Origin of the sequence: Marinobacter sp. DUT-1, assembly GCF_050379415.1 — a bacterium.
Taxonomy (GTDB): Bacteria; Pseudomonadota; Gammaproteobacteria; order Pseudomonadales; family Oleiphilaceae; genus Marinobacter.
Genome location: NZ_JBNRLS010000001.1, coordinates 796890 through 910469, shown reverse-complemented (window position 1 = coordinate 910469; position 113580 = coordinate 796890). Strand labels below are relative to the sequence as shown.

At 60.1% G+C, this 113580-nt stretch carries 108 protein-coding genes and 1 other RNA gene (2 of these 109 running past the window's edge); 47 read left to right on the top strand and 62 right to left on the bottom strand.

Annotated elements, in window-relative coordinates; translation table 11 throughout:
• The 8 genes from ACQUTG_RS04200 to slmA all read left to right on the top strand — a co-directional run.
• Positions 1–712, top strand: the 3' portion of a protein-coding gene (locus tag ACQUTG_RS04200) for a peptidylprolyl isomerase (protein ID WP_428918176.1). It extends 635 nt beyond the left edge of the window; 712 of the gene's 1347 nt are visible here — the last part of the coding sequence; the start codon falls outside the window, past its left edge; the stop codon is at positions 710–712.
• Positions 709–1719 carry a 4-hydroxythreonine-4-phosphate dehydrogenase PdxA gene (pdxA, locus tag ACQUTG_RS04195; RefSeq protein WP_428918175.1) on the top strand — a complete coding sequence of 337 codons (1011 nt, stop codon included), beginning with the start codon at positions 709–711 and terminating at the stop codon, positions 1717–1719. Before ACQUTG_RS04200 ends, pdxA begins: the two co-directional genes overlap by 4 nt.
• Complete coding sequence (gene rsmA, locus ACQUTG_RS04190) at positions 1716–2540, top strand: 16S rRNA (adenine(1518)-N(6)/adenine(1519)-N(6))-dimethyltransferase RsmA (RefSeq protein WP_428918174.1); 825 nt, start codon at positions 1716–1718, stop codon at positions 2538–2540. Before pdxA ends, rsmA begins: the two co-directional genes overlap by 4 nt.
• Positions 2533–3333: a symmetrical bis(5'-nucleosyl)-tetraphosphatase gene (locus tag ACQUTG_RS04185; RefSeq protein ID WP_428918173.1), complete on the top strand. Its 801-nt coding sequence runs from the start codon at positions 2533–2535 to the stop codon at positions 3331–3333. The genes rsmA and ACQUTG_RS04185 overlap by 8 nt, the downstream gene beginning before the upstream one ends.
• Before the next feature lie 73 nt (positions 3334–3406).
• Positions 3407–3733 (top strand): DUF423 domain-containing protein, encoded by a 327-nt coding sequence (locus ACQUTG_RS04180; RefSeq protein WP_428918461.1) that lies wholly within the window; start codon positions 3407–3409, stop codon positions 3731–3733.
• A gap of 24 nt (positions 3734–3757) precedes the next feature.
• Complete coding sequence (gene thiS / locus ACQUTG_RS04175; RefSeq protein WP_343812288.1) at positions 3758–3958, top strand: sulfur carrier protein ThiS; 201 nt, start codon at positions 3758–3760, stop codon at positions 3956–3958.
• Positions 3959–4030: 72 nt separating this feature from the next.
• Positions 4031–4840, top strand: a complete 810-nt coding sequence (locus ACQUTG_RS04170) for a thiazole synthase (protein WP_428918172.1) — start codon at positions 4031–4033, stop codon at positions 4838–4840.
• Between the two features lie 110 nt (positions 4841–4950).
• Entirely contained in the window at positions 4951–5538 is a 588-nt protein-coding gene (gene slmA / locus ACQUTG_RS04165; RefSeq protein WP_428918171.1) for a nucleoid occlusion factor SlmA, read from the top strand.
• Positions 5539–5746: 208 nt separating this feature from the next.
• Here slmA and ACQUTG_RS04160 read toward each other — a convergent pair whose 3' ends face one another.
• The 4 genes from ACQUTG_RS04160 to ACQUTG_RS04145 form a co-directional block, all read right to left on the bottom strand.
• Positions 5747–6571 carry an inositol monophosphatase family protein gene (locus ACQUTG_RS04160; RefSeq protein ID WP_428918170.1) on the bottom strand — a complete coding sequence of 275 codons (825 nt, stop codon included), beginning with the start codon at positions 6569–6571 and terminating at the stop codon, positions 5747–5749.
• Positions 6572–6622: 51 nt separating this feature from the next.
• On the bottom strand, positions 6623–7918 hold the full coding sequence (locus ACQUTG_RS04155) for a pyridoxal phosphate-dependent aminotransferase (protein ID WP_428918169.1): 1296 nt from the start codon (positions 7916–7918) through the stop codon (positions 6623–6625).
• Between the two features lie 112 nt (positions 7919–8030).
• Positions 8031–9359 carry a substrate-binding domain-containing protein gene (locus ACQUTG_RS04150; RefSeq protein WP_428918168.1) on the bottom strand — a complete coding sequence of 443 codons (1329 nt, stop codon included), beginning with the start codon at positions 9357–9359 and terminating at the stop codon, positions 8031–8033.
• A gap of 107 nt (positions 9360–9466) precedes the next feature.
• Entirely contained in the window at positions 9467–9778 is a 312-nt protein-coding gene (locus tag ACQUTG_RS04145) for a DUF3301 domain-containing protein (protein ID WP_428918167.1), read from the bottom strand.
• 208 nt (positions 9779–9986) lie between these two features.
• Between ACQUTG_RS04145 and ACQUTG_RS04140 the strand changes: the two genes are divergently transcribed.
• Positions 9987–11690: a putative bifunctional diguanylate cyclase/phosphodiesterase gene (locus tag ACQUTG_RS04140; protein WP_428918166.1), complete on the top strand. Its 1704-nt coding sequence runs from the start codon at positions 9987–9989 to the stop codon at positions 11688–11690.
• A gap of 81 nt (positions 11691–11771) precedes the next feature.
• A complete protein-coding gene (locus ACQUTG_RS04135) occupies positions 11772–12731 on the top strand; it encodes a helix-turn-helix domain-containing protein (RefSeq protein WP_428918165.1) in 960 nt (319 codons plus the stop codon).
• 69 nt (positions 12732–12800) lie between these two features.
• Here ACQUTG_RS04135 and ACQUTG_RS04130 read toward each other — a convergent pair whose 3' ends face one another.
• Both ACQUTG_RS04130 and ACQUTG_RS04125 read right to left on the bottom strand, forming a co-directional pair.
• Entirely contained in the window at positions 12801–15887 is a 3087-nt protein-coding gene (locus ACQUTG_RS04130; RefSeq protein ID WP_428918164.1) for an efflux RND transporter permease subunit, read from the bottom strand.
• Positions 15887–16990 (bottom strand): efflux RND transporter periplasmic adaptor subunit, encoded by a 1104-nt coding sequence (locus tag ACQUTG_RS04125; protein WP_428918163.1) that lies wholly within the window; start codon positions 16988–16990, stop codon positions 15887–15889. The genes ACQUTG_RS04130 and ACQUTG_RS04125 overlap by 1 nt, the downstream gene beginning before the upstream one ends.
• A 275-nt stretch (positions 16991–17265) precedes the next feature.
• Here ACQUTG_RS04125 and ACQUTG_RS04120 point away from each other — a divergent pair, with 275 nt between their 5' ends.
• Positions 17266–17769, top strand: a complete 504-nt coding sequence (locus tag ACQUTG_RS04120) for a DnaJ domain-containing protein (protein ID WP_428918162.1) — start codon at positions 17266–17268, stop codon at positions 17767–17769.
• Position 17770: 1 nt separating this feature from the next.
• Here the strand turns inward: ACQUTG_RS04120 and ACQUTG_RS04115 are convergent, their stop codons facing one another.
• Positions 17771–18568, bottom strand: a complete 798-nt coding sequence (locus ACQUTG_RS04115) for a secretin N-terminal domain-containing protein (protein ID WP_428918161.1) — start codon at positions 18566–18568, stop codon at positions 17771–17773.
• A gap of 354 nt (positions 18569–18922) precedes the next feature.
• Between ACQUTG_RS04115 and ACQUTG_RS04110 the strand changes: the two genes are divergently transcribed.
• On the top strand, positions 18923–19975 hold the full coding sequence (locus tag ACQUTG_RS04110) for a 3-deoxy-7-phosphoheptulonate synthase (protein ID WP_428918160.1): 1053 nt from the start codon (positions 18923–18925) through the stop codon (positions 19973–19975).
• Here the strand turns inward: ACQUTG_RS04110 and ACQUTG_RS04105 are convergent.
• A complete protein-coding gene (locus ACQUTG_RS04105) occupies positions 19920–20591 on the bottom strand; it encodes a LysE family transporter (protein ID WP_428918159.1) in 672 nt (223 codons plus the stop codon). The two genes, ACQUTG_RS04110 and ACQUTG_RS04105, sit on opposite strands and share 56 nt — an antisense overlap.
• A gap of 181 nt (positions 20592–20772) precedes the next feature.
• Here ACQUTG_RS04105 and ACQUTG_RS04100 point away from each other — a divergent pair, with 181 nt between their 5' ends.
• Positions 20773–22215, top strand: coding sequence for a dihydrolipoyl dehydrogenase (locus ACQUTG_RS04100; protein ID WP_428918158.1), 1443 nt, complete (start codon positions 20773–20775; stop codon positions 22213–22215).
• 22 nt (positions 22216–22237) lie between these two features.
• On the opposite strand, the gene ACQUTG_RS04095 is transcribed toward ACQUTG_RS04100, so the two are convergent.
• Positions 22238–22513 (bottom strand): DUF2061 domain-containing protein, encoded by a 276-nt coding sequence (locus tag ACQUTG_RS04095; RefSeq protein WP_428918157.1) that lies wholly within the window; start codon positions 22511–22513, stop codon positions 22238–22240.
• Positions 22514–22734: 221 nt separating this feature from the next.
• Between ACQUTG_RS04095 and ACQUTG_RS04090 the strand changes: the two genes are divergently transcribed.
• From ACQUTG_RS04090 to ACQUTG_RS04075, 4 genes are all read left to right on the top strand, one after another.
• The gene (locus ACQUTG_RS04090) at positions 22735–23208 is read left to right on the top strand and encodes a Dps family protein (RefSeq protein WP_428918156.1); all 474 of its coding nucleotides are present in this window, start codon (positions 22735–22737) and stop codon (positions 23206–23208) included.
• 172 nt (positions 23209–23380) lie between these two features.
• A complete protein-coding gene (locus tag ACQUTG_RS04085; RefSeq protein WP_428918155.1) occupies positions 23381–25036 on the top strand; it encodes a choice-of-anchor I family protein in 1656 nt (551 codons plus the stop codon).
• 383 nt (positions 25037–25419) lie between these two features.
• Positions 25420–26064 carry a DUF2057 domain-containing protein gene (locus ACQUTG_RS04080; protein WP_428918154.1) on the top strand — a complete coding sequence of 215 codons (645 nt, stop codon included), beginning with the start codon at positions 25420–25422 and terminating at the stop codon, positions 26062–26064.
• Positions 26065–26100: 36 nt separating this feature from the next.
• A complete protein-coding gene (locus tag ACQUTG_RS04075) occupies positions 26101–27039 on the top strand; it encodes a porin (protein WP_428918153.1) in 939 nt (312 codons plus the stop codon).
• A 92-nt stretch (positions 27040–27131) separates the two neighbouring features.
• On the opposite strand, the gene ACQUTG_RS04070 is transcribed toward ACQUTG_RS04075, so the two are convergent.
• The 7 genes from ACQUTG_RS04070 to ACQUTG_RS04040 all read right to left on the bottom strand — a co-directional run bounded on the left by ACQUTG_RS04070 (position 27132) and on the right by ACQUTG_RS04040 (position 34472).
• Positions 27132–28259 (bottom strand): NAD(P)/FAD-dependent oxidoreductase, encoded by a 1128-nt coding sequence (locus ACQUTG_RS04070; protein ID WP_428918152.1) that lies wholly within the window; start codon positions 28257–28259, stop codon positions 27132–27134.
• Positions 28259–29572 carry a class I SAM-dependent methyltransferase gene (locus ACQUTG_RS04065; protein ID WP_428918151.1) on the bottom strand — a complete coding sequence of 438 codons (1314 nt, stop codon included), beginning with the start codon at positions 29570–29572 and terminating at the stop codon, positions 28259–28261. The genes ACQUTG_RS04070 and ACQUTG_RS04065 overlap by 1 nt, the downstream gene beginning before the upstream one ends.
• Before the next feature lie 141 nt (positions 29573–29713).
• Complete coding sequence (locus ACQUTG_RS04060; protein ID WP_428918150.1) at positions 29714–31009, bottom strand: TRAP transporter large permease; 1296 nt, start codon at positions 31007–31009, stop codon at positions 29714–29716.
• The gene (locus tag ACQUTG_RS04055; RefSeq protein ID WP_428918149.1) at positions 31006–31551 is read right to left on the bottom strand and encodes a TRAP transporter small permease subunit; all 546 of its coding nucleotides are present in this window, start codon (positions 31549–31551) and stop codon (positions 31006–31008) included. Before ACQUTG_RS04055 ends, ACQUTG_RS04060 begins: the two co-directional genes overlap by 4 nt.
• Before the next feature lie 104 nt (positions 31552–31655).
• Positions 31656–32732 (bottom strand): TRAP transporter substrate-binding protein, encoded by a 1077-nt coding sequence (locus ACQUTG_RS04050; RefSeq protein WP_428918148.1) that lies wholly within the window; start codon positions 32730–32732, stop codon positions 31656–31658.
• Positions 32733–32873: 141 nt separating this feature from the next.
• Positions 32874–33332: an ATPase gene (locus tag ACQUTG_RS04045; protein ID WP_428918147.1), complete on the bottom strand. Its 459-nt coding sequence runs from the start codon at positions 33330–33332 to the stop codon at positions 32874–32876.
• Between the two features lie 57 nt (positions 33333–33389).
• Positions 33390–34472 carry an acyltransferase family protein gene (locus tag ACQUTG_RS04040; protein WP_428918146.1) on the bottom strand — a complete coding sequence of 361 codons (1083 nt, stop codon included), beginning with the start codon at positions 34470–34472 and terminating at the stop codon, positions 33390–33392.
• 152 nt (positions 34473–34624) lie between these two features.
• On the opposite strand from ACQUTG_RS04040, the gene ACQUTG_RS04035 reads away from it, so the two are divergent.
• Entirely contained in the window at positions 34625–35692 is a 1068-nt protein-coding gene (locus ACQUTG_RS04035) for a beta-N-acetylglucosaminidase domain-containing protein (RefSeq protein ID WP_428918145.1), read from the top strand.
• Positions 35693–35709: 17 nt separating this feature from the next.
• Here the strand turns inward: ACQUTG_RS04035 and ACQUTG_RS04030 are convergent, their stop codons facing one another.
• Positions 35710–36420, bottom strand: a complete 711-nt coding sequence (locus ACQUTG_RS04030; protein WP_428918144.1) for an SIMPL domain-containing protein — start codon at positions 36418–36420, stop codon at positions 35710–35712.
• Between the two features lie 98 nt (positions 36421–36518).
• Between ACQUTG_RS04030 and ACQUTG_RS04025 the strand changes: the two genes are divergently transcribed.
• A complete protein-coding gene (locus tag ACQUTG_RS04025) occupies positions 36519–37043 on the top strand; it encodes a macro domain-containing protein (protein ID WP_428918143.1) in 525 nt (174 codons plus the stop codon).
• Positions 37044–37047: 4 nt separating this feature from the next.
• Here ACQUTG_RS04025 and ACQUTG_RS04020 read toward each other — a convergent pair whose 3' ends face one another.
• Positions 37048–37986 (bottom strand): ChaN family lipoprotein, encoded by a 939-nt coding sequence (locus tag ACQUTG_RS04020; RefSeq protein WP_428918142.1) that lies wholly within the window; start codon positions 37984–37986, stop codon positions 37048–37050.
• Between the two features lie 83 nt (positions 37987–38069).
• A complete protein-coding gene (locus tag ACQUTG_RS04015; protein ID WP_410327808.1) occupies positions 38070–38252 on the bottom strand; it encodes a CopG family transcriptional regulator in 183 nt (60 codons plus the stop codon).
• 120 nt (positions 38253–38372) lie between these two features.
• Here ACQUTG_RS04015 and dauA point away from each other — a divergent pair, with 120 nt between their 5' ends.
• The gene (gene dauA / locus ACQUTG_RS04010; RefSeq protein WP_428918141.1) at positions 38373–40103 is read left to right on the top strand and encodes a C4-dicarboxylic acid transporter DauA; all 1731 of its coding nucleotides are present in this window, start codon (positions 38373–38375) and stop codon (positions 40101–40103) included.
• Positions 40104–40133: 30 nt separating this feature from the next.
• Here the strand turns inward: dauA and ACQUTG_RS04005 are convergent, their stop codons facing one another.
• Complete coding sequence (locus ACQUTG_RS04005) at positions 40134–41378, bottom strand: hypothetical protein (RefSeq protein ID WP_428918140.1); 1245 nt, start codon at positions 41376–41378, stop codon at positions 40134–40136.
• Positions 41379–41445: 67 nt separating this feature from the next.
• On the opposite strand from ACQUTG_RS04005, the gene ACQUTG_RS04000 reads away from it, so the two are divergent.
• Complete coding sequence (locus ACQUTG_RS04000; protein ID WP_428918139.1) at positions 41446–43392, top strand: CASTOR/POLLUX-related putative ion channel; 1947 nt, start codon at positions 41446–41448, stop codon at positions 43390–43392.
• Between the two features lie 20 nt (positions 43393–43412).
• Here the strand turns inward: ACQUTG_RS04000 and ACQUTG_RS03995 are convergent, their stop codons facing one another.
• The 3 genes from ACQUTG_RS03995 to ACQUTG_RS03985 are packed head-to-tail and all read right to left on the bottom strand — an operon-like array spanning position 43413 to position 45650.
• Positions 43413–43802, bottom strand: a complete 390-nt coding sequence (locus tag ACQUTG_RS03995; protein WP_343812219.1) for a CBS domain-containing protein — start codon at positions 43800–43802, stop codon at positions 43413–43415.
• 13 nt (positions 43803–43815) lie between these two features.
• Entirely contained in the window at positions 43816–44166 is a 351-nt protein-coding gene (locus tag ACQUTG_RS03990) for a P-II family nitrogen regulator (protein ID WP_428918138.1), read from the bottom strand.
• Complete coding sequence (locus ACQUTG_RS03985) at positions 44163–45650, bottom strand: DUF1538 domain-containing protein (RefSeq protein ID WP_428918137.1); 1488 nt, start codon at positions 45648–45650, stop codon at positions 44163–44165. Before ACQUTG_RS03985 ends, ACQUTG_RS03990 begins: the two co-directional genes overlap by 4 nt.
• A 301-nt stretch (positions 45651–45951) precedes the next feature.
• On the opposite strand from ACQUTG_RS03985, the gene ACQUTG_RS03980 reads away from it, so the two are divergent.
• The 3 genes from ACQUTG_RS03980 to senA all read left to right on the top strand — a co-directional run bounded on the left by ACQUTG_RS03980 (position 45952) and on the right by senA (position 51005).
• Positions 45952–47544 carry an isocitrate lyase gene (locus tag ACQUTG_RS03980; RefSeq protein ID WP_428918136.1) on the top strand — a complete coding sequence of 531 codons (1593 nt, stop codon included), beginning with the start codon at positions 45952–45954 and terminating at the stop codon, positions 47542–47544.
• A gap of 200 nt (positions 47545–47744) precedes the next feature.
• Positions 47745–49541: an SLC13 family permease gene (locus ACQUTG_RS03975; RefSeq protein WP_428918135.1), complete on the top strand. Its 1797-nt coding sequence runs from the start codon at positions 47745–47747 to the stop codon at positions 49539–49541.
• 117 nt (positions 49542–49658) lie between these two features.
• The gene (gene senA / locus ACQUTG_RS03970) at positions 49659–51005 is read left to right on the top strand and encodes a selenoneine synthase SenA (protein ID WP_428918134.1); all 1347 of its coding nucleotides are present in this window, start codon (positions 49659–49661) and stop codon (positions 51003–51005) included.
• On the opposite strand, the gene ACQUTG_RS03965 is transcribed toward senA, so the two are convergent.
• The 11 genes from ACQUTG_RS03965 to ACQUTG_RS03915 form a co-directional block, all read right to left on the bottom strand.
• Positions 50975–52546 (bottom strand): cation:proton antiporter, encoded by a 1572-nt coding sequence (locus ACQUTG_RS03965; protein ID WP_428918133.1) that lies wholly within the window; start codon positions 52544–52546, stop codon positions 50975–50977. The genes senA and ACQUTG_RS03965 overlap by 31 nt on opposite strands.
• Positions 52547–52576: 30 nt before the next feature.
• A complete protein-coding gene (gene purD, locus ACQUTG_RS03960) occupies positions 52577–53863 on the bottom strand; it encodes a phosphoribosylamine--glycine ligase (RefSeq protein ID WP_428918132.1) in 1287 nt (428 codons plus the stop codon).
• A 152-nt stretch (positions 53864–54015) separates the two neighbouring features.
• Positions 54016–55596, bottom strand: coding sequence for a bifunctional phosphoribosylaminoimidazolecarboxamide formyltransferase/IMP cyclohydrolase (purH, locus tag ACQUTG_RS03955; protein ID WP_428918131.1), 1581 nt, complete (start codon positions 55594–55596; stop codon positions 54016–54018).
• Positions 55597–55716: 120 nt separating this feature from the next.
• The gene (fis, locus tag ACQUTG_RS03950; RefSeq protein ID WP_092003638.1) at positions 55717–56034 is read right to left on the bottom strand and encodes a DNA-binding transcriptional regulator Fis; all 318 of its coding nucleotides are present in this window, start codon (positions 56032–56034) and stop codon (positions 55717–55719) included.
• Positions 56031–57026 (bottom strand): tRNA dihydrouridine synthase DusB, encoded by a 996-nt coding sequence (dusB, locus tag ACQUTG_RS03945; protein ID WP_428918460.1) that lies wholly within the window; start codon positions 57024–57026, stop codon positions 56031–56033. The genes fis and dusB overlap by 4 nt, the downstream gene beginning before the upstream one ends.
• Positions 57027–57253: 227 nt before the next feature.
• Positions 57254–58510, bottom strand: coding sequence for a DUF3426 domain-containing protein (locus ACQUTG_RS03940; protein ID WP_428918130.1), 1257 nt, complete (start codon positions 58508–58510; stop codon positions 57254–57256).
• A gap of 62 nt (positions 58511–58572) precedes the next feature.
• Entirely contained in the window at positions 58573–59469 is an 897-nt protein-coding gene (gene prmA, locus ACQUTG_RS03935; RefSeq protein ID WP_428918129.1) for a 50S ribosomal protein L11 methyltransferase, read from the bottom strand.
• Between the two features lie 2 nt (positions 59470–59471).
• Entirely contained in the window at positions 59472–60818 is a 1347-nt protein-coding gene (accC, locus tag ACQUTG_RS03930) for an acetyl-CoA carboxylase biotin carboxylase subunit (RefSeq protein ID WP_428918128.1), read from the bottom strand.
• A gap of 18 nt (positions 60819–60836) precedes the next feature.
• Positions 60837–61298: an acetyl-CoA carboxylase biotin carboxyl carrier protein gene (accB, locus tag ACQUTG_RS03925; RefSeq protein ID WP_113861382.1), complete on the bottom strand. Its 462-nt coding sequence runs from the start codon at positions 61296–61298 to the stop codon at positions 60837–60839.
• Positions 61299–61325: 27 nt separating this feature from the next.
• Positions 61326–61766, bottom strand: a complete 441-nt coding sequence (aroQ, locus tag ACQUTG_RS03920) for a type II 3-dehydroquinate dehydratase (protein ID WP_092003655.1) — start codon at positions 61764–61766, stop codon at positions 61326–61328.
• 264 nt (positions 61767–62030) lie between these two features.
• Positions 62031–63647 (bottom strand): diguanylate cyclase, encoded by a 1617-nt coding sequence (locus ACQUTG_RS03915; protein WP_428918127.1) that lies wholly within the window; start codon positions 63645–63647, stop codon positions 62031–62033.
• Positions 63648–63841: 194 nt separating this feature from the next.
• On the opposite strand from ACQUTG_RS03915, the gene ACQUTG_RS03910 reads away from it, so the two are divergent.
• A complete protein-coding gene (locus ACQUTG_RS03910; protein WP_428918126.1) occupies positions 63842–65845 on the top strand; it encodes a bifunctional diguanylate cyclase/phosphodiesterase in 2004 nt (667 codons plus the stop codon).
• A gap of 7 nt (positions 65846–65852) precedes the next feature.
• The gene (locus ACQUTG_RS03905) at positions 65853–66905 is read left to right on the top strand and encodes a DUF2333 family protein (protein WP_428918125.1); all 1053 of its coding nucleotides are present in this window, start codon (positions 65853–65855) and stop codon (positions 66903–66905) included.
• 73 nt (positions 66906–66978) lie between these two features.
• Here ACQUTG_RS03905 and ppa read toward each other — a convergent pair whose 3' ends face one another.
• From ppa to rpiA, 3 genes are all read right to left on the bottom strand, one after another.
• A complete protein-coding gene (gene ppa, locus ACQUTG_RS03900) occupies positions 66979–67506 on the bottom strand; it encodes an inorganic diphosphatase (protein WP_428918124.1) in 528 nt (175 codons plus the stop codon).
• A gap of 452 nt (positions 67507–67958) precedes the next feature.
• A complete protein-coding gene (locus ACQUTG_RS03895) occupies positions 67959–69098 on the bottom strand; it encodes an acyl-CoA dehydrogenase family protein (protein WP_428918123.1) in 1140 nt (379 codons plus the stop codon).
• A 135-nt stretch (positions 69099–69233) separates the two neighbouring features.
• Positions 69234–69914, bottom strand: coding sequence for a ribose-5-phosphate isomerase RpiA (gene rpiA / locus ACQUTG_RS03890; protein WP_428918122.1), 681 nt, complete (start codon positions 69912–69914; stop codon positions 69234–69236).
• Between the two features lie 137 nt (positions 69915–70051).
• Between rpiA and ilvA the strand changes: the two genes are divergently transcribed.
• The gene (gene ilvA, locus ACQUTG_RS03885) at positions 70052–71587 is read left to right on the top strand and encodes a threonine ammonia-lyase, biosynthetic (protein ID WP_428918121.1); all 1536 of its coding nucleotides are present in this window, start codon (positions 70052–70054) and stop codon (positions 71585–71587) included.
• 354 nt (positions 71588–71941) lie between these two features.
• Positions 71942–72106 (top strand): hypothetical protein, encoded by a 165-nt coding sequence (locus tag ACQUTG_RS03880; protein WP_428918120.1) that lies wholly within the window; start codon positions 71942–71944, stop codon positions 72104–72106.
• Here the strand turns inward: ACQUTG_RS03880 and ACQUTG_RS03875 are convergent.
• The 6 genes from ACQUTG_RS03875 to ACQUTG_RS03850 form a co-directional block, all read right to left on the bottom strand.
• Positions 72076–72723: a 5-formyltetrahydrofolate cyclo-ligase gene (locus ACQUTG_RS03875; protein WP_428918119.1), complete on the bottom strand. Its 648-nt coding sequence runs from the start codon at positions 72721–72723 to the stop codon at positions 72076–72078. The genes ACQUTG_RS03880 and ACQUTG_RS03875 overlap by 31 nt on opposite strands.
• Before the next feature lie 4 nt (positions 72724–72727).
• Positions 72728–72909: non-coding RNA, 6S RNA (ssrS, locus tag ACQUTG_RS03870), on the bottom strand.
• Positions 72910–72960: 51 nt separating this feature from the next.
• Positions 72961–73257: a cell division protein ZapA gene (locus ACQUTG_RS03865; protein ID WP_092003678.1), complete on the bottom strand. Its 297-nt coding sequence runs from the start codon at positions 73255–73257 to the stop codon at positions 72961–72963.
• On the bottom strand, positions 73257–73463 hold the full coding sequence (locus ACQUTG_RS03860; RefSeq protein ID WP_428918118.1) for a TIGR02449 family protein: 207 nt from the start codon (positions 73461–73463) through the stop codon (positions 73257–73259). The genes ACQUTG_RS03865 and ACQUTG_RS03860 overlap by 1 nt, the downstream gene beginning before the upstream one ends.
• Positions 73464–73565: 102 nt before the next feature.
• Positions 73566–74840: an ABC transporter permease gene (locus tag ACQUTG_RS03855; protein ID WP_428918117.1), complete on the bottom strand. Its 1275-nt coding sequence runs from the start codon at positions 74838–74840 to the stop codon at positions 73566–73568.
• Positions 74837–75550 carry an ABC transporter ATP-binding protein gene (locus ACQUTG_RS03850; protein ID WP_428918116.1) on the bottom strand — a complete coding sequence of 238 codons (714 nt, stop codon included), beginning with the start codon at positions 75548–75550 and terminating at the stop codon, positions 74837–74839. The genes ACQUTG_RS03855 and ACQUTG_RS03850 overlap by 4 nt, the downstream gene beginning before the upstream one ends.
• A 149-nt stretch (positions 75551–75699) precedes the next feature.
• Between ACQUTG_RS03850 and ACQUTG_RS03845 the strand changes: the two genes are divergently transcribed.
• Complete coding sequence (locus ACQUTG_RS03845; protein ID WP_428918459.1) at positions 75700–76140, top strand: DUF3299 domain-containing protein; 441 nt, start codon at positions 75700–75702, stop codon at positions 76138–76140.
• A 1-nt stretch (position 76141) separates the two neighbouring features.
• Here ACQUTG_RS03845 and ACQUTG_RS03840 read toward each other — a convergent pair whose 3' ends face one another.
• Complete coding sequence (locus ACQUTG_RS03840) at positions 76142–76690, bottom strand: ZrgA family zinc uptake protein (RefSeq protein WP_428918115.1); 549 nt, start codon at positions 76688–76690, stop codon at positions 76142–76144.
• A gap of 135 nt (positions 76691–76825) precedes the next feature.
• Between ACQUTG_RS03840 and ACQUTG_RS03835 the strand changes: the two genes are divergently transcribed.
• From ACQUTG_RS03835 to ACQUTG_RS03815, 5 genes are read left to right on the top strand one after another with little or no spacing between them, the layout of a single operon-like run.
• Positions 76826–77428: a UPF0149 family protein gene (locus tag ACQUTG_RS03835; protein ID WP_428918114.1), complete on the top strand. Its 603-nt coding sequence runs from the start codon at positions 76826–76828 to the stop codon at positions 77426–77428.
• A gap of 27 nt (positions 77429–77455) precedes the next feature.
• Positions 77456–78775 (top strand): Xaa-Pro aminopeptidase, encoded by a 1320-nt coding sequence (gene pepP / locus ACQUTG_RS03830; RefSeq protein ID WP_428918113.1) that lies wholly within the window; start codon positions 77456–77458, stop codon positions 78773–78775.
• A gap of 4 nt (positions 78776–78779) precedes the next feature.
• A complete protein-coding gene (ubiH, locus tag ACQUTG_RS03825; protein WP_428918112.1) occupies positions 78780–80063 on the top strand; it encodes a 2-octaprenyl-6-methoxyphenyl hydroxylase in 1284 nt (427 codons plus the stop codon).
• Positions 80053–81276, top strand: coding sequence for a UbiH/UbiF/VisC/COQ6 family ubiquinone biosynthesis hydroxylase (locus ACQUTG_RS03820; RefSeq protein WP_428918111.1), 1224 nt, complete (start codon positions 80053–80055; stop codon positions 81274–81276). Before ubiH ends, ACQUTG_RS03820 begins: the two co-directional genes overlap by 11 nt.
• Positions 81277–81296: 20 nt before the next feature.
• Positions 81297–82226, top strand: coding sequence for a DUF808 domain-containing protein (locus ACQUTG_RS03815; RefSeq protein WP_428918110.1), 930 nt, complete (start codon positions 81297–81299; stop codon positions 82224–82226).
• An 8-nt stretch (positions 82227–82234) separates the two neighbouring features.
• On the opposite strand, the gene ACQUTG_RS03810 is transcribed toward ACQUTG_RS03815, so the two are convergent.
• The 9 genes from ACQUTG_RS03810 to ubiE all read right to left on the bottom strand — a co-directional run bounded on the left by ACQUTG_RS03810 (position 82235) and on the right by ubiE (position 88388).
• Positions 82235–82954 (bottom strand): 16S rRNA (uracil(1498)-N(3))-methyltransferase, encoded by a 720-nt coding sequence (locus ACQUTG_RS03810; protein WP_428918109.1) that lies wholly within the window; start codon positions 82952–82954, stop codon positions 82235–82237.
• Positions 82951–83739: a twin-arginine translocase subunit TatC gene (gene tatC, locus ACQUTG_RS03805; RefSeq protein WP_428918108.1), complete on the bottom strand. Its 789-nt coding sequence runs from the start codon at positions 83737–83739 to the stop codon at positions 82951–82953. Before tatC ends, ACQUTG_RS03810 begins: the two co-directional genes overlap by 4 nt.
• The gene (gene tatB / locus ACQUTG_RS03800) at positions 83736–84191 is read right to left on the bottom strand and encodes a Sec-independent protein translocase protein TatB (protein WP_428918107.1); all 456 of its coding nucleotides are present in this window, start codon (positions 84189–84191) and stop codon (positions 83736–83738) included. The genes tatC and tatB overlap by 4 nt, the downstream gene beginning before the upstream one ends.
• 11 nt (positions 84192–84202) lie before the next feature.
• Entirely contained in the window at positions 84203–84439 is a 237-nt protein-coding gene (gene tatA, locus ACQUTG_RS03795) for a Sec-independent protein translocase subunit TatA (RefSeq protein ID WP_428918106.1), read from the bottom strand.
• Positions 84440–84530: 91 nt separating this feature from the next.
• Complete coding sequence (locus ACQUTG_RS03790; protein WP_428918105.1) at positions 84531–84860, bottom strand: phosphoribosyl-ATP diphosphatase; 330 nt, start codon at positions 84858–84860, stop codon at positions 84531–84533.
• 10 nt (positions 84861–84870) lie between these two features.
• Positions 84871–85287, bottom strand: a complete 417-nt coding sequence (gene hisI, locus ACQUTG_RS03785) for a phosphoribosyl-AMP cyclohydrolase (protein ID WP_343812141.1) — start codon at positions 85285–85287, stop codon at positions 84871–84873.
• Positions 85288–85315: 28 nt separating this feature from the next.
• Positions 85316–86959: a ubiquinone biosynthesis regulatory protein kinase UbiB gene (ubiB, locus tag ACQUTG_RS03780; RefSeq protein WP_428918104.1), complete on the bottom strand. Its 1644-nt coding sequence runs from the start codon at positions 86957–86959 to the stop codon at positions 85316–85318.
• Positions 86956–87597 carry a ubiquinone biosynthesis accessory factor UbiJ gene (locus ACQUTG_RS03775; RefSeq protein ID WP_428918103.1) on the bottom strand — a complete coding sequence of 214 codons (642 nt, stop codon included), beginning with the start codon at positions 87595–87597 and terminating at the stop codon, positions 86956–86958. Before ACQUTG_RS03775 ends, ubiB begins: the two co-directional genes overlap by 4 nt.
• Positions 87597–88388, bottom strand: a complete 792-nt coding sequence (ubiE, locus tag ACQUTG_RS03770; RefSeq protein WP_428918102.1) for a bifunctional demethylmenaquinone methyltransferase/2-methoxy-6-polyprenyl-1,4-benzoquinol methylase UbiE — start codon at positions 88386–88388, stop codon at positions 87597–87599. Before ubiE ends, ACQUTG_RS03775 begins: the two co-directional genes overlap by 1 nt.
• A 115-nt stretch (positions 88389–88503) precedes the next feature.
• Here ubiE and ACQUTG_RS03765 point away from each other — a divergent pair, with 115 nt between their 5' ends.
• Entirely contained in the window at positions 88504–88782 is a 279-nt protein-coding gene (locus ACQUTG_RS03765) for a polyhydroxyalkanoic acid system family protein (RefSeq protein ID WP_428918101.1), read from the top strand.
• A gap of 4 nt (positions 88783–88786) precedes the next feature.
• Here the strand turns inward: ACQUTG_RS03765 and ACQUTG_RS03760 are convergent, their stop codons facing one another.
• Both ACQUTG_RS03760 and ACQUTG_RS03755 read right to left on the bottom strand, forming a co-directional pair.
• Positions 88787–89536 carry an FFLEELY motif protein gene (locus ACQUTG_RS03760; protein WP_428918100.1) on the bottom strand — a complete coding sequence of 250 codons (750 nt, stop codon included), beginning with the start codon at positions 89534–89536 and terminating at the stop codon, positions 88787–88789.
• Between the two features lie 68 nt (positions 89537–89604).
• A complete protein-coding gene (locus ACQUTG_RS03755) occupies positions 89605–90528 on the bottom strand; it encodes an alpha/beta hydrolase (RefSeq protein WP_428918099.1) in 924 nt (307 codons plus the stop codon).
• A 325-nt stretch (positions 90529–90853) separates the two neighbouring features.
• On the opposite strand from ACQUTG_RS03755, the gene ACQUTG_RS03750 reads away from it, so the two are divergent.
• The 4 genes from ACQUTG_RS03750 to ACQUTG_RS03735 all read left to right on the top strand — a co-directional run bounded on the left by ACQUTG_RS03750 (position 90854) and on the right by ACQUTG_RS03735 (position 97194).
• A complete protein-coding gene (locus ACQUTG_RS03750) occupies positions 90854–92254 on the top strand; it encodes a WS/DGAT domain-containing protein (protein WP_428918098.1) in 1401 nt (466 codons plus the stop codon).
• A gap of 172 nt (positions 92255–92426) precedes the next feature.
• Positions 92427–93533, top strand: coding sequence for a porin (locus tag ACQUTG_RS03745; RefSeq protein WP_428918097.1), 1107 nt, complete (start codon positions 92427–92429; stop codon positions 93531–93533).
• Between the two features lie 252 nt (positions 93534–93785).
• Entirely contained in the window at positions 93786–94955 is a 1170-nt protein-coding gene (gene nosP / locus ACQUTG_RS03740) for a nitric oxide-sensing protein NosP (protein ID WP_428918458.1), read from the top strand.
• Entirely contained in the window at positions 94933–97194 is a 2262-nt protein-coding gene (locus ACQUTG_RS03735) for a NahK/ErcS family hybrid sensor histidine kinase/response regulator (protein WP_428918096.1), read from the top strand. The genes nosP and ACQUTG_RS03735 overlap by 23 nt, the downstream gene beginning before the upstream one ends.
• Before the next feature lie 140 nt (positions 97195–97334).
• Here ACQUTG_RS03735 and ACQUTG_RS03730 read toward each other — a convergent pair whose 3' ends face one another.
• Positions 97335–98012: a response regulator gene (locus ACQUTG_RS03730; RefSeq protein ID WP_428918457.1), complete on the bottom strand. Its 678-nt coding sequence runs from the start codon at positions 98010–98012 to the stop codon at positions 97335–97337.
• Between the two features lie 257 nt (positions 98013–98269).
• On the opposite strand from ACQUTG_RS03730, the gene ACQUTG_RS03725 reads away from it, so the two are divergent.
• Genes ACQUTG_RS03725 through ACQUTG_RS03715 form a run of 3 tightly spaced genes read left to right on the top strand, consistent with a single transcriptional unit; the run spans position 98270 to position 100693 of the window.
• The gene (locus ACQUTG_RS03725; protein WP_428918095.1) at positions 98270–99259 is read left to right on the top strand and encodes an ABC transporter substrate-binding protein; all 990 of its coding nucleotides are present in this window, start codon (positions 98270–98272) and stop codon (positions 99257–99259) included.
• On the top strand, positions 99259–100032 hold the full coding sequence (locus tag ACQUTG_RS03720) for an ABC transporter permease (RefSeq protein WP_428918456.1): 774 nt from the start codon (positions 99259–99261) through the stop codon (positions 100030–100032). The genes ACQUTG_RS03725 and ACQUTG_RS03720 overlap by 1 nt, the downstream gene beginning before the upstream one ends.
• A complete protein-coding gene (locus tag ACQUTG_RS03715; RefSeq protein ID WP_428918094.1) occupies positions 100025–100693 on the top strand; it encodes an ABC transporter ATP-binding protein in 669 nt (222 codons plus the stop codon). The genes ACQUTG_RS03720 and ACQUTG_RS03715 overlap by 8 nt, the downstream gene beginning before the upstream one ends.
• 178 nt (positions 100694–100871) lie before the next feature.
• Here ACQUTG_RS03715 and ACQUTG_RS03710 read toward each other — a convergent pair whose 3' ends face one another.
• Genes ACQUTG_RS03710 through ACQUTG_RS03695 form a run of 4 tightly spaced genes read right to left on the bottom strand, consistent with a single transcriptional unit; the run spans position 100872 to position 104579 of the window.
• The gene (locus ACQUTG_RS03710) at positions 100872–101678 is read right to left on the bottom strand and encodes an ABC transporter permease (RefSeq protein WP_428918093.1); all 807 of its coding nucleotides are present in this window, start codon (positions 101676–101678) and stop codon (positions 100872–100874) included.
• Between the two features lies 1 nt (position 101679).
• On the bottom strand, positions 101680–102402 hold the full coding sequence (locus ACQUTG_RS03705) for an ABC transporter ATP-binding protein (RefSeq protein WP_428918092.1): 723 nt from the start codon (positions 102400–102402) through the stop codon (positions 101680–101682).
• Positions 102399–103373: a YVTN family beta-propeller repeat protein gene (locus ACQUTG_RS03700; RefSeq protein WP_428918091.1), complete on the bottom strand. Its 975-nt coding sequence runs from the start codon at positions 103371–103373 to the stop codon at positions 102399–102401. The genes ACQUTG_RS03705 and ACQUTG_RS03700 overlap by 4 nt, the downstream gene beginning before the upstream one ends.
• A 42-nt stretch (positions 103374–103415) precedes the next feature.
• On the bottom strand, positions 103416–104579 hold the full coding sequence (locus ACQUTG_RS03695; protein ID WP_428918455.1) for an ABC transporter substrate-binding protein: 1164 nt from the start codon (positions 104577–104579) through the stop codon (positions 103416–103418).
• 283 nt (positions 104580–104862) lie between these two features.
• Between ACQUTG_RS03695 and pedF the strand changes: the two genes are divergently transcribed.
• From pedF to ACQUTG_RS03680, 3 genes are all read left to right on the top strand, one after another.
• Positions 104863–105291 (top strand): cytochrome c-550 PedF, encoded by a 429-nt coding sequence (gene pedF, locus ACQUTG_RS03690; RefSeq protein WP_428918090.1) that lies wholly within the window; start codon positions 104863–104865, stop codon positions 105289–105291.
• A 72-nt stretch (positions 105292–105363) separates the two neighbouring features.
• Complete coding sequence (locus tag ACQUTG_RS03685) at positions 105364–106320, top strand: substrate-binding periplasmic protein (RefSeq protein ID WP_428918089.1); 957 nt, start codon at positions 105364–105366, stop codon at positions 106318–106320.
• A gap of 214 nt (positions 106321–106534) precedes the next feature.
• Positions 106535–108310 (top strand): PQQ-dependent methanol/ethanol family dehydrogenase, encoded by a 1776-nt coding sequence (locus ACQUTG_RS03680; RefSeq protein ID WP_428918088.1) that lies wholly within the window; start codon positions 106535–106537, stop codon positions 108308–108310.
• 66 nt (positions 108311–108376) lie between these two features.
• On the opposite strand, the gene ACQUTG_RS03675 is transcribed toward ACQUTG_RS03680, so the two are convergent.
• A complete protein-coding gene (locus ACQUTG_RS03675; RefSeq protein WP_428918087.1) occupies positions 108377–110365 on the bottom strand; it encodes a TRAP transporter permease in 1989 nt (662 codons plus the stop codon).
• Positions 110366–110461: 96 nt separating this feature from the next.
• The gene (locus tag ACQUTG_RS03670; protein WP_428918086.1) at positions 110462–111622 is read right to left on the bottom strand and encodes a TAXI family TRAP transporter solute-binding subunit; all 1161 of its coding nucleotides are present in this window, start codon (positions 111620–111622) and stop codon (positions 110462–110464) included.
• A 515-nt stretch (positions 111623–112137) separates the two neighbouring features.
• On the opposite strand from ACQUTG_RS03670, the gene ACQUTG_RS03665 reads away from it, so the two are divergent.
• The gene (locus ACQUTG_RS03665; protein WP_428918085.1) at positions 112138–113007 is read left to right on the top strand and encodes a bile acid:sodium symporter family protein; all 870 of its coding nucleotides are present in this window, start codon (positions 112138–112140) and stop codon (positions 113005–113007) included.
• A 128-nt stretch (positions 113008–113135) separates the two neighbouring features.
• A protein-coding gene (locus tag ACQUTG_RS03660) for a hypothetical protein (RefSeq protein ID WP_428918084.1) crosses the window boundary here: on the top strand, positions 113136–113580 show its 5' portion. The gene runs 1214 nt beyond the window's last position; the window shows 445 of its 1659 coding nt (coding positions 1–445); it begins with the start codon at positions 113136–113138; its stop codon lies off the right edge, out of view.

The window sequence follows — 113580 nt, the reverse complement described above, 5'->3', positions numbered from 1 at the left end:
TGTTGATGGCCGGGATTTCCGGGAAGTGGCCGTCGCCGAGTCAGACGCCAGTAACGCCCTGGAAGGCGGTGACATGGGGTGGCGGACCGAGAGCCAGCTGCCTTCGCTGGTCGCCCCTGTGGTGCCGGGGCTGGCGCCCGGCGAGCCGTCCCCGGTGCTGGAGAATAACAGTGGGTTCCACCTGGTCATGGTCATGGACAAACGCGGCGGCGAGCAGAAGCAGCTGGTACGCCAGCACAAAGTCCGCCATATCCTGGTGCGGCCGTCGGAGGCCCGTACCGATGCCGAAGCAGAGGCCAGGATCCGTGATCTGTACCAGCAACTTCAGGACGGCGCGGATTTCGCCGAACTGGCCAAAGAATACTCGGATGATCCGGTGTCCGGCTCCGATGGTGGCAACCTGGGCTGGGTGAGCCGGGGGCAGATGGTGCCGGCGTTCGAGCAGGCGATGCTCGAGGCCGACCTTGGTGAACTCAAGGGGCCGTTCCGTTCCCGGTTCGGCTGGCACATCCTGCAGGTACAGGAACGCCGGGAGAAGGACGTGACCGGTGAGGCCCGGGAATCCGATGCCCGCCAGGCCATCTATCGCCGCAAATTCGAGACCGAATTGCAGAACTGGCTCCGGGAAATCCGGGACGAGGCCTTTATCGAGTTCAAGGGCGAGTTCGCGGATGAAAGTCAGGCCGATGCGGAGGCAGGCACGTCGTCATGAGTGAACCGGTGATCCTGGCACTGACCGCGGGTGAACCCGCCGGTATCGGTCCCGAGCTGTGTCTTCAGCTGGCTCTGGAACCACGCGGGGCTGGTATCGTGGTCGTCGCCAGCGAGGCGCTGTTGGCCGAGCGCGCGCGGATGCTGGGTGTCAAGGTGGAACTCCATGCCTGGCAGCCGGGAACACCGCCCCGGATGGAACCGGGCCACCTGTCGGTGTGGCCGGTGGAGGGCTGCCAGAACCTGGCCGCCGGCAAGGCCGACCCCGCCAACAGTCGCTATGTCCTGAATACGTTGGAGATTGCTGCCCGCGCCTGCCTGAACGGTGAGGTGGATGGCATGGTCACCGCGCCGGTGCACAAGGGCGTGATCAACGAGGCCGGTATCGCCTTCAGCGGCCATACCGAGTTCCTGCAGGAACTGTGTGGCGTGGAGCGGGTGGTGATGATGCTCGCCACCGACGAGTTGCGGGTGGCGCTGGTCACCACCCATCTGCCGCTCCGGGATGTGGCCGATGCCATCACGCCCGAACGTCTGAGCCAGGTGACCCGCATCCTGAATGCGGACCTCAAGACCTTCTTCGGCATTGGCGAACCGCGGATCCTGGTGGCGGGGCTCAACCCCCACGCCGGGGAGGGTGGCCACCTGGGCCGGGAGGAGATCGAGGTGATTGAGCCCACCCTCGAGAAATTGCGGGGCGAGGGCATCAACCTGACCGGGCCGCTGCCGGCGGACACCCTGTTCACGCCACACTGGCTGGATGACGCCGATGCGGTGCTGGCCATGTACCATGACCAGGGCTTGCCGGTGCTCAAGTTCCAGGGCTTCGGCCGGGCGGTGAACATTACCCTGGGCCTGCCCATTGTCCGCACCTCGGTCGACCATGGCACGGCACTGGATCTGGCAGGGACCGGCAAGGCTGACGCCGGTAGCCTGCACACCGCTATCCGCGTGGGTGAACACATGGCACGGTGCCGGAAGGCGGCGAAACAAGAGAGCGAGTCGTGAGTCAGAAAGGCGGCCATCAGGCCAGAAAACGGTTTGGACAGAATTTCCTGCATGATCCGGGCGTGATCGAGCGCATCGTGCGCGCCATCAACCCCAGGCCGGAGGATGCTATCGTCGAGATCGGTCCCGGGCTGGGCGCCCTGACCGAGGAAATCCTGGCGATCAATCCCCGCCTGCAGGTGGTGGAGCTGGACCGGGACCTGATCCCGGTGTTGCGTACCAAGTTTTTCAATTATCCGGAATTCCGAATCCACGAGGCGGACGCGCTGAAATTCGACTTCCGCCAGCTGGTGGAGGACCGGCCCCTGCGGATCATCGGCAACCTGCCATACAATATTTCCACACCGCTGATCTTCCACCTGCTCGGCCAGGCCGGCGTGGTGCAGGACATGCACTTCATGTTGCAGAAGGAAGTGGTGCAGCGGCTGGCGGCGGTACCCGGAGACAACAACTACGGCCGGCTGGGCATCATGGCCCAGTATTTCTGCAAGGTGCAGCCGCTGTTTGAGGTAGGCCCTGGAGCCTTCAAGCCGGCACCGAAAGTCGATTCCGCCATTGTCCGTCTGGTGCCTCACGAAACGCTGCCGCATCCGGCCAGGGACCTGGCGACCCTGCAGGCGGTGGTCCGAACGGCATTCAGCGCCCGGCGCAAGACCCTGCGCAAGGCCCTCGGTGGCATGATCAGCGCCGGGCAACTGCAGAGCCTGGGCATCGATGACGGGCTGCGACCGGAAAACCTCGGCCTGGCGGACTACGTACACATTGCCGACTTTCTCGTTGACCAAAAATCCGGAACCGGCGATGAGGTAAGTAATGACTGACTATGCCATCGGCGATATCCAGGGCTGCTATGAACGTTTGCGGGATGTTCTGGTCAAGGTGGACTTCTCGCCCTCCCGCGACCGTTTGTGGGTGGCCGGTGATCTGATTAACCGGGGGCCGTCCTCACTCGAGACCCTGCGGTATATCGAGAGCCTGGGCGACAGCGCGGTGGTGGTCCTGGGTAACCACGACCTGCACCTGCTGGCGGTGGCGCTTGGCGGCCATGCGCCAAAACGCAAGGATACCCTCCACGATATCCTGGACGCCCCGGATTGTGACCGGTTGCTGCAGTGGCTGCGTCAGCAGAATTTCTGTGTTTACGACCAGAAACGCAATGTCGTTATGGCTCACGCCGGGATTCCCCACATCTGGAGTGTGGAGGACGCGGTCAGCTATGCCCGGGAAGTCGAGGCAGTGATCCGCAGCGATCAGGCGGAGTATTACTTTACCTACATGTACGGCAATGAACCCGAGCGTTGGGATTCCGGTCTTACCGGTATGGACCGCTGGCGGATGATCACCAACTATTTCACCCGGATGCGTTTTATTGCCGAGGACGGCACCCTGGAGCTGGCGACCAAGGAGTCCGCAGGCAATGCTCCCGAGGGCTTTGCGCCCTGGTTCCGATTCCCGAGGCAGGACGATGTCCGGGTCATTTTCGGGCACTGGGCGGCGCTGGAGGGTAATACCGGCAGCGACAGGTTCATCGGCCTGGACACCGGCTGTGTCTGGGGCGGTGTGCTGACCGTAATGAACCTGGACACCGGAGAGAAAATCCACTGTGACTGCTGAAGCATCCCAAACGACGGGCCCGGTGTTGCGCTGGCCGCTGATTGCCGGAGCCCTGTTCGCTCTGCTGGCAGTCATGGCCGGAGCGTTCGGCGCCCATGGCCTGCGCGGGATGGTGAGTGACCGGGCCCTGGAAGTGTTCCAGACAGCCGTGACTTACCAGATGAACCATGCCCTGGCATTGGTTCTGGTTGCCGTACTGGCGGGTTTCGGCCTGTGCCGGCGTTTGCTGGGAATTGCGGCCGGGTTTTACCTGGCGGGCATCCTGATGTTCAGTGGCAGCCTGTACCTGCTGGTGTTCACCGGCTATCACTGGCTGGGCCCGGTGACCCCGCTGGGTGGTGTATGCTTCATGATTGGCTGGGGGCTGCTGGTTACTGCAGGCCTCCGGCGCCAAGGCTGAATCAATGCGAGGTTTGACAGCGACATGCAGGTAGAAGTAAACGGCGATGCGATGGAGCTCCCGGACGGCGCGACCGTCTCCGTTCTGATTGAATCCCTGGCCCTGACCGGCAAGCGGCTGGCGGTGGAAGTCAACGAGGATATCGTGCCCCGCAGCCAGCACCCGGAATTCACCCTGAACCCCGGCGACCGAGTCGAAGTGGTTCATGCCATCGGCGGTGGCTGACGCAATTCTCTGCAAGCGTTACAGGCGGCCACCGCCGCATCCTGATTGTAAATCCAGACTACCGGAAAGGTTATGACCGAAACTCCTGAAGTTCAGCTTCCCGAAGACAAGCCCCTGGAAATTGCCGGCCGTGTCTACCAGTCCCGACTGCTGGTGGGCACCGGCAAATACCGGGACATGATGGAAACCGGCCACGCCATCGAGGCCAGCGGCGCCGAGATCGTCACCGTCGCCGTACGCCGCACCAACCTGGGCCAGAACCCGGACGAACCCAACCTGTTGGATGTCATCTCCCCGGAGAGCTACACCATCCTGCCCAACACCGCCGGTTGCTTTACCGCCAAGGATGCAGTGCGCACCTGCAAGCTGGCCCGCGAGTTGCTGGACGGCCACGACCTGGTCAAGCTGGAAGTGCTCGGTGAGGAAAAGACCCTTTACCCGAACATGACCGAAACCCTGGTAGCGGCAGAAGAGTTGATCAAGGACGGCTTCAAGGTCATGGTCTACTGCTCCGACGACCCGCTGCTGGCCAAGCGCCTGGAGGAGATGGGCTGTGTGGCCATCATGCCCCTGGGCGCCCCGATCGGTTCCGGCCTGGGCATCCAGAACCGCTACAACATCAGGCTGATCGTCGAGAATGCCCGCGTGCCGGTGCTGGTGGATGCCGGCGTGGGTACTGCCTCCGATGCCACCATCGCCATGGAACTGGGTTGCGACGGGGTGTTGATGAATACCGCCATCGCCCAGGCCAAAGACCCCATCAAGATGGCCAATGCCATGCGTCTGGCCATCGAAGCAGGCCGCGAGGCCTACCTTGCCGGTCGCATGCCCAAGAAGATGTATGCCAGTGCGTCCTCGCCGATTGATGGTACGTTTTTCTGAGAGTGAAAGTGGGGTCAGATGAAGGCCTTCATCTGACCCCGGGGTTCTGACCCCATGTTCAACAAGACGTCGATCATAAAAACCAAAACTCAGAGCGCTGTAGTCCTGTCATGACCGATCAGAAACCGAGTCGCCGCGAGGCGATCCTTCACGCCCTGGTGGAACTGCTGGAAACCGATCCGGGGGCCCGCATCACCACCGCCGGCCTGGCCCGCACCGTGGGGGTAACCGAAGCCGCCCTCTACCGCCATTTCCCCAGCAAGCGGAAAATGTTCGAAGCCCTCATCGAGTTTGCCGAGGAAGCGGTATTCTCCCGTTGCCAGGTGATCCTGCAGGAGCAGGACGATGTGCGTAATAGATTGCAGCAGCTGGTGCACCTGGTCCTGGTGTTCGCCGAGCGCAATCCCGGCCTTTGCTGTGTGCTTACGGGTGACGCCCTGATGGGGGAAAACGAATCCCTTCGAAAGCGTGCGTCCCAGTTCTTCGAGCGCCTGGAGACTCAGGTACGGCAGGCTCTGAAGGAAGGCGAGATCCGTCAGGGGCTTCGGCCACGGACCAGTGCTGCCCGGGGTGCCGACTTTGTCATGGTGTTTGTGGAAGGCCGCGTCCAGCGGTTCGTCCGATCTTCGTTTTCCCGGTTGCCGTCCGCCGATTTCGAGGAGAGTTGGGGGCTGGTTTCCGAGGGCGTCTGGGGCTGATCTTGGGAGTTGCTTTCTATTTGGTAGCCTGATGGTTCTGGTGCAGGGGAACGGTGGGATGGCTCTGCACAGAACCGCTACGAGCACGTCCATGTGCGCTTGACTCCGGCCATCCCTGGCCTCCGACATTCCGGGAAAGGGATGCCCACATCGGGCCAGCCCGCAAAAACAGCAGGCTGGGAAACCAGCTGAAGGTCAAACCAGAAACTCAGTGATACCCCGAGGCAGACCGGAGAATGGAGCGAACCTGCTCCCAGACTACAGGCGCCGAAATCAGGATGTCCCGGCCCCAGAGGTCGGCCGGATAACCCGCCGGTACCTCACCGAAATGCCCCGCCGTGGCGCCAGCCTCCTTGGCGATCAGGCGCGCCGCCGCAAAGTCCCAGGGGCTGACGTTTTCGTAGTAAATATCCAGACGGCCACAGGCCACCCAGCAGATATCCAGGGCGGCCGAGCCGATGCGGCGCAGGTCCCGGCACTGGTGGATCATGGCATCGAGGCGGCGGACCAGGGGGTCCAGGTTGTCCTTGTCGTAGGGAAAGCCGGTGGCGAACAGGGACTGGCGGGGCTCGGTGGCGCCGCTGTGTTTGATCGGATTGCCGTTGAGGGTAGCGCCCTCGCCCCTGGTGGCTCGGAAAGTCTCGCCGGGGAAGGGCGCGTGGACCACGCCGGCCTGGACTTCACCCTGTTCAGCGTAGGCAATGGAGACTGCGACCTGGGGGTGGCCATAGGCGTAATTCACGGTGCCGTCGATCGGGTCCACGATCCACAGGGGCGTGTCCAGTTCTTCCGCCTGGGACAGGTCCGGCATGGTTTCTTCAGACAGGATACGATGGTCCGGGAAGCGTTTGCGGATGGTACCGGTAATGAACTCATCGGCCATCACGTCGGCGTGGGTGACCAGTTCGGTCTGGTGCTTGTAGTCGGTGCGGAGGGTGTTGTCTTCCCGCTCCCGACGGATCAGCTCCCCGGCTTCACGGGCCAGGGTCTCGGCAAAATCGGTGATATCGCGAAGGGAAACGGAATCAGACATGGCGCCCTCATTGGTCTCATGGAGTGAGGGCGCCAGTCTAACACGACGGCGTTACAGGCTCTGCAGCCAGCGCTCCATCTTGTCCATGGCCAGGACCAGGCGTGGGCAGGCCTGTTTGACGAAGGTGTCGTCCAGTTCCTGCTCGGCATAATCGCCACCAGCCAGCGCCAGGGCATCACCACCATCGAAGTCGACGAAGGCCAGGCGGGCTCCCAGGTGATCCGGCACAAAGCCGAAATCGCTGGACGGCAGGATCGCCACACCGGTGTTCTCCAGCAGCGCAGTGCAGAAGGCCTGGGACGTCTTGATGTCCTTGCGGGCCAGCTGCTCGCGGAAGTTGGAGAAGTCCGGGAACAGGTAGAACGCACCTTCGGGCTTCTGCACCACGGCGCCCATCTCGCTCAGGCGCCGGTGCATGTATTCGCCCACGACTTTCAGCACACGACGGGATTGCTTCAGGTACTCGTCGATATCCTCACCACCCTGGAACGCTGCAATGGCGGCATGCTGGATCGGCGCGCTGGTGGCGGTGTAGGTCTCACTGGCGATGATCGCCATGGCATCCTGCAGCGGGCGCAGCTCGGGCGGGAAGATGAAGGTGCCCAGGCGCCAGCCGCCGGCACCGGCCCACTTGGACAGGCCAGTGCTGATGATGGTGCCTTCCGGGTAGTACCGGGCAATGGACTTGTGCTTGCCTTCGAAGTTCACTTCCCCGTAGATCTCGTCCGAGAGCAGGATCAGCTTGTACTTGCGGGCCACGTTGGCGATCGCCAGCAGCTGGTCGTCGGTGTAGGTGCAACCGGTCGGGTTGGACGGGTAGTTGAGGATCAGGATGCGCGGGCGCGACGGGTCGTCCCGGCAGATGATGTCCAGTTCCTCGGCGGTCAGCTGCCAGTTGTTCTCGGCGTGGGTCGGCAGCCAGTGTACCGAACGGCCGATGATCCGGGCCTGGGGCGCGTAGGAAACCCAGCTCGGGCGAGGGATCAGCAGGTCACCGTAGTAGGCCAGCTGGAGCATGAAAAGCAGTTCCTTGGAGCCCGGGCCGATCAGGACGTCTTCCCAGGTGCAGCGCATGCGCTCATTGCGGTTGATATAGCCGGCGATGGCTTCGCGCAGACCCTTGAGGCCTTTCACCGGCAAGTAGTCTTTCTCGTGGGCGTGCGCCTTCAGTGCATCCACCACGCGATCGGGAACCGGGAACGGGGATTGCCCCAGGCCGAGCTTGATGATGTCTTTTCCTTCGGAACGGAGCTGGTTGCTCAGCTCGTTGATGCGGAGGGTGGCGGAGGGCTGAATGCCCCGGACGTTCAGGTTAATCGCGTATCGGTGGTCTGTTTGGATGTCCATTGTTCCGTTCTGTTGGTTGGAAATGACCAGCACAGTATAGGAAACCCAAACATATCTGTGACGCCCACGCGGATAGGTGATTGCCGAAGATCCGGGGCTTTCTTTGGTCTAATCAGCCCTCCCGGGGGGAATGGATCCAGACCTCAACCCGGCCGTTGCGCTGGCTGCCCCGGCCGCCGACGGGCATGTAGTGGCCATAACCGGTATAGGCCACATCCCTGATGCCCACTTCGTTGAGTGCCTTGCGCACTGACAGCGCCCGCAGCTCAGAGATCATCTGGGCCCGGAGTTCGTTGCTCTGCTGGTCGGCGAAGCCAATCAGCATCAGGTCATCCGCGGTCTTGCCGGTCTGATTGAGGTAGTCCCGGACTCGGCGTAAATCCCTCAATGCCTTGTTGTCCAGTTTGGTGCGGCCTTCCGCAAAGCGGAAATTGACGGTCAGACGCTGGTAACGGTCGGTCAGCCGCTGGAAGGAGGCGGGCACTGAGTTGTCGAACACCGGTTTCACTGCTATAGGGTTCTGAGAGATGAAGCCGGATTCGGCCACCAGTTCCTGACCCTCACCGGCCAGTGCAAATTCAACCAGTTCCGAGGCAAGGCTATTCTTGGGTTTGCCCGGGGTGTACATGAACAGCCGGCGAGACAGCGGGTAGTCTTCGCTGGCGACAGTGAGCTGATTCGGCTTGAGTGCGGGGGCATCACCCTCGGAGATAGCCAGCACTTTGCTGCTGCGTACCGAAGCCAGGCCGGCGAAGCCTATGCCGGCCGGATCGCGGCTGACATCGTCGGACAGCTGGTCGTTGGATTCATAACGCTGGGCCGAGGCGGCCAGGGAGTAACGCTTGCCAAGGACCAGGGATTTGAAAGTGTCCCAGGTGCCGGAACGGTCATCCCGGGCATAGAGCTTGATGGGTCGGTCCGGGCCACCAAGCTCGGACCAGTTGCGGATCTGGCCGGCGTAGATTCTGCCGAGGGTGTCAATGCTGAGCTGATTGATCGGATTGGACGGATGCACCAGGATCGCAAGGCCGTCGATGGCAATCACGTGCTCGCTGTCCAGGGTAGTGAGGTCGGCGCGGCTGCGGAACTGTTCGGCTTCCTTCGCTTTGACCGGGCGAGACGATGCCCAGATATCCGCCTTGCCCGCGGCCAGGGCCTTGTAGCCGGTGCTGGAACCGTGGGCAGCGACCAGTACCCGGACCGGTCTGCCGCCGTCGGTGGCCTGGATCACCTTTTCGTTTTCAACTGAAGTGGCTTTTGCAGAAACGGATGAACCGGTGCGCTGTTCGAGGTAGCCGGTCACCAGCATTGGGGCCAGTGTGGCGCCTACCGTGTTGGAACCATGGATCTGCAGGTCGGTAGCCTGTGAGGGAAGGCCCAGCGCAGATAACGCCAGCAGGGCTGCCAGCTTCGTCGGAAAACAGGAGAGCAGTGTTCGCATTCTTACGCCTTCTGGAATTGGATGTTCAGAATGGGGCAGAATGCTACAGAAATATGACAGTCAGGTTTCAGCTCCGTAACTGTTTGTATCAGAACGCGAATCAGGTCTCAGAAACGGTGCGGTTCCAGTTCCATATTGAGGATTCTGGTGCCCAGCATGATCACCCGCCCCGTATAACGCTCCTCACCGGTGGCAGTGAAGTCGAACAGGAAACGGCGCCAGACTCTCAGCCTGCCGTGGTCGTCACGTTTGAACCATAGGCCGCGCAGGTACACCGCATCGTCGAGGAGTTCGACATCCATGGTTTTGCAGTAACGTCGCGCCGCCTGCAACACGAAATCCTTGATGGCCTTCGCCCGCCACCAGTACCAGGCGGCAAAGCAGGCCAGAAAGAGCCAGAACAGGTTATTCAGAGTCACAGTCGGTTATAGTCCCTGAGTGCTGGTCGGGAGGGGTTTCAGGGTACATGATCTCGCCCTGGCTTGAAATTGCCACACCCTATGATGCTTTGGTCGTAAATGCCGGTTGTTCTGCAAAATATGGCTTGGCAGGCGACATTCGGGCGATATGCTTGACGTCCCAACCGATTGGCCACGGCCACGGATATAACAAAAAAGAGAGTCCGCCATGCAAGCAGTACAACAGCAGGACTTCAGGGCCCTGGTGGAGCATCACCCCCGCGCGATCATGCTGTCTACCACCGAGCCGCGCATTGCCTACGTCAATCGTGCCTTCCAGGCCGTCACCGGTTATCGCCATGAGGAGGTGCTCGGCGAGCCACCTTCGGTGCTGAGTTCAGGTCTGCATTCCCAGGAATTCTACCGGGGCATGTGGGAGAGCATCCATACCACCGGACGCTGGGAGGGACTGATCTGGAACCGTCGCAAGAACGGCGAAACCTACCCGCAATGGCTGTCCATCTATCCCGTAATCCAGGGTTCCCGGAAGTTCTATGCCGGCGTGTTCATGGATGTGGGGGATCCGGCTGCCGGGGACGAACGCCTGGCATCCCTGGCCTATTACGATCCGTTGACCGAGCTGCCTAACCGCTCGCTGTTCCAGGAATTCCTGAAAGCCCGGGTGGACCGCCGTCAAGATGCGGGTGGCTGCTTCGGGGTACTGTTCATTGATCTTGATTTCTTCAAATCGATCAACGATCTCCATGGGCATGACTGTGGTGACCGGGTGCTCATGGAAGCGTCCCGTTGTATCCGGAGTACCCTGAGGCGCAACGACGTGCTGGCCCGTTTGTCCGGGGATGAGTTTGCGGCCATTGTCGAGGTCGAGAACGACCTGGAACTCGAGAACGTCGGCGAGCGACTGAACCAGGCGTTCCAGGGTCCGATCCGGGTGGATGGCCGTGAGTATTTCCTTTCGGCGTCTGTGGGCGGTGCCATGTTTCCGGACCACGGGCGAACCAGTGCCGATCTTTTGCAGAATGCGGACCGGGCCATGTATACCGCCAAGGTCGCCGGCCGTGCCTGTTTCCGTCTCTACAGTGCCGTGGAAAGTGAGCAGGGACGACGGGAACAGCGCTTGTCGGAGGCACTGATCGCCGCCCTCAAAACCGCACCGGAGCAGTTCCGGGTGGTCTATCAGCCCCAGTTTGACCTGGCCACGGGGCGAATAGTCGGGCTGGAGGCGCTTTTCCGATGGCTCCATCCGGAGTTTGGCGAGATCTCGCCGGCCGATTTTGTCCCCATCGCGGAACACCGGGGCCACATTCATGATCTGACCGAGCACCTGTTACGGTGCGTCCAGTCGGATCTCGACAGTGCGTCCAAGGCGCAGCTGCCCCACGGCTTGCGCCTGGCCATCAATATTTCCGCCCGGCAGATTACCGATGCGCGTCTGGACCAGGTGCTCGGCCCTTTTTTCGACCGTCTGGCGGCCCTGGGCTGGCGCCCGGAGCTGGAAATCACGGAGACCCACCTGATGAGTCTTTCCGCCCGCTGTCTGCAGCGATTGCGCAGGTTTGGCGAGCAGGGCGTTGGCGTGGCCATCGATGATTTCGGAACCGGCTATTCCTCCCTGGCCTACCTGCACACCCTCCCGGTGCAGGTCCTGAAGGTTGATCGCCAGTTTACCCGGCAGCTGGGAACTGATGCCCGGGACGCGCGGATTGTCTCGGCCATTCTCGGGATTGCCGAGGCCCTGGAGCTGGAAGTGGTGGCCGAAGGAATCGAGAGTGAGGAGCAGCTGGAGAAGTTGCGTGAGCTGCGTTGCCATCGGGGTCAGGGGTATCTGCTGAGCAAACCCTTTGGGTGGGGTCAGGTTGTTGATCTTCTGATTGATGGACATCAATTCCGGTATGATTATGTGGCTTCCTGACCAGGTGATTGCAAAATATGGCTAGGGTTTCGGGGCGATTTCCAATAAAAAGAGCAAAGTCCCTTAAACTTATGTGGTTTTATGTCCCGGGAACCCTTGGCAACCGTTGAACTGGATGGCTTTCTTCGCCTGAATCGCGCCTCACTGTCAGAGTTTCAGGCAGCGCTGCGGTTGTTGGCGGTCTTGCCATCGATTCAGTGCAGCTCAACACACGACAGTGATTCGGCTGTTGGCGCCCTCTATGTCGTGGCGTCTGACCAGGGCACGGTCATTTGTCTGGCGGTTAAGCAGGAACTGATTATCACCGGTTGGGACTCCCCCGTACCCTTGTGGTTGCGCGTCCTGGCGGGGCAAGTGCGTATTGGGGAACGGTGTGGAGTGCGCGACGTTCATCGCGAAGCTTGCCGTACCGCCCCGGGATCGTTGGCGTTGCGCCTGGCTGCAGGCACCCGGTTGGTGATGGCTGTCCCCGCAGCACCGCCGATGGTACCCGTAGGCCAAACCTCTCGATCCGTCTCTGGTAGCACGATCTGTTGCCTGATTGACCGGTTCCTCCTGCAGGCTCGGTTTTTTCGGGACAGTGAGCAGGCGCACGCTGGCACCCGGGAGCTGATTTCGCGTCTGGTGGAATTGGAGACGACGGGAGAGGTTTTCGCGGAGCTGGCGTCGCCCGTGCTTGATCGCCGGGTTAAACGAGCCATCGACCGGATTCGGAGTCAACCGGACTGGCAATTCGACCTGCCGGAACTGGCAAGCCATGCCGGAGCCAGCGAACGCAACCTCTACTACCTTATGAAACGGGAGACCGGGGTGACACCCTACCGCTTCTACCAGCGTTGCAGGCTGGTCCGTGTGCGGCGCCGGTTGGTGGACTGCCAGTGCGAGGAACCCCATATTTCCCACTATGCGGCTGACGCAGGCTTCAGTCATCTGGGGCGCTTTGCGGCACTCTACCGGGAGCATTTTGGCGAACTGCCAAGTGAGACCATTCAGTGGCGGCGATCGCTCCTGGACCGGGCCGCCAGCAAGCAGGCCGGCTGAGTCATCCCCTGACCCCCAAAGAAAAAGCCCGGTTACCGTTCGGTGACCGGGCTTTTTCAGTTGCGGCTATCAGTGACCTGTTGCCGGTTCTCCGGATTCGGCTTCGTCACCGTACTCATCGGCGGCCGAACCGTGATGGTCCCGCGCCAGCAGGATGTAGAAGGCCGGCAGTACGAAGATGGTGAACAGGGTGCCGATGCCAAGACCGGCACTGATGGTCAGGCCGATGGCAAAACGGCTCTCCGCACCGGGGCCGACGGCAATCAGCAGCGGCACCATGGCGAAGATCAGCGCCAGAGAGGTCATGATGATCGGGCGCAGACGGATGGCAGCCGCCTCGATCACCGCCTGCACCTTGTCCAGGCCCCGTTCCTTCTGCAACAGGTTGGCGAACTCCACAATCAGGATGCCATTCTTCGACACCACCCCGATCAGGGTGATCAGTCCCACCTGGGTGTAGATGTTCATGGAGGCGAAGCCCAGCACGATGAACGCCATGGCGCCAGCGACGGACATGGGCACCGATACCAGGATGATGAACGGATCACGCCAGCTTTCGAACTGGGCAGCCAGTACCAGGTAGATCACCAGCAGGGACAGGAAGAAGGTCACCACCAAAGCGCTGCCCTGGGTCGCCAGCTGGCGGGTTTGCCCGGTGTAGTCGGAACTGAAGCCCTGGGGGAAGACCTCGTCCGCAGTTTGCTCCATGAAGTCCATGGCATCGCCCAGGGCCACACCCGGCATCACGACCCCTTGCAGGGTGAGTGAGTTCAGCTGGTTGAACTGGGTCCGGTTGGACGGCTCGACATCGTGGCTGAAACTCACCACGCTGCCCAGGGGCACCAGTTCACCGATGTCCGTGCGGATGTAGTAGTCGTTCAGGGCCTGTTCATCCAGCCGGAACTGCTGATCGACCTGGGGAATCACCTGGTACGAACGGCCTTCCATGCTGAACCGGTTGATATAGCCGCCGCCGAGCATGCTGGACAACGCCTGGCCGATGTCCTGCATGGACAGTCCCAGGTCCGCGACCCGGTCACGGTCGACGTTGATGCGGGTGATCGGTCGGTCAAAGTTGATGGATTTCTGCAAGAACATGAAGTTGCCGCTGCCCATGGCCTTGCCCAGCAGCTCATCCGCCACCTGGTCCAGCTGCTCGTAGCTGCTGCCGGTGGTGATCACGAACTGGAACGGCAGGCCGCCGCCGGAACCTGGCAGGGAAGGACGGGGAAACACCGCCGTTTGCAGGCCGGTCACCTTCTTCAGCTCGGCATCGAGCATGGGCTGGACTTCAAACTGGCTTACTTCCCGTTCACTCCAGGGCTTCATCTTGAAACCACCGAAGACCGCGTTGGGGCTGGTAATACCCAGAATCATGAAGTCCTCATTGTAACCGGGCACTGTGGACATGCGCTCCTGAACCTCATTGCCGTGCTCGCGCAGGTAATCGAGTGTGGCTGTCTGGGAGCCCAGCCCCTGATAGAACAGAATGCCCTGATCTTCGGTGGGTGCCAGCTCGTTCTGGCTCATCATCACCATGAAGTAGATGGAGCCCAGTACCACCACTGCAAAGAACACCACCACGGATTTGGTTTGCATCAGTGAGGACAGGGCGGACTTGTAGGCATTCGACAGGCCGTTGAACGTCTTCTCCACCAGCACTTCGAACCGGCCCGGGTTGCCGTGGGGCTTGAGCACCTTGCCGGACAGCATGGGGGACAGCGTCAGTGCCACGATGCCCGAGATTACCACGGTGCCGGCGAGGGTGAAGGCGAATTCGGTGAACAGCGAGCCCACCAGGCCGCCCATGAAACCGATGGGCGCGTAGACCGCCACCAGGGTGGTGGTCATGGCAATGATCGGCACGGCCATTTCCCGGGCCCCGTTGATGGCGGCCTCGAACCGGGATTCGCCCTGCTCGATGTGCCGGTGCACGTTCTCCACCATGATGATGGCGTCATCCACCACCAGACCGATGGCCAGCACCATGGACAGCAGGGTCAGCAAGTTCAGGGAGAACCCGAACATCAGCATGATGAAGGCACCGCCGATCAGGGACAGCGGTACCGCCACGGAGGGCACCACTGAGGCGCGAATGGAGCCGAGGCACAGGAATACCACCACCAGCACGATGACCAATGCTTCAAGCAGGGTCTTGATCACCTCGTTGATGGAGTCTTCGATGAAGTCGGAGGCATCATAGGCGAGCCGGACATCCAGCCCCGAGGGCAACTGACTCTCGATATCCGGCAGCGCATCTTTGACCAGGCCCGCCACCGTCAACGGGTTGGCGCCGGGGGCCAGTTCGATGGCAACGTAAGTGGCCGGCTGACCCTTGTACAGTGCCAGCTCATCATAGGTTTCCGAGCCCAGCTCCACGCGGGCGATGTCCTGGAGCCGGATCTGGGTGCCGTCCCGGGTTTTCACCACGAGGTTGCGGAACTGGTCCGGGTCGGCCACGTCTGTATCGCTGGTCATGGCGATTTCAACATACTGGCCCTTGGTGTTGCCCACTGCGGCCTGGTAGTTGTTGGCGCGGAGCCTGGCGACCACCTCCGGCGGGGTCATGTCGACTGCGGCCAGTCGCTCGGGGTCCAACCATACCCGCAAGGCAAATTTGCGGCCGAACAGACGGGCCTTGCCGACGCCCGAGAGCGCCTGCAGCTTCGGCTGTACCACCCGGGTGAGGTAGTCAGTTATCTGCGGTACCGCCAGCTCGGTACTATAAAAGGCGATATACATCAGCGCGGTAGAATCACCGGTTGTGGACGTGATCACCGGGTCCTGCGCTTCCGCGGGCAGTACGTTGCGCTGACTGGCCACCTTGGCCTGGATTTCCGCCAGGGCAGCATTGGCGTCGTAGTTCAGTACCATCTTCGCTTCGATGGTGGATACGCCCTGGGAGCTGGTTGATGTCAGGTAATCGATACCACTGGCTTCGGCGATGGCCTGTTGCAGGGGCGTGGTGATGAAGCCCTTGATCAGGTCGGAACTGGCCCCTGGGTAAGCCGTGGTGACGGTGACCGTGGTGCTCTCGAGTTCCGGGTACTGCCGGATCTCCATCTCCATGGCGGCCCGGGCACCGAGCAGCAGGATCAGCAGGCTGACCACCGTTGCCAGCACCGGCCGGTGGATGAAAATGTCGGTAAATCGCATTATTCAGACGCCTCCTGCGTTTGCCCGGCATCTTCCTGGATCTCGACTCTCTGGCCGGCCCGCAATCTCAGCAAGGCCTTGGACACAACGGTTTCACCGGCTTCCAGGCCGGACAGGACGGCTACCCGGCCTTCCCGGGTCTGACCGGTGCTGACGGTACGGCGGTTGACCACCAACTCGCCATTGTCGTTCTCCTCGACTACGAAGACAAAGTCACCGTATGTGTTGTAGGAGATTGCGGTTCTTGGCACCGTGACCACTTCGTTGTCCTCGGGCTGAAGGGTCATGATCGTGGCAAACATGCCCGGGCGGAGTAGCTGCTGCTCGTTCTGCAGAGTGCCACGAACGCGTACGGTGCGGGTTTCCGGATTCACCGAGGTGTTGATGGCGCTGATCTCGCCCTCGAACTCGGCGTCCGGAACCGCAGCCACGGTGGCTTTCACCGGGAAGCCCGTCGCGATATCGGCCAGGTTCTTTTCGGACAGGGTGTAGTCTACGTAGATCGGGTTAAGCATGTTGATCTCGACAATCGGCGTGCCGGTGGCAATGTACTCACCCTGGTCCACCATCCGGATGCCCACCGTGCCGTCAAACGGCGCCCGGATAATCTTTTTATTGAGCTGGGCTTCCGCCTCGTTCACCCGCGCCCGGGCGGCGTCGTAGTTGGCCTTGGCCTGGTCGTACTGGGATTGTGATACCGCACGCTTGGGCAGGAGGTCGGATACCCGCTTGAATTCCTGTTCCGCAAGCTGGGCTTCCGCCCGTCGTGTGCGCAGCGCCGCCTCGTCGATTTCTGCATTCAGACGGATCAGCACGTCGCCTTGCTGGACGGTATCGCCGGATTCGAAGTTGATACTCTCGATGACACCGGGCACCTCGTTGGCAATCTCGATACCATTAATGGCTTCAATGCTGCCAACGGCCTTGATAGAGGGTGTCCACTGTTCGACGCGGGCATCGGTCGCGGATATCTTGGCCGGCGGTTGCGGCTGGGACATTTGCTCCTTCATTTGGCCGAACTGGTAGAACTTGTAGCCAAAGATGCCACCAAGGACGACGCCAAGAAAAATAATGACAATGATGAAGCGGGAAGCAGTGCGCATAGTTCAGACCCTGGAATCTGTGTCCATTGAGTGTTGATGCCTCGGACCAACACAGGTGATATTGGAGGCTGTTATTTTTTCCGTAAAACATAGCATCCTATAAAAAAACGGAAGGGGTTGTCACCGTTTTGACAGGCTTTAAGACTAAATTCAGAAATCGGAGCGACAAGCAGTGTACCGGGGACGCACGGTGCTACCCTCCGCTTGCCGGACACTGGTATTGTCCATATCGCAGGTGACACAATTACGACCGCATGCCAAAAGGGGATTAGCCCATGCAGTGGATTCTCGGCCTGGCCCTGGCCGCGGCCGTTTTCGTTATTCTCAAACGCTGGGGCGCGCTGACGCCGGAAAAGAAGAAAGATGCCGCCTGGAAGAGCGTGCTGGTGGTCGGCGGCGCCCTGTTGTTGTTTATGGTACTGACTGGTCGGGTCCACGTCATTACCGCCGCCGTTGCGGCTGTAATCCCCCTGCTGCGCAAGGTGCCGGCCCTGTTGAAGTATGCCCCGGCGCTGGCCCGGATGATGGGCAGGGAGATCCCCGATCCGGAGCTTGATTCCCGGCAGCAGGCCGGCCCGAGTCAGCCATCGACCAGTGATATGTCCGAGCACGAGGCCTGTGAAATACTCGGAGTGGAGCCAGGCTGCCCGAGGGAGGACATCATCGCGGCCCACCGCCGTTTGATCCAGAAACTGCACCCGGATCGGGGCGGCAACGACTACCTTGCCGCCAAGATCAACGAAGCCAAACAGGTGCTGCTGAGGAAAGCCAGGGCCTGATTCAGGGCATAACCTCCACTTTGACCTCTACGCTGCGGCTGCCGGAGCGGTTGCTCTCCATCTGATAGGCAATGCCGCTGCTACTGCGTCGACTGCTTCGGGCAATGCTGCCCAGGGACACCCATTGCCCGGGTTCGCCCCGCCGGATCGTCAGCAGCGCTTCCGTCTCATAGCCCTGAATCTGTGCCGGGTCCTCCTCGAATGAGACAATGTTCAGTTCCACGGCCTGACGGGAAATGACCTGGGGGCTGACCAGGAAACCGGTGCGGGTTTCCACCTGCTCCAGAATCGCCGCCGGATTCCGGCCGCCACGAATGGCAATAGGCAGGGTGCGGACCTGACCCGAGGTGATGTGGGCAGTCTGGCCATCCTGGACCATCAGGGTCCGCAGCTGATTGCTGCCGGTGCTGGTGCTCTTGCGCTCCACGGTGACACCGACGTTCCCGTCCCGGGCTGAGACGCCCGCCCCCGAGCGCTCGCCACTGACCTCCTCACGGGTCCTCACCGTTATCCGGAGTTGGGCGGGGGCCCTATCCAGTGACTCCACCAGGGTGCCGATTTCATCCAGCAGGCGGGACTCGCCCCGCACCATCAGCTGCTGTCCCCGGGACGTTACCGTGATGGGTGCATCGGCATACAGATCCCGGATCTGGGCAGCCACATCTTCAGCCGGGCGGGCCTTAAGTTGATAACTGCGGGTCTCGGTCTGGGCATGGGCAGTCCCGGAAGCGAGCCACAGGGGCATGACTATGACCATCAGGGCCAGCAAACGGTAGGAGGCGAGGTGGAATGGGGGCATTGGCACTCCGAGAATGAACGGCAAACGGAAAAACTTTGGCCTCCGGGTTGCCAAGGCGGAAACCAGAGGTATATATTGAAAAGCATGAAGACCACAAACGCGACCTGTCAATTGAATGTTCTGCAAGCTTTCGGGGTGAAACCGATCGCTGCGGTCGCTGCTGTGTTTTTTTGGTGGTTTGGTTATGGCTTTTATTTTAGCCAGAACCCGGGCCGCCCATAGGATTTTGATCCGACGAATTACGAGGAAGGCAGCCCGGCAGTAACCCAGGCTGCCACCGGACTCAAAAAAGCCCCGACTGGTAGCCCAGCCGGGGCTTTTTTGATTCTGACCAAGGGAAACGGGAACACCGCTATGAACATGCCACTGAAAGCCGATGCGCTGAACGACGCTGTCGCGGCAGCAGACAGCCACCGACAGGAAACCGCCCTGCCATCACCGGAACAGCTGCGCCGGGAGTTTCCTGCAGGACCGGATCTGTTGGCTCAGGTGCAGGGCTATCGACAGGCGATCCGGAATATCCTCCAGGGCAGGGATGACCGGACCCTGATCGTGATGGGCCCGTGTTCCATTCACGATGAGCAAGCAGCTCTGGATTACGGTCGCCGGCTCAAACAGCTGGCTGAGGGTGTCAGTGACCGTTTCCTGATCGTGATGCGGGCGTACCTTGAGAAGCCCCGAACCACCGTGGGCTGGAAAGGTCTGCTGTACGATCCGGAGCGGAACGGGCAGGGGGACCTGCAGCAGGGGCTGATTCGTTCCCGCCGGCTTCTGCGGGAGCTGGCCGGGCTCGGGTTGCCCCTGGCCACCGAGGCACTGAGTCCGTTCGCCATGGATTACCTGGGTGACCTGGTCAGCTGGAGCGCTATCGGGGCTCGCACCACGGAATCCCAGATTCATCGGGAAATGGTGAGCGGTCTGCCCATGCCGGTCGGTTTCAAGAACGGCACTGACGGCGGAATCACGGTGGCCACCAACGCCATGAAGTCCGCGGCCCATCCACACCATCACCTGGGTGTGTCTGCCACCGGGGCCCCGGTAATGATCTCCACCCGAGGTAACCCGGATACCCATCTGGTGCTCCGCGGCGGCCGGGGAGTGACCAACTACGATGCGGACAGCATCGCCGCTGCCGTGGCGGGACTGGAAAAAGCAGGCCTGTCCACTGCCGTCATGGTGGACTGCAGCCACGACAACGCCTGCAAACAGGCGGAGCGCCAGATCGATATTGCCCGGGAAGTCATGGCGCAGAGGCGGGCCGGTAACACCCATATCCGTGGACTGATGCTGGAAAGCTTCCTCGAACCGGGGCGCCAGGATGACGGTCCCGAGCTGCTCTATGGCTGCTCGATCACCGATCCGTGCCTGGGCTGGGAGCAGACAGAGGCTGTGATTCGCTCACTGTAGAAAGCAGGAGTTGCGCAGCCAGGACCAGCAACACTCCACCCATGACCCGGTCCAGCCAGTGGCCGAACCGGCTGAAGGCCTGGCGAACCCGGGGCAGGGTGAAGAATACCGCCACCAGGGCAAACCAGATGCCGGTGGCTACTGCCATATAAATTCCATACCCCGCCTGCACCACCAGTGGTGTGCCGGGGCTGATCACCACCGAAAACAGGGCCACGAAGAACAGCGTCGCCTTGGGATTGAGGGCATTGGTGAGAAAACCGAGCCGCAATGCCGCGAAGGCTGACTGTGCCGGTGCGTTCCCGGTCTCCACATGAATACTGCCGGACCTGGCCCTGAGGCACTGCAGGGCGATCCATGCCAGGTACAGGGCCCCGACCACTTTCAATACGCTGAACAGCATCACCGATTGTTTGATCAGCAGCCCGATGCCCAGCAGGGAATAGGTCACATGAACCAGAATGCCGGCGCCCACCCCGACGGCACTCAGTAACGCATTCCTCCGGCTCTGGCACAGGGCCTGCCTGAGCATCACCGCAAAATCCGGCCCGGGGCTGACCACAGCCAGCAGGTGAGCCACAACAATGGTCAGGAATTCTGGCCAGTATTGAACCATCCGGTATCTCCCGTCGAACCTGTTGGCAGAAAGCGGTAAGGGTAGGTCATTTTCAGGCCGGTGTCCTGTGCGATACCGCGTTGCTTTACGTTAGCCCCCGGCCTGCTTCTATACTGGAAGAAACGGACAAGCCAGAGAATTCACAGGACCCCGTCTGATGCGGGCGGGCAGGAGGCATGTTGTGGAAAAGCGCGAAGTGGACGTGGCGATCATCGGGGCAGGTACGGCCGGGATGGTGGCCTACCAGCGTGTACGGAAGGCAACAGACAGGGTCGTCCTGATCGAGGGAGAGCAATACGGCACAACCTGCGCCCGGGTCGGCTGCATGCCCAGCAAGTTGCTGATTGCGGCTGCAGAACATGCCCATGCCATGGTCGAGGCAGAGACATTCGGTATCTCGCCGGGAAAGATTTCAATAGACGGCCGCCGGGTCATGGAGCGGGTGCGCCAGGAACGTGATCGGTTTGTCTCGTCGGTAGTGGAATCCGTCAATGGCTTCCCCGGGCCCCATCGGTTGATGGGGCATGCCCGCTTTGCCGGCCCCAACTGTCTGGTCGTTGGCGATGACGTGGAGGTCCATGCCGAACGGATCATCATCGCCACCGGCTCCCGACCAAATATTCCTGGCTTCCTGAAGGAGGCGAAGGATCGCCTTGTCATCAACGATGACGTTTTTGACTGGGATGACCTGCCGAACTCGGTGGCGGTGTTCGGACCCGGTGTGATCGGACTGGAACTGGGTCAGGCCCTGAGCCGCCTGGGTGTGCGGGTTCGGATGTTCGGCGTTGGCGGTGCGATCGGCTCGATCCAGGACGATACCATCCTCGCCTGTGCCCTGGAGATCTTCAACCAGGAGTTCCCGCTGGATCCGGATGCCGATGTCACCGACGTCGAGCGGACCGATGAGGGGGTGGCCGTGACCTTCAGGAACGGCTCGGGGGAGGCGGTTACCGAGACTTTCGATTATCTGTTGGCAGCTACGGGCCGCCGCCCGAATGTGGATAACCTGGATATCCAGAATGCCGATATCGAGCTGGATGACCGGGGGTCACCGGTGTTTGACGAGTACACCCTGCGGTGCGGCGACAGCCACATCTTCATAGCCGGCGATGCCGACAACGATCGCCCCCTGCTGCACGAGGCTGCGGACGAGGGCCGCATCGCCGGAGACAATGCGGCCGCCTGGCCGGATGTGCGCACCGGTCTGCGTCATGTTCCCCTTGGTGTGGTGTTTACCGATCCCCAGATCGCCTCCGTGGGTCTGACCATTGACCAGGTCGACAAGCAATGCCATGGCTGTTTCGCGGTGGGGGAAGTGTCATTTGCCGACCAGGGGCGCAGTCGCGTCATTGGCAAGAACCGGGGGATTCTCCGGGTTTATGGCGAGCATGGCAGTGGTCTTTTCCTGGGCGCAGAAATGTTCGGGCCGGCGGCGGAACACATGGCGCACCTGCTGGCGTGGTGTGCCCAGAAACGCATGACCGTCAGTGAGATGGTGGCGATGCCATACTACCATCCGGTGATCGAAGAGGGACTACGTACCGCGCTCAAGCAGCTGAACCGGAACCTCCAGATCGGACCAGAGCTGGCCGATGAGTGCCTCGAATGCGGGCCGGGAGTCTGACCGGCCCTTCCCTTGATCTCAGTCAGCAGGTGCCGGGCTGATGGTGGGGTAGGGTATTGTCCGAGCCCCTTGCATTACGTCGGTGGCGAGCCCATATCTTCTCGTGGAAGAAATAGGCAACGGTGTTGATGGCCGGCTCGACCATGGCAATCAGGCTGCCCACAATGACGTCGCCGGTCAGCAGGTAAGCGACCGAAAAGGCAACGATAAAGTGGGTGATGGCGAAGGTGATTGTCTTCAGCAAGGATTGGTCACCCTTCGAACCATGGTCATGTATGAACAGTTTCAAGGCACTCATGATCCGCTCCACATGTGTTGTCTGTAGATCCCATTTAAGAGCAAGTGAGAATTGTTGTTAAATAGATTGTCTGAGGGTAATTGATAGTGCCGGGCTATTGAGACCCGAGTATCCATATTAGTCTGGGCTATGAAAGAGATTGTCGGATACAACTTCACGGATCTTGTCATCCCGCTTACGGTGGGTCTTAAAGATTTCAATCAGCGTCAAGGAGGTACGTAATGAGCAAGAACTTTATTGGTCTCGATAGTGGAAAAACTGTTGAGCTGTCGGACGCCCTGAACGATCTGCTGTCCAACTACCAGATCTTTTACATGAATGTCCGTGGCTATCACTGGAACATCAAGGGCGAGAACTTTTTCGAGTTGCACGCCAAGTTCGAGGAGCTGTATGACGACCTGCTCCTGAAAATCGACGAGATCGCCGAGCGGGTCCTTACCCTGGGCCACCGTCCGGCTCACGCATACAGCACCTACATGGAGCGTTCTGAAATTCCGGAGCGCAAGGATGTCGCCGATGGTCGCGAAGCGGTGGAGAACATCGTGGAGAGCTTCGGCAAGCTCATTGGCAAGCAGCGCAACCTGCTGAGCCTGGCCGGTGACGCCGAGGACGAAGGCACCGTTGCCCTGATGAGCGACTATATCTCGCAGCAGGAAAAGACGGTGTGGATGTATCGGAGTTACCTCGGGAAGTAGAACCGGGTGCAATAACTCGAATCTTCCAGTAAGGCGGCTCATCCGAGTCGCCTTTTTTTATCTCCGGAACAGGCATCGAGCAAGAAAACCTCTCAGGTCTGAAAGGTTCCTGTCACGGTCGGACTGTACTCTCTTGTGCCGACCAACAAGGGTCCACAGACAAGAGGTGATCATGGAAATGAAAGGTGTTTTGTCAGTTGGTGCGGTTTTGCTGTCGGGCGCGGTTCTCAGTGCATGTGGTTCACTGGACTCTGCCGGAAAAGTCGAGAACGAGCTGGATAACCGCAAGTCGCAACTTCAGCTGAATGTTCTGGGCAGTTACCGTCCGATGGGCAACGTCTTCGATGAGAGTGCAGCGGAAATCGTTGCTTACGACAAGCGTAACCAGCGCCTGTTCGTGGTTAACGCTAATGCCTCCACCGTGGATGTGATCGACATCCGCGATCCGGCCAATCCCAGACGGGTGCATACCATCGACGCTACTGTTAAGGGGGCATCGGCCAACAGTGTGGCAGTTGATGGCAACCTGGTTGCGGTGGCAATTGAAGCCGAGGTCAAACAGGACAATGGCAAGGTTGTCTTCTACGACGCCACCCGGTTGAACAAGTTAGGTGAGGTTGAGGTAGGCGCACTGCCCGATATGGTCACCTTCACCCGTGATGGCCAGAAAGTGCTGGTTGCCAACGAAGGCGAGCCCAGCAAAGGCTACGATCGTGACCCGGAAGGCTCGGTCAGTGTGATCGATCTGACCCATGGTATCGAAAAAGCGACTGTGCGAACCGCCGATTTCACCGCTTTCAACGGTCGTGAAGATGAGCTGCGAGCATCTGGAGTCCGGATCTTTGGTCCCGACGCTTCTGCCGCTCGGGACTTTGAGCCGGAGTACATCGCGGTGTCCCCGGATAACAGCGAGGCTTGGGTTACGCTTCAGGAAAACAATGCGGTTGCTGTATTGGATATCGCCAATGCCCGGATTGTCGAGGTGCTTCCCCTTGGCTTCAAGGATCACAGCGTGGCGGGCAATGAACTGGATGCCAGTAACAAGGACGGCGTCATCCAGCTCCGTAACTGGCCGATCAAGGGCATGTATATGCCGGATGCCATCACAGCATACGGCGCCAACGGCCAGGCCTACTACCTGACCGCCAATGAAGGCGATGCCAGGGATTACGATGGCTGGACCGAGGAGTTCCGCATCAAGGACCTGCAATTGGCCCCGCAAGCCTTCCCTGACCACCAGGAACTACAGAAGCAGGAAAATCTGGGCCGCTTGCGGGTGTCATCGGCTTCGGGTATCAGCAATGGATGTAACCCGAGCGACCTGGCAACCGATGTCGAATCCGATTGCGTTTACAACGAACTGTATTCCTACGGTGCGCGCTCCTTCACCATCTGGAATGCCCAGGGAGTGCCAGTGTTCGATTCCGGAAGCGATTTCGAGCGCATCGTGGCTGAGGCCAATCCGGAGTTCTTCAATAGCAGCAATGACGAAAATGGCTTTGATGACCGTTCGGATGACAAAGGCCCGGAGCCGGAAGCGGTTGTAGTCGGCGAAATCGATGGGCGTAGCTATGCCTTTATTGGCCTGGAAAGGGTTGGCGGAATCATGGTCTACGATGTGACGGACCCGGGGCAGGGGGTCTTTGCCGGCTACTTCAACAACCGGGATTTCACGGCGGAGGTGACCTCTGCCGCCGCTGGCGACCTGGGGCCCGAGGGCTTGGCCTTTATCGCTGCCCAGGACAGTCCGAACGGCCAGCCGATGTTGGCAGTGGGCAATGAAGTCAGCGGCACCACCACCCTGTGGGGTATCAAGCTGGCCAATTGACGGACACTCTATGTCCGGCCTGACTCCTTAAAGCAAAGCCGCGCGGCCAGCGCGGCTTTTTCATGTCTGGTAGATCGTGAAGTAACCCTGTTTATATCTTTTCTTAATATTCCTGTCACAAGCCCTCCTCATACTGCCTCCCGAAGCTTGAAGCGGTTCCGAGTGACTGCCACTGGAATGGCCAGCACACCATTTTCAGCAGTGGCTTCGAAATGTGTTTTTCATTGTGTTGTTTCTTTGAGTTAACAAGGTCTTGCCGGGGGACACCCCCGGCTTTTTTGAATTTCAAGCGATCTGGCCCAGTGAAACGGTTTGGTAACAAACGCCGGTTAGGCTGCTCAGCAATTCACGTAATAGGTCGTCTAGAGCAAGTGATTATTAGAGTGAATTCGTTTTTCAGTACGTTGATTGTGGTGGGTGCGCTGCTGCCTTCGCTGGCCTGGTCCGAGGTGCGGCTCAATCCCGGACCGTGCGTCAGTGTACGGGCCCTGGACGGTGCCGCCATCGATTCTGCCGGGCCGCTGACCCTGACCAACGGACGGCATCAGCTGGTGGTGGATTGCACCGTAGAGGTGGGCCGGTCCTCTGACGAAGGTATGCCGGAAACCAGCGACGCGTTCGTGCTGCTGTTCGAAGCTGAGAATGTGGAACTGACATTGCAGGCGCCGGAGATTCGCAGCAGCCGCGAGTTGGAAACGTTCAGTCGGAGGGGCAACTGGCAGCTGACCACCGCCGACCAGCAGTCAGTCGAGTTCGATGTGGATGTTCTGGAAAAGGAAGGTTTTCAGCTGGTCCGTGATTACGGGCAAGAGCTGGAGGCTTTCAACCGTTCCGAATCTCCGGCGGCCCTGGGTGCCAACCTCCCGGGCGCCGACATGGAATTACTGGGAAAAGAAGAAGGGCGGCCGTCGACATCGGCAGGTGCCCCGGATCAGGAAATGGTGAATCAAATGCTGCGCTACTGGTATTTGAAAGCCGATAAGACAACTCGGGATGAGTGGAAGAACTGGATTCATTCCAGCAATTGAAGTCCATAAAACCAATCGATAATGGAGTCGAAACAAATGAAGAAGCTTCTTCTGGCTGTTGCTGTGTCCTCTGTAGCTGTGGGTTCTGCCAGTGCTGCAACTGTTTACGAGAAAGAGGGTTTTACCTACAAGCTGAACGGTGATTTCCAGATTCAACTGCGTAAAAAAATTGGAGATGACACCAATGAATACGTGGATTTTGACGATCTGGAGCTGAAAAACTATGTCAGCTATGATCTGGGTGACAACATGAAGGCTTTCGGTCGCCTGGATTTTGACTTTAAGGATCATGCTAACGGCAAAGATGTGAACGAGCCGATCGAGGAAGCCTACGTTGGCATGCAGTACGGCGTTGCGGCTCTGTCCATTGGTAAGCAGAACTTCGCGTCTGACGAGTTTGGCATTGAAGAAGCCTATGAAGCTCCGTTGGATGAAGACCAGTTCGATGCTGTCGATACCGACGGTGATGACACCATACGCCTCGACGTTGAGCTGGAGAACGTCTACCTGGTTGCATCTCATGAGCTGGAAGCTGAAGACAAGGATGGAATCACCGGTGAGTTCTTCGACTTGTTCGCTGCTACCGAGTTTGCTGGTCTGACCCTCGCTGCCGCCTACCAGCAGCACACGCCGATCGGTGCTGACTCTCTGGATACCTACGGTGTCAGTGCTGCCTATGATGCAGGGTTCGCAACCCTCGCGGCGGATTACAGCGTCACTGACGACAGCAACACAGACCTCGAAACCACGCTTTATAACGTAGCGGCCGTAGTCGGCGTTGCCAGCACCACTGATGTTGCTGTTGGTATGCAGAATCAGGAAACCGATGGTCAGGAAGATGTGACTGCCTGGTACGCCAACGTGACCTACAAGATGCCGTCTGCCAAAAATGTCAGTGTATTTGCCGAAGTTGCGGATACCGACGAAGATAACACCGACATGGGCTTCCTTGCGGGCATGCGTGTGAAGTTCTAAGTTCGCAGTTCCAAGGCGTCGCCAGCGGTTGCAGTAAGGTTGTCGTCGCGAGGAAATTCAGAGGCCGGGCAATTGCCCGGCCTCTTTGCGTTTCAGACTGCCACCTCAAGCGGCGGCACCTCCCGGTGCAGGAACCACTTCTCCGTCACCACTTTGCGGGTAAACCAGTGGGAGCGCATCAGAGTGCTGGCTAGAGGTGTCTTGAGCCACTCCGGTACCTGCCAGCTCTGTTCCGTATCCGATGCCCGGTTGCCAAAGCGTTCGGCAATGGCATCGCCATACACTTGCAGGGACGGTGCGGAATAATCTGTCGCCTTGCGGAGCACCTCGGCGGCAAGCAGGGCCGATTCCACGGCCGGGCGGATGCCCTCACCGCTCTGGGTATAAGCCAGTCCGGCGGAATCGCCAATCAGGATCACGCCGTCGTCGACCAGGGGGCGCTCGGCGTGGGCATACAGAAGGTAGGCATGTCCCTTGAAGCGTCCGGGCAGGTCAGCGGGGATGCGGCCGCTGGTTCTCATTTCCTCGACAAATGCCTGAAGATGTTCGCTCAGTTTGTGGTTGTCCTCACGGCCCAGGCCGATATTAAGGTAGTTGCCCTTACGGAACACCCAGGCATAGCCCTTGAGATCCCGGCAGAACCACAGCTCCGGAGTGTCGCCCCGGGCCTGGCAAAGGCTGGCCTGCTCGTCGGTCATTTCGAATTCCACTTCCTTGGCCGCCACCACCGTTTCGTGGCTGCCTGGGCCCTCACCAAGCAGGCGGGCAACCGGGCAGAAGTGGCCCCCGGCACCGACGATCAGTGGGGCCTCCCAGGTGTCGTTGACGACCCAGTTGCCGTCCCGGCGTTCGATGGATTTCACCGGGGTACCCAGCTGTCGGGCGGCCGTTGTTACCCGGTCCAGCAGGTAGTTGTCGAACTCGCAACGCCGGATGCCGTAACTCACCACCTCACCATGATCGTTCTCCACCGGAGGCTGGCCCATCATACCGATCCGGAACCGGCGGATCGGCTGCAGGGTCCGGCCGGTACCATAATCCGTCAGATCGATATCCAGCTCTTTCATGACTGCCGGAGTGACCCACCCCGCGCAGGTCTTGTCCCGGGGAAAGTCCTGCTTGTCGATAATCAGGATCCGTTTGCCGGAGTTCTCCAGGGCCTTGGCCAGGGTTGAGCCGGCCGGGCCGGCGCCGACGATGATCAGGTCGTAATAATCCATCAGGCCTCCTCTGGGGTTGCCGGGAAGGTGTACAGGTCACCCCGGTTTTGTGGCAGCTTGTTGTTGCCCCCGTGGGTGAACACCACCTGGAACAGTTGCAGTGACCCGGCCCGGAAGGCCGCGATGGAGCCGGCGAGGTAGAGGAGCCAGGCGCGGGTGAAGTGCTCGTCGTACATTTCCACGATCTTGTCCTGGCTGGCCTCGAAACGCTCCATCCAGTGTGTCAGCGTCTGGGCGTAATGCAGTCGGAGATTCTCCACATCGAGTACCGAGAAGTCGCTGTGCTCGCAGATCTCCATGAACTCGCCAATACTGGGCGGGTAGGCACCCGGGAAAATCCGTTTCTCGATCCAGGCGTTCATCAGCTTGGGCCGGTTGCGGCCGATGCTGTGGAGCAGGGCAATACCATCCGGCTTCAGGCTGCGCTTGATCAGCTCCGACAGTGCCGGGTAATTCTCCTTGCCCACGTGCTCGAGCATGCCGATAGACACGAAGGCATCATACTGTCCCTCGATGTTGCGGTAATCGTCCTCTACATAGGTGATGAGCCCATCCAGCCCCTGGCGTTCGGATTCCTGCCGGGCGTAGGCCAGTTGCTCCCTGGAAATGTTGTAGGAGTGCACCTTTACGCCGTAGTTGCGAGCCATGTAGCGGGCCAGACCACCCCAGCCACAGCCGGCTTCCACCACCGTCATGCCCGGCTTGAGTCGAAGTTTTCGGCACACATGTTCCAGTTTGGCGAGCTGGGCCTGTTCCAGGGTCAGCTCCGGTTCTTCGTAGTAGGCGCAGGTGTACTGCATTTCGGCCTGGTCGAGCCAGAGTTGGTAGAACTCGTTGCCGAGATCGTAATGGTGATGGATGTTTTCCTTGGCTTCGGCAATACCGGTGGACCGGGGATTGTGGTTTTTCCACAATGCGTCAAGCCACCGAGGCCACCTCTCGCGCGCCGCATGGACCGCCCGGTACAGGGTTTCCATCAGGTCGGGCAGGTCGCCCTCGATATCGAGCCGACCGGCGGCGTACAGGTCGCCAAAGGCCAGGTTCGGGTTGGCGACCAGTGAATACAGGGCCTTGGGATCTTTCAGGTGCAGGGTGAAGCTGGCTTCCTGCTGCTCCGGCTCGATGACATCTCCGTTCCAGAGCCTGAACCGAACGGGCGGCGAACCCGCCATGCGCATCAGTTTGGTGACCAGCCACCGCTCGTAGTTGTGCGGCTCGCGGTCAACCCGGGTGTCTGCCAGTGGCAGGGTCAGAACGTGGGCTTTCTGCTCTTTTTCCGATCGTTCGGTTTTCCGGGCAGTACTGTCAGTCATGGGGTTCCCCTTCCCTCGGTTACCTGTCTGAAATGAGCGACTTTCGTTCAGTATAGAAAACGATCACAGATTGTCAGGTTGGTTCCGGTCGGGCATAAAAAAACCGGGCCTGGAAGCCCGGTTCATCAGGGAGCCATTGGCTCAGTAGGTCGAACTCATCCCGAACCATTCCGGGAAGATGACGATCAGGGCCAGCACGAATATCTGTATGGCAATGAACGGAATGATGCCCTTGTAGATATCGGTGGTTTTCACTTCCGGCGGTGCCACCCCTTTCAGGTAGAACAGCGAAAATCCGAACGGTGGCGTCAGGAAGCTGGTCTGGAGGTTCATGGCGATCAGGATGGCGAACCACAGCATGTTGATGCCCATGGCTTCGGCCACCGGCGCCAGAATCGGCACGATGATGAAGGAAATCTCCACGAAGTCGATGAAGAAGCCCAGCACCAGGATCACTGCCATGGCCAGGATAATGAAGCCCCACTGCTCGCCCGGCAGCATGTGCAGCCAGTCTTCCAGCAGGTAATCACCGCCGGTGTAACTGAATACCATGGAGAAGGCCGTGGCGCCGATCAGGATGGCAAAGACCATAGCGGTCACCTTGACGGTATCTGCGGCGCTGTCCCACACCATCTTGAACGAGAACTGGCGATAGATGATTGCCAGAACCACTGCACCGACGCCGCCGAGGGCTGAGGACTCGGTGGGGGTAGCAATACCGGTGAAGATGGAACCGAGCACAACCACGATCAACGCCAAGGGAGGGATGATGGCGATCAGCGCGGACACGATCTCCTGCCTTCTTGAGCGGGTCGGGTCCTCCGGCATTGCCGGTGCGGTTTCCGGTTTCAACCGGGTCAGGATCAGGATATAGATGATATAGAGGCCGATCAGGACCACACCGGGCCAGACGGCGGCCTTGAACAGATCACCGACCGGCAGCCCCAGCACATCACCGAGAATGATCAGGATGATGGAAGGCGGGACGATCTGCCCCAGGGTGCCGGACGCACAGATGGTGCCGGTACTCAGGCGCTTGTCATACTTGTGAGCCAACATCACAGGCAGGGAGATCAGGCCCATGGCGACCACGCTGGCACCGACCACGCCGGTAGAGGCTGCCAGCAGGGCGCCGACCAGGATGGTGGAGATGGCGAGGCCGCCGGGCAGGCCGCCGAACAGGCGTCCCATGGAGGTGAGTAGCTGTTCCGCCAAACGGGTGCGTTGCAGCACCACACCCATGAAGATGAACAGGGGAACAGCCATCAGCACGGTATTCTGCATCACACTCATGATACGGAACGGCATGAAGGCAAACAGGTCCATGCCCTCGGCATAGATGCCGAAAAACAGGGCAACGCCGCCGAAAGTGAATGCCACCGGGAAACCGATCATCAGCATGAACAGGGCAACACCGAACATAATCATACCGATCATGCGAGACCCTCCCCGCTGTGTTCCACCTCATACTGCTTTTCACCGGAAAGAACCCGTATGGCAAAAGTCACCATATTCAGCCCCGCCGTCCCGATGAAGAAAGCGGTAATCGGAATCACTGACTTGATGATCCAGCGATGGGGAAGGCCGCCGGGATCGCCGCTGCCTTCACCCATGGTGTAGGAATCAAGGGCAAAGTTATAACCGTAGGTGCCGATCAGATAAGCAAACGGTATGACAAAAATGATGGCTCCGACCAGGTTGACCCAGGCCTTGGCCTTGTTGCTCCAGTTGGTGTAGAACACATCCACGCGCACGTGGCCATCCGTGCGCAGCGCGTAGGGAATACCCAACAGGAAAACCACCGAGTAAAGGTGCCACTCCATTTCCTGCATGCCAATAGACACAGAGTTGAAGGCATAGCGTGCCACTACGTCGTAAAAGACGTTTACTGCCATCAGGATCATTGCCACGCAGGCGATCCATCCGCAGATTTTCGAGAGCCAGGCCAGGCCCTCGTCCAGTTTGATAATCCACCGCATCAGTGAGGTTCCTCCGCCAAGCGGGCTGGCGACTTTTCAGTTGCTATAAACGACAAAACCGGGACCACTCTGAGAGCGATCCCGGCTCCGTAACTGCCGATATCTTACTCGACTTCGGCCATGGTGTTGAGATAGGCCCGTGTGGAGATGTCGGTGTAGGCCCGGGTCTTCTCGAGATACTCTTCCTGGGACTCGACAATGCGAGCCGCGAGCTCATTGTCCGCTGCCGCTTCCTTCAGCAACTTTTCATTGGCCGCAACCATGGCCTGGAACACATCAGTCGGGAATTGCTTGATCTGGACGTTCGGGTGTTCTTCCTTGATGCTGGCCCAGGCATCCGCGTTGGCGTGCTGCGAGTGAACCAGCATGTCATAGGCGGACACACGCATGGCGGTTTTCAGGATCGCCTGCAGATCCTTGGGCAGCTCGTCCCAGGTCTTCTTGTTGACCAGGAACTGCAGCTCAGTGGCCGGCTCATGCCAGCCGGTGTAGTAGTAGTCGGCAATCTGCTGGAAGCCCAGACGGAGATCCAGGGCCGGTCCTACCCACTCAACCGCATCAATGGTGTTGCGCTCCAGAGCGGTGTACAGCTCACCCGGCGGAATATTGGTCGGGCTGACGCCCACTTCTGCGAAGACTTCCCCGGCGAAGCCCGGGATCCGCATTTTCAGACCCTGCAGGTCTTCGAGAGAATTGATTTCCTTGCGGAACCAGCCGCCCATCTGGACGCCGGTGTTACCGCCCGGGAAGGACAGCATGTTGTGGGGCTCATACACTTCCTGCATCAGCTCCATGCCATCGCCATGGTAGAACCAGGCGTATTGTTCGATGGCTGTCATGCCGAAGGGCATGCTGGTGAAGAACAGGGTTTCGGGAACCTTGCCTTTCCAATAATAGGAGGCGGAGTGGCCCAGGTCGTACTGGCCGGCCTTGACCATGTCAAAGACGCCGAGGGGAGCCTTGTGCTTGTTGGCGGAATCAATGCGGATGCGCAGGCGGCCATCGGACATTTCCTCGGCCAGCTCGGCGAATCGTTTGGTGGTGTCACCAAAGATCGGGAAGTTCGGGCCCCAGGTCTCTGCCAGTCGCAGGGTGAATTTTTCCTGTGCGTGCGCCTGAGTGGCGGCAAAGGTAGTTGCCACAGCCAGCACAGCCGCGGAAAGAACAGAACGGATCTTCATTGCTCTTCTATCCTCTTGTCGTTTTTATGAGGTGTTTCGTTCCCTGTAGGGATGAACAACTCCTTATGTTAGTTCACGTTAGCAATTATTGCGCCCAAACGGAACGAGTTTTACTGGATCATAATACTTAGGTCGTACGTATCAGACGTCGTCCATCCGTCCGATCTGGTTGGCCAGACGCATGGCCTCATGCTCCTCCAGGGATTTCAGGTCTTCCATCAATGCCTTGGCCTCGGGGATTTCGGCCTTGCCAATCAGGGAATCGTACAGGTCCATGACCTGATCGTGGAAATCGAAGATCTCCTTTTCGATGCCGGCGAAATCCAGATCCTTGTAATGGATATCGCAGGTGCGGTTTGACTCGATCGGCTTGTGGACCCCGTAATCATACAGCCTTGTCTGCATTGCTTTCGGGTCGGCCTGCTTTTCGTACTCGGCCACCGCCTTTTCAAGCAGACTTTCATGGGTGCTGATGTAGTCCAGCAGCGCGCTGGCCCGCTCGTTCGGGTGTTGCCCGGCGGATTCCTTAAGGCAGCGGGCAAGGTGGGCATGCAGCTGGCGGGTCCAGTCAATCAGATCGGAAAAGGTCTTGATTTCCATTGGGAATTCCTCTCTATACAGGGTGTCTTTATATGTGCATGAGTCTAGTAGAGATTCTCACCGCTCGCGCTCTGGCGATGCTTGACTCATGTCAGGGAAAGGGGTGTCGGGACGTTTGGTCATACTGGTCCGGTAATCCCGGAACCAGGCGAGGCACGGCTTTTCCACCCCGTGGTGAATCAGGGCCGCCAGTGTCAGTGCTGTGGCCAGGGCCAGGCACACGCCGATCACTCCGTGCAATCCGTTGGCATAGGCCAGCTCAATGATCCCGTACCCGATGTTCTGGTGAACCAGGTAGAGGGTATATGACAGGCTGCCGAGCCAGAGCAGGGGGCGACACGCAAGAAACTGCAGGCGACCGGAGGCCGCGAGGGCAAAGGTGCCATAGCAGCCCAGAACGAAGAAACTGTACGGCGTTTTGTAGGCCAGGAGGCTGTGGATGATGGCCAGCATGAGCAGAATCCGATCTCCGGCTGGCGGTGTGCCGCGGCTATGCCAGCGATACATGACCATGCCGCTGATGAACAGCGGAGCGTATTTGACAAACAGCAGGTCCTTGACAGGGAACTCCAGGTATTCCGGTAGCGATTTCCACCCGATAACGCCGAGGTAGCTGATCGCCAGCCAGAGCCAGAGTGCGATCCTCAGGTGGCGCCACTGCTTCAGTCCGTAAAACAGGGACCCGATCCAGGCGTAGAAAGTCACTTCCACCACCAGGCTCCAGTAGGCGCCGTCGACATGGGGCAGTCCCAGATACTCGTGCAAGAGCACCGTATTGAGCAAGGCATCAGAAAGGCTGACTGCGCGATCCTGAGGGCCGAGCACATGAACACTGACAGAGGTCAGGATGATGCCGGCCCACAGAGCGGGTAACAGTCGAAAGGCTCGAGCAAGGGCAAACCAGCTGGCACTGCGAGTTCGCTCCAGGGTCATGAAAATCACGAATCCGCTCAGAATAAAAAACAGGTGGACGCCGTACCGTCCGAATTGCAGCGCGTTATCAAGACCTGTGGGAAGGATAAACTGGTGAGTGTAGAGCTGGTCGTAATAGGGCAGATAGTGAAAGAGTACGACTCCGAGCGCAGCAAGACCCCGAAGGGCATCAAGACTTTGAAGACGGGTTGACTGGTCGGTTGGCATCGCTGCCGGCTCCCGGGAAGTATGGCTGCATCATAGCGCCGTTTCGGAGCCACTCCTATGGTGGTCGTATACCATTTGCTTGCCCCGGGTATACCATGTGGTAATGCAGAGCCATTCGGCCGATCCGGTTTTTGATCAGGAGAAGGATCACCATGACAACACCACTGGGCATTATCGAGGGGTTCTATGGTCCTCTCTGGACCTGGGCGGAGCGTCGCAGCCTTCTGAAGTCACTGGTTCCGCACGGGTACGAATTCTATTTGTATGCCCCCAAGGCCGATCCCTTTCTGCGCCGTCGGTGGCAGGACCCACATCCACCGGCAGAAGCCGCTGAGCTGGCTTCGTTCGGGCAGTTCTGCCGGGAGCGCGGGGTGCGCTTCGGTGTCGGGCTCAGTCCCTACGAGGTTTTCAATCGGTTCGATGATGCAGCACGCAGCGCTCTGCAACGGAAGCTTGCGAACCTGGAAAAGGTGGGCCTCGACGAGCTCGCCATCCTCTTTGACGATATGCGCTCGGATACTCCGGATCTGGCACGGGTTCAGGCTGACATCGTGCGCTGGGTCCGGGACCATACCGACATTCCCCGTCTGAGTGTCTGTCCCAGTTACTACTCTGATGATCCGGTGCTGGACCGGGTCTTTGGCGATCGGCCGGCTGATTACCTGGTTACGCTTGGCCGGGAGCTGGACCGGGACATCAATATCTTCTGGACCGGCGAGGAGGTCTGTTCCCGGGAAATTTCCCCGGGCCACCTGAAGCGGGTCGGTGACCTGTTGAGGCGGAAGCCCGTGCTTTGGGATAACTACCCGGTCAACGACGGGGACCGGATGTCACAGCACCTGCACCTGCGCGCCTTCACAGGCCGCCCGGCAGCCAATGCCGCCCACCTCGCCGGACATGGCATCAACCCCGCGCTGCAGCCCACCCTGACCGCCATCCCGGCGATCACCCTGGCGGAATCCTACCGGCGGGGGCCCGACTACCAGTATGGACAGGCGTTCTTGCAGGCCGCCCGGGAGCTTCTTGGGGTCGAGCTTGCCCACCAGCTGCAGGCCGATCTCCTGGTGCTGCAGGACGGTGGCCTGAGACGGATCAGCGACGAGAAGCGCCAGAGTTTGCTGCATACCTATGACGCTTATGACCACCCCGCCGCCATCGAAGTGATGCGCTGGCTCATGGGGGAATACCGGGTCACCGACGAAATGGTGGCGACCCAGTAACTGGTTCGGGGCGATCGTCAACGCAGATAGTATTCGATGGTGGACACTACACGGACGGTTTTGACCGGCTGCTGGTCCTCCCGGATGCCGGGAGCCTGGTCCCGTGCCAGAATCTGGAACACACCCTGGTTGGCCCGGCGCAGGCCGCCCAGTTCGGTCTTGGCATCGCGTGCAAACTGCTGGGCCGCTTCCCGGGCCGCCGCCGTGGCCTCTGCAATCATGGCCGGCTTGATCTCGTTCAGGCCATTGAACAGATAGGTGGGGCCTCCGGGGCCGTAATCGGAGGAAAGCACCACGCCGGAGTCCACCAGGTCGCTGACGTTCTGGGCGGCCTGACGGATACGGTCGATGTCTGTGCTGCGCACCATCAGGGTCTGGTTGATGATGAACTTCTGCTCGGTGTTATTGCCGGGATAGGGATTGGCACGGGTATCGGTAACGTCCAGCCGAAGCAGTTCCACGGACGACTCGTCGACAGCCTGCAGCTTGAGGAAGGCCATGATGGCCTCCCGACTACCCCGGGCCCGCTCCTGGGCTTCGCTGAGGGTTCCCCCCGTAGCCACAAAACGAATGGGCCAGAGCGCCAGATCCGCCTGCACTTCCCGTTCCGCAACGCCCTTGACGGTCACAAAACGGTCCGCCGTACGAAGCCCGGTCAAGCCGTCGCTGAGCAGCGAGGCGGCGATGATGGCGCCGATGCCCAGAATCAATGCCGAGACAACTTTCATATCTGCTCCTTGTATTCCGGGGCCCTCGCTTGCGGGCCTGCTATCCTGATTATCAGGCAAGACTACCGGGAACCGGAGAGCCGGAAAAGGGGAGTTTCATGACACAGGTTTCCATTGAATGTGTGCGGGGCAATATTGCCAACCAGCCGGATATTGATGCCATCGTCAACGCCGCCAACGCACGGCTGATGCCAGGCAGTGGCGTGGCCGGAGCCATTCATTCGGCCGCCGGCCCTGGTCTGGCACAGGAATGCCGGAAACTTGCACCCATTGAGCCGGGGCAAGCGGTGATCAGCGGCGGCCATGATTTGCCCAATTCCCATGTCATCCACTGTCTGGGGCCGGTTTACGGTGTTGATACGCCATCGGAGGAGCTATTGGCGGATTGCTATCGCAACGCCCTTGAGCTGGCGGACCGGCATCGCCTGGCGTCTATCGCCTTTCCTGCGATTTCAACGGGGGTGTTCGGTTACCCGATTGAAGAGGCCGCAAGGGTTGCGGTAAGCGCCATTCGAAAGGCCGTGCCCGGACTCACCTCGGTGCGCCTGATCCGGTTGGTGCTGTTCAGCGAGGACGATCTTGCGGTGTTCCGGGCGGCGTTGGTGGGCTCGCCCGGGACGTGAAGGCTCACTTGCAGTCGGCCGGCTTCCGTTCGGCGAAGCGGGCCTGCATGGCCTTGCGCTCGCGCTCCGGATCGCGGAATTCCTCGGGCAGGGGCTGGATGAAGTACAGGAAGTCACCTTTGGTTGGGTTGGCCTCCAACGGCATATTGTCTTTCTCATCCGGCCAGAACACCGGGGTGATCACGGCGATGGAGAGCTCGGGGGCGCGCTGCGACAGTACGGCTATGGTGCCGAGCCGTTCTTCGCTGTGAAAGGTGCCGGTGACATGCAGGATCTGATGCCCCGGGTGGTTTGTCCTTGCATCCAGAATGGCCCTGGCCATGGTGTTATCCCGCAGCAGCTGGGCGTGATAGGTGTTGTGCATACGCTCCGAAAGCTCGCCATTCTCGATGCCGTGGCTGCCACCGATGGCCTCGACAAACTTTTCCTTGTAGGCCGGCGTGTCGAGAAAGGGGGTCTCGGGCAGCAATGCACGGGTTTCGGGGCGAAGGTTCTCCAGATAGTCCGGGCCCTTGCGTCCGACGCAGCGCACCACATCCGCCGGGGCGTTGGCGGCAATCACCGGCAGCCGCTCTTGCCGGGCGAACTCCACCAGTGGGCGGTAGGAGGCGCGGTAATTGCTCCAGGCTTCGGCGTCCTCGATCATTTCGGTCTCGCCGAGGTCTCCGGCCAGGAAACGGTCGAGCACGTCCTGATGATCCACGTTGAACTGCTCCATGGTCAGGATCTGGCGGGGGTTCTGGCGGAACAGGGCCTGCTGGAGGCGAGCCTGCAACAGGTGTGAGGCATGATGGCCGTGATACTCGCCCACCACCACGACATCGGTGTCGGCGAGTTGACCGGCCAGCTCTCGGACGGTCAGTGGTGTGCCGGATTCCGTGTCGATCACGCGGGCGTCATACTGGCTCTCGGGCGGCGCAACGGGGTTCTGTTCAGGAGGCATGGCAACACATCCGGTGACGGCTAGCAGTATCAGGGGCAGGGCAGGCGTGCAAAGTTTCATAACCAGAGTATACGGCCTTTCGCTCAGTCGGTTTTCTGCTGTTCCTGTTCCCGCCAGTCCGGCCCCAGTTTCGATTCCACGTATTCGCGGATGAACTGGCGGACCTTCTGCGATGGGGTGACGTCTTCCTGCTTGCAGAGGGCTTCAAACGTGGCTTTCTTTTCCGGATCGATCAGGAGTGTCAGCCGTGCGGTGCGGTTTTCCATGGTGTGTTCGGACCCTGTTTCAGCGATTGAATCGTCTGTATGTTAATCTGATTAACATTGAATGTACAGAATATGAGCATATAATGTAAACAATCCATTCCAGAAGTCGAGTTACCGTTCATGCCCCACCGCGCCCATCTGTTCTCCCTGCGAATTGCCCATGCCTTCCGCGAGGCCTGTGTGAACGAGCGGTATAACGGGCGACGCTTCGGCCGGGACGTTATGGCAGGCATTACCGTGGGGATCATCGCGATTCCCCTCGCCATGGCCCTGGCCATCGCCAGCGGCGTCGCGCCCCAGTATGGTCTGTATACCGCGTTCATTGCCGGTTTCATCATTGCCCTGACCGGCGGTAGCCGTTACAGCATTTCCGGCCCGACCGCGGCGTTTGTGGTCATCCTGTATCCCATTGCCCAGGAATTTGGTCTGGGCGGCTTGTTACTGGCGACCCTGATGTCCGGCATCCTCCTGGTGATCATGGCCATCATGCGGCTTGGCCGATTTATCGAGTATATCCCCGAGTCGGTCACCCTGGGGTTTACCGGCGGCATCGCCGTCGTCATTGCGACCCTGCAGGTGAAGGACTTTTTCGGCCTGCCGGTGGCCGCGATGCCGGAACATTACTGGGACAAGCTGGCTGTGCTGGCGGAGGCGCTGCCTGCCGTGGATGGCATGAGCACCCTGGTGGCGGCAGCCACCCTGGCGGTCATGCTGATCTGGCCTCGGCTGCGCACACCGGTGCCGGCGCACCTGCCGGCAGTCCTGATCGGGAGTGGCCTGGCGCTGTGGTTCAATGCCAATGGTGCGGGTATCGAGACCATCGGTTCGCGCTTCAGTTATCTGCTGCCCGATGGTACCGAAGGCGCGGGTATTCCGCCGTTCCTCCCGGAGTTTGCCTGGCCCTGGCAACGACCGGGGCCTGACGGTCAGGCCCTGGGGTTTTCGTGGGATTTATTGCGGGAGTTGTTACCCGCCGCCTTTGCCATCGCCATGCTGGGTGCGATTGAATCGCTGCTGTGTGCGGTGGTCCTTGATGGCATGTCCGGGAAACGGCACAGCGCCAATAGTGAGCTCATGGGGCAGGGTCTGGGCAATATGGTGGTTCCCTTCTTCGGCGGGATTACCGCGACCGCCGCCATTGCCCGGTCTGCCGCCAACTTTCGTGCCGGTGCCGAATCCCCGGTGGCGGCTATGATCCATGCCGGCGTGGTGTTGCTGGCGCTGGTATCGTTGGCGGGGGTTCTCGCTTACCTGCCGATGCCGGCGATGGCCGCCTTGCTGGTGATGGTGGCCTGGAATATGAGCGAGGCGCCCAAGGCCGTGCACTTGCTGAAAACCGCCCCCCGCAGTGATGTGCTGGTTTTCCTGACCTGTTTTGGCCTGACCGTGGCCCTGGACATGGTGATAGCAATTACCACCGGCGTCCTGTTGGCGGCGGTGCTGTTCATGCGTGAAATGGCTCAGATGACCCGGGTGACCGATATCACCCACAGCGAGCGTATCGCTCGCGAGGAACTGCCCGAGGGCTGGCAGGTATTCAAGATCAACGGCCCGCTGTTCTTTGCCGCTGCGGACCGGATTTTCGGAGAGCTGGCGGAGTTGTCACGCCAGGCCCGGGGCTTCGTTCTCTATATGGACGGTGTCACCATTCTGGACGCCGGTGGTCTTTCCGCACTGACCAAACTGATCGATACCTGCCGTGACGGTGGCAGCCAGGTGGTGATCGCCGACCTGCAGTTCCAGCCCCTGAAAACCCTGGCCAGGGCCGGCATCAAGCCGGAGGAGGGGGTCAGTCGGTTCTATCCGACCCTGGATGCGGCGCTGGCCGCGGTGCGGGCCGAGCGGCGGTGATTGCGCTCTCGACCGGGACGGTGGTCGCGGTTACAGCGGCCAGTGCAGTTGCAGGTTGCCGCCACCGAATTGCGATTTGTGAAGGTAGAACGTCGGGTTCAGGGTCAGTGCGGCCCCGTCTTGGCGGGAGAGAACCATCACGAAGGGCAGTGCCAGCTTCCCGATAAATCCGTCAAAGTCCTTGTCGGTTTCCTCTTCAAAGGTCTGCCGGATGTTGGCGTGCCCCAGGTACACCGCCGGTCGCAGGCTCACGCCGGGCGTGAGAGGAAGGGAAAATTCCCCGAACACCGTCGATTCACGCCGGCGAATCCGGCCTTCATCGTTCAGGGCCCGGCCGAAAAAGCCTTGCTCTTCGAGAACCCGGTAGGCGAGCCCGAACCCCGGCTTCAGCCGGTGGACAGTCCAGGTTGAACTGGCCAGGACCTGAAAATGGTTCCGGTCGAAACCGGTGGTCTGGCCTTCGCCCTCGGCAAACAACCGGTAATCCCGGCGTGTGCGTTCCCCGTCCAGCTCCAGTGAGATCTGCCAGTCGGCAACCTGTTGCCGGTGGCGGAAGGCAGCCCTGACACTTTCGCTGTCCACCTGCAGGCTTTCCTGCCGGCTGATAAAGGAGGAGTCGGGCGTCAGGGTCATGGATGCCGTCGTGCCCAGTCCCGGTTCGCCACCACCGCGGTGCCACTGCAGGAACCAGGAGTGGGGGAAAGTCTCGAACTCGTCCGGGGAGTCGGTCTTGCTGTTGAAGTAGGCATCCGGGAGGATCCAGCTGGTATGAATCCAGTGGTTGTCCGCGAGCCGGTGGCGGGCGCTGAAATAGACATCGGACACGGATTTGTCCGAATACACGTCGCCCTGCAGCCAGAGTTCGGTAGCGTCGGTTACGGCTTGCCGGAATCCCACGAGCTGACGCTGATAGGCACCATCCAGATCCTCGCTGCGCTGGATGTCCAGCAGGAAGCCGTTGCGGTCATTCCGGAACCCGAAATCCTGTCGGAAACGGAAGTCATAGTAGAGGCGCCGGCTGCTCACACTGCCGCCGGTACCGCGGATGCCGTTACCGACCGCAGTGGGTAGGGGCTGGCTGTGCCTGAACGTGAGTTCATTCAGAAACCGTTCCTTGTCGTAGGCTTCGTCCCGGCCCTCTACCACAGCCTCGGCCCGCCACGGCTGGGCAATCTGACCGCTATCCGCCCGGCCGATTACCGGCAGCATCACCAGAATCGACAGAAGGGATACCCAGCCTGTTGGTTTCAAAGCAGGAATAGCCGAGGCTTCCATGGCTCACCTCCATGAGCGCTTTGCTCTATCCTAAGGGAGCATGACTGAATCAGGCAAAGGGAATCCCATGCTGCCATTTCGTGTTGTTGATCGCGTCAAGTTCATTGTAGAGCGCCAGCTGGTGAAGGGCGCGGGTTTTCAGTTGCTGGTGGTAGGGATCTTCATCGGGTTGATCTCGCTCATTGGCGGAATGCTGGTGGTGCCCCAGGGTGGCGAATTCGAGGATGCCGGGTCGGCGATCTGGTGGGCCTTTCTGAGACTGACCGATCCGGGCTACCTGGGTGACGATGTCGGCACCTGGCAACGGATCGTTTCCACCCTGTTGACGGTGTCCGGCTATGTGGTGTTCATGGGTACCCTGGTGGCCATCCTGACCCGCTGGCTGATCGCCAAGATGCAGGACCTGGAGCGTGGGCTGACGCCCGTGACTCTGAAAAACCACATCGTCGTTCTGGGCTGGACGCCTCAGACACCGCCGCTGGTTGCAGAGCTGTTCGGCTCTTCAGGCCGGATGCAGCGCTTTTTGGAAAAGCATGATGCCCAGAAACTTCGCCTCGTGGTCCTGTCGGAGGAGGCCAGCGCCGGGCAGGTCCATGAGCTGATCAATGAGCCTGGCGTCGGTCGGCGAGCCCGCGAGGTCATCTTTCGCAGCGGGACCGCCATCCAGCCGGAAGCCCTTCACCGGGTCGCCTGCCTGGATGCGGCCGCGGTGATTGTGCCCAGTCAGGTGCAGGATGCCGGTAGCCTGCTGACCTCGGATGTGGGCACCGTCAAGGCCTTGCTCTCGATTGCTGCTGAAGCGCGCCACCTTCGGGGCTCACTGCCTTTCGTGGTCGCAGAGATCCAGGATATGCGTAAGCTGCAGGTGATCGAAAGGGCCTATCCTGGAGCCGTGGAGGTGGTTGCTGGTGATGCCACCATCAGTCGTTTGATGGTGCAGAATGTTCTGCATCCCAACCTGTCAGAAGTCTATAACGAGCTGCTCACCGCCGGAGAGGGCAATGAAATTTATGTGCGCGGTGGCGAGACCGCCGAAGGGCTTACACTGGGTGAACTGGCTTCTCAGCGGCCGCATGCCATCGTGCTGGGTCTTTTGCATCCCGGCGCAGAACATCGCTGGCAGGTCGATTTGATGGCGCCTTCGGATACGGTGATTCGGCCCGAAGATCGCATCGTGCTGCTGGCCAGGGATTATGCCCACACCGGCCCGGATCTGAAAGCCGAGGCTCTGGTCAGAATTGAAAGGGCTGCTGCAGTACCGTCTGTCAGAACCGGATCCGGCCTGCACCGAGTGCTGGTGCTGGGCTGGAACCGGCGGGCGACCAGTCTGGCCTCGGAGTTCGCCAGCTACCGGGATCGAAGGTTCGAGCTGGACCTGGTTTCGGCCATTCCCCTGGAAGAGCGTCAACGGGAAATCGCCCGTTATGGTATTGATCTGGCAAGTGTGAACGGGCGCTTGCTGGAAGCGGACTACATGGTTGACGAAGACCTCAGGAAACTGGATCCCGCCTCTTATCATACGGTGATGTTGCTGAGCAGTGATCGGATCGGTTCGGGGGAGGAGGCGGATGCACGGGCCATGGTGGGCTACCTTCAGCTGGAGGAGATCCTGGCCGAGTCTTCGAGTCGGCCGCAGGTAATCATGGAACTCAGTGATCCGGACAATCGACACCTGCTCTATGGCCACAAAAGTGAAATGCTGATCAGCCCGATGATCCTCAGTCATGTGCTTGCCCAGGTTGCGTTGCGCCGGGAGCTGAGGGTAGTGCTGGACGAGTTGTTCACTGTCGGCGGTGCGGAAATCCAGTTCCGGGATCCTGCGGATTACCCGTTACCCGCCAGCACCGACTTCCGCTTGCTGGAGAAAATCGTCGCTGACAGGGGGGAAATAGCCTTGGGCCTGTTCCGGGCGGCGCCGGATGAGCGCGGGCGTCATCTCACGATGAACCCTCCCCGCAAGCAGTATCTGGACCTACAGGCGGGGGACCGGCTGATGGTCATGAGCAAGACCTGAGGGCAGGGAAGCGGCTGTGGTTATTCGATGGTCTCCAGAAGTGCCTGCATGATGTCATCCATGACCACAAAACCTTTGAGCTCGTTGTCGGATAGCACCAGAAGGCGCTTGACCCCGTGCTCGGTCATCAGGCTGGCGGCATGCCTCAGCGCCAGGCTCTCCCCCACACTGATGACCGGCTTGGCGCAGACATCGTAGACGTTCAGCAGGTCAATGTCCCCGTCTTCCGCCACCACCGCCTTCAGGACGTTGGTGTAGGTTATCAGTCCCCAGGCATCGTGCTCACTCTGGCGCTCTACCACCAGGGATTTCACGTCATGGCGTTTCATCAGTGACAGCGCTTCCCGCAGGGTGGCGAAGGGGGAAATCCTGATGATGTCGCTTATCATCACGTCCTTGACCAGTTTCATCGTGTCTCTCCGATCAGAGTGAGTCCTTCAGGTGTTGTTCGAATTTCTCCACCTGGGCCATGTCAATGCCGCCCAGATGCTCCAGCGGTACCGTGAAAATCAGGCCCTGGGAGTCCTGGGGGTCGGGCATGACGACTTTTTGCAAGGCTTTCAGAACCTCCAGTGACAGCGCCCTCTCCAGTACCATGAGCAGTACACTCTGGCTGCCGTCGTAGGTCAGGCCAAAGAAGGTTTTTCTGGTCGTGTTGCTGATACCGCGACCGGAGAGCACGGTCATGCCACCGGCACCCAGCTCCCGTGCCGCATCAATGCATTCCTGTTCCAGATCCTCCGGAACGATTGCTACCAATGCCGAGAATTTCATTGGGTTACCTTCCTGCGATCAGAAATGAATTGGGAAACGATGGCATAGGCCATCACTGTAACAATAGGGAAGATCGAGGCGAATGCGATCAGGCCAAAGCCGTCAATCAGGACATTTCGACCATCGATGCTCGCGGCAAGCCCGATACCCAGCGCTGTCACCAGGGGAACGGTGACCTCGGAGGTGGTGACGCCGCCGAGATCGTAGGCGAGGGCGACGATATATCGGGGCGCCAGTGCCGTGAGGCATATCACCAGAATATAGCCCGCCATGATGTAATAGTGGATGGAATCCCCGGTAATGATGCGATGCACGCCTATGGTAATGCCGACAGCAACGCCGAAGGCGACCAGTATCCGTATGACGTTGCCATCGAGTGTGCCGGCCGCGGCCTCTTCCGCCTGTTTTCCGATAGCGATCAGTGCCGGCTCTGCCATGGTAGTGGCAAAGCCGATCATTAATGCAAACAGATAAATATAGGCATGGTCCCCACGCGCCGTCAGTTGCTCGGCCATGCTCGTACCAATCGGGAAAAGACCCATTTTCAGGCCCACAACAAAGGCATACAGGCCGAGAATGACCAGGGTGAAGCCGAATACTACCTTGCGGGGATTGCCCAGTTTCCGGCGCAGTACCAGGTACTGGAAAATCAGGACGGTCAGAATGATGGGTAGCACGTCCCGGACCATTTCCACGAGATCCCGCAGAATTCCGGTTATGCCGGTTGATGCTGGTGTGTCTGTCTCATTGGTGAGTATGAGTTCTCCGGTGTCCGGGTTGCCCGAATAAACCAGCATGCCGTAGATCTGAACGGTAATCATGGGCACCATGACTGCCAGGGCTACCAGACCGAAGCCGTCGATCAGGGGGTTCCTCCCACGTATGGAGGCGGCAAGACCGATGCCCAGGGCTGCCACCAGCGGCACGGTAACAACGTTGGTGGTCACTCCGCCGGAATCATAGGCCAGGCCGACAATTTCTTCCGGCGCAAACCAGGTGACAATGACCACAATGATATATCCGGCGATCATGAACCAGTGAAGTGGATAACCGAAGATCGTGCGGAATATCCCCAGTGCTACCACCAGGCCGACAGAAACCGCTACGAGTCCTCTCAGTGTCAGGCTGTCAATCCGCCCGCCGCTGATACGTTGAGCCTGATCGGCGACTGCGATCAGGGCGGGTTCGGCAATGACTGCGGAGAAACCCATGGCAAATCCGAACGCCAGCAGGACCGCCACCGACCCTTTCCGGGCAAACTGGTTCGACAGGCTCTTGCCGACGGGAAAGATGCTCAGTTCAAGCCCCTGAAGGAACAGTGCCACGCCGACGGCGACGATGAGCAGGCCCAGCGCCATACTCCCGAGGTTGTCCGGGATCTGCTGCAGGATGATCAGTTGAAAGAAGGTAACGACGACAACGATGGGCAACAGGTTCTTGAGGGCATGCAATAACGAATGGGTAAACGCACGAAGATAGAACACTGAGAATTCCTTTTGCCCCGCGCTGCTCGTGGGTACTGATCGTTCAGATCAATACTAGCACTCATCGACTGCGTGTTAATGACGGAACTCAACAAACCGGTGGGTTCCGGAGCCGGTCGTGCCATTCATCGAAAAAATGCCGAAAATACATAATATAAATTTCAATTATAAATTCGAACGTACTAGAGTACTTCTCATCGCCAGCGAGCTGATCATAAAGTGAGCAGGAAGCTGGCTTCGGCTGATGCTGAAAAGCGTCTCCGCACATGATCAGAAAACCAACGTAGAAAGGATGAGACCCATGCCCTACGCACAAGACGTTGACCAGATCGCTTCCCTGTTGAAGCAGCACCCGACCTGGAATGCCATCAACCCGAAGCACGCCGCTCGCATGCGCGCCCAGAACAAGTTCAAGACTGGTCTGGACATCGCCAAGTACACCGCCAAGATCATGCGCGAGGACATGGCGAACTACGACAAGGACACCTCCCAGTACACCCAGTCCCTGGGCTGCTGGCACGGCTTTATCGGTCAGCAGAAAATGCTGTCCATCAAGAAGCATTTCGGTACCACCAAGCGTCGTTACCTGTACCTGTCCGGCTGGATGGTTGCTGCCCTGCGTTCCGAGTTCGGTCCGCTGCCTGACCAGTCCATGCACGAGAAGACTGCCGTTTCTGGCCTGATCGAAGAACTGTACACCTTCCTGCGTCAGGCCGATGCCTGGGAACTGAACCACCTGTTCCGTGCCCTGGAAGAAGCCGAGAATGCCGGTGACACCGCCAAGGCCAAGGAAATCGAGCAGCAGATCGACAATCACGAAACCCACGTTGTGCCGATCATTGCCGACATCGACGCCGGTTTCGGTAACGCCGAAGCGACTTACCTGCTGGCCAAGAAGATGATCGAAGCCGGTGCCTGCTGCATCCAGATCGAAAACCAGGTTTCCGACGAGAAGCAGTGTGGTCACCAGGACGGCAAGGTTACCGTTCCGCATGCCGACTTCCTGTCCAAGATCAACGCCGTTCGTCTGGCGTTCCTGGAGCTGGGTGTTGACGACGGTGTGATCGTTGCCCGTACCGACTCCCTGGGCGCAGGCCTGACCCAGAAGCTGGCTGTGACCGACGAGCCGGGTGACCTGGGTGACCAATACAACAGCTTCCTGGACGGCGACTACATCGAGGACGCCTCCGAGATCAACAACGGCGATGTTGTGATCAAGTCCAACGGCAAGCTGATGAAGCCGAAGCGTCTGGCCTCCGGCCTGTTCCAGTTCCGTCCGGGCACTGGCGAAGACCGTGTGGTTCTGGACTGTATCACCAGCCTGCAGAACGGCGCTGACCTGCTGTGGATCGAAACCGAGAAGCCCCACGTTGGCCAGATCGCCGGTATGGTTAACCGCATCCGTGAAGTGGTGCCCGATGCCAAGCTGGTCTACAACAACAGCCCGTCCTTCAACTGGACCCTGAACTTCCGTCAGCAGGTATTCGATGCCTGGAAGGAAGAAGGCAAGGACGTATCTGCCTACGATCGCGACAAGCTGATGAGCGAAGAGTACGACAGCACCGAGCTGGCCCAGCTGGCCGACGAGTGGTGTCAGAACTTCCAGCGTGACGCCTCCCGTGAAGCAGGTATTTTCCACCACCTGATCACCCTGCCGACGTATCATACCGCGGCCCTGTCCACCGACAACCTGGCCAAGGGCTACTTCGGTGACGAAGGCATGCTGGCCTACGTTGCCGGCGTACAGCGCAAGGAAATCCGTCAGGGTATCGCCACCGTTAAGCACCAGGACATGGCTGGTTCCAACATCGGTGACGACCACAAGGAGTTCTTCGCTGGTGACGCGGCCCTGAAGGCCGGTGGTAAAGACAACACCATGAACCAGTTCGGTTAATCGATCGGTTCGGGTTGTCATGGTGAGGGCCTCAGGCTCTCACCGGCCACAAAAACCCCGGGTAGCGAAAGCTGTCCGGGGTTTTTGTTTGTCTGTCCCACCGGCAAGGCCCCTTTGTGCGAGGGGAGGTGGTCCTGTCAAACCCCCTATTGTCGGGCTATGGTTGCTGAAAGGACTTTGCATCTGGATGCTGCTTATTCATGTTGTCTGAACAATGGCTGGTTTTTCTGATCCTCGGGATCACACTGGGCCTGTTCATCTGGAACCGGTTACGATTCGACATGGTCGCCATGCTGGCCCTGCTGGCGGTGGCCATAGCCGGTCTGGTGCCCGCCGATGAGCTGTTTGCCGGTTTCGGCCATCCGGCGGTGATTACCGTCGCGGCGGTGCTGGTGATCAGTCAGGGCCTGGTAAATGGCGGAGTGGTGGATGCGGTTGCCCGGTTACTGGCCCGGGTGGGGCGTAATGCTATCCTGCAGGTGGTGACGCTGACCCTCGTGGTCGCCCTGTGCTCGGGATTCATCAACAACGTCGGCGCTCTGGCGCTGTTGATGCCGGTGGCGGTCTGGATGTCCCGGCAGGCCGGGCGTTCTCCTTCCCTGCTATTGATGCCGCTGGCATTCGGCTCCCTGCTGGGCGGCACCATGACGCTGATCGGTACCCCGCCGAACATCATTATTGCCAGTTACCGGGAAGCCGGCTCCTTTGGCCTGTTCGACTTTGCGCCGGTGGGTCTGGCTATTACTGTTGCGGGTATCCTGTTCATCAGTCTCATTGGCTGGCGGCTTACGCCCAGGCGCGACGACCCTGCCGAGGGCGAGAAACTGTTCAGTGTGGGGGACTATGTGACCGAGCTGCAGGTTCCGGAAGAGTCTGACTATGTCGGCAACACCTTGCACAATCTGCTGACTTCCGGAGATTCCGAGAAAAGCCTCGTGGTCCTGGCGCTGATCCGGGGCGACAAGACGTCACCGGCGCCCTCAACCTTTACCGTGCTCCGGGAGCAGGATGTGTTGTTGGTGGAGGCGGATACCGACAGTCTGCAGGAATTTGTTGATCATACGGGTCTGATACTGCCTCACACGGTCACCGGGGAAGAGGAAGGCGAGGGCCAGCGGGATGCCGAGAAGCAGTTGGCCACGGGCGATGTGCAGCTGGTCGAGGCGGTGATCAGCCCTTCGTCCCGGTTGATCGGACGCACCGCAAACCGACTGAACCTGCGTGAACGTTTTGGGCTGAACATTGTGGCGGTGGCGCGCCAGGGGCATCGGTTGAAGCAGCGCCTGGCGGATATCCGGCTGCGCTCTGGCGATATCCTTCTGGTCCAGGGTTTTGAGGACACCCTGACCGGTGCCCTGCAGACTCTGGGCTGCCTGCCGCTGGCGCAGCGTGGCCTGACCTTCGGGCGGGAAAAGAATCTGGTGCTGGCCGGCGCTCTGTTCGGAGCTGCTATCCTGGCCATCATATCGGGATGGCTGACACCGCCCGTGGCGCTGGTGGCCTGTGCCGTTGCCATGGTACTTGCTCGCCTGCTCGATCCCTCGGAAGCCTACCGCGCCATCGACTGGTCGGTCATTGTCCTGCTGGCGGCGATGATTCCGGTGGGGCGCGCCCTCGAAACCACCGGAGGGGCGGAGGTCATCGCCACGCATATACTGGCGATAGCCCAGGGGCAGGCACCCTGGATGGTGCTGACCATCATCCTGGTAGGCACCATGTTGCTGTCCAATGTGGTCAACAATGCCGCGGCGGCAATCCTGGTGGCTCCCATTGCGCTGGGCATATCGGCCCAGCTGGGACTGGCCTCCGATGCCACACTGATGGCGGTGGCAATCGGAGCCTCCTGTGCGTTTCTGACCCCCATCGGCCACCAGTCCAATGCCCTGGTGATGGAGCCGGGAGGTTATCGCTTCGGAGACTACTGGCGCCTTGGGCTGCCTCTTTCAGTGATCGTCACAGCTGTTGCGGTTCCAGTTATCCTCCTGGTCTGGTCCTAGGTCATCTGACGCGGGTCGAGCTGTCGTATCCATCGGGGGTATAAACGGTGGCTTTTGTCACCGCTGGTTTCATGTCTGTTATCCTTTTCCAAAGCATTTGCCCAGGGATTCGAACCCATGCAATCCGACGATGTAAAAACCAACCTCCTGGCAGAACTGGAGCAGGCCCGTGCCCGCACTGAGCGCCTGATCTGCACTTTGCCGGAAGATAAACTCGATGTGCCGTACCACCCTGGCGTCAATCCGCCGCTGTGGGAGATGGGCCACTCCGCGTTTTTCTACGAGGTCTTCGTATTCAATCTGCTGGATGGTACCCCCAGCTATGATCCTTCCATGGACGACCTCTGGGACTCCTTTCATGTCGAACATCGTGATCGCTGGCGGTCCGACCTGTTTCCGGGCCGTGACAGAACCCTCGCCTACTTCCGCACCATCTATGACCGGATTGCGGAACGCATCCACAGTAAGCCGCTGACGGAGGAGGATCTGTACCTTTACCGCTATGCGGTTTTCCACCAGAACATGCACATTGAATCGCTGATCTGGTGCCGGCAAACGGTGGCGTACCCTGCGCCGCCGGATTACGTCGGCGATCGCCCGGCACCCTCAGAGCCGGTCCCGGGAGACGCGGAGGTGCCCGCCGGTCGCTGGCTCATTGGCATGCCGGGTGTGTCCGAGGCATACGCCCGCGAGGACTTTGCCTTTGATAACGAGAAGCCGTGCTTTGAAGTGGAGCTGGACGCTTTCCGGATCAGCCGGACACTGGTCAGCAATCGGGAATTCCTGGCCTTTGTGGACGATGGCGGCTACCAGCGTCCCGAGCTCTGGTCCTTCGGCGGGCGCAAGTGGCTGGAAACCGAGCAGGATGTAAGCCTGGTTCACGGTCTGGACGAACCGCTGATGCGTGCCCCCAGGCATCCGCTCTACTGGCGCTGGCATGAAAACCACTGGCAAGAGCGGCTGTTCGACCAGTGGCAGCCGTTGAATCCGGATGCCCCGGTGACCCATGTGACCTACTGGGAGGCCGAAGCCTGGTGCAACTGGGCGGGACGTCGCCTGCCGACCGAATACGAATGGGAAGTGGCGGCGCTGGCCAACCGGCCGGGGGAGGTCTTCCGCCGCTTCCCCTGGGGCAATGATGCGCCGACGCTGCAGTATGCTGACATGGATGGCCGCAACCAGGCCCGGAACCCGGTCTGGGACTATCCGGCAGGCGAGAGCCCCTTCGGTTGTCGACAAATGATCGGTTCGGTCTGGGAGTGGACCAGCAACCAGTTCCTGCCCTACGACGGTTTCAAGGTGGACATGTATCCGTTCATGTCGACTCTGCAGTTCGGCGACCACAAGGTGACCAAGGGTGGCAGCTGCGCTACCTCATCGAATCTGATTCGCGGCACCTACCGGCAGGCATACCTGCCACTGCGCAATGACGTCTATACCGGATTCCGGAGCTGTGCTCTCTGATTGCCGGACTCATCCATGAGGTGGCTCGCCAGGGCCACCCCGGTCTCGCTCATGGTCAGATAGGCTTCATTGGCTCCCGCCTCCCGGATTTTCCTGGCTTCGTCGGCAAACATGGTGTGCGCCACGATGTAGCCGGTAAATCCGAGTTTGCGCAGCATGCGAGCGGCGATGAGCTTGCCCTCGATATCGCTCATGGCGAGTACGACCGATTTCAGTGCGGGCATGTGCAGGCCTTCCCAGAACGTGGTGTCCTCGGCATCGGCAAACACCACATTACGCCCCTCTTTCTGGTGCTTTTCGGTTTTCGCCGGATCCGAGTCCAGCCCCATGATCCGTGATTCGTGGGGCTGTAACCAGTCGTAGGCGGCGGTTCCGGTGCGCCCCATGCCCATTACCAGCACCCGGGTGTCCCCCAGGGAAATTGGCTGCTCGTCCGGGTGTCTTTTACGGCTCTCGAACCGCACGATGCGATGGCTGATCTTCTCGTAGATGCTGTGCGCAAACCGGTTAGCGGGAGCCGAGACAAGGAAGGACAGGGAGACCGTGATGGCCAGCGGGACCAGCCACTCGGGCAGGGCGACACTGGCGACAATCAGGCCGAATTCACTGTAGTTGGTCAGTGACAGGGAGGTGAGGAAACTGCTCCTTGCCCGCAAGCGGAAGGCCAGCAGCAGAAAATAGAACAGGACCCCTTTCAGGGGCAGAACAAGACCCGCCACCAAAGCGAAGATCAGGGCCTGCTGGTCGGGCAGGCCACCGATCCCGATCTGCAGGAAAAACCCGACCAGAAAGACTTCCTTGACGCTCCAGAGGGACTTTGCCAGCTCCTGGGAGCGTGGGTGATTCGCCAGCATGGCGCCGAAAATCAGCGCGCCCAGCTCGGAGCTCATGCCCACGGCCTCGAAGCCCAGCCCCCCGAGAACCAGCGCCAGCAACAGGCCGAGCAGGACCAGCAGTTCATCATGCCCACTGGCATCCAGTAGCCGGAAAAGCAGGGGCCGGAGCAGCGGCAGGCCGAAAATCATCAGAGCCCACTGCGACGGGGTTTTGCCGGCGGCAAGGCTCATGACCACCAGGGCAATCAGGTCCTGCATGATCAGGATGCCGATGGCGACCCGGCCATGAAAGGCCCTGAGCTCCCGTTTACTCTCAAGAACCTTGGCCGCGAGCACGGTACTGGAAAACGACAGCGCAATGGCCAGCATGACGGCCGTCGGCCATTCCAGTTCCAGCAGCCAGTAGAGGGGCGGCGCAAATACCACACAGGTAATGGCGAAATGCAGAAGACTGCCCCCGATCACCTCCGGAGAGACAATCGAGCGCAGTTTCAGCTTGAGACCGACCGTGAACAACAGCAAAAGCACACCCAGGTGTGCAATGTGCCCCAGGACATCGGTGGCCTCGATGGTCAGGCCGGTGGCGGAGGATAGCCCGGCCAGAACAAAACCGGCAGTCAGATAACCTACCAGTGGCGGTAACCCGACGGTTTTGACCATCAGGCCCAACACAAAGGCAAAGGAAATCCAGACTGCTTCTGGCATCTTGTGAGCTCTCTTCGGACCGCCGGGAGATCAGGCCTGCTCGCGGGCAATCGCCCGATAAGCGATGTCCTTGCGGTAGAACACGCCATTCCACTGGATCTTGCCGGCCACCTCGTAGGCCCGCTTCTGGGCCTCGGTGACCGTGTTGCCAAGGGCGGTGGCGCACAGGACGCGGCCACCGCTGGTGACGACCTGGCCGTCAGCAAGTCGGGTGCCGGCGTGGAACACTTTCTCGCCGTCGACTTCCGTCTCCGGCAGGCCCGAAATGACATCACCCTTGTTGTAGCTGCCCGGGTAACCCCCGGCCGCCAGCACGATGCCCACAGAGGCGCGGTCGTCCCATTCGGATTTGCACTGGTCCAGCTTGCCGTCGACGGCTGCCTGGCAAAGCTCCACCAGGTCGGATTTCATGCGCAGCATGATCGGCTGGGTTTCCGGATCACCAAAACGGCAGTTGAATTCGATCACCTTGGGTGCACCGTCGTTATCGATCATCAGGCCGGCGTACAGGAAGCCTTTGTAGGGATGGCCCTCGGCGGCCATGCCTTTCACGGTGGGATAGATCACCTCATCCATGATGCGCTGGTGCACGTCGGCGGTCACCACCGGTGCCGGGGAATAGGCGCCCATGCCACCGGTGTTGGGGCCGGTATCACCATCGCCCACCCGCTTGTGGTCCTGGGAGGTGGCCATGGGCAGCACGTGCTCGCCGTCCACCATCACAATGAAGGAGGCTTCCTCGCCATCCAGGAATTCCTCGACGACGACCCGGCTGCCGGCATCGCCGAAGGCATTTCCGGCCAGCATATCGCGGATGGCGTCCTCGGCTTCCTCGAGCGTCATGGCGACAATCACGCCCTTGCCGGCGGCCAGGCCGTCAGCTTTGACTACAATCGGCGCGCCCTGTCCACGCACGTAGGCGAGGGCTTCGTCGACATCGGTAAAGTTGGCGTAAGCGGCGGTTGGAATCTTCTGACGTGCCAGGAAGTCCTTGGTAAAGGCCTTGGAGCCTTCCAGCTGGGCGGCACCGGCACTGGGTCCGAAGATGCGCAGGCCGCGCTCTTCGAACTTGTCCACCACGCCGGCTACCAGGGGGGCTTCCGGGCCGACGATGGTCAGGTTGACGTTGTTGTTGGTGGCGAAGTTGGCCAGGCCCTCGAGATCCATAACGTCGATATCGATATTTTCCAGGCCCGGTTCCCGGGCCGTGCCGGCGTTACCCGGCGCCACGAAGACCTTGTCCGCATCCGGAGACTGGGCAGCCTTCCAGGCCAGGGCATGCTCGCGTCCGCCACTGCCGATTACCAGAATGTTCATGAGCTTGTACCTTGTTAAAGTCGGGGTCAGAAGAAGGCTTTCTTCAGACCCCAATTTCGATCCATCCCCCGGGGTCTGAACAGCCGTTCTGACCCCATCTTCAAACCCGAGGTCAGAAGAAAGCGATCTTCAGACCCCAACTTCAAAAAACCTCAGTGCCGGAAATGCCGCATACCGGTAAACACCATGGCAATGCCATGCTCGTTGGCGGCGTCAATCACTTCCTGGTCACGCATGGAGCCGCCGGGCTGGATCACCGCGGTGATGCCGGCAGCCGCCGCAGCGTCGATGCCGTCCCGGAATGGGAAAAACGCGTCCGATGACATTACCGAGCCCTTCACCTCAAGGCCTTCATCCGCTGCCTTGATACCGGCGATTTTGGCACTGTAGACCCGGCTCATCTGGCCGGCACCGATACCAATGGTGCGGCCGGCCTTGGCATAGACAATGGCGTTGGACTTGACGTACTTGGCCACTTCCCATGCGAACAGCAGGTCATTCAGTTCGGCTTCGCTGGGCTGGCGCTCGGTGACCACTTTCACGTCTTCCATGGCGACCATACCCAGGTCGCGGTCCTGCACCAGCAGGCCGCCGGTCACACGCTTGTAGTCCAGGGCCTTGGCACGCTCGCCATCGAACTCGCCGCAGGCCAGCAGGCGCACGTTCTTCTTCGCGGCAACAATCTCCACCGCTTCCGGTGCCACCGTCGGCGCGATGATCACCTCCACGAACTGGCGATCGATGATGGCTTTGGCGGTTTCGGCGTCCAGCTCACGGTTGAAGGCAATGATGCCGCCAAATGCCGAAGTGGGGTCGGTGGCAAAGGCCAGATCATAGGCCTGGCGGATGTCCGCGCCGATGGCAACACCACAGGGGTTGGCGTGCTTGACGATCACGCAGGCCGGATCGGCGAAGGGTTTGACGCATTCCAGGGCAGCGTCGGTATCGGCCACGTTGTTGAAGGAAAGTTCCTTGCCCTGCAGTTGCTCGGCGGTTGCCACGCAGGCTTCCTTCGGATTGCGCTCGGCGTAGAAGGCGGCGCGCTGGTGCGGGTTCTCGCCGTAGCGCATGTCCTGGACCTTCACGAACTGGGCGTTGAAGGTGCGGGGGAAATCGGCGTTGTCGTTGTCCGGGGTACGGCCGCCCAGGTAGTTGGCGATCGCGCCATCGTAGCCGGCGGTGTGCTCGAAGGCCTTGACGGCCAGGTCGAAGCGGGTGCTGTAGCTCAGCTCGCCGTCGTTGTCATCCAGCTCGTTCAGGATCTGGCGGTAATCGGAGGCATTGACCACGATGGCGACATCGTTGTGGTTCTTGGCCGCGGCGCGAACCATGGTGGGGCCGCCGATGTCGATGTTCTCGATGGCGGTGGCCAGATCGCAATCCGGTTTGGCCACGGTGTCTTCGAACGGGTAGAGGTTTACGACCACCATATCGATCGGGTTGATGCCGTGCTCGGACATGACAGCATCGTCAGTGCCCCGGCGGCCCAGGATGCCGCCGTGGATTTTCGGGTGCAGGGTCTTGACCCGTCCATCCATCATTTCCGGGAAACCGGTGTAGTCGGACACTTCGGTGACCGGAACATTGTTTTCCCGGAGCAGGCGGAAGGTGCCGCCAGTGGAGAGCAGTTCAATGCCGCGGTCGGTCAGGGCACGGCCGAAATCGACAATGCCGGTTTTGTCACTCACGCTGATAAGCGCGCGACGGACGGGGGTGTTAGCCTGGTTTGCCATGGGTCACTTTCTTCGCTGGTCAGATAAGCCGGATGACGTTGCGAGGTTGCAACGACCTCGTTGTAACGAACAAGGGCCTCGCGAACGTGATCCGGGAGGCCCTTTTGGGGTCAGGTCAGATTATAGCAGACCGTACTGCTTGAGCTTCTTGCGCAGAGTGCCGCGGTTCAGCCCCAGCATGGTGGATGCCTTGGTCTGGTTATTGCGGGTGTATTTCATCACCTGCTCCAGCAGCGGGGCTTCCACTTCCGACAGTACCAACTGGTAGACGTCGGTGACGGGTGCGCCATCCAGTTGCGCAAAGTAGTTCTTCAGGGCAACTTCAACGCTGTCACGCAGGGTGACGCTGTTGCCGCTGCTGTTCACCGTCTGCAACTGATGTAGGTCATCGTTGGCCGGGGTGCTCAGGTTGTCGTTTGCCAAAGTCTCAGCGGTCATGCTGCGAATACCTCTCCATTTCGTAAGCCTGCAAAGTACTGTTCGATGCTGTCTTTCTGCTCCAACGCGTCTTCGATGGCGTTGAAGCGTTTGCGGAACTGTCTGCTCTGGTCGTGGGACTGCAGGTACCAGCCCACATGTTTTCTGGCGATACGCACGCCCATCTTTTCGCCGTAAAAGCTGTGGAGCTCGGCCAGGTGCCCGGTGAGGATCTGTTCCACCTCGTCCAGGGGCGGCTCGGGGAGGTGTTTTCCGGTCTCCAGGTAATGGAGTATCTCCCGGAAAATCCAGGGTCGGCCCTGGGCACCCCTGCCAATCAGCAGGCCATCGGCGCCGGTGTGGCTGAGCACCTGCATTGCCTTTTCCGGTGAAGTGATGTCGCCGTTGGCGAACACCGGGATCTGCACCTGCGATTTGACTTCGGCAATGGTGTCGTATTCCGCGTTCCCGTTGTATTTGTCCGCGCGGGTACGACCATGTATGGCCAGGGCCTGAATGCCGGCATCCTGCGCCATCCGGGCAATGACCGGTGCGTTGCGGTTGTCCGGATCCCACCCTGTGCGCATTTTCAGCGTCACCGGAACGTCGACCGCCTCGACGACAGCCTCCAGGATCTCGCGGACCAGAGCCTCATCCTTCATCAGTGCGGAGCCGGCGGCCTTGTTGCACACCTTCTTGGCCGGACAGCCCATGTTGATATCGATGATCTGGGCGCCGAAACCGGCGTTCTGTCGAGCGGCGTCGGCCAGCATCTGCGGATCACCGCCGGCGATCTGGACCGAGCGTGGTTCCGGCTCGCCTTCATGATTCAACCGTGTCCTGGACTTGCGCGTATGCCAGAGCTTGCTGTCCGCTATGACCATTTCCGATACCGCAAGGCCCGCGCCCATCCGTCGGCAGAGTTGCCGGAAGGGGCGGTCGGTCACACCCGCCATGGGTGCAACGATGAGCGGGTTGGGCAAAGTGTACGGCCCGATTTTTGCCGTTGGCAGCATGATCTGAGTCCGTGTCACAGCGGATTGAGCAAGGATCGGAACGGAACGGTTGATCAATTAGTGATCGACCCGATTCCGAAGGGCGCTAATGATACCGTCGGGGGCCCTTCGATTGAAGGGGCTTGACAGTGAAAAAAGCTGATTATTTTTCGTTCTTTCTGGTTGACTTTTGTTCGTTCTGGTGGCTGCCCGGTCATTCGCCAAGTAAATACTTGCTTACGCAATCAGGGGGCGTAGGGACGGAAGTTCAGGTTGTAATTGACCGCATCCCGGCCCGGATCACGGATGCTGATGGCGATGCGCACAGGCGTATCCGTTGGCATGCTGTCCAGTTCCCGGGCCTCACCCGCGAGATACTCGTCAGGGGTGAACACGCTCTGGGCAACGACGTCGCCATTGAGGTTGGAGAAGGTCAGCGCAATAGCCGGAAATGGTTGCCCGAAATCCGCCCGGTTAATGATCACGGCATCCACCAGCAGCTGCCCCCGGTTCTCGGGATCGGTACGAACGACCAGCTTGCGGCTCTGGATGGCGTCAACATTGACCAGGGGTTTGAGTTCACAGCCAGCCAGTTCACAGCCTTTTTCGTAAAATGGTCGTAGCTCGGGTATGGCCGACAGGCGATCGAACTGGAACCATGTCATCTGCGCCACGAGAACACCGAGCAGGGCAATCACAATCAGGCTCCAGAGGATGGTCCGGGCCTTGCCGTCGCGCCCCTTGTTGACCGAGTCGGGTTCACGCCGGAGATCGCTGAACGGAGCCGTCGCGCGCATGGATTCTGCTGCGGGGGCCTCTGTGCGTTCGGGACGGAAGCCGGACTCGACCGGCTCCACACCGGAGGTGTCGGTGGCGCTGAAGGCCGGCTCCGGGGTGGGGCGGTCGGCGCTCCGGCCTGGTTTCCGGGCCGGTTCAGCTTCAGGTTCTGCGGGCCTTGGTTCGAACTGTTCAGGTTCACGCTCAGGTGTTTCGGGCTCAGGTTCGCGGGCAGAGAACGTCGGGGCTGCTTCATCCCGGTAAGGTTGTGACGGGGCCGGCTGTTTGGGTACACCGGGCTGCCGGGGCTTTTCGTCCTCCTCCAGAATCGCTTCGGCCCAGCTTTCGTCCACTTCCTCCGGCTCGGAGTCCTCATCGGCATCGCGGAAGCCGGGCTTCTCGTTCTGGTTAATGGAAAGGAAGCTGTCGCTGAGTTCGTCGTCCGAGAATGACAGTTTTGAGCCGGCGTAACGGCCCTCCTCGGCATCCTCATCGGGGTTGTCGGCAAACACGAAGTCTTCTTCGGTGGTCAGGTCGGAGGGCTTGGCTTCTCCGCCTGAAGGCGCCGGAGGAGAAGAAGGCATGACCCGGTGTTCAAAGGCGTTGAACACCTCCATGCAGTTGCCGCAGCGGACTTTGCCCTTGGCGACGCCAAGCTGTTCATCGGAAACGCGGAAACGGGTATGGCACTTCGGGCACTGTGTCTGCAGGCTGCTCTGGGTCATGCTTCGTTCCTGAAAGCGGCTGTACTACGAGTGTCGGAGTTTAGTCGCTATCGTCCGGTTCGTCATCTGTCCTTGCGTCGTCCTGTGAGGCGTATCCATTCTTCGCGCTGCTCGGGTTCGTCCATGATGAACCAGGGCTCATAGGCCTCCATGACTTCCCGGGCCTGGTTCGACAGGATGCCCGAAAGCACCAGATCGCCGCCGGGCCGGGTCAGCGCTGCCAGGTGGGACGCCAGGCCGATCAGAGGTTGGGCCAGGATGTTGGCCAGCATCACGTCGCAGCGGGTGTCCGGCTCGTCTTCCGGCAGGTACAGGTCCAGTCTGGATTCCTCGACGCCGTTGCGCCGGGCATTCTCTCGGCTGGCCTCCAGGGCCTGGGGATCGGTGTCGACACCTATGACGTGATCGGCACCCAGCAGCAGTGCCGCCAGGCCCAGGATGCCGGAGCCGCAACCATAATCGATGACCTGCTTGCCTTGCACGTCCTGGCCGTCCAGCCATTCCAGGCAGAGCGCCGTGGTTGGGTGCGTGCCGGTGCCGAAGGCAAGGCCCGGGTCGAGCATCAGGTTGGCCGCTTCCGGGTCCGGCGCATCATGCCAGCTGGGCACAATCCAGAGCCGCTCGCCGAATTTCAGGGGCTGGAAATCATCCATCCAGGCCCGCTCCCAGTCCTTGTCTTCCACCAGGATGACCTCGATCTCCGGCAGGGACTGTTGGGTCTGCTGGTGCCAGGCGTCGCGGATGTCCGCGCACAGCTGGTCAATGTCACGATCGGACTGGAACAGTCCGGTCACCGTGGTCTGGCTCCACAGGGGGGTGGTGCCGGGGTCCGGCTCGTACAGGGGCTGGTCGGCGGCGTCCTCCATGGAGACGGCGTCAGAGCCCATCTCCATGAGCAGATCCTCCAGCTGATCCGCACTGTCCGGATCAGCCGGGATCTGGAGTTGTATCCAGGGCATGGTTATTCCCGCATCAGTTTTTCCAGGTAGTGGATGGTGAAGTCTACCTGTTTGAAGCCGCCATCGCGTACCAGTCTCCGATGCAGGGGTTGGTTGGTCTTGATGCCCTCGACCACCATCTCGTCCAGCGCGTTCTTCATGCGCCGGCGAGCGATCTCGCGATCATCGCCCCAGGTAATGAGCTTGGCCACGAGCGAATCGTAGTACGGCGGGACCGTATAGCCGCTGTACAGGTGGGAGTCGACACGGATGCCGTTGCCGCCGGGGGCGTGGTAATGCTTGACCTTGCCCGGGCTGGGCACAAAGGTCTTGGGGTCCTCGGCGTTGATCCGGCATTCGATGGCATGGCCCTGGATGTGGATCTCATCCTGGCTGTACTGCAGCGGCAGTCCGCTGGCAATACGCAGTTGCTCGCGCACGATGTCCACGCCGGTAACCATCTCGGACACCGGGTGTTCCACCTGGACCCGGGTGTTCATCTCGATGAAATAGAACTCGCCGTCCTGGTACAGGAACTCGAAGGTGCCGGCGCCCACATAGCCGATTTCCTTGCAGGCATCGACACAGGCTTTCAGGGTTCTTTCCCGGGATTCGGGATTGACGTTCGGTGCCGGCGCTTCCTCGATCACCTTCTGGTTCCGGCGCTGCATGGAGCAGTCGCGGTCGCCCAGGTGGATGACGTTGCCGTGCATGTCCGCCAGTACCTGAACTTCCACATGGCGCGGCATTTCCAGGAATTTCTCCAGGTACACGGTGGGGTCACCGAAGGCGTTGCGGGCCTCGCTCTGGGTAATCTGGATCGCCTTGAGCAGGGCCGCTTCGGAGTGAACCACCTGCATGCCGCGGCCACCGCCGCCGGAGGCGGCCTTGATCATCACCGGGTAGCCGATCTTCCGGGCAATCTGCAGGGTGCGCTCGTCGTCATCGGTGAGCGGGCCGTCGGACCCGGGCACGGTCGGTACGCCAGCCTTTTTCATGGCTTCGATGGCGGAGACCTTGTTGCCCATCAGGCGGATGGTTTCCGCCTTCGGACCGATGAACCGGAAGCCGCTCTTTTCCACCTGCTCGGCGAAGTCGGCGTTTTCCGCCAGGAAGCCGTAACCGGGATGGATGCCCACCGAGTCGGTCACTTCCGCCGCGCTGATGATGGCGGGGATATTCAGGTAGCTGTCGGTTGCGCTGTTCGGGCCGATGCACACGGATTCGTCGGCAAGACGCACGTGCATCAGTTCCCGGTCCACCTGCGAGTGTACGGCAACGGTGTTGATGCCCAGCTCCTTGCAGGCACGCAGGATGCGCAGCGCGATTTCACCGCGGTTTGCGATCAGAACTTTTTCTAACATGGCCATGAGTAACAATCACCCAGTTCAGGAAATGACGACCAGGGGCTGGTCAAACTCCACCGGCTGGCCATTTTCGACCAGGATCTCAGTTACAGTTCCGGCCTTGTCAGCCTCGATCTGGTTCATCATCTTCATCGCCTCGACGATGCAGACCACGTCACCGACGTTGACAGTCTGGCCAACTTCCACGAACGCCTGGGCGGTGGGTGACGGTGCCCGGTAGAAGGTACCGACCATCGGGGAGTTCAAGGTATGGCCGGAAGGACCGGCCGGGGCCGCAGGTTCTTCCGCAGCGGGAGCCGGGGCAGGCGCGGGGGCTGCTGCCTGGGGTGCCGGTGCGGGCATATGGCTCACGTACTGGGTGCCGGCGGCCTGCTCGCGACGGCGGGAGATGCGGACAGAATCGTCGCCTTCCTGGATTTCCAGTTCCTCGACGTCGGATTCCTCCAGGAGCTCAATGAGTTTCTTGATCTTGCGAATATCCATAGTTAATCCAGTCCCGTTGTGTCTGATCTATCGGTGAATTCGTTGCAGGGCCGCCTGCAGGGCGAGGTCATACCCCTGGCTGCCCAACCCGCAGATAACGCCAATGGCGATATCGGAAAAATAGGAGTGATGGCGGAACGGTTCCCGCGCATGCACGTTGGAAAGATGCACTTCGATGAAGGGGATCCCGGAAGCCAGCACGGCATCCCGGAGAGCGATGCTGGTATGGGTGAAAGCGGCAGGATTGATGATGAGGAAATCCACGCCTTCGGCCCGTGCTTCATGGACCCGCTCGATCAATTCGTACTCGGCATTGGACTGAAGGTGGAGCAAATGATGGCCCTTTTCGGCCGCTTTCGCCTTCAGTCGGTCATCGATGTCCTTCAGGGTCTCGTAACCGTACACCTCGGGCTCACGGGTGCCGAGCATGTTGAGGTTGGGGCCATGGAGCACAAGAATGGTGGACATGATTACGCCTGCCTTGCTGTCTTTTTAACAGGATCGCCGAAAATCACGGCATTTTCCCACAATGGTGCGTGCTTGTTTTCCTCAGATCAACACTTTTTGACAATCTTCCGTGTTGGCCATTGGTCGTAAAAAGACAGCGCTGGCAATCGAAACGGGATCTTTCCGCTGATGACAATCATTGTCGGCAAGGTCAGGGCCGACTTCCATACGACGTTGGTTTCATAGCTGAAGGTAGGGGCGGCGGACCGGGACCGGCCCGCCGGGTCAGGGGCTATCTGCACTTACGCAGTTACGGCCGGCCTTCTTGGAGGCATACAGCGCCCGGTCGGCCTGGTCGCGCAGTTCCTGGGCGGTTTGCTCCGGCTGCAGGGTGGCGACTCCGCAGCTGAATGTCACATTGAACTCGCGATCGCCCGCGCGCTGGCGGAGTTCCGAGAAGCGTTCTCGTATCTCGTTCAGTACATTGCGGGCATCGCTGGGACGGGTGTCCGGCAGGATGACGGCAAATTCCTCACCGCCATAACGCCCAACATGGTCGGTCTTGCGCAGCCGCTGCTTGAAGAACATGGAAAGGCTGCGCAGAACCCGGTCACCGATCGGGTGCCCGAAGGTGTCATTCACCTTTTTGAAGTAGTCGATGTCGATCATGGCGAAGGACAGGGGCTGGTCTTTCTGACGGGCCTTGGCGATTTCCTGGTCCAGCAGATGCAGGGTGTGGGTATGGTTGTACAACCCGGTCAGGCTGTCACGGATCATCAGAGCCAGCATGGAACGGGCCCGCCGGCCACGGTTGTGGATGGTGGCGATCAGGTGCTTGGGATCAATGGGCTTGGTCAGGAAGTCGTCCCCCCCCAGGCTCATGGCATGGAGCTGTTTGCTGACGTCTTCCTCCGCCGAGAGATAGATGATGGGCACGCTGTGGAAGCGGTCCTGCTGGCGGATCACCCGGGCGATCTCCATGCCGGTGCAGCCGGGCATGTACATGTCCAGAATGATGATTTCCGGGGAGAACTCATCCAGGGCATGAATGATCTGCATTGGGTCGGTGATGATATGAGCCGTCATGCCGGCCCGCTTCAGCACTGTTTCCATGTACTTGGCCTGGGCCCGGGAGTCATCCAGCACCAGCACTCGATAGGGCTCAACGGTATTGCCGTGGGTGTAGGTCTCGATTTTCTCGATCAGCTGGCCGGGGTCGACCGCCGGGTAGAAGAACTCCTCGCCCCCGCACCGTGAGGCCCGGAGGCGGGTTTCGATGGAACCATCTTCGTCACTCACGAAAATGACCGGAATCGGTGTTTCGTGACGTTCCTGAAGATGCTCGATGATACCGATACCGGCATTCGCGCTGCCGCCGAAATTCACATCCATCAGGATGGTTTCCGGTTTGCTCAGGGCACAGGCTTCCATCAGGGCATCCGCAGTGGAAAAGGCCGAGGCCCGGAAGCCGAAAAACTCCAGTTGTCGGATCAGGCGTGCGGCCATCTCCTCATTTCCCAGCGCGACGTAGATCGGAGTCCGCCGGTATTGCAGTGGGGCGTCGGTCTTGTCCTGGTCGGTGCGGCGCAGGGTGCTCTGACACAGGTGTTCCATGGCATCCTGAAGCTGCGGCCACAGCGCCTCGTCCGGAGAGCTGTCTGCGGGCCAGCGGGCCATGAGGTCGAGCGCTTCCTGGCCGGCTTCCGCGTGGCCGTCCATCTCGAAACGCTGGGCGTAGCGCACCAGCTTGTCGGTGGCGCTGACCAGTTCGGCGCGGTGGGAGGCTGCCAGGCTGTGGTCGGAATGGATCTTCTGCCAGGTGTCCAGGACAACCCGTGCCTGGGTGGTTACGCGTCGGGCAAAGTGCTGTCTGAGTTTTTCTTTCTGGCTTTGGTCGTTCATGTTACTCCGGCCCGTCCCTACACATTATGTCCGCCCCGCCCGGTGGGGACGATTTTTTTAACCTTGGTGCTGTTACAGAGTCTATAGTGTTTAAAGTGGTCGGCGCAGGTGGCGCAATGTAAATGTTTGTCAACTCTGGGGTGCAGGTCACAGTTGCTGCGTCGACTGTTGCAGCCCCTCCGGAGCAATTCCTTATGGCATGGAAGCAGAGTCCGCAGTCTGCGCGGAACCAGGCGGGGATGATTACCCTCCGTACCCTGCTGCTGCTTTTTACCGGTAGCCTGCTGGTGTTTGTGCTCGTGGCTGGCTTCGTGACCAGCTTTAGCCATTTTCGGGGCTATGTGTCCGAGCAGCTGACGGGCCATGCCCGGGACGGCGCCACGGCCGTCGGGCTGTCCCTTTCAAATGCCATCGACGGGAGTGATCCGGTGGCCTCAGCGTCCCTCATCGACGCAGTGTTCGACAGCGGCCGGTACCTCAGGGTCATCTACCTGGATCACAAGGGCGAAATCATCGCCGGGCGCAGGAAATCCCTGGACCAGATCGGTGTGCCTGCCTGGTTCCGTTCGGTGGCGGATCTGCCGCTTCCGGTTGCCGAAGCAGAAGTGGTGCGGGGCTGGCGCAGACTCGGGACAGTCCAGGTGGTCAGTGACCCGGGCCGCGCTTACCGGGACCTCTGGCGCATTGCCAGCGGGCTTGTGGTTGCCATTCTGGTGATAGGAGTCCTGGGGCTGTTTGTCCTCTTTATGCTCCTGACACGTACTCTGCGCCCGCTGGCAGCCCTGGAGGAGCAGGCGAAGGCGCTCGGCAATCGGGATTTCCGGCGCCATGTCACCATCCGTTCGACCCGAGAGCTGAATCAGGTGACTGAGGCGATGAACCAGATGTCCGATGATCTCGGGCACCTGTTTGAGGGCCAGGCCAGACTGATCCAGCATCTGCGCCGGCTGAACAATGAGGATCCTGTCACCGGGCTGGCCAGTCGCAGTGCCTTTGATCAGCGTCTCAAGGTCGAAGTCGAATCGGAGGAAAAGTCGGCACCGGGAATTTTGATCCTGATCCATTTGTGGGACTTTGCCGGGTTTAATCAGGCCTTTGGCCGTGCCGAAGGGGATCGCCTTCTGATGCGCATTGCCAGCGAGCTGGACCGTTTCATGGCCCGGCATGCGGGCAGTTTTGCCGGCCGCCGGACCGGGGCTGATTTCGCTATCTACCTGCCGGGCGCCATGCCCGCTGATGGCAGTGTCTGGTGTCGGGGCCTTGTCGAAGAACTGGACAGTATCTATGCCGACCTGGCCTCATCCATGATAGTGGCGGTGCATGCCGGGCTTGCCAGGGCCAGGGTGGGCAGAAGTGCCCGAGAGTTGATGTCTGCTGCCGACGAAGCCCTCAGGAAGGCCCAGGCCCTGGGCGAAACCGGTTGCCAGTTGGCCAATGGAGAGCAGGAACATCACCACAACCAGGAGACCTGGCGGGTGATCCTGACCGAGGCGATACGCAAACAGCGGTTCTCACTGTGGCTGCAACCGATGATCAGTGAACACACAGAGTCACCACTGTATTACCAGGTGTTTTCCAGGCTGGAAACGCCGGAAGGTGAGCTCAAGGCCAGCGTCTTTGTGCCCATGGCAGAGCGGTTCGGGCTGGTTGAGCAGATCGACCGGCTGCTGATGCAAAGAGTACTGGAGAGGCTGGCCGCCAAGCCCGGCCAGGAGCTGGCGGTATCCTTGGCAGGTGCATCGGTGGCCAGCGAGGCGTTCCGCGAGGATCTGCTGGCGTGGCTGGAGCAGGCTGGCGACAGCGCCCGGCAGCTGTGGATCGGGATCTCCGAGCAGACCATCCATCATCACCGCACCGCGGCGGGTCTGCTGGTGCGGGCTCTGGGCCGGATCAATGTGCCGGTGCTGGTGGACCGGTTCGGGGTGGGAGGCGTACCCTTCAGCTATCTCAGGAATCTGAGGTTTCAGGCGCTGCGTATCGATAACAGCTTTATCCACGATATCGACAGTCACGAGGAAAACCGTTTCTACCTGGAATCGGTGATCGGCATAGCGCACCGGCGCGGCGTCCGGGTCTTTGCCACCGGCGTGGAAACGGCTGCGGAGTACTCGGAACTCTGCAAGCTGGGTATCGATGGCGCCATGGGGTACCATTTGGGTCGACCATTCGCTGCTGACCAACAACCGCAAGGGGATTAGGAGTCTTATGCCAGGCAAATTCAGACAGTTCTTCAGGGATCGGAAAGAGGACGTTCAGGATTACGCCGGAGGCAGCGGCGTAATCGGCCGGTTCATCATCGCGGTGCTGGTGATCTACCTGCTGGCGGCCATTGTCGTCGGAATCTACTGGAGCAGCGAACCTGATACCTTCTCCGTGCGCGAGAACACCCGGACGGTGGCCAACACCATGGAGCGAGAACCGGTCACCGGTTTCGCTACCACAACCACAATGATCCGTATTGCCGAAACCCTGCTGGACAAACCCGGTGGCTACATCTCCAACGACATTTTCCCACCGGGATTATGGCTGGATAACATCGCCAACTGGGAATTTGGTGTGCTGGTCCAGCTTCGCGACCTGTCCCGGGCGATGCGCCGGGACATTGCACGGTCCCAGAGCCAGTCCGCCGAAGATCCCGATCTGGTTATCGCCGAGCCCCAGTTCCACTTTGACAGCCAGAGCTGGGCGATCCCGTCTACCGAATCGGAATACCGTCGCGGGATCAGCGCGCTCAAGCGTTACCTGAACCGTCTGTCCGCCCCGGAGCAGGCCGACGCCCAGTTCTTCGCCCGGGCCGACAACCTCAACAGCTGGCTGGCGGATCTGGAGACCCGGCTGGGCAGCCTGTCCCGCAATCTGGGAGAGAGCGTCGGTAAGGCGTCCGTTTCGGATGCGGTTGCCAACGTGGATGCCGACAATCCGCTGGCCGAGGAAACCGGGGGTACCGAAGTGCAGACACCCTGGACCAAAATCGATGATGTCTTCTATGAGGCCCGTGGCAGTGCCTGGGCGTTGTTGCACATCTTCCGGGCTATCGAGGTGGACTTCCGCAAGGTGTTGCAGGACAAAAACGCTATGGCCAGCGTGAAGCAGATCATCATCGAGCTGGAGGGCACCCAGGGCGAGATGTGGAGCCCGGTGATCCTGAACGGTAGCGGCTTCGGCGTGCTGGCCAACCATTCCCTGACCATGGCCGCCTACCTGTCCCGCGCCAACGCGGCAATCAGCGATATGCGGGATCTGTTGTCACGGGGCTGAGGCAGTCCCGTTTCCGAGCACAAAAAAACCGGGTTCAAGGACCCGGTTTTTTGCATCTGACGTGTCTTGCCGATCAGCCCTTGTAGGCGTTGATGGCGTCTTCGATGGCTTTCTTGGCGGCTGCGGCGTTGTCCCAACCCTGTACTTTGACCCACTTGCCCGGCTCGAGAGTCTTGTAGTTCTCGAAGAAGTGGCGGATCTGATCGCGCAGCAGTTCTGGCAGGTCGTCGATTTCCTTCACATCGTGATAGGAGGTGGTCAGCTTGTCGTGGGGCACGGCAACCAGCTTGGCATCGCCACCCGCTTCGTCTTCCATGTTCAGAACGCCGACCGGGCGGGCACGGATGACAGAGCCCGGTTGTACCGGGTACGGGGTGACCACGAGTACGTCCAGGGGGTCGCCGTCGTCGGCCAGGGTGTGGGGGATAAAGCCGTAGTTGGCCGGGTAGAACATCGGGGTGGCCATGAAACGGTCTACCAGCAGGGCGCCCATGTCTTTGTCCAGTTCGTACTTGACCGGGGAGCTGTTGGCCGGAATCTCGATGGCAACGTAGATGTCTTCAGGCGGGTTTTTGCCTGCGGGGATGTTGTCGAATTGCATGTGCGATCCTTCCTGATACGTTGAGGTACGTTTAACTGCGGCTAAAAAGTGGGCGCAATTATACGGGAGTCTCTTGCAGTTCGAAACTAAACCTTGGTCGGCGTGATTGTTGGTCCTGGACTCGTTCTGGCTTGGGAGCAAGCGGCAATCTGACAAGGCCTCCCGAAAAACGCCCGTGAATACGTCCCTGTAGGGCTCGGTCGCGCCATCCATGGCGCTCCACGTTTTCGGGAGGCCTTGTCAGATTGCCGCCCGAACTATCTTCGAGTGCCCATTAAAGAAATAATCACTGCGCCTTTGGAGGCTTGCACTGAAAGTGTGGGGGCCGTATCAGGGGCATTTCCAAAACTGTGCGGAGCCATGGATGGCGGAGCTCAAGCGTCACAGGGACGTGCCGAAGGAGCGTGTTTTGGAAATGCCCCTGATATGGCCCCTCCCCCAAATCCAGAAGGCTACAACTTGATTTGCTTGGCAATCAGCTCCTTCATAATCTCCGTCGTACCGCCTCCGATGGACAGGATCTTGGCGTCTCGGTACAGCCGCTCCACCACTGACTCCCGCATGTAACCCATGCCGCCGAACAGCTGCACCGCCTCCCGGGTGACTTTCTCGCAGACGTCCACCGAGAAGTTTTTGGCCATGGCCACCTGCTTGATCGGGTTCTTGTCGGCCTGCATCAGGGCTGCGCAGCGGTAGGTGTATTCCCGGGCCACGTCGATCTGGGTGGCCATGTCCACCAGCTTGTGGCGGGTCACCTGGAAGCCCGCGACGTTGCGACCGAATGCCTCGCGTTGCCGGGTATAGTCCAGAGCGGCCTCGTAGGCGAGTTGGGCGGTCATATAGGCCATGATGGACAGCATCAACCGTTCGGCCAGGAAGTTGCTCATGATGGCGATGAAGCCGGCGTTCTCGGCGCCGATCAGACGGTCAGCGGGTACCCGGCAGTCCTGGAAGAAGAGTTCGGCGGTGTCGCTGGCCCACCAGCCCATCTTGCGGAGTTTCTTGCCGGTGGAGAAGCCCGGCATGTCGCGGTCGATGAGCAGCAGGCTGATGCCGCCGTGGCCTTCGCCGCCGGTGCGCACGGCGACGGTGTAGTGATCGGCGCGCATGCCGCTGGTAATGAAGGTCTTGCTGCCGTTGACGATGTAGTGGTCGCCTTCCCGGACGGCGCGGGTTCTGAGGTTGGCCACGTCGGAGCCGCCGCCGGGTTCGGTGATGGCCAGGGCGGAGATTTTCTCGCCGCGCAGGACCGGGGGCACGATCTGTTCCCGGATTTCCGGTTTGGCCCATTTCGCCACCGGCGGCAGGCCGATGTCCAGGGAACCCAGGCCCGCGACCAAGCCACCGGAGGTGGAACGCATGAGTTCCTCGGAGACGGCCACCTTCAGGAAGATGTCCCCTTCGCCGGTGCCGCCCAGGGCTTCCGGAAAACCGATGCCAAGCAGGCCGGCGTCCCCCGCCTTTTTATACAAGTCCCGGGGAAATTCGCCCGCCTCCTCCCAGTCGTCGATGTGTGGCAGGACGTGGGTTTCGATAAATTTCCGGGCACTGAGGCGTGCCTGTTCGTGGATGTCGTTGAAGTATTCGGACACGGTCGGGCTCCCTGTGGACAATCGTGAATGGGGGCAGTGTCACCCAAAATCAGAGACCAAGCAAGCGCTTGGTTTGTGGTTTGGGCCAAACAAAAAGGGCTGGCCCGGAAAGCCAGCCCTTGAGGTAGTCCCCGGTCAGGCGCCCTTGCGGGGAATACTCTTGACGCCTTCGCTGGCGCCCAGCAGCAACAGGTCGGCCGGGCGGCGGGCAAACAGACCGTTGGTGACCACGCCGACGATGTTGTTGAGCTGTTCTTCCACATGGATCGGCCGGGAGATATCCATATTGTGGACGTCGATGATGATGTTGCCGTTGTCGGTAACGACACCTTCACGGTACACCGGGTCGCCGCCAAGCTTGACGATTTCCCGGCCGACATGGCTGCGGGCCATGGGGATGACTTCCACCGGCAGGGGGAAGCTACCCAGGATTCCAACCATCTTTGATTCGTCGGCGATGCAGATAAAGGTCTTCGCCACTGCCGCCACGATCTTTTCCCGGGTCAGTGCAGCGCCGCCGCCCTTGATCAGTTCCAGGCGTTCGTTGGTTTCGTCGGCACCGTCCACGTAGAACTCCAGTTCGCCGGCGCTGTTGAGGTCATACACCGGAATGCCGTGGCTCTTCAGGCGTTCGGCGGTGGCTTCGGAGCTGGCCACGGCGCCATCGAACTCGTTTTTCAGCTCGGCCAGCATGTCGATGAAGAAGTTGGCGGTGCTGCCGGTGCCCACGCCGACGATGCTGTCGCTTTCGAGGCGGGGGGTGATGTAGTCCACGGCGGCTTTGGCCACGGCCTTCTTGAGTTCGTCCTGGGTCATGTCGGGCTCCGTCTGCAATTCCGGATGAAATTTAAGGTCATTATAGCGGCCTGAGGAGTCTGCTTATAGACGGCTGCCGTGCAAACTTTCTACACTGTCGGTTTTTCCCGCACATTCACCAAGCAACCGGAACCACTATGCCGCAACGCTACATCAAGAAGATACTCGATGCGCGCGTCTATGACGTGGCCATCGAAACACCCCTGACTGAAGCCCGTAGCCTGTCCAAGCGCTGTACCAACAACATTATGCTCAAGCGCGAAGATCTTCAGCCGGTGTTTTCCTTCAAGATTCGCGGCGCCTACAACCGGATTGCCCAGCTGTCCGAAGAGCAGAAAGCCAAGGGCGTAATCTGCGCGTCCGCCGGCAACCATGCCCAGGGCGTGGCCATGTCCGCGAAGGAACTGGGCATCAAGGCGGTGATTGTGATGCCCCAGACCACGCCGGACATCAAGGTGAAGTCCGTGCGGGACCGGGGCGCCAAAGTGGTACTCAAGGGTGACGCCTTTGATGAGGCCGCAGCCCACGCCCAGGAACTGATCAAGAAGCACGGCTATACCTACATCCCGCCCTTCGATGATCCGGATGTCATCGCGGGGCAGGGCACCGTGGCCATGGAAATGATGTGGCAGTTCTCCCAGCCCCTGCACGCGGTCTTTATCCCGGTGGGCGGCGGCGGCCTGATCGCCGGCATGGCCGCGTACATCAAGTACCTGCGTCCCGAGATCAAGGTGATTGGTGTCGAGCCGGAAGACTCCAATTGCCTGCAGGCGGCCATGAAAGCCGGTGAGCGGGTGATCCTGGATGAAGTCGGGATTTTTGCCGACGGGGTGGCAGTACGCCAGATTGGCGAGGAGCCCTGGAATGTCTGCAAGGACCTGGTAGACGAGGTGATCACGGTTACCACCGACGAGATCTGCGCCGCCATCAAGGATGTGTTCGAGGATACCCGCTCCATCGCGGAGCCGGCCGGGGCGCTTTCCATCGCCGGGCTCAAGAAGTACGTGGAGCGCGAGCAGCTGGAGGGTGAAAACCTGGCTGCGGTCCTCAGCGGCGCCAACATGAACTTCGACCGCCTGCGCTACATCTCCGAGCGCACCGAGATCGGTGAGAAGCGCGAGGCCATTCTCGCCGTCACCATCCCGGAGAAGCCGGGGGCGTTCAAGACTTTCATCAATGCCCTGCACAAGCGCAGCATCACCGAATTCAACTACCGGTATGCCGACGCCCGGAAAGCGGTGATCTTCGTGGGCATCCAGATCCAGGCCGGCGGCCATGGCCGGGACGAGCTGGTGCAGGAACTGCGGGAAAGCGGCTACTCCGTGGTCGACCTGACCGACAGTGACCTGGCCAAGCAGCACATTCGCCACATGGTCGGTGGCCATGCCCCGAGCATCAGTAACGAGAAGGTCTACCAGTTCGAGTTCCCGGAGCGTCCGGGCGCGCTGCTCAAGTTCCTGATGTCGCTGGGGACCCGCTGGAACATTTCGATGTTCCACTACCGCAACCACGGCGCCGCCTATAGCCGGGTTCTGCTGGGCGCCCAGGTGAACGATGACGAGGAGCCGGATTTCGAGAAGATGCTCGACAAGGTCGGTTTCCGGTATGAAAACATGACCGACAACGAAGCCTACCGGTTGTTCCTTGGTGCGGGTAACGGTCAGAGCTCCTGATTGGGAGTAGGATCCAGGTGCGAGGGGCGTTCCGAAACACGCTCCTGGCGGCACCCCTCCGGGGGCCAGCCTGCAATCACAGATTGCAGGTCGTTCGTCTGTCGCATGAAGCTTCGCTTCATAAGCGCTCGGCCTCACCCATGTGACGCTTTAGCTCCGCCATCCATGGCTCCGCACAGTTTCGGAACGCCCCTCGCAGTCTGAATCCCAGAGTTTGGCGATTCTTACCGAATTTTAATCAGTCAAAAATTGTAAAATCAGAGTTAAGTGTTAGTCTTTCGTCTAATTCTCGGAAGCGAGAATAGTTGACTGATTTTCCGATAATTTACCAACCGCGTTCGAGGAAGAATAAAAATGGGTGGCAAGCCTGACATCATCAAAGCCATCGTGCTGATTTTTGCTGTCGGCCTTGTAGTAACCGGATTTACCTCTATCCATGCCTCGGAAGACAAGCCTCGTTATCAGGATAACGTGACCATCAGCGCGCTTCAGGCCGGGGCAGGCCGCCTGAACCGGTAACAGCGCCGGTCCGTCACCACGCTGTGCAGGGGCACATCCCAGGGCTCTATCGGCAGTGCTTTCACTTTCTGGAAATCATGGGCCAGGCCGATCAGCTTGGGGGCCAGCCGTGGCCGCAGCCGGCTGAAGGCAAAAGTCCGGTCATAGAATCCTCCGCCCATACCCAGGCGCCCGCCATTCTCATCAAAGCCCACCAGTGGAAACAGTACCGCATCCAGCGCCCAGGCCGGGCGACGCAGCCCTTTGCTGAACGCGGGCTCGGCAATACCGAAACGGTTTGCGGTCAGTTCCACCCCGTCGTAGTAGGGGCTGAACACCAGTTTGCCGGTATGAATCGGATGCAGCACCGGCAGATAGAAATTGACACCCTTACGCCGGGCGATGTCCATGTAGAGATGGGGATCGATCTCGCCGTCGTTGGGCAGATAAACGGCCACGTGCCGGGCTCGGTGCAGGTCCGGGTTCTTGAGCAGGTTCAGCGCCAGGTATTCCGAGGCCTGCATTTGTTCTTCGAATGACAGCGAGCGCCGCCGCTGGCGCAGGTGTTTGCGCAGCTGGCTTCGGTTCAGGTTATCAGGGTGGGATTCGAACGGTTGGGGAGGAACAAACTTGCTCAAAATAAAGCTTCCCGGGCTGCCGTTATCGGATGTGGCCCTTGAACCCAGAGTTCAAGGTCGGTGGCCGCTGTGACATATTAGGCTTTCCCCTGTCGGGGACGTGCTCACAATGCCCTGAAGTAGCCACCTGGGTAGTGCGCATCGGCTCGAGGACGTATCCGACCATCGCGAACAGCCCAGGAAGTTGATCTCATTATACGGGCAGGTCCGGGGCCAATTGCAACACCTGATCCGGAATCAGTGACCCGTATTTTCCCCGAGGGCATCATCGAGCTTGCTGTCCATGGCCTTGAGAATCGAGCTGGTGGCGTCGGACATGGAATCCTGCTCCAGCAGCTCGTGGGTAATGTTCAGCGCTGCCATCACGGCAATGCGTTCAACGCCGAACACCTTGCCGCTGGAACGGATTTCCCGCATTTTGTGGTCCAGATGCCTGGCGGCGCGAATCAGGGCTTCTTGCTCTTCTTCCGGGCAGGCAACCAGGTATTCCTTGTCGAGAATCTTCACCTCAACGGTGGTGGATTGCTTAGACATCAGTGGTGCTCCAGTGCCCGCAGGCGGCCAATCATGGCTTCGATCTTGTTTTTGGCAAGATCGTTCTTGTGTACCAGCTGGGCCCGCTCCCGGTTCCAGTCGTCCTGGAGCTCCCGCAGCATGGCGTTATCCCGCTCCAGTTTCTGACAGCGTTCGATCAGCTTTTCCAGCTTGTCCGCTAATGCCTGTACTTCGGACTGTTCCATGGCGTGCCCAACATCGATTGTTATGAATGCAAATAACTATAAGTGTGGACGCTAAGTCGGTCAATTTACAGGGTTGTCATAGCAGCCCGGGCGTGACGGCGATCACTGCCCGCTGATCTCCCCGAGACCCTGGGTGCGGGTCCTGCGCCAGGTGCCGAACGCCGGCAGCAGGCCGACCAGCGCGGCCGCGGCCGGTACGGTTGCGAGCAATGCCCATTCGGTCGGGTTCAGGGGCCGGAGTGTCAGGTTGATGCCGTAGTTGTCCAGTAGCCAGGGAGCAATGCTCGTGAGCAGGGCGGCACCCACCGCCAGCGCAAGCAGGCAGGAGACCAGCGCCAGGGCAACACATTCGATCACGTGCAGGGAGGCCACCAGCCCCGTTGACGCGCCGGTGGCGCGGAGGACCGCGATCTCATGGGCCCGCTGGGTCTGCAGTGTCAACAGTACTGCCACCAGTCCCGCCAGGCTGGTAATGACCACGAAGCCGGTAATACCCAGCAGGGCTTTTTCAAATTGCCCCATCAGGCGCCACAGTTCGCTCAGGGCAACGCCGGGGAGAATGGCGGACAGGGGCTCTTCTGCCGACTGGTTCAGGGCGCGCTGGAGCTGAAAGGTGAGCACAGGGGACTTCAGCCCCACATAGGCGGCTGTGATGGCGTCCGGGGTAAAGGTCATCCCCTGGGCTTTTTCCAGGGTCAGGGTTCGGCCCGGAAGGGCCACGCCGGATTCCCAGCCCACGTGCATGGCCTCCATGCCTCCCAGGCTGATGTACACCGCCTGGTCGACCGGGGTGCCGGTGGACTCCAGAATGCCGGTGATCCGGAACGGAGTGTCCTCGTGGTTGGAGAAACTGGTCCTGCCGCCGCCGTGGGACAGGATGATCTCTTCGCCGGGCTGGTGCCCGAGCTCCCGGGCCACGCCGGCACCGAGCACGACGTGGAACACGTCACTGAACCATTCGCCTTCGGCCAGGATGACCGGCTGGTCCTGGCCATAGCGGAAGTGTTCGGGGAAGTTGCTGTCCGTGGCCACTACCCGATAGCCCCGGTAACTGTCGCCCAGGGAAATTGGAATCAGCCAGTCAATTCGTTGGTCTTCCTGAAGTTTCTGGAAGGTGGACCAGCGGATATTGTTGGTGGCATCGCCAATGTGGAACACGGTGTACAGCAGCAGGTTCAGCTGGCCGCTGCGGGCCCCGACAATCAGATCGGTGCCGCTGATGGTGCTGGTGAACGACTGCCGGATTTCGGTGCGCAGGTACTGAATGCCTAGCAGAAGGCTGACACTCAGGGTGAGGGTCAGGCACACCAGGGCCAGGACACGGCGCCGGTGCCAGAGGCTCGCCAGGGCCAGGGAAAAGGCCAGCCCGGTTTTCATGATTCACCTCCCAGATGGACCTGATGATGGAAATGGCTGCTCAGGCTGCGGTCATGGCTGACAAAAACCACCGAGGCGTCCCGTTCGTTGGCCAGACCAAGCAACAGGTCCAGGAAGCGGTCCCGGTTATCGGAATCCAGCGCGGAGGTCGGCTCGTCCGCGAGGATAATGCCGGGGCTGCCTATCAGTGCCCGGGCCGCGGCAATCCGTTGCTGCTGCCCGATGGAAAGGCGGGTGACCTTGCGATGCCAGTGATCCTCGGGGATGGCCAGTAACCTGAGCAGCTCTTTGGCAGCGGAGTCGGGGTCGGGCCGGGTTTGTGCAAGACGAACGCGGGACAGGCGACAGGGCAGGGTAACGTTCGCCAGGGCGCTCAGGTAGGGCACCAGGTTGAACTGCTGGAAAATTACGCCGATATGGTCGGCGCGGAAACGGTCCCGTGCGCCTGAGCCCAGGTACTGCAGTTCGGAATCGAGAATGCTCACCGAGCCGGAGTGGGGTACCTGCATGCCGGATAACAGGCTCAGCAGCGTGCTTTTGCCGCTGCCGCTGGCGCCTTGAAGGAACAGGTGTTCTCCGCGGGGGATGGCCAGATCCGGAAAACGGAGCATGGGTTGAGTCGCGGCCCATTGGAAGCCAAGGTCCCGGGTCTCAAGGGCAAGCTCCCCCTCGTTAGCCCTATTGTGGTGGGTTTCTGTCGTGCTGGTCATGTTGGTGATCGTCGTCCCCAGTGTATGATACTTGCTGGTCCGGAATCTGAACCCCAGGAGTAACCTTGTTGATGTTGTTCCATGCCTTCCCTTCGTATCGTTTCGTCAGCCTGGTCCTGGCGGCCTTGCTCGGATTTGCCTCCGTCTCCATGGCCGCGGAGCCCCGTGAGATTGACTGGCTTGAACTCATGCCCGCCGAGGATCTGGCGCTGCTGGAAAATATGCCAGAAGTCGAGCACGAGGGCGATGGCCCGACCATCCTGCCCGATGAAATCATGACCGGGCGTGTGGTTCCGGAAATGGGTAACGTGGAGGGGCGGATTCCCGGCTTTGTCGTGCCACTGAAAACCACCAACGACATGAAGATCCTGGAATTCTTCCTGGTCCCCTATTACGGCGCCTGCATCCATGTGCCACCGCCCCCGCCCAACCAGATTATCCACGTGAAATACCAGGAGGGCTTCTATCTCGAAGCCCTGTATGACCCGGTATGGATCGAGGGCACCCTGGTGATCGATCGCACCGAGAATGAGATCGGCACCTCCTCCTACTCCATGGTTGCCAACAGCGTGACGCCCTACACGGAGTAGGTTATTGTCGGAGTTCGATGGTTCGTTCGCCATGCTCCAGGCGTGTTGCGCCCTGTGACGTGGCGCCGGCCCACTGCGCCTGCAGGTGCTCAAGGCGTTCAAACCGGGTGGTCAGCGGGGTGGTCAGGGTACTGGCATCCTGCACGCCGGGGCATTCCAGTGTCTGGATGACTTCAAAGGCCGAATGGCCGCCACCGTGATCCCCGTGGTCGTCTTCTCTGCCCTCGTGTTCCTGTTCCTGGCCGCTGTGATGTACATCCGAGCTGATCACGGAGCAGGTGCCGTCCGGGGTATTGATCAACGGTGTTCCGGCGAACCAGTCGTTCGCTTCATTCAGTGCCTGGCTCTGGGCTTCGGTTCTGACTTCATGCTCGAAGCCCACCACGTTGTAGGCGGGTGAGGCAAACATAACTTCTACCTTGCTGCCATCAACCGCGAACGACAGTTCGGCGTGTCCGTGCTGGTGGGCGCCGGGGTTTTCGCCGGAAGTGGCTGCGGCGGCGAGTAGGGTCAAGGGCAGCAAAAGCAATCGGTATCCGGGTCGTTTCATCATGCTCTCCAGTCGATGATGTTATGTTATAACATATTGTGGTTTCCCGGCAGCAAAAGCAAGCGGCAAGTGCCTTGGTGTCGCCTGAATGCTAGGATAGGAACTTCATTCAACAACACAGGATTGTCTTGATTCATGTCCGAATCCGACACCTCTTCCGGCGCCGCCCGCGCTGCAGAATTCGAACGCTGGGCCAACGTCTTTACCGCCCACCAGGCCTTCAGCCACCCCTCAGAGCTCCACGGCGCACTGTGTGGTCGGCTCGCCGCCGGTTCCCGTATCCAGGAACCTGAATGGCTGAGCATGGTGTGCGAGCATATGGGTCTCCCGGAAGACGCAGCTGAAGAATCCGACGACCTGGCGCCCTTCATGAATAAAGCCTACGAACAGACCCTGGCGCTCTTGCAATCGGCCGACATGAGTTTCCATCCTTTACTACCGGATGACGATTACGCCATTGAGCAGCGGCTGGAAGCGCTGGTGGCCTGGGTCCGCGGATTCCTCGAGGGCATGGCCCTGACCGCCGGAGAATCTCTGGGGCAGGCTCCGGACGAGATCCGGGAACTGATTGAGGACATGGTAGCGATCAGCCAGCTGTCCGAGGATGAGGAAGCGGACGAAGAAAGCGAACAGCAGCTGCTGGAAATCACCGAGTATGTCCGGCTCGGGGCCCTGGCCGTATTTACCGAATTCAATGCCCCGGAGAAGCCGGCCTCCGATTCGCCGACCCTGCACTGAGCCGGGTCCAGAACTATGGGAGAATCTATGTCGTCCATGATACCCGTCAAGGAGTTCGCCGAGCGCCGCCGCAAGCTGATGGAGCGCATGGCGCCGGACAGTATTGCCATCCTGCCAGCGGCCCCGGAGCGGGTGCGTAACCGGGATGTACTCCATCCCTTCCGGCAGGACAGTGACTTCCAGTATCTGACCGGCTTTGGTGAGCCCGAGGCGGTGCTGGCCCTGATTCCCGGTCGTGAACATGGCGAGGCGGTGCTGTTCTGCAAGGAACGCCACCCGGAGAAAGAGCTGTGGGACGGTTTTCTATGCGGTCCCGAAGGCGCCATCGAGCGGTTTGGTCTGGACGATGCCTTCCCGATTTCGGATATCGACGACATCCTGCCGGGCATGATCGAGGGCCGCAGCCGGGTCTATTACCCCCTCGGCAAGGATCAGAGCTTCGATCACCGGGTCATGGAGTGGGTCAAGACCATCCGCAGCAAGGTGCGCACCGGAGCCCATCCCCCCGGGGAGTTTGTGGCCCTGGAGCATCTGCTCCACGATCTGCGCCTGTACAAGAGCTCTAACGAGATCAAGGTGATGGCCAAGGCCGGCAAGATCAGTGCGGAGGCCCATCGCAACGCCATGAAACGGGCGCGCCAGGGTGGTTTTGAATACAACCTGGAAGCCACCCTGATCCATACCTTTATGGAGCACGGTGTCCGGTCCACCGCTTACCCGTCGATCGTGGGCAGTGGCGCCAATGGCTGCACCCTGCATTACATCGAGAACAGCGCACCCCTGAAAGAAGGGGACCTGGTGCTGATCGATGCCGGCTGTGAGCTGGAATGTTACGCCTCGGACATTACCCGCACCTTCCCGGTCAGCGGCAAGTTCAGCCCGGAGCAACGTGCTCTGTATGAGGTGGTGCTGGCGGCTCAGTACGAGGCGATTGACGCTGTTCGGCCGGGTAACCACTGGAATCATGCCCATGAGGCGGCGCTCAAGGTGCTCACCCAGGGCCTGATTGAGCTGGGGCTGTTGTCTGGAACGGTGGATGAGGCCATCGAGCAGGAAGCCTATAAGCCGTTCTTCATGCACCGCACCGGCCACTGGCTGGGCCTGGATGTGCATGACGTGGGCGACTACCGCATTGGTGAGGCCTGGCGAGAGCTGGAGCCCGGTATGGTCCTGACCGTGGAGCCCGGCCTGTATATTGCGCCGGACAACTCCAGTGTGGACGAAAAGTGGCGTGGTATCGGTATTCGCATCGAGGACGACGTAGTGGTTACCAAAGACGGTTGCCGCGTCCTGACCGATGAGGTGCCCAAGACCATTGCCGATATTGAAGCGTTGATGGCGGACTGACACGGTGACCGCACTCCAGACTGACCTGATCATTGCCGGCGGCGGCCTGGCCGGCGCTACCCTGGCCCTGGCGCTCGCACGGACGGTGCCCGAGCTTCGGGTAACGGTAGTGGAGACCTTTCCGCTATCTCCGGAAGCGCTGCCGGAGGACTACCAGCCCAGCTATGACGCCCGTTCCACGGCGTTGTCCTGGGGTTCGAGGCTGATCTTCGAAGAGCTGGGGCTCTGGCAGGCATTGTCGGAACACGCCACGCCCATCCACCATATCCATGTTTCCGACCGCGGCCACTTCGGTGCCACCCGACTGCATGCGGAAGATCATCACCAGCATGCCCTGGGCTATGTGGCCGACAACCGCTGGATGGGGCTGTGCCTGATGCGGGCGTTGCTCGATACCGGTGTGCAGTGGCAGGCGCCGGCGGAAGTTGTGGACATGACACCGACAGCGGCCGGCGTGGACGTTCTGATCCGCAAGGACGGCCAGGAGCAGTCCTTGACAGGGCAGTGTCTGGTGGTTGCCGATGGTGGCCGTTCCGGCCTGCGGGAGAAACTTGGCTTTGTCGCCCGCACCGAAAACTACGGGCAGAATGCGCTGATTGCCAATGTCTCCACCGGTGAATCCCACCAGTTTACTGCCTATGAACGGTTTACCGGGGATGGTCCGATGGCGTTGTTGCCCCATGGCTCGCCTCGCCGGCCGGAAAACCAGTCGGCTCTCGTGTGGACCCTGACCGATGAGGCACTGTCGGAGGTGCTGGAGCTGTCGGACGAACAGAAGTGCCAGCGTTTGCAGGACAGGTTTGGCTGGCGGTTGGGTCGGTTTACCCGGATCGGCCAGTGCGGTCATTATCCGCTGAAACTGACCACCGTGGATGAGGCCGTGCGGCCGGGTGTGGCGCTGGTGGGCAATGCCGCCCACGCCCTGCATCCGGTGGCCGGGCAGGGTTTCAATCTGGCCCTCCGAGGATTGATGACCCTGGTGGAACAGTTCCGGCAAGCTGTGGACGAGGGCCGTTCGATTGGTGAGTTGTCGGTGCTCGGTGAATACCAGCGGCGCCATCGCAGGGACTGGCTGCAGACGGTGCAGTTCTCGGACTCGCTGATCCGGATCTTCGGGCAGTCCCTGTTGCCGGTGGCCACGGCACGGGATGCCGGACTGGTCGGACTTGACCTGATGCCCGGTGCCAAACGCTGGTTTGCCCGCAAGGCCATGGGCATCGGCGGCCGCAGAGCGGTTGTCCCGTCAGTTTCCACAGCGGCCAGTGAGGATGCCCGCCATGACCGGTGACATGAACGTCCCGTCCTTCGACATTGTCATCGTCGGTGGGGGCATGATCGGATCGGCCCTGGCTCTGGGTCTTTCCCGCCAGGGCTGGCAGGTCGCTCTGGTCGAGAGTGCCGCAAGGGACATGTTGCTCACGGCCCCGGAGCCGGCCTCAACGGTGGAAGATTTCGAGCCCCGGGTCAGTGCCATTTCCACGGCCAGCCAGCGTTTGCTGGAGGAGCTGGGGGCCTGGTCCGGCGTGATGGAAAGCCGCCACTGTGGCTACCGGGAAATGATCGTCTGGGATGGTGACGGCACCGGCCGGATCCATTTCGATGCCGCCGAGTTGCATGCCCGGGCGCTGGGCACCATCGTCGAGAACCGGAACCTTGTTCGCGCCCTGTTCCGGGAACTCCTGGCCAGTGACGTGACCCTGTTTGATGGGGTCCGGGTCCGGAGCTGGTCCCGGACGGAAGGCGTTGAACTGGAGGGCGGGCGCCGGGTGACGGCCCGGCTGGTAATCGGGGCCGATGGCGCGAACTCGCGCTTACGGCAGTGGGCGGGTATGCCGACCCGGGAATGGGATTACGACCAGCAGGCCATCGTCTGCACCGTGCGGACGGCCCACAGCCACTGCTACACCGCCTGGCAGCGATTCTCTCCCAGTGGTCCGCTTGCCTTTCTGCCGCTGCTGAACGAACATCTGGACGACCAGTTCTGTTCCATTGTCTGGTCCCAGGACACCCCCGAAGCCCGCCGGCTGATGGCCCTCGCTGATGATGACTTCCGGCAGGAATTGGAGCGGGCCATCGAAGGTGAGCTGGGGAGTGTGACAGCGAGTTCCCGCCGTTTTGCCTTCCCTCTGCGTCAGCGCCATGCCAAGGATTATGTGGCCGATGGTCTGGCCCTGGTGGGTGACGCGGCCCATACCATCCACCCCCTGGCAGGCCAGGGCGCCAATCTGGGATACGGGGATGTGCGGGCACTCCTCGACGAAATGAAAAGGGCGAAGGCGCTTGGCCTTGCCCCCGATGATCAACTGGTTCTGACCCGCTACCAACGCCGCCGGAAAGGTGAGAACCTCACCATGATGGCGGCCATGGAAGGCTTCAAGCAGTTGTTCGCCCGGGATGAGTTACCCGTGCGCTGGCTTCGCAATGCCGGCATGCGCTGGCTGAACCGGCTTGGGCCGGTCAAGAATCGTATAGCCGCCGAGGCCATGGGCCTCGTTGACTAATCGAAACAAGGGATTTACCCATGGCAGGAAGCAGTCTGCTTGCGCTGATCGACGACATCGCCACCATCCTCGACGATGTCTCCCTCATGACCAAGACCGCCACCAAGAAAACGGCGGGGGTTCTGGGGGATGACCTGGCGCTCAATGCCCAGCAAGTCACCGGTGTAAAACCGGCCCGCGAGTTGCCGGTGGTCTGGGCGGTCGCCAAGGGTTCCTTTATCAATAAGGCGATCCTGGTGCCGGCCGCCGTGGCCATAAGCTTCTTTGTACCCTGGCTGGTGACCCCGTTGCTGATGCTCGGTGGTGCGTTCCTGTGTTTTGAGGGCTTCGAGAAGCTGGCCCACAAGTTCCTCCACGGCAAGGAGGATGAGGCCCACAAGCAGGAGCTGCACAAGGCCCTGAAAAATCCGGATGTTGACCTGAAGGCACTGGAAAAGGACAAGATCAAGGGCGCGATACGCACCGATTTCATTCTGTCGGCCGAAATCATTGCCATCACCCTCGGCACCGTTACCGGACAAAGCATCGGTATGCAGTTCCTGGTGCTCACCGTGGTGGCGGTGATGATCACCGTCGGGGTCTATGGCCTGGTGGCCGGCATCGTGAAACTGGACGATGGCGGCTTGTACCTCAGCCAGAAGGACAGTGCCTTGGCCCAACGTGTCGGTGAAGGTATCCTCTGGCTGGCTCCCTACATGATGAAGACCCTGTCGATCCTGGGCACCATCGCCATGTTCCTGGTGGGTGGTGGCATCCTCACCCATGGCCTGCCACCGGTCTACGATGCCATTCACCACTTCGCCGAAAGCTTTGGCGGTATTGGTGCCACTCTCGTGCCCACCCTGGCCAATGGCCTGTTCGGGGTCCTGGCCGGTGCCATCCTGGTCGGGGTGCTGACGCCCCTGATCAATTGGTGGCAGAAACGCGGCGGGGAAGTTGCGAAAGAGTAGGCTCCGGATTACCGGCAGGCGTCAAACAGCCGGCTGACCAGCACCGGAACGGCGGTTTCCACCCGCAGGATTCTGGGGCCAAGATGGACTCCCTGGCAACCGGCGTCCTCCAGTTTGCCCACCTCGTAGGGGGTGAACCCTCCCTCGGGCCCGACACACAGCACGGCCGGTTCATCCAGGTGCACAGGGCAGGGCGTCGGAGTGCCGGGATGGGCCACCAGTGCCCGCTTTCCGGCGAGGATGCCGGGAAGCTCGTCCTCCACGAAGGGTTTGAACAGTTTGCGGATATGAATGGTGGGCATCACCGTATCTCTGGCCTGCTCGAGGCCCAGAGTCAGGTTTTCCCGCAGGTTGTCCTCCGACAGCCAGGGCGTCTGCCAGAAACTTTTCTCCACCTTGTAGCTGTTGATCAGCCAGATGTCCTTGATGCCGAGGGCGGCACAGGTCTGCAGTACCCGGCGGAACATCTTGGGGCGGGGCATGGCCAGGATCAGGGTGAGCGGCAGTGCGACCGGCGACTGCTGGTCCAGTGTTACCTGCAGTTCGGCTTCGGTTCCTGTCAGCCGAATTACCTCACCGTGCCCCATGGGGCCATCAACGCGACCCACGGGAATGCGGTCACCAGCACTGACCTTAAGCACGGAATGCAGGTGCGTCAGCCGGCGGCCGGTCAGGACGGCCCGGTCCGGTGTGACAAAATCCTCGTCAAACAGCAGCGCCAGGTTCATTCGCCGGGGAAATCTTCCGGATCCTCGCTGGCCACCTCGCGACGGGCCAGGCGCCCGAACAGGATGCCGAACTCGAACAGGATCCACATGGGTACCGCGAGCAAGGTCTGGGAGATGATGTCCGGGGGTGTCAGCAACATGCCGATGATGAAACAGCCGACAACCACGTAAGGACGCTTGGCGGCCAGATCGTCCGGGGTAGTGGCGCCAGTCAGGATCAGCAGCACCGTGGCGATAGGGATCTCGAACGCCACCCCGAAGGCAAAGAACATCTTGAGCACGAAATTCAGGTAACTGCTGATGTCCGGCAGCTCCACAATGCCCTCGGGTCCGATGGCGGTAAAGAACCCGAACACCAGTGGAAACACCACGTAATAGGCAAACGCCGCGCCGGCATAGAACAGGATCACCGAGGTGAACAGCAACGGAAACGCCAGGCGCTTCTCATGGGCATACAGCCCCGGGGCGATGAAGCTCCAGAGCTGATAAAGGATGATGGGGATCGCGGCAAAGACCGAGAGCACCAGTGCCAGCTTCAGCGGAGCGAAGAAGGGCGAGGTGACGTCGGTGGCGATCATACTCTGGCCCACGGGCAGCAGTTCCCGGATCGGCTCGCTGAGCCAGAGATACAGTTCGTTGGCGAAGGGGTAGATCGCGGCGAAACAGATCACCACGGCCAGCACCATCTTCAACAGCCGGTTACGCAGCTCGAGCAGGTGCTCGATCAGTGGCATTTCCGGTTGTTGTTCGGGATGGATCTGGTTGCCGTCTGGCTGTTGGGTCATGAACGGTTATCCGACGGGCCTGATTGGGTCTCGCGTTCACCGGAGGTTTCGCTGGACGGTTCCGGTGTTTTGTTGTTCTGGCTGTTTGTGCCGGAGGAGTCCGTTTCCTCGCCTTCACCTGCCATGCGACGTGTTGCCGGCGCAGGCCTGGGTTTGCGGGTTTCTTCATCGGAAAGGATCATGTGCTCGTACTTCTTGGCCTCATCCAGAGCCCCCCGCACGGTTTTCTGCACATCATCCAGGCCGACATCGCCCGCTTTGCGGAGTTCCTCGCGCAGTTCCTCGGCTTTCAGTTGCCGGTCAAGCTCGGAGCTGAACTGGCCGACCATACGGCGTGCTGCCCCCACCCAGCGCCCGGCAGCCCGGGCGGCCGTAGGGAGCCGTTCGGGGCCAAGCACCAAAAGGGCAATTACGCCGCAGATCAGCAGCTCAAGGAAGCCGATATCGAACATTCAGCCAGGTCTCAGCTGTGGGTTTTTTCCCGGGGCTTGTCTTCCGCTTCAGCCTGCTTGGGCTCGGCCTCGGACTTTTCTTCCAGGGATTCCTTGTCGTCCTTCGCGGTGTCTTCGTCATTCATGGACTTCTTGAAGCCACGGATGGCGCCACCGAGGTCGCTGCCGATGTTCCGCAGTTTCTTGGTTCCGAACAACAGGATGACAATGCCAAGTACGATCAGGAGTTGCCAGATACTGATACCCATGCGGGGTTCCTCATTCTCATTGTTTCAGTTCAGAGACATTGTACGTTAACGGAGCCGTTCTGCGGAAACCCCCGAAAGGGGTAGCACCTGCCTACTTGCTCCGGGATGCCTTTTCTTCCAGTCCCGACAGGTCGAAACGCCGTGCCAGCTCGTTCAGGACGTCGTCCGGTCCCAGGCCGAGCCGGGACAGCATGACCATGCTGTGAAACCACAGATCAGCGGTCTCGTAGACCACATCCGAGGTTTCGCCGCTGTGCTCGGCATCCTTGGCAGCCAGCAGGGTTTCGGTACATTCCTCACCGACCTTTTCCAGGATCTTGTTCAGCCCTTTGGCATGCAGGCCGGCGACATAGGATGACTCCGGATCTGCATTCTTGCGGGCTTCCAGTACCTGGGCGAGGCGTTCCAGTACTTCACTCACGGGCTGCTCCTTACTTGTTGCCATAGATTGCGTCCGGATCCTTGATCACCGGATCCACCGCAACCCACGCTCCGTCCTTCAGGGTACGGTAAAAACAGCTGCGTCGGCCAGTATGGCACGCAATGCCGCCTTTCTGCTCGACTTTCAGCAGAATCACGTCCTCGTCGCAGTCCAGCCGGATATCCTTCACCACCTGTTGGTGGCCGGATGTCTCACCCTTGCGCCAGAGCTTGCCCCGGGAGCGGGACCAATACACCGCGTGACCTTCTTCAGCAGTCAGCCTGAGGGATTCCCGGTTCATCCAGGCCATCATCAGGATCTCGCCGGTTTCGGCATCCTGGGCAATGGCCGGGACCAGACCGTCCTCGGTCCAGCGAATGGCATTCAACCAGTCAGGGCTGTCGACAGTAGCGGAGCTTTCTTGCATTTATGTGAATCCCGGTTTGTCTTGTGGTTTAACGGCCGCCGCGCAGCACCAGCCCGCCGGCTATGGCCAGCAGGGCCCAGCTCCATGCCGGCGTGTTCTCGACCCAGACCCGGGCCTCGGGTTGGGTTCCGATCACCGCCGCAGCCACCAGCACAACAGCCAGACCGGCCCGGCGCCAGCGTCGCTCGGTGCGGACCTGCTGCTGTCGCAACAGCTCCAGTGTATCGCGATTTTGCTGTTCGGTGGGTCCGGCATGTCTCATCTGCAGCAGGGCATCGTGGATCAGTTGCGGCATTTCCGGCGACTGTTCCAGCCAGGAGGGCAGGTGTGACTGCAGTGACTTCAGCAAACCGGAGGGGCCAATGCGCTTGCGCATCCAGTCCTCGAGAAACGGCTGGGCGGTGCTCCAGAGATCCAGCTCCGGATAAAGCTGGCGCCCCAGGCCTTCTACATTGAGCAGGGTTTTCTGCAACAGCACCAGCTGGGGCTGGACTTCCATATTGAAGCGCCGGGCGGTCTGGAACAGCCGCAGCAGGAAGTGGCCGAAGGAGATGTCTTTCAGGGGACGCTCGAATATCGGCTCGCAAACGGTGCGGATGGCGGCCTCGAACTCGTTGACCCGGGTGTCCGGTGGTACCCAGCCGGACTGGATATGCAATTGTGCCACCTGGCGGTAATCCCGGCGGAAGAAGGCCAACAGATTCCGAGCCAGGTAACTCTGGTCGTCCGGTGCCAGGGTGCCGACAATGCCGAAATCGATGGCGATGTACCGCGGGTCCGCCGGGTTGGAAACGTCGACGAAGATATTGCCCGGGTGCATATCGGCATGGAAGAAGCTGTCCCGGAACACCTGGGTGAAGAAGATCTCCACGCCCTTTTCCGCCAGCACCTTCATGTTGACGCCGGCCGCCTCCAGCGCGGGCACGTCGGCGATGGGAATGCCCTGGATCCGTTCCATCACCAGTACCGACTTGCGGGTGTAATCCCAGTCGATAAAGGGGATGTAGATCAGCGAGGAGTTCTCGAAGTTGCGGCGCAGCTGGCTGGCGTTGGCGGCCTCGCGCTGCAGGTCCAGCTCATCGTGGATGGTGGAATCGTAGTCGGCGACCACGTCCAGCGGGTGCAGGCGCTTGCCCTCGGACCAGTACTTCTCCAGCAGGCCGGCCATCAGGTACATCAGCGCCAGATCCTGGTGGATCACCTTTTCGATGCCCGGTCTCAGGACCTTGACCACCACGCGCTGGCCATTGGGCAGGGTGGCGGCATGGACCTGAGCCACCGAGGCAGACGCCATGGGGTCAGGGGAAAACTCCGCAAACAGTTCGGAGACCGGCTTGCCCAGGGAGGTTTCGATGATGTTGCGGGCAGTGTCGCTGGGGAACGGAGGCACCCGGTCCTGGAGCTGCTTGAGGGATTCGGCCATGTCGTCCGGCAGCAGATCACGCCGGGTGGACAGGATCTGGCCGAATTTCACGAACACCGGTCCCAGTTCTTCCAGGGCCAGCCGCAGACGGTCGCCCCGGCTCCGTTTCGGCTGCGGGAACAGGTGCCAGGGAGCCAGCAGGAAAAACACCTTCAGGGGCGCCGGCAGTTCGGCAATGGGCAGAAACGTGTCCAGGCGGTAACGGCAGAATACCCAGGCAATTCGGAACAGGCGTCTCAGGCGGGTCACGGGTTCTCCGGTTCGTCAGTGATTTCTCGGTCTTCCAGAAGCCGGAGCCGGGCGTCAAGGCGCTCGGTGCGCAAACTCAGCTCATCGATATCCCCAAAGGTGGCTTCCAGTTCCCGACGCCCGGGCAGGGCGCGGCTTTCCTCGTGGACGTATTCCTCGATATTCGCATTCATGGAGCGGACCACTTCCCGGCTCCATTTCACCGCATGGCGCAGGCGCTTGCCAAGGAAGTGTGCCGGAACGTCACCGATGTGCCGGGCCATGGCAGCTTCCCAGTCGGGATCCAGCTGGTTCAGGGCCCGCTGGAGCTGGTGGGCGAGGCCGGTATCACCATCGACAGCCAGGCGCCCGTCTGAAAATACCCGGTCATCGCCAACGGCCAGGGCGGCAAAGGCCAGCGGCCGGCCACTGATTCGCAGCGCCGGTTCCATTGGCGGCTGGCTGCTGACCTGGACCCTGTCCCCGGTTTGGTCGAGGGTATAGGTCAGTGGTACCGGGGCGGTAATGTCCAGCTGCACGGGGCCAGTCAGTGCTTTGACGAGGGACTGGCGGCCGGCCGGGTCTAACTCAAGCGCCCGGTTCAGGGCGTTCTCGATGATGGCGCTGGCCGCAGCCTGCAGGGTCGGACCCGGGAACATCAGGGCTTGATTCCCACATGCAGGGCCACGATGCCGCCGGTCATGTTGTAGTAGCGGCAGTTCACCAGGCTGGCGTTCTCCATCATGCCCTTCAGGGTCTCCTGATCCGGGTGCATGCGGATGGACTCGGCGAGATACTTGTAGCTCTCGCTGTCACCGGCAATCAGTTGCCCCATCAACGGTAGCGCGTTGAAGGAGTACATGTCATAGGCCTTGTTCAGCAGCGGATTGGTGGGCTTGGAGAATTCCAGCACCATCAGCTTGCCACCGGGCTTGAGCACGCGGGTCATGTCCCGCAGGGCCTGATCCTTGTCAGTCACGTTGCGCAGGCCGAAGGCAATGGACACGGCATTGAAGTTGTTGTCCGGGAAGGGCAGGTGCTCGGCGTCTGCCTGCACGTATTCGATGTTACCGGCGTAGCCCCGGTCCACCAGCCGGCTTCGCCCTACCTGAAGCATCGAGGCGTTGATGTCGGCGAGGACGACCTTGCCGGACGGACCCACGAGATCCGAGAACTTCATGGTCAGGTCGCCGGTACCCCCGGCAATGTCCAGGACCTGGTGCCCCGGGCGCACCCCGGAAAGCTCGATGGTGAACCGTTTCCAGAGCCGGTGAATGCCCATGGACATCAGGTCGTTCATGAGGTCGTACTTGCCCGCCACGCTGTGGAAGACCTCGGCCACCTGGCCGGCCTTCTGGCTTTTCGGCACGTTGCGGAAACCGAAATGGGTAACGTCGTCCTGGCCATTGCCGGAACCAGAGGGATTGGCTGGCGTTTGCTGCTCGCTCATGGGGGATGTCCTGTCAGAATCTGAACCCCGTATTCTAACGGTTGGCGGGGTGGCTACAAGTTTAATACCGCCTTACACTGTAAAACCGATTCAATTTGGAAGAGAAAACTGATCCATGTCTGTCATCGATGTCCATCGCCCCCATTCACTGGACAAGGAACACGCCCGTCAGGCGGCAGAAACCCTGGCCCAGGACCTGTCAAAGCAGTTCGATGTGCATTACCAGTGGGAAGGTGATGTCATGAAGTTCAAGCGCAGTGGCGTCAAGGGGCACCTGAACATCACCCCGGATGACCTGCATATCCGTCTGGAACTCGGCCTCATGCTGCGGCCGTTCAAGCACCGCATCGAGCAGGAGATTCACAGCCAGCTCGACCAGATCATCCGGGCCTGACGGCTCAGAGGTCGCCCGGAAGCTCGAACGGCGCCGGGTGGCCCGCCAGGATCTGCTCCATTACCCTCCGTTCCCGCCACACCAGCCGTTCAATCAGGCCATCGACATTGTCCATCTTGCGGAAGGCACTGTAACCGCGGTGCAGGAAGCTGTGCAGGTCGCTCAGGTCCGCCATTTCCGCCGGTGTTTTCGCCATGGACAGCAGCCAGCCCAGGGTGCGGTTGCGCACGTAGCGGTCCAGCTGCTGACCAACTTCCGCCACCAGCTCAATCTGTCTTGCCCGGTCGTCCAGCCGCTGGCTTGCCCGGTAGGCCTCGCAGTAGGCCTGACTATCCAGCTCCGTCAGCAGCTGTAGATTCCGGTCGAGCAGTTCGGCCAGCTCCAGGTCCAGTTCCTGGGTCACCAGGTTCAGCTCCACCAATCCGGCAAAGGTATCCAGCAGGTTGTCCGGCAGCCATTTGACCATTTTCGGAAAAACCCGGTCGATGTTGTCGTCCCGGCGGGTCATGCCGGCGGGTGCGTAGAGATCGGTGAGCAGGAATTCCAGGCCGGCATGGTAGCCGGGGTGCTCATACAGGTCCCGGTGGGTGGCCTTGAGTCGCTGGGCCTGCCAGTCCGCCACCCTGAAGGTGTGTTCAAGCAATGGGTGCGCCACCTTGTGCTGCCGGAAGTCGTGGTACGCCAACAGCAGCTGCTGAAGCCGGCTTGCCGCTTCGGAATGAACAGGGGTGGCGACCAGGCGGTCACGGTACATGGGGCAGCTCCGCTAAACCGTGGATGGGGGCGCCAGTTTAGCGGAGCGGAAACGGAGATGCAGCAGGGTCAGCCCTGGGCAGTTGCCGACAGGGTCTCGAAGCCCGGAACCCATTCCTTGCTGTCCAGGGTAATGAAGTGACTTGGCGCCTCGGTTTCCACGATCCGCATGGTGGTCGGGCTCTGACGGGCGCTGGCCAGCATGGCGGACCGGTCCAGGATCCGGTCAACCGCCGGGATCAGGAAGGTGCCGTGGCGGATATGCTGATACACCGAGGTATCGGTCCGTGTCATCCAGTCCATGATGTTCTCGATGTTGCGGACGATGGTCAGGTGGTCCCTGGTGGCAGAGAACAGCTTGCTCAGCAACTGTTTCTTGCGCGGATTCATCTTGCCGAAGAAAGTCTGGCCGTAGGCAGACTGGGGCGCACTGTTGATCAGTCGGATCAGCCAGGGCCACATGCCATGACTGACCGGTTCCAGCAGCATGGTCACCAGACCGTGCAGCCGCCCCTGGGGCAGTACCGGGGCCTCGAGTACCACTTCCACATCCTCGTAGAGTTCGGGCCATTGCTTCATGGCTTCCAGAATCACCGCGCCGCCACGGGAGTGGCCGTGAACACGGATGTTACGGGTGGTCGGCAGATTGGCCAGAGCCTGGTTGAGAATGCAGGCATCGTATTCGATGGTGCCTTCCAGATGCGTGATCGGCACTTCCCAGTCCGGTGTCTCGGGTGTGACCCCGTTCACCGGAATGTGGTAGTTGCTGCAAGTCAGCAGGATCAGTTCGGTGGTGGCGCCTTCGTAGGCCTGGGTGAAGTAGCAGTGGTTCTCCAGAAAGCCGTGCACACCAATAACCGTCTGCTCCGCCTTGCCACTGTGGTTGCGGACCGAAACAGCACCTTTGCCCACACGATAGACCCGGCCCGAGAACATCTCGGAGTAGGCACTCTCGATGGGCTTGATCAGCTTGCGAACATGACTCGCTTTCATACCTGCTCTCCCCCCAGCACTGCAAATGTCGGTTATTGGTATTGGTTTGTGCTGGTAACCTTGTTGTACCGCGATGGTGGCGGGCTTTTATTGGCGCTGGGCACACTTTTTTCGGCGTACCCCGGCCAATAAACAGTGTCCCGGACCGCTAATAACCATTGCATCAAGGCTTATAACCAGTATAGGACTGAACAGTTACTCACGTGTAATTTTTTGTAACTGCGTGCGGCGGTCGGCGTGTGGAGCCGTTTCGGGTTGTCTGGCACAATGCGATGTTCGGTTTTTACGTACCATTGGATCTTACTGACCCCGGGGACCCTCAGGTTTGAGTCAAGCGCAATCGCATCTCCTGCTGCCCGCAGATTCGGCCTGGCTGGCACTGGAACGCCCGGATAATCCGATGACGATAACCGTGATGCTGAGGGTCGATGGGCTCACCGCACCCCGGTTTCGTGAATTTCTGAAGGTGTACTGGATTGCCTGGGAGCGCTTTCTGCATCGTCCGGTGCAGCGGGGGCCGGGCTGGTGGTGGCAGCGGGATCCCGAGTTCGATGTCCGGCGTCACCTGGATGTGGTCATCGAGCGCTTCTCCGAGGCGGGGCTGCAGGAATGGGTCTCCGCCCGGCTGAATGAACCCCTGCCGCTGTTCCGTCCCATGTGGAAGTTCTGGCTGGCACCCAACGCACCGGGTGGGGCGGCGCTGGTGTTGCGGATGCACCACTGCTACGCCGATGGTCTGTCCCTGCTGGGAGTCTTTGATCAGCTCTGTCCCGCTTCACCCAGGCAGCATCCGGCGCTCTATGGCGCGCCGGAACAGGGTGAGTTTTCCCGCTGGACCGCCACTGCCCAGACCTGGTTTGAACAGTTGGCGCAGGGGCAACAAGATCGGGAGCACGGGGCCGATGAGTCCCGATCGGCGACAGCATCCCTGGAGCACGCAGGGCAGACGTTAGACCAATATGCCCAGAAAGGCCTGCGTTTGCTGAGCGAAGTCACGGACTTTCTGGTGGAGCCCGAAGACTCCCCATCCGGCCTCCGGCGCCCGCTGCTGGGCAGGCGACATTGCCGTTGGTCGGCCCCCGTCCCGCTCGAACGCTTCCGTTCCATTGCCCGGGCGACCAACGTCACCATCAATGATGTATTGCTCAGCTGTGTCGCAGCGGCGGCGCGGCCAAGGTTAGGGCTGAGTGATGATGAGCTGGAAGAGGCTGTCATGCACGCCGCAGTGCCAGTGGATATCCGGGGCCGTCTGCCCGAGGAGCTGAAACCGAAGCCCGGAACGCTGGGAAATTACTTTGGTACCGTATTTGTACCGCTGCCGGTGGATGGCGAAAGTTCGCTTGAGCGGCTGTACCGGATCAAACAGGAAACCCGCCGGCTGAAGAAAAGCTGGCAGCCCGGGATTGCCTGGGGGCTGGCCTCCACTGCCTCGGTGATCCCCGATCCCTTGCGCCAGCCTATTGCCGATGTGTTCTACCGCAAGGCGTCCGTGGTGGTGTCGAACGTGCCCGGCAAACGGGAGCCGCGCTATCTTGCCGGTTGCCGGATTACCGAACAGATGTTCTGGGTGCCGCAGGCCGGCGATATCGGTGTCGGTATCAGCATCGCGAGTTACGCCGGCCAGGTCCAGTTCGGTGTGGTGGCGGACGAGTCGGTGATGTCGGACCCCTCGGGGTTCCTGGATGACTGCGTTCAGGAGCTGGACCGTTTTCCGGGTGGGTCGTAATCCCAAAGTTGCGGTTCTGAACCCTCCCAAATGAGCAGCAAACCTGCTCCCTTGTGGCATTTCCCCCCTTTCTCCCTTCCCCGACCATGGAATTCGGGCGACAGATTGCGCCCCGGATTGTCGACCTGCCTCAGGTCCGCAATCCCGATTTCCAACAACAACCGGGGGAATTATGAAAAACAACAACTTCAGAAAGTCAGGTCTGGTACTGGCCATGGCAGCAGCCATGGGTGCAAGCGCAGGAGCCAATGCGGCGGTTGAGGTCTTTAACGAAGACGGCACCTCGTTTTCGGTTGACGGGTATTTCAATGCTTTCTATGTGAACCGGGACGACAAGGTAGCCGATACCCGGAACTCCGATGTGAAAATGGGGTTCCTGCCGAACACCATTGGCTTCAATTTCAGCAAGGAGATGGGTGACCTGACCCTGGGTGGCCGTTCCTCGTTCTGGTCCACCATTAATGACAGCCTGCAATCACCCACCGACACCGCCATCGACGTGCGTCAGCTGTATGCCACGGTTGACGGTTCCTTCGGCCAGGTGCTCATTGGTAAGGATTTCGGTCTCTATGCCCGGTCCAACATCTTCCTGGATGAAATCCTCATGGGCTTCGGCTCCCCGGGTGCAGCCACCGGTGTCTCCTTCGGTAACATCCGGTCCGGTTACCCGTACCCGAATCCCTCCGCCCAGATTACCTACCGCTCGCCGGACATGGGCGGGCTGAAAGTGGCGGCGGGTATTTTTGAGCCGGCCAACACCACCCCGGGTGCTCAGTCCGAACAGTCGGCACCCCGCTTTGAAGCGGAAGTGACCTACAGTGCGGATTTGAATGGCATCAACCTCACCGGTTGGGTAAACGGTCGATCCCAGAAGTCGGAAAACGCCACGACTACCGTCGATTCCACTGGCCTTGGTTACGGTCTGAAGGCCTCTGTTGCCGGGTTCTCTCTGACCGGTTCCGGGTTCACCTCCGAGGGGGATGTGCCGGTGCTGATCACCGATACCGCTGCGCCCATTGCCGAGGAAGATGCCGACGGGTACCTGATCCAGGGCTCCTATACCCTTGGTGCCAACCGGTTTGTCCTGTCATACGGTGAAACCGATTCCGACCAGGGTGACTTCGAGACCGAGAATACCTCGGTGGCGCTTTTCCATGACATCAACAGCAACCTGAAGGTGGTCGCCGAATACAATATGTTTGAGCAGGTGGCCAAATCAACCGGCGCGGACCTGGTGGACGCGGACACCATTGCCCTGGGTGCCATCGTCACCTTCTGAGCGTTATCGTCACGATGGAGTTGTCCCGATGCCCGGCAGGAAGCCGGGCGCCGGGCGCACCTTTCTAAGACTAAAGTGCCGGTTTGTTGGCATCTGACTGGCTGGCGCCACCGGGCATTGATGAAGGAGGCTGTTTAATCAATGGCTTATGATCATTTTGGCGCGCCGATAAAAAGCACGGAAGTCGCATTGGCTGGTTACGGGGATGCCGTAGAATCGGAGGAAATCCCGAAACCTTTGGAGCCGGTGACCATGAGGCCAGCGACGACCCTGCCGGCAGTCAGGGTGGCAAGTGCGAGCGTGCGAGATCCGGTGCTGGCGGCCACCCAGCTTGCCAGCCAGCTGAACCACGAGCACCTCGGCTGTGTCCTGTTCTTCTGCTCCGCCGAGTACGACCTGGAGCGGCTCGGGCCGGCACTGGACCGTGCCTTCCCGGATGCCCGTGTCTGCGGCTGCACCTCGGCCGGGGAAATCACCCCGGACGGTTATGGCCGGGGCTGCATTACCGCCATCGGCTTTGACCAACGTTATTTCGCCATCGATTGTGCCCTGATCTCGGAGCTCAACCGTTTCACACTCCAGGATGCCCAGGGCGTTATCGACGGCCTGCTCGCGACCTGCCGGGACGCCAGGCTGGCCCCGGTCAAGGGCAATACCTTTGCCATTACCCTGCTGGATGGCCTGTCCAGCCGGGAAGAACTGGTACTTGCCACCCTCAATTCAGCGCTGGGCACCATTCCCCAGTTTGGCGGATCGGCCGGCGACGACGAGCGCCTGGCCAACACCCATGTGTTTTTTGACGGCCAGTTCCACACCGGAGCGGCCACGGTGATGCTGGTGAACACGCCGCTGGATTTTCGGGTGTTCTCCACCCATCACATGGTGGATCGCAGCGAGAAACTGGTGGTCACAGATGCCTGCCCGGAAAGCCGCACCGTGCTAGAGCTGAATGCGGAGCCGGCGGCAGAAGCCTATGCCCGGGCGGTGGGTGTCAGCGTGGATGATCTGGACCGCAAGACCTTCGCCCTCAGGCCGTTGGGCGTGAAGATTGGCGGCCATTACTTCGTCCGCTCGATCCAGCGGGTCAATTCTGACGGCAGCCTGACGTTCTATTGCGCCGTTGAGACCGGAATCGTGATGACCGCCATGGAGCCGGAGGGCCTGCTCGACAGCGTGCGCCAGCAGATTGAGGCCTCCGAGCGGGTGGTGGGGGCTCCGCTGGTCACCATCGGCTGCGACTGTTTCCTGCGCCGTCTGGAGGCGGAACTGACCGGTGAGGTGGATGCAGTGTCCGAATTCCTGCGGCATCACAAGGTCATCGGCTTCAACACCTACGGCGAACAGTTCGACGGCATGCATATCAACCAGACATTTACGGGGGTGGTGATTGGCCAGCCTGATGCCAGCTCGGGAACATCCTGAGGATCTCAAGGAAGAGCTGAAGGACCGGCGTATCGCCGAACTGGAGGCAGAAAACCAGCGGCTGCGCCGCATCCGGGATGCCCTGATTGTGCGGGTTGAATCCGGTGTGGCCCACAAACCCGAGCCCTATGCGGCGTTCGAGCACTCGGTGATCCTGGCCGAGCAGGTTCGCGAGCGTACCGATGCCCTCAACCACGCCATGGAGGAACTCAAGGCCAGTAACAAGGCCTTGAGCTGGGCGAGGGAGGAAGCGGAGACCACCCGCCAGCGGCTCAGCGATGCCATTGAAAGCATCGCCGACGGTTTTGCTCTGTTTGATCGCCAGCACCGACTGATCCAGAGCAACAGCCGCTTCCTCAGCTACTGGCGTCATGTGGGTGTCAGCGCCCCGGATGCCGGCACCTCCATTCAGGAAGTCAAAGGCCGGGCCGTGGCTTCGGGACTCATTGTCGAAGAGCACCGGCATGAAGACGCGGAAGGTGCCGTATTCCTCCTCTCCAATGACCGATGGGTACAGGTGACCGAGCGGCCGACCCGGGAAGGTGGTCTGGTGGTGCTGTATTCCGACATCACCGACGTCAAGAACAGCGAGATGGCGCGCCGGATCAAGGCCCTGGAAGAGAGCGAGCGCTGGATCCGTGTGGTCACCGACCATGTGCCGGCCCTGATAGCCTATGTCGGCGCGGATATGACCGTGCAGTTCTGCAACAAGGTCTACGAGGCCTGGTACGGACGGGACGGCACCCACCTGTTGGGGCAGCGGCTGGATCAGATCCACTGCCCGGAGTTCTACCAGCGATTGCTGCCCCAGATCCTCGAAGTCCTGGACGGCCATAACGTCACCTTCGAGCTGGAGGAGACGGGCGAGGATGGCGAAGTGCGTTACATGTTGCGCTCCTACGTTCCCAATTTCGATGAGTTCGGAGACATCATCGGCTTCTTCGTGCTTATTCGGGATATTACCGACCGTCGCAAGACCGCCCTGGCACTGGAGCAGGCCTACGATAACCTCGAGCGTCGGGTGAAGGAACGCACCGCCGCCCTGACCGGGCTCAATAACCAGTTGCGTCAGGAAATCTCGGAGCGCGCGACCGTGGAGGCCCGACTGCGGGATGCCAAGCAGGAAGCCGAGCGCGCCAACATGTCCAAGACCAAATTCCTCGCTGCGGTCAGCCACGATCTTCTGCAACCGCTGAACGCGGCCCGCCTGTTTACCAGCGCCCTGCAGGAACAGTCGTTCGGGCCCAAGGCTGAGGGACTGGTGCGTTCGGTCAGCACTTCCCTGGATGACGTCGAGAACCTGCTCGGCACGCTGGTGGACATCTCCAAGCTGGATGCCGGCGTGATCAAGCCGGACGTCACCGCCTTCGACCTGCGGGATCTGCTCAACAACATCGCCCGCGAGTTCCGCCAGATGGCGCTGGCGGAAAACCTGATCCTGGATTTTGTGCCCTCATCCGTGGTGGTGGAGTCCGATTCGCAGCTGCTGGCCCGGATACTGCGCAACTTCCTCACCAATGCCATCCGCTACACCAGTTCAGGTCGCATTCTGCTGGGTTGTCGGCGGCGGAAAGATCACGTGCTGTTGCAGGTATGGGATACCGGCCCCGGTATTCCCGACGATAAGCTCACGGAAATCTTCCAGGAGTTCAAGCGAATCCGGCCCAGTGGTTCGCAGGCGGACAAGGGCCTCGGCCTGGGCCTGGCTATCGTGGACAAGATCTCCCGTATGCTTGGGCATGAGGTGACCGTGTCTTCGGTGGAGGGCAAGGGCTCTGTGTTCAGCGTAAGGGTACCCCTTGGCCAGCTGCGGCCGGGTGGACCGGGAGCGGATAACTCAGGGGTGGGCAGCCTGGACGATGGCCTGAGCGGGGCACGTGTGTGGGTCATCGACAACGACCAGGCCATCTGCCAGGGCATGAAAACCCTACTCGAGGGCTGGGACTGCCGGGTGGTGACGGCGGCTTCCCTTGAGGATCTGGAGCGCCAGCTCGCACCTGAATCAAGCCCGGTGGATCTGATCCTTGCCGATTATCACCTCGATAACGAGGAAAACGGGGTCGACGTTGTGGGGGAAATCAACCGCCGGCGGGCGGTTCCGGCGCCTGTGTTGATGATCACGGCCAATTACACCAACGAGCTGAAGCAGCATATCCGCGAACTGGGCTACCTGTTGATGAACAAGCCGGTGAAGCCGCTGAAGTTGCGGAGTGTGCTGAATCATGTGATTCGGGGGTGAAGTCGGGGGCTTGGGTGAAGATGGGGTCAGAAGAAGGCTTTCTTCAGACCCCGATTGGGGTAGCCCATGGTTCGCCCTGCTCAGGGGTCAGATGAACTCGTTCATCTGACCCCATGTTCATGACTGGCCCGGGTTCAAGGTCAGCGCTTCAGATACTGACTGAAATCCACATCACTGGCCGACAAGATCGCCTGCACCCGATTATGCACCCCCAACTTCCGGAGAATGGCGGACACATGAGCCTTCACCGTCGTCTCTGCAATGTTCAGGTTATAGGCAATCTGCTTGTTGGATTCCCCCTTGGACATCCGCTCCAGCACCAGCAGCTGCCGGCGGGTCAGGGAGTTGAGCAGTTCCGGTGAGATCGGATTGTCGTCGCCACGGCTGCGGCGATGGCTGCTTTCCTTGCCAGTGCGGATGATGTCGGAGGGCAGGTAGACGTTGCCGTTGAGGATCTGCTGGATCGCCTCGGTCATCTGGGCCCTGGGCGAGGACTTGGTAATAAAACCCACGGCCCCGTAAGTGATGGCCTGAAGAACAACCTGTTTGTCTTCCTCGGCGGAGACAATGACCACCGGAATACTGGGCGCCTCATTGCGCAGCGTGATCAGACCATTGAGGCCGTGCATACCCGGCATGTTCAGATCCAGCAGAATCAGGTCCAGATCGTCGTTCTCACGGGTGATCTCCAGGGCGCTGTCGAGGTCATCGGTCTCGATGATTTCACTGCCTTCGAAACCGGAAGAAATCACACTGCTGATGGCTTCGCGGAACAGCGGGTGGTCGTCGGCAATCAGAATCTTGTACGCCGGCTCCATGAATGTCTCCGCCTGTTTGTTGTCGATGTCAGGACTGGTACCCGAGTCATGATAGCGGTTTTCCGGAGAGAGTGCGGCATCAGGCTCGTTCAGCATGGCGTCCTCCTTTGCAGGGGCGGTTGAACCTTTCCCCTGATTATTATTGTGATCGTTTCATTACACGCCATATCGGCTATCGGTTGAATGCGACCATCGCACCAAAAAACAGGCACCAAAGTACTATTCTGGATGGTTCTCAGGGTTCGTATCGTGGAGATATGAACCGAGAAAGAACAATAAAACACCGGGAACCCGGCGTCTGCCTCATCAGGGGTCTGATCCTCGCGCTCCTATTGGCAACCGGATCGGCGCAGTCGCAGCCTTTACCGGTCCTGTCCCTGAGCGTGCTGCAATTCGGCACCGCCCACTGGGAGCTCGACCACCTGAAACATCAGGGTCTGGACCAGGCGAACGGGTACCGCCTGGAGCTCCGGCCCGTTGCCAATCTGCCTGCGTCCCGTCTGGCGGTGACCAGCGGCAGTGTCGACGGCGCCGTCGCAGACCTGCTCTGGGCCCAGTCCCGTTATGCCGCCGGTGCGCCCTATCTCTATGTCCCGTTTTCCTCCCAGGTCGGCGACATCGTGGTGGCCGAGGATTCCGATATTGAGTCCCTGGCCGACCTGGCCGGCCGCCGCATCGGTGTCGCCGGAGGTCCCGACAGCAAGGGCTGGATACTGCTGAACCGGGTGGCCGATCAGCAGGGGATTTCCCTGGCAGACAGCGTGGAGCTTCAATTCGGTGCGCCGCCGTTGCTGAGTCAGGCCCTGAAAAGGGGCCAGGTCGACGCCATCGTCACCTACTGGCATTTTGCCGCCCGACTGAAAGGGCAGAGCGGATGGCGGTCCGCCTTCGCCATGGAAGACCTGCTCACCGAGCTGGGCCTTGACACCAACCTGCCGGTGCTCGGCTACGTCTTTCCCGGGGCCTGGGCGCAGACCCACCGCGAACTGATCGACAGCTTCGCCCGTTCGTTGCGAGCCGCCAAACAGCAACTGGCGGACGAACCCGGGCATTGGCAGCGGATCAAAACCTTGATGCGGAACCCGGCCCCCGGCGAATTTGATGCCCTTCGTGAGGGCTTCGTTGACGGCATCCCGCAACCGTTGACCGACCAACGCACAGTGGACCTGCAACGCCTGCTCGAACTGACCGGCGCCGACCCCGACCACCTCATGCCCGCCACACTGTTCTACCGGGAGGGAGAGTGATACCCCGGACCGGCCAGCCACCCGCCTGGAGCTACTGGGTGGTCCTGCCAACTGTAATTCTGGCCTGGGCGAGCCTGGCCGCCGTGCTCGACACCTCCCTGTTACCCGCACCGGCAACGGTTCTGGATACCCTCTCGGCCGAGGCCGCCAATGGCGAACTCTGGTACCACCTCGGCGCCACCCTCGGCCGTGTCCTTGTCGCCTTTATACTGGCCATGGCCCTGGGCACCGCCATCGGAGTGGCCATGGGCCGCTCCGCCACCACCAACGCGCTGTTTGACCCATTGCTGGTGGTGCTGCTCAACCTCCCGGCCCTGGTGACCATCATCCTCATGTACGTCTGGTTCGGCCTGGTGGAAGTGGCTGCCGTACTGGCGGTGGTGATCAACAAAGTCCCCAACGTCGCGGTCACCGTCCGAGAGGGCGCCAGGAGCCTCGATGCGAAACTGGAAAATATGGCCACGGTGTACCGCTTCACCCGCTGGCAGCGATTTCGGGAAGTCTGGCTGCCCCAACTGTTTCCCTACCTGATGGCCGCCACCCGAGGGGGCCTTGCCCTGATCTGGAAAATCGTCCTGGTGGTCGAGCTGCTCGGCCGCTCCAGCGGCGTCGGCTTCAAGCTACACCTGGCCTTCCAGGTCTTTGATGTGGCCACCATCCTGGCCTACAGCCTGGCGTTCATCGCCGTCGTCCAGTTCATTGAACTGGCCATCCTGCAACCTGTGGAACGCCGCGCCAACCGCTGGCGGAAACCGGAGTTGGCCCATGCTTGAATTGAGAATCGAGGGGCGCAGCTTCGGCCAGCCGGTGCTTGGGGAAATCTTCACCACCATCCGGCACGGTGACCGCATCTGCCTGCTCGGCCCTTCTGGCATCGGTAAGACGACTTTGCTTAATGCCATCGCCGGCCTCGACCGATCCATGCCTGACGCGGCCGTCCCTGGCCGGGACAAAACGCGGGTAGGGTACCTGTTCCAGGAACACCGGCTGCTACCCTGGCGCACCCTGCGCCAGAACCTGGCCATCGTAGGTGTCGGTAACGCTGACATTGAGCGCATATTGGCCAGTGTCGGACTTGCCGGTTACGCCGATCATCTGCCCGACCAACTCTCTCTGGGCATGGCACGCCGTGCCGCGCTGGCCCGTTGTCTGGCGATCCAGCCGGATTTGTTGCTGCTGGACGAGCCGTTCGCGTCCCTCGATCCGGTCCGTGCCACCGAACTCAAAAACCTGATCATCGACTTGCTGGACCGGTACCCGACAATGGCCATGATCTGCGTGACCCACGACGCCCGGGACGCGACTGATCTGGCGAACCGGCTGTGGTACCTCGATGGCCAGCCGGCGTGTTTGCAATGGGATGGCACAATTGCAGCGCAATCTGGAGTGGATAGTTTGGTTCAACGGTTACGCACGTTGGATCAGGTAGTCTGAGGAACTGGAAGTAGTTATTTGACAAGCCTTCACTTAAGCCAAGTGAAGGCGTTGGGTGGGGCTGTCCAAAACTGTGCGGAGCCAAGGATGGCGGAGCTCAAGCGTCACAGGGACGTGCCGAAGGAGCGGGTTTTGGACAGCCCCACCCAGCGCCTTCCAACTCCGGAGGCTGAGGGCTTCAGGAAACCGGTCGCGTCCCCAGAATCTTCGTCCGCTGAGGCCGAAAACCCGCCGTGGCAAGCAGCGCCAACACCACCGTCACCCCGGCAGTAATGCCATAAGCCACCGGATTCCACTCCAGATACAGCGAAAACCGGATCGCCTCCACCGCATGGGTAAACGGATTGAACTGGCAGACCCAATACAACCACGGACTCGCCTCGTTCATTTTCCACAGCGGATACAGAGCCGAGGACATGAAAAACATCGGGAAAATAACGAAGTTCATCACCCCGGCAAAGTTCTCCAACTGCTTGACCCAGGTGGCGATCAGCAGCCCCAGTGCCCCCAGCATCAGACTGGTCAGCACCAGCGCCGGCAACACCGCCAGATAGCCCCAGAGCGGCGGCTCCACATCCACCAGTAACGCCAGCAGCAGAAACACATAAACCTGCCCGATCGATACCACTCCCATCGCCAGCAGCTTCGTCACCAACAGGAACGGTCGCGGCAACGGGCTCATCAACAGCACTCGCATACTGCCCAGCTCCCGGTCATACACCATGGACAGGGCCCCCTGCATGCTGTTGAACAGGATGATCATCCCGCATAGCCCCGGGGCGATGTAGGTCTCGTAGGTGATATAGGTCTGATAGGGTGGAATGATGGAAATCCCCAGCACCGCCCGGAAGCCGGCGGCGAACACCACCAGCCACAACAGTGGCCGCACCAGCGCGCTGGCGAAGCGGGTCCGCTGCTGCCAGAACCGCAGCCACTCCCGGGTCTGGATACCCACAAAACAGTGCCAGTAATGAGATGCTTTCATATCAGCCGGCTCCGGTCAGGGCATTGAAGGTTTCCGCCAGATTCCGCGCGCCCTCGGCCTCGCAGATGGCCGATCCGGTGCCGTCAGCCAGCAGCTGGCCCTGGTGCAGGATCAGCACCCGGTCGCTCTCCCGGACCTCCTCGATCAGATGAGTGGCCCAGAGCACGGTCAGGCCGTCCTTGTCACAGAGCGACCTCACGTGTTCATTCAGTGCCTTTCGGCTGGCCACATCCAGACCCACGGTTGGTTCGTCCAGGAGCAGCAGGGAAGGTTCATGGAGCAGAGCGCGGGCAATCTCCACCCGCCGGCGGTGGCCGCCGTTGAGCTGGCGGACGGCATCGTTGGCCCGATCAAGTAGCTCAAAGCGCTCCAGTTCCCGGTCGCCACGGAGGCGGGCCTCCCTGCGGGACAGCCCGTGCAGGGCGGCGTGGTATTGCAGGTTCTGGCGTACCGTCAGATCCAGATCCAGGGCGTTCTGCTGGAACACGACACCAATCTGGCGCATGGCCTCGGCGGGCTGTTTCTTCAGGGATTGCCCGGCCAGCAGAAGATCCCCGTGCTGCAGGGCCAGCAGTCGCGTCAGCAATCCGAACAGGGTGGACTTGCCAGCACCGTTAGGCCCCAGCAAAGCGTGGAAACGGCCAGAGGTCAGCGCGAAGCTGACCTCACGGAGCACTGGCTTGTCGCCATACCGGAAGCTGAGATTGCGCGCTTCAATGGTCATGAAGTCGGATCGATGACCACACCCCAGGGGTAGCGGCCCACCTTGATGGATTTGATCACCTTCAGATCCTCCACATCGATCACCGAGACATCACCGGAGACGCCATTGGTGGTGTAAAGGTGTTTCTCGTCCTTGTCCAGATCCAGCTGCCACACCCGGCTGCCCACCAGCAGGTAATCCAGCACCTCGTAGGTCTTCGCGTCCACGACAGCAACGTGGTTCGAGGGACCCAGAGCGACAAAGGCGTACTTGCCATCGGACGTCAGCTCGATGCCCACCGGCTGGACCCGGTCCTGATTCACGCCGGGCACCTTGAAAGACATCTCGTGGATCTGCTCCAGGTTGTCCACATCAATGATGTGCACCGTGCCGCCAATCTCGGCAGAAGCCCAGGCAATCTTGCTGTCCTTGCTGAATTCCACGTGGCGAGGGCGCTGGCCGACCACAATGTTCTTCTCGATCTCGAAGGTATCCGCGTTGATCCAGTGCAGCATGCTGGTGGTTTCGGAGGTGTTCACCGCCCACTTGCCGTCCGGGCTCACCGCCATGCCTTCGGGCTCGATGCCGACATCAATCTGGGCGAGTACCTCTTTGGTCTCCACATCCACCACGGTCACGATGGCGTCGTCCTCGTTGGCGATGTACAGATGCCTGTTGTTCGGGTGCAGGGAGAACTGCTCCGGATCCTCACCAGAGGGCAGGGTGTCGACAATCTTGCGGGTGGCCAGGTCGAGCACCTGGACAGTGTCGTCGTCGCTGGCACAGATGTACAGCCTGGTGTAGTCCTTGGACAGCAGGATGCCCCTTGGCCGCTGGCCCACATCAATGGTTTCGACCACGTCCTGACTTTCGGTATCAATGATCGAAATGGTGTTGTCCTTTTCGTTGGACACGTAGGCCAGACTGGCAAACGCCGGGCTGGACAAGCCGATCATGGCGGCCAGGGCGGTCTGTTTGAACAGGGTCTTCATGATCTGACTCCTTCTTGTTTTAAGAACGTACCGCCAGAGCGGTCAGCTGTTGATCCGACACTGGCTCTCTGGTCTGTCGAATCCCAGGGTGTCCATTTCGGTGTTGGGGTGCAGGAAACCCTCAAAGGGGGCGCGTGCAACCAGGCCTCTGGGATGGACCAGGGGGATCGGCTGCCTCAGCTGACCATTCCAGTCACGGAAGGTCAGCCTGCGACCCTTGAACGCGGCCAGCTGGAATTTGTCGCTGAACAGGAAATTGCGGATCTCGCCGGGGTTCGCGGAGCCAAGATCGGTCACCGCGGTGCCTATGGCGCGAATCGCAGCCCAGGCGGCGTAGTCTTCACTGTTCATGTCCCGGGCTGCCAACTCTTGGAAACGGTTCTGCAGTTGCGCGGCCCCCCAGCTTTCAACGACCCGATGCCAGGTCACCGGCGACATACCCTGGGTACCGACTACCGGCCGGGGTAGCCAGGTGTTGAAGGGCACGTACTCGCCGAAATCACCACGGACATCGGCGACGACCACGGCGTCATAGTCGCTGGCCTGGGTAAACAGGGGCAGCTCCCAGGAGGCAGTCCGGCGCAGGTCGGCATCAAAGGTCCAGGGTTTGTCCTCGACGATCTCCAGCCCGAAACGCCTGGCCGAGCGACGGAAGGCCTCTGCCCAGCCCCGGTCGGCCTCTGTGGGGCCGGTTATCAGGAACACTTCATCCCAGCGCCTCTGGTTCAGCCACTGGCCGAGAGCATCAGTGAGCATGGCGTAGCTGGGCATGGTATGGAGCAGGTTGGTTTGGCACTGGCCGGTGCGCAGGGCATCGTCCTTGGCGCCTGCGTTGAAGATCAGGGTGTTGTCGCCGGCTTTCTCCGTGATGGCCTTCAGGGTCTGGGCGGGCGCATTTATCACGAACAGCTCAACACCGCTCTGGCGCAGGGCGTCAAAGGCCATAATGGCGGCTTCTTCAGAGTCTGACACTTCGGTTTGAAGGGAATAGGCCTGGCCCAGGAACTTGCCGGTGGTGCTGTTATCAGCGATCGCCAGCTCGGCACCCCGCAGGCCAGCGTCTTCCGGTTCCGGTATGACGTTGGATAACACCGGGCCGGTGTCTGGTACCCACTGGATGTAACCGATTGGCACCTGCAGGGGGGCAGCCTGCACCGAAAGCGCCAGGCTCAGCCACAAAAGTGCGGTCAGTCCGAGCAGGCGCATGAGTTGATAGCGTGGCATGAAAAGAGTTCCCCGTTTGTTTTTGTCATTCTCCCGAGCTTAGAGAGTGGGGCTCTGGCCTGAAATATTCAGAAAGTACCAATCCGGCAGTACCAAAGTAGGAAATCGGGCGGCGGATACCGCCCGATTACTACCAAGGAACTACGCCAAAACCTCCAAAGTGGCATTCGGATCGGGGATGCAGCTTCCTAGACTGGTGTGCAGCGAGTTGGCAAACCACAAATCCAATGGCCAACCCACGGGGAACCAATCAGAGGTAGCAACAATGAAAACACCTTTTGCAATCAGACCGATTCTGGCCTTTGTTCTGGCCGGTGTAACCGGGTTCGTCATGGCCCACGGCAATGTCACACCGCAGGAGGTGGATACCGGAAACCTGCCATCCCTGGGCGATGAAGTCCGCATGGAGAATCCGTTCCGGGACGGTAACGAGTACGGTGATTACCAGGCGGAAGCAGTGAAAATCGGCGAAAGCGCCTACGCCGGTAACTGCGCCAGCTGCCATGGTATCCGTGCTATGTCCGGTGGCCTGACCCCGGATCTTCGGGAGCTGACCCAATGGGACGACGAATACTTCATCAACCGTGTGCGTAATGGCACCGACCGGGGCATGCCGTCCTGGAAGAAGAGCATGGACCAGAATGCCATGTGGGCGATCCGGACCTATGTGGAATCCCTTCCGAAGCCCGAATAATCGGGTCAATCACCGAACTGCTCTGAACAGAGCCGGCCGGGTGCCGGCTCTTCGTCGTTGGGGGAACCGACAATGAAAACAATGCTAGCGATCATGACCCTGTTCATCCTTGCCTTCAGCACCGTTGCCCAGGAGGTTCAGGACGGCAATGAATTGCTGAACCGACCTGCCGATCGCACCTACGACATCATCCTGGAATCCGGCTATCTGAAGGTCGGGGTGTATGAGAACTTTCCTCCCTATTCCTACAAGGTCAACGGTGAACCGGTGGGGATTGATGTGGAGCTGGGCAAGCGTATTGCGGAAGAGTTAGGTGTGGAATTCCGGGTGCACTGGATCGTTCCCGACGAAAACCTGGGGGATGACCTGCGCAACAACGTCTGGAAAGGGCATTACCTGGCCAAGCAGCGGTTGGCGGATGTGATGCTGCGGGTTCCCTACGATAAGCAATACGCCTACATGCAGGATTCCACCGGAGAATACATCAACGAACAGGTAGTCCTTTTCGGTCCTTATCAGCAGGAAACCTGGCAGATTGCTTTCAATCCGGAAAAGCTCGACAGCGTGGAAACCGTCGCAGTGTTCCAGTACCACCCTATCGGCGTGGAGATCGATACCCTGCCGGATTTCTACCTGAGCTCCGGGCTTCGGGGACGGCTGAGGGATCAGGTTCGCCACTATCCGAATGTCAGCGAGGCATTTGAGGCGATGCGGCAGGGCGAAGTCAGTGCCGTGATGGGCATGCGGTCGGAGATTGACCATGAGCTGGCCAAGCCCGAGAACGGAGCGTTCCGGGCTGCGGGCAATGGTTTCCCCGGCATCGGCAAGCAGGTCTGGGATGTGGGCATGGCCATCAAGCATACCCACCGCCAGCTCGGCTATGCACTCGAGGCGATCGTTGACAAGCTGGTAAAAGGCGGAGAACTGGATGCCCTGTTTGCGGATCTGGGCCTGCGTTACAGCGTGCCCCAGTACTATCGGGAATTTCTGGAACCCGAGGCCCTTGCCCGTGCCGAAGGCGATCTCTGATGCTGTCGCTTGCCGGTGTCGAAGAAGCCCGCGCCAGTCGCGGGCTTCTTCGTTTTTAAGGTAGTACTACCAAGTGATGAGAAAACCTGTTCCGGCGGTTAATTGTTGCGCTTGCCGCTAACGAGAAGAATCACAAAAGAGGCGGGAGAAGTTCCCGGTTCGCCCTGAATCGCACACAAGAGAACCGAAAACAAGAGAATTGGAGAGCGCAACCATGAGAACCAACAAGTTCGGGATCCGCATCGCTGCCAGTGCCCTGGCACTGGCAGTGTCATACGGAGCCCAGGCGGTAACCGACGAGGATATCGTCAACGATCACAAGACACCTGAGGACATTGTCAGTTACGGCATGGGTACCCAGGGCCAGCGCTTCAGTATTCTGGAAGATCTCAATACCGACAACGTTCAGCACCTTCAGCCGGCCTGGGCGTTCTCGTTCGGCAGCGAGAAAATGCGTGGCCAGGAGTCCCAGCCGCTGATCAAGGATGGCGTGATGTATGTCACCGCTTCCTATTCCCGCGTTTACGCCATTGACGCCAAAACCGGTGAGGAAATCTGGCAGTACGACGCCCGCCTTCCGGACGGCATCATGCCCTGCTGTGACGTGGTCAACCGAGGCGTCGCCCTGTACGACGACAAGGTCATTTTCGGCACCCTGGATGCCAAGCTGGTGGCCCTGAACAAGGACACAGGCAAGCCGATGTGGATCAAGAAAGTGGCGGACTATCAGGCGGGCTATGCCATTACCGCCGCTCCGATCGTGGTCAAGGGCAAGGTCATCACCGGCGTGTCCGGGGGTGAATTCGGTATTGTCGGAAAGGTGGAAGCCTACGACGCCAACACCGGTGAACTGGTCTGGATGCGCCCCACCGTTGAAGGACACATGGGTTACGTCTACAAGGACGGCAAGAAAATCGAGAATGGCATTTCCGGCGGCAAGCCCGGTCAGACCTGGCCCGGCGATATGTGGAAGAATGGTGGCGCCGCTACCTGGCTCGGCGGCACCTATGACCCGGAAACCGACTCCCTGTTCTTCGGTACCGGTAACCCGGCACCCTGGAACTCCCACCTGCGCCCGGGGGACAACCTGTTTTCCTCCTCACGCCTGGCCATCGATCCCGATGACGGCAGCATCAAGTGGCACTTCCAGACCACCCCCCACGACGGCTGGGATTACGATGGTGTCAACGAGCTGATCTCTTTCGATCTGAACGAGAATGGCAAGACCATCAAGGCCGCTGCCACCGCCGATCGTAACGGCTTCTTCTACGTGCTGAACCGCGAGAACGGCGACTTCATCCGAGGCTTTCCGTTCGTGGACAAGATCACCTGGGCCGAGGGCCTGGATCCGGACACCGGTCGTCCGATATACACTGAAGGTGGCCGACCGGGTGACCCGGCGGCTACTGACGGCGGCAAGGGTGAAGTGGTCGTGGCCCAGCCGGCTTTCCTTGGTGGCAAGAACTGGATGCCGATGGCCTACAGCCCGGAAACCGAGTTGTTCTACGTGCCTTCCAACGAGTGGTCCATGGACATCTGGAATGAGCCGGTGTCCTACAAAAAAGGCGCGGCCTTCCTGGGTGCAGGCTTCACCATCAAGCCGGCCAATGATGATTACATCGGCGTTCTGCGCGCCATGGATCCGAAAACCGGCAAGGAAGTGTGGCGCTATGAAAACACCGCGCCTCTGTGGGGTGGTGTGATGACTACCGCTGGCAACCTGGTCTTCACCGGAACGCCTGAAGGCTATCTGAAGGCGTTTGACGCCAGGACCGGGGAAGAACTCTACCGGTTCAACACCGGCTCCGGGGTCGTTGGCACGCCGGTGACCTGGACCATGGACGGCGAGCAGTATGTTTCCGTCGCCTCCGGCTGGGGTGGTGCGGTTCCGCTCTGGGGTGGTGAAGTGGCCAGGGTGGTCAAGGACTTCAACCAGGGTGGCATGGTCTGGACCTTCAAGCTGCCGAAGGATCGTGTTGCCAGTAATTGATTGCGATAAGTCACTGAAGCGAGGTTGGTTGGAGAGAGGGCAGCTTTTGTGCTGCCCTCTCTCTTTCTAAAGTGCCAGAGATTTCTGGTTGCGGTTGGACCACCAAACCAGTGCAAGCGCTGGCGTGATCAATACAGCGCTGAACATCGTCAGTTGCAGATTGGTGAAGGGGACCGGGCCACCTCCCGGAACCGCCAACATCATACCGCCAGCAATCAACGACAGACGGACAGGCCACTGGAGTCTCCGGTAAAGTGACAGGTTACCAATGCCCAGCAGGTAACCCTGCATCCCGCCAGCAATCAGCGCGACACCCAGAATAGCCTGGGGTAGCACGACCAGAATCTCCTTCCAGGAGCCCTGAAGTATGAGCGCCGGATTCAATACAAACAGGAACGGGATAAAGTAAATCACGCTGCCCAGTTTCATGGCCTGGAAGCCGGTCTCCATCGCCCGCGCACCCGCCACCGACGCAGCGGCAAAGGCGCCCAGGGCCACGGGCGGGGTAATGAAGCTCAACATGCCCCAGTACAGGATAAACAGGTGAACAGCCAACGGGTCCATGCCACCGCCGGTGATCAGGGCTGGAGCAAGGGCCACAGCCAGAAAAATATAAGCGGCTGTGACGGTCATGCCAATGCCCAGTATGAAGCTGGTTGCTGCCCCCATGAGCAGCAGCACCAGGGTGTTGCCGCCGGCCAAAAATATCAGGTCATTGGCTATAGTGCCTGACATTCCGGTTACAGACAGAGCCCCTACCAGCAAACCGACGCCCGCCAGAATGGCAATGAGTTCTGCGAACAGTTTGCCGGCACTCGAGAAAAAGTCTTTCACTTCCTTCCACTGCCATCGGTGGTATGGCAGTACCTGATTAATCACCAACAGCAAGGCGGTAGCATAGAAGGGCGCTGTTGCCTCTCGCCGCAAAAAGAACAATAGCCAGATCAAAAGCACGAAAACGAAGATAAAGTACCAGCCTTCTTTCAAGGTCTGGCGTAAGGAAGGCAGCTCGACCTCGGGTAAACCTTTGAGGTCATGGCGGGCCGCGTAAGCATCGATCTGGATAAACAGACCCATGAAGTACAGAAAGGAGGGCACGACCGCTGCCAGTGCAATCGTTCCGTAGGGAATGTTCAGAAAGCTGGCCATGATGAATGCCGTTGCGCCCATGACGGGCGGCATCAGAACGCCGCCAGTGGACGCACACGCTTCGACGCCGGCAGCGTAGGAACGTCCGAAACCTACCCGCCTCATGGCGGGGATCGACAGTACACCGGTAGTAAGCACGTTCGTGATCACGCTTCCGCTCATCGATCCCATCAGGCCGCTGGAAAAGACTGCGACCTTCGCCGGACCACCTCGGACATGGCCCAGAAGGGCAAATGCGAGATTGATGAAAAACTTGCCGCCTCCGGTCTGCTGCAATGCTACGCCGAACAATAAAAACCCAATGACCAGGTTGGCAAACGCCTGCAACGGGATGCCCATGACGCTTTCACGGCTCATGGCGTGATAGATGGCCGTTTGGGAGGGCGAGGATGGAAAACCCTGAATCGGCCCCGGCATCACATCCGCGAATATTGGGTAAAGACTTGCGATCCCGACAATGATGCCTATTGGCCAACCGCCGGCCCGACGCGCTGCTTCAAAGATCACGCCCCATAACAGGAAGCTCATAATGATGGCGTAGTCCGGTGCGTCGTATTCCCAGCCGCTTTCCAGAATGCGCTCTGCATTAAAGACGAAAAAGCCGCACACTGTCGCGGTGAACACGAAAAGGATGATGTCGTACCAGGGCACCGTTGAGCGCGACGCTCTGCTGGAGGCTGGCCAGAGTACGAAAACGAGCGGCAGCATCAAGGCAACTACCGCGTAGAAAAACTGGCTTTCCACCGAAGTCACGGCGGTAAACAGGCCGATGTTAAACAGGTAATCAATGGCGAGCAGGGTCAGTGCCAGGGTTGCCACACGGGGAACCCAGAGCCAGAACCCCTCCAGTTTGCGGATGCCGGAGATTTCACCCGTACTTACGGGTTGTTGCTGAGGGGAGCTCATAGGATCAGAGCCTCTGGTGCGATAAAGGGGAAAACGGAAAACACCAGAGCACCGTTGCTGTTCTGGCAACGGAACTCCGATGTTGTGAGGCTGGCTTTAACGGAAAACCGGTGCCATGCCTTCTGCTTCGAGTGCGTCGGCACGAACTTTCATCCAATTCGCACGGAACGCGTCTTCATCTTCCGGCGGATTGGAATCCATGAAGGCTTTCCAGGTGGTCTGCAGGATGTCCTGGCGTTTAACCAGCTGGTCCTGGTGTGCCTGCATGGCATCGGTCCAGTGTCCGATTTCCTTGTAGTAGTCCACGACGGCATCGTGATAAGGGATTACCCACTGCATGTTCTGATTCTCGAGCGAGTAACCTGCATTACCCGGGGCCGCGTCCTTGTATTTGTCGTGATCTTCAATAAGGACACGGATAAGGCTGCTGGCTGTTTTATCATCCAGGGTTTCATTACCGACCAGGATCGGGTACGGATAGCTGGCACCGATCCAGGGGCTGTCTTTGCCATAGGCCTCACCGGCGACGGAGGTGGCCGAGTGGGGCTGGAAATAAGGCGCGACACTCTGAAGTCGGCTCCAGCCCTCTTGATTGGCGGGATCCAGTTCCGGCCAAACAATACCCCTCGGGCTGGCGGCCAGTTGCTGAGCCGGCGGCGCCACGCTCATGGTGAATGCAGCGTCGACCTGATCCGCAACAATGCCTTCAAAGGCACGGCCATAACCCGGGAACTCCACCCGTTCGACGTCATCCCAGGTCAGATCTCCAAATGCCAGAAATGCTTCAGTACCGACATTCAGCGCATCATCACCACGGATATAGGCCACACGCTTGCCTTTGAGATCCGCTGGTGTTTCTACGTTGATATCGCCGGCGACCGCGACACCCAGACCAAAACTGGCAGTGGATGTGCTGATCAGACGAATAGGCTGCGGGCCCCAATCGGCGTCTGCGAAGAGAAGGACGCCTTCCGATCCGTAGTAGCTGGCAATCCCGCAAGCGCAAAGTGGAACCCGTCCCATACGCAACGGCGTCATGCGCGATACGTCGTTTTCCCCGGGCAGAATCCGGACAGAAGTGCCGTATTCGTTTTTCAGGAGGTTGCCCAGAGACACCATCTGGGTGTAGCCGGCAGATCCCGTTCCATAAGCGGTCATGGCGAGCGTCCCGGGTAGATCTACATTTTCCGCACTGTGGGCAAAAAGGGATGAGGCACTCAATACACCGACGAGCAGACTTTTGTTGATTTTATGCATCGTTCTTTTCCTGTGTTGTTATCCGGTCACGTCACTTACCTCAGGAGGAGAAGTGCAAGGTGGTGGCCGGAAGAAAACCGACAACACTCCGCGGATCCACGGGTGGTGGCTGACGTTACAAAAATGCAGAAGAGTTGTTTGGTAGGTATCCAAACTTCCCAACGTTGTTTCGCACAGCAAAACCATAAATGAATTAGGTTTTGCAGGGCGACATCCATTTTTGTAATTTCAATATAAGGAATGTCTGATCTCGCAGCAACCTTCCAGAAAATTAAATCTGGTGAGTTTCGGTTGGCCGGCTTATCTGTGGCTTGTATCAAGTATCAGGTGAGCATAAACCGCTCATGGAAATTGTCCGTTTCCCGGGACGAAAAGGGGGGCTTGAGAGCGGGGAGCCGAGCAAACTGACCCAAGAGCACCTGACGATTGAGAACTCTGCCGCTTTGTAGTTGTATATCCGGGTCTGGACTGATCAGACCACCTGACTCAAACAACAATAACGAGGGAGTGATAACGTGGAATCCAGTCCACTGATTTCGATCGGCCTTCCGATCTCGCTGTTCATTATCATGGTGGGTATCGGACTAACCCTGACCCTCAGGGACTTTGGTCAGGTTACTCTGAACCCCCGGGGCATGATTGTCGGCACTATTGCCCAGATTCTCCTGATGCCGCTGGTGGCTTTTGCCCTGGTGCCGATTCTGGGTCTGGCGCCGGCACTGGCGGTGGGCCTGGTGATTATCGCTGCCTGTCCCGGAGGCACGACGTCGAACCTGTTCGTCCTGCTGGCGCGAGGCAACATTGCCCTGTCCATTCTGCTCACCGTCTCCGCGAGCCTGATCACCATTGTCACGCTGCCGTTCTTTACCAACTACGCACTGCAGATGCACTTCGGTGAGGGGGCGGATATTTCACTCCCGGTCGGCAAAACCATTGCCATGTTGGTGATGATCGTGTTGCTGCCGGTCGCCATTGGCATGCTCATCCGGACCCGCGCGCCCGAGCGTGCGAAAAAAGCCGAGGGTGTGGTCAGTCTTTTCGGTGGTCTGGTGCTTCTGGCTCTCATCATCGCGTTGATGTACGGCTCCCGCGACCGCCTGCTGGAGCTGCTGGTCCAGGCCGGTCCGGCGGCTTTCCTGCTCAATCTGATCGGGGTTGCCATCGGCCTGGCCAGTAGCCGTTTGTTCGGCCTGTCACAGCGGGAATCCCTGGCGGTCGCCGTGGAACTGGGCATCAAGAACGGCACCATTGCCCTGATGGTTACTCTTACGCTGCTGGAATCCTCCGAAATGTCCATTCCGGCAGTGGTCTACAGCGTCATGATGTACGGCTTCGGCGCCATTCTGATCATGATGGGGCGGAGGCTGGTTCCGCTTGCCCGGTAGAGTCCCCAAAACTGGCGGCTGTGAGCTGCTCCGCACTCATCGCTCGCCGCATACCCAATTTTGGGGATGCGCAGGGAGGTGGAAATTATTAAGTATTACTTTCGGTTATTCCAACAACAGGAAAAATTATGAAAGTAATCAAATTCGGCTCCCTGGCCCTGGCCGTAGCGCTCAGTGGCTGTGGCGGTAGTGGTTCGTCTTCTTCAACCACCGTGACTGAAGACACCACGACACCAGAAAACACCAAAACGGGCATCTTCACGGATAGCGCAGTAGCCAACATCCGGTACCAGACGGCGACCCAGAGTGACTTTACCAGCGCTCTCGGGGAATACGAGTACGTTGAGGGTGAAACGGTAACCTTCAGTATTGGCGGCATTGAGCTGCCCCCGGTTCCGGCAACCGGACGTGTCACGCCCGCTGACATGACCGCTGAGGAAAGTTCTGCTGACCAGCTGACCAATATCCTGAGGCTGCTGCAAAGCCTGGACGAGGATGGCAACCCCGATAATGGCATCACTATCACCGCTGAAACCCACGCGGCGCTGGAAAATACGCTGTTGGTGGTGGATC

Coding starts and splice junctions, on each gene's coding strand:
- pdxA (WP_428918175.1), top strand. CDS start 709: ATGAGTGAACCGGTGATCCTGGCACTGACCGCGGGTGAACCCGCCGGT.
- ACQUTG_RS04185 (WP_428918173.1), top strand. CDS start 2,533: ATGACTGACTATGCCATCGGCGATATCCAGGGCTGCTATGAACGTTTG.
- ACQUTG_RS04180 (WP_428918461.1), top strand. CDS start 3,407: ATGGCCGGAGCGTTCGGCGCCCATGGCCTGCGCGGGATGGTGAGTGAC.
- thiS (WP_343812288.1), top strand. CDS start 3,758: ATGCAGGTAGAAGTAAACGGCGATGCGATGGAGCTCCCGGACGGCGCG.
- ACQUTG_RS04170 (WP_428918172.1), top strand. CDS start 4,031: ATGACCGAAACTCCTGAAGTTCAGCTTCCCGAAGACAAGCCCCTGGAA.
- slmA (WP_428918171.1), top strand. CDS start 4,951: ATGACCGATCAGAAACCGAGTCGCCGCGAGGCGATCCTTCACGCCCTG.
- ACQUTG_RS04160 (WP_428918170.1), bottom strand. CDS start 6,571: ATGTCTGATTCCGTTTCCCTTCGCGATATCACCGATTTTGCCGAGACC.
- ACQUTG_RS04155 (WP_428918169.1), bottom strand. CDS start 7,918: ATGGACATCCAAACAGACCACCGATACGCGATTAACCTGAACGTCCGG.
- ACQUTG_RS04150 (WP_428918168.1), bottom strand. CDS start 9,359: ATGCGAACACTGCTCTCCTGTTTTCCGACGAAGCTGGCAGCCCTGCTG.
- ACQUTG_RS04140 (WP_428918166.1), top strand. CDS start 9,987: ATGCAAGCAGTACAACAGCAGGACTTCAGGGCCCTGGTGGAGCATCAC.
- ACQUTG_RS04135 (WP_428918165.1), top strand. CDS start 11,772: ATGTCCCGGGAACCCTTGGCAACCGTTGAACTGGATGGCTTTCTTCGC.
- ACQUTG_RS04130 (WP_428918164.1), bottom strand. CDS start 15,887: ATGCGATTTACCGACATTTTCATCCACCGGCCGGTGCTGGCAACGGTG.
- ACQUTG_RS04125 (WP_428918163.1), bottom strand. CDS start 16,990: ATGCGCACTGCTTCCCGCTTCATCATTGTCATTATTTTTCTTGGCGTC.
- ACQUTG_RS04120 (WP_428918162.1), top strand. CDS start 17,266: ATGCAGTGGATTCTCGGCCTGGCCCTGGCCGCGGCCGTTTTCGTTATT.
- ACQUTG_RS04115 (WP_428918161.1), bottom strand. CDS start 18,568: ATGCCCCCATTCCACCTCGCCTCCTACCGTTTGCTGGCCCTGATGGTC.
- ACQUTG_RS04110 (WP_428918160.1), top strand. CDS start 18,923: ATGAACATGCCACTGAAAGCCGATGCGCTGAACGACGCTGTCGCGGCA.
- ACQUTG_RS04105 (WP_428918159.1), bottom strand. CDS start 20,591: ATGGTTCAATACTGGCCAGAATTCCTGACCATTGTTGTGGCTCACCTG.
- ACQUTG_RS04095 (WP_428918157.1), bottom strand. CDS start 22,513: ATGAGTGCCTTGAAACTGTTCATACATGACCATGGTTCGAAGGGTGAC.
- ACQUTG_RS04090 (WP_428918156.1), top strand. CDS start 22,735: ATGAGCAAGAACTTTATTGGTCTCGATAGTGGAAAAACTGTTGAGCTG.
- ACQUTG_RS04085 (WP_428918155.1), top strand. CDS start 23,381: ATGGAAATGAAAGGTGTTTTGTCAGTTGGTGCGGTTTTGCTGTCGGGC.
- ACQUTG_RS04075 (WP_428918153.1), top strand. CDS start 26,101: ATGAAGAAGCTTCTTCTGGCTGTTGCTGTGTCCTCTGTAGCTGTGGGT.
- ACQUTG_RS04070 (WP_428918152.1), bottom strand. CDS start 28,259: ATGGATTATTACGACCTGATCATCGTCGGCGCCGGCCCGGCCGGCTCA.
- ACQUTG_RS04065 (WP_428918151.1), bottom strand. CDS start 29,572: ATGACTGACAGTACTGCCCGGAAAACCGAACGATCGGAAAAAGAGCAG.
- ACQUTG_RS04060 (WP_428918150.1), bottom strand. CDS start 31,009: ATGATCGGTATGATTATGTTCGGTGTTGCCCTGTTCATGCTGATGATC.
- ACQUTG_RS04055 (WP_428918149.1), bottom strand. CDS start 31,551: ATGCGGTGGATTATCAAACTGGACGAGGGCCTGGCCTGGCTCTCGAAA.
- ACQUTG_RS04050 (WP_428918148.1), bottom strand. CDS start 32,732: ATGAAGATCCGTTCTGTTCTTTCCGCGGCTGTGCTGGCTGTGGCAACT.
- ACQUTG_RS04045 (WP_428918147.1), bottom strand. CDS start 33,332: ATGGAAATCAAGACCTTTTCCGATCTGATTGACTGGACCCGCCAGCTG.
- ACQUTG_RS04040 (WP_428918146.1), bottom strand. CDS start 34,472: ATGCCAACCGACCAGTCAACCCGTCTTCAAAGTCTTGATGCCCTTCGG.
- ACQUTG_RS04035 (WP_428918145.1), top strand. CDS start 34,625: ATGACAACACCACTGGGCATTATCGAGGGGTTCTATGGTCCTCTCTGG.
- ACQUTG_RS04030 (WP_428918144.1), bottom strand. CDS start 36,420: ATGAAAGTTGTCTCGGCATTGATTCTGGGCATCGGCGCCATCATCGCC.
- ACQUTG_RS04025 (WP_428918143.1), top strand. CDS start 36,519: ATGACACAGGTTTCCATTGAATGTGTGCGGGGCAATATTGCCAACCAG.
- ACQUTG_RS04020 (WP_428918142.1), bottom strand. CDS start 37,986: ATGCCTCCTGAACAGAACCCCGTTGCGCCGCCCGAGAGCCAGTATGAC.
- ACQUTG_RS04015 (WP_410327808.1), bottom strand. CDS start 38,252: ATGGAAAACCGCACCGCACGGCTGACACTCCTGATCGATCCGGAAAAG.
- dauA (WP_428918141.1), top strand. CDS start 38,373: ATGCCCCACCGCGCCCATCTGTTCTCCCTGCGAATTGCCCATGCCTTC.
- ACQUTG_RS04005 (WP_428918140.1), bottom strand. CDS start 41,378: ATGGAAGCCTCGGCTATTCCTGCTTTGAAACCAACAGGCTGGGTATCC.
- ACQUTG_RS04000 (WP_428918139.1), top strand. CDS start 41,446: ATGCTGCCATTTCGTGTTGTTGATCGCGTCAAGTTCATTGTAGAGCGC.
- ACQUTG_RS03995 (WP_343812219.1), bottom strand. CDS start 43,802: ATGAAACTGGTCAAGGACGTGATGATAAGCGACATCATCAGGATTTCC.
- ACQUTG_RS03990 (WP_428918138.1), bottom strand. CDS start 44,166: ATGAAATTCTCGGCATTGGTAGCAATCGTTCCGGAGGATCTGGAACAG.
- ACQUTG_RS03980 (WP_428918136.1), top strand. CDS start 45,952: ATGCCCTACGCACAAGACGTTGACCAGATCGCTTCCCTGTTGAAGCAG.
- ACQUTG_RS03975 (WP_428918135.1), top strand. CDS start 47,745: ATGTTGTCTGAACAATGGCTGGTTTTTCTGATCCTCGGGATCACACTG.
- senA (WP_428918134.1), top strand. CDS start 49,659: ATGCAATCCGACGATGTAAAAACCAACCTCCTGGCAGAACTGGAGCAG.
- ACQUTG_RS03965 (WP_428918133.1), bottom strand. CDS start 52,546: ATGCCAGAAGCAGTCTGGATTTCCTTTGCCTTTGTGTTGGGCCTGATG.
- purD (WP_428918132.1), bottom strand. CDS start 53,863: ATGAACATTCTGGTAATCGGCAGTGGCGGACGCGAGCATGCCCTGGCC.
- purH (WP_428918131.1), bottom strand. CDS start 55,596: ATGGCAAACCAGGCTAACACCCCCGTCCGTCGCGCGCTTATCAGCGTG.
- fis (WP_092003638.1), bottom strand. CDS start 56,034: ATGACCGCTGAGACTTTGGCAAACGACAACCTGAGCACCCCGGCCAAC.
- ACQUTG_RS03940 (WP_428918130.1), bottom strand. CDS start 58,510: ATGACCCAGAGCAGCCTGCAGACACAGTGCCCGAAGTGCCATACCCGT.
- prmA (WP_428918129.1), bottom strand. CDS start 59,469: ATGCCCTGGATACAACTCCAGATCCCGGCTGATCCGGACAGTGCGGAT.
- accC (WP_428918128.1), bottom strand. CDS start 60,818: ATGGCCATGTTAGAAAAAGTTCTGATCGCAAACCGCGGTGAAATCGCG.
- accB (WP_113861382.1), bottom strand. CDS start 61,298: ATGGATATTCGCAAGATCAAGAAACTCATTGAGCTCCTGGAGGAATCC.
- aroQ (WP_092003655.1), bottom strand. CDS start 61,766: ATGTCCACCATTCTTGTGCTCCATGGCCCCAACCTCAACATGCTCGGC.
- ACQUTG_RS03915 (WP_428918127.1), bottom strand. CDS start 63,647: ATGAACGACCAAAGCCAGAAAGAAAAACTCAGACAGCACTTTGCCCGA.
- ACQUTG_RS03910 (WP_428918126.1), top strand. CDS start 63,842: ATGGCATGGAAGCAGAGTCCGCAGTCTGCGCGGAACCAGGCGGGGATG.
- ACQUTG_RS03905 (WP_428918125.1), top strand. CDS start 65,853: ATGCCAGGCAAATTCAGACAGTTCTTCAGGGATCGGAAAGAGGACGTT.
- ppa (WP_428918124.1), bottom strand. CDS start 67,506: ATGCAATTCGACAACATCCCCGCAGGCAAAAACCCGCCTGAAGACATC.
- rpiA (WP_428918122.1), bottom strand. CDS start 69,914: ATGACCCAGGACGAACTCAAGAAGGCCGTGGCCAAAGCCGCCGTGGAC.
- ilvA (WP_428918121.1), top strand. CDS start 70,052: ATGCCGCAACGCTACATCAAGAAGATACTCGATGCGCGCGTCTATGAC.
- ACQUTG_RS03880 (WP_428918120.1), top strand. CDS start 71,942: ATGGGTGGCAAGCCTGACATCATCAAAGCCATCGTGCTGATTTTTGCT.
- ACQUTG_RS03865 (WP_092003678.1), bottom strand. CDS start 73,257: ATGTCTAAGCAATCCACCACCGTTGAGGTGAAGATTCTCGACAAGGAA.
- ACQUTG_RS03860 (WP_428918118.1), bottom strand. CDS start 73,463: ATGGAACAGTCCGAAGTACAGGCATTAGCGGACAAGCTGGAAAAGCTG.
- ACQUTG_RS03855 (WP_428918117.1), bottom strand. CDS start 74,840: ATGAAAACCGGGCTGGCCTTTTCCCTGGCCCTGGCGAGCCTCTGGCAC.
- ACQUTG_RS03850 (WP_428918116.1), bottom strand. CDS start 75,550: ATGACCAGCACGACAGAAACCCACCACAATAGGGCTAACGAGGGGGAG.
- ACQUTG_RS03845 (WP_428918459.1), top strand. CDS start 75,700: ATGGCCGCGGAGCCCCGTGAGATTGACTGGCTTGAACTCATGCCCGCC.
- ACQUTG_RS03840 (WP_428918115.1), bottom strand. CDS start 76,690: ATGAAACGACCCGGATACCGATTGCTTTTGCTGCCCTTGACCCTACTC.
- ACQUTG_RS03835 (WP_428918114.1), top strand. CDS start 76,826: ATGTCCGAATCCGACACCTCTTCCGGCGCCGCCCGCGCTGCAGAATTC.
- pepP (WP_428918113.1), top strand. CDS start 77,456: ATGTCGTCCATGATACCCGTCAAGGAGTTCGCCGAGCGCCGCCGCAAG.
- ACQUTG_RS03820 (WP_428918111.1), top strand. CDS start 80,053: ATGACCGGTGACATGAACGTCCCGTCCTTCGACATTGTCATCGTCGGT.
- ACQUTG_RS03815 (WP_428918110.1), top strand. CDS start 81,297: ATGGCAGGAAGCAGTCTGCTTGCGCTGATCGACGACATCGCCACCATC.
- ACQUTG_RS03810 (WP_428918109.1), bottom strand. CDS start 82,954: ATGAACCTGGCGCTGCTGTTTGACGAGGATTTTGTCACACCGGACCGG.
- tatC (WP_428918108.1), bottom strand. CDS start 83,739: ATGACCCAACAGCCAGACGGCAACCAGATCCATCCCGAACAACAACCG.
- tatB (WP_428918107.1), bottom strand. CDS start 84,191: ATGTTCGATATCGGCTTCCTTGAGCTGCTGATCTGCGGCGTAATTGCC.
- tatA (WP_428918106.1), bottom strand. CDS start 84,439: ATGGGTATCAGTATCTGGCAACTCCTGATCGTACTTGGCATTGTCATC.
- hisI (WP_343812141.1), bottom strand. CDS start 85,287: ATGCAAGAAAGCTCCGCTACTGTCGACAGCCCTGACTGGTTGAATGCC.
- ACQUTG_RS03775 (WP_428918103.1), bottom strand. CDS start 87,597: ATGTTCCCGGGTCCGACCCTGCAGGCTGCGGCCAGCGCCATCATCGAG.
- ubiE (WP_428918102.1), bottom strand. CDS start 88,388: ATGAGCGAGCAGCAAACGCCAGCCAATCCCTCTGGTTCCGGCAATGGC.
- ACQUTG_RS03765 (WP_428918101.1), top strand. CDS start 88,504: ATGTCTGTCATCGATGTCCATCGCCCCCATTCACTGGACAAGGAACAC.
- ACQUTG_RS03760 (WP_428918100.1), bottom strand. CDS start 89,536: ATGTACCGTGACCGCCTGGTCGCCACCCCTGTTCATTCCGAAGCGGCA.
- ACQUTG_RS03755 (WP_428918099.1), bottom strand. CDS start 90,528: ATGAAAGCGAGTCATGTTCGCAAGCTGATCAAGCCCATCGAGAGTGCC.
- ACQUTG_RS03745 (WP_428918097.1), top strand. CDS start 92,427: ATGAAAAACAACAACTTCAGAAAGTCAGGTCTGGTACTGGCCATGGCA.
- nosP (WP_428918458.1), top strand. CDS start 93,786: ATGAGGCCAGCGACGACCCTGCCGGCAGTCAGGGTGGCAAGTGCGAGC.
- ACQUTG_RS03735 (WP_428918096.1), top strand. CDS start 94,933: ATGCCAGCTCGGGAACATCCTGAGGATCTCAAGGAAGAGCTGAAGGAC.
- ACQUTG_RS03730 (WP_428918457.1), bottom strand. CDS start 98,012: ATGGAGCCGGCGTACAAGATTCTGATTGCCGACGACCACCCGCTGTTC.
- ACQUTG_RS03725 (WP_428918095.1), top strand. CDS start 98,270: ATGAACCGAGAAAGAACAATAAAACACCGGGAACCCGGCGTCTGCCTC.
- ACQUTG_RS03715 (WP_428918094.1), top strand. CDS start 100,025: ATGCTTGAATTGAGAATCGAGGGGCGCAGCTTCGGCCAGCCGGTGCTT.
- ACQUTG_RS03710 (WP_428918093.1), bottom strand. CDS start 101,678: ATGAAAGCATCTCATTACTGGCACTGTTTTGTGGGTATCCAGACCCGG.
- ACQUTG_RS03705 (WP_428918092.1), bottom strand. CDS start 102,402: ATGACCATTGAAGCGCGCAATCTCAGCTTCCGGTATGGCGACAAGCCA.
- ACQUTG_RS03700 (WP_428918091.1), bottom strand. CDS start 103,373: ATGAAGACCCTGTTCAAACAGACCGCCCTGGCCGCCATGATCGGCTTG.
- ACQUTG_RS03695 (WP_428918455.1), bottom strand. CDS start 104,579: ATGCGCCTGCTCGGACTGACCGCACTTTTGTGGCTGAGCCTGGCGCTT.
- pedF (WP_428918090.1), top strand. CDS start 104,863: ATGAAAACACCTTTTGCAATCAGACCGATTCTGGCCTTTGTTCTGGCC.
- ACQUTG_RS03685 (WP_428918089.1), top strand. CDS start 105,364: ATGAAAACAATGCTAGCGATCATGACCCTGTTCATCCTTGCCTTCAGC.
- ACQUTG_RS03680 (WP_428918088.1), top strand. CDS start 106,535: ATGAGAACCAACAAGTTCGGGATCCGCATCGCTGCCAGTGCCCTGGCA.
- ACQUTG_RS03675 (WP_428918087.1), bottom strand. CDS start 110,365: ATGAGCTCCCCTCAGCAACAACCCGTAAGTACGGGTGAAATCTCCGGC.
- ACQUTG_RS03670 (WP_428918086.1), bottom strand. CDS start 111,622: ATGCATAAAATCAACAAAAGTCTGCTCGTCGGTGTATTGAGTGCCTCA.